General features: G+C 60.4%; 112 protein-coding genes, 3 tRNA genes and 1 other RNA gene (2 of these 116 only partly in view). 50 read left to right on the forward strand and 66 right to left on the reverse strand.

The window, feature by feature from the left end:
• Window positions 1–83, forward strand: the final stretch of a protein-coding gene (locus AADW22_RS10240) for a hypothetical protein (protein WP_407473650.1). 421 nt of this gene lie to the left of the window's left edge; the window shows 83 of its 504 coding nt (coding positions 422–504); its start codon lies off the left edge, out of view; the stop codon is at window positions 81–83.
• A gap of 41 nt (window positions 84–124) precedes the next feature.
• Here AADW22_RS10240 and AADW22_RS10245 read toward each other — a convergent pair whose 3' ends face one another.
• The 14 genes from AADW22_RS10245 to acuI form a co-directional block, all read right to left on the reverse strand.
• The gene (locus AADW22_RS10245; protein WP_407473651.1) at window positions 125–469 is read right to left on the reverse strand and encodes an HNH endonuclease signature motif containing protein; all 345 of its coding nucleotides are present in this window, start codon (window positions 467–469) and stop codon (window positions 125–127) included.
• A complete protein-coding gene (locus AADW22_RS10250; protein WP_407473652.1) occupies window positions 466–1,089 on the reverse strand; it encodes a hypothetical protein in 624 nt (207 codons plus the stop codon). Before AADW22_RS10250 ends, AADW22_RS10245 begins: the two co-directional genes overlap by 4 nt.
• A gap of 1 nt (window position 1,090) precedes the next feature.
• A complete protein-coding gene (locus AADW22_RS10255) occupies window positions 1,091–2,653 on the reverse strand; it encodes a phage major capsid protein (protein WP_407473653.1) in 1,563 nt (520 codons plus the stop codon).
• The gene (locus AADW22_RS10260) at window positions 2,650–2,979 is read right to left on the reverse strand and encodes a gene transfer agent family protein (RefSeq protein WP_407473654.1); all 330 of its coding nucleotides are present in this window, start codon (window positions 2,977–2,979) and stop codon (window positions 2,650–2,652) included. The genes AADW22_RS10255 and AADW22_RS10260 overlap by 4 nt, the downstream gene beginning before the upstream one ends.
• Window positions 2,976–4,163, reverse strand: a complete 1,188-nt coding sequence (locus tag AADW22_RS10265; RefSeq protein ID WP_407473655.1) for a phage portal protein — start codon at window positions 4,161–4,163, stop codon at window positions 2,976–2,978. Before AADW22_RS10265 ends, AADW22_RS10260 begins: the two co-directional genes overlap by 4 nt.
• 149 nt (window positions 4,164–4,312) lie before the next feature.
• A tRNA-Ser gene (locus AADW22_RS10270) sits at window positions 4,313–4,402 on the reverse strand.
• Between the two features lie 82 nt (window positions 4,403–4,484).
• Window positions 4,485–5,204 (reverse strand): alanyl-tRNA editing protein, encoded by a 720-nt coding sequence (locus AADW22_RS10275; protein WP_407473656.1) that lies wholly within the window; start codon window positions 5,202–5,204, stop codon window positions 4,485–4,487.
• Entirely contained in the window at window positions 5,201–7,543 is a 2,343-nt protein-coding gene (locus AADW22_RS10280; protein WP_407473657.1) for a DUF3772 domain-containing protein, read from the reverse strand. Before AADW22_RS10280 ends, AADW22_RS10275 begins: the two co-directional genes overlap by 4 nt.
• Window positions 7,540–8,574, reverse strand: a complete 1,035-nt coding sequence (locus AADW22_RS10285; RefSeq protein WP_005853660.1) for a cysteine synthase A — start codon at window positions 8,572–8,574, stop codon at window positions 7,540–7,542. The genes AADW22_RS10280 and AADW22_RS10285 overlap by 4 nt, the downstream gene beginning before the upstream one ends.
• A 14-nt stretch (window positions 8,575–8,588) precedes the next feature.
• Window positions 8,589–9,722: an NUDIX domain-containing protein gene (locus AADW22_RS10290; protein ID WP_407473658.1), complete on the reverse strand. Its 1,134-nt coding sequence runs from the start codon at window positions 9,720–9,722 to the stop codon at window positions 8,589–8,591.
• Window positions 9,723–9,726: 4 nt separating this feature from the next.
• Window positions 9,727–10,167: a TrgA family protein gene (locus tag AADW22_RS10295; RefSeq protein WP_407473659.1), complete on the reverse strand. Its 441-nt coding sequence runs from the start codon at window positions 10,165–10,167 to the stop codon at window positions 9,727–9,729.
• A gap of 32 nt (window positions 10,168–10,199) precedes the next feature.
• Window positions 10,200–11,408 carry a class I SAM-dependent methyltransferase gene (locus tag AADW22_RS10300; protein WP_407473660.1) on the reverse strand — a complete coding sequence of 403 codons (1,209 nt, stop codon included), beginning with the start codon at window positions 11,406–11,408 and terminating at the stop codon, window positions 10,200–10,202.
• Window positions 11,409–11,485: 77 nt separating this feature from the next.
• On the reverse strand, window positions 11,486–12,907 hold the full coding sequence (locus tag AADW22_RS10305; RefSeq protein ID WP_407473661.1) for a cryptochrome/photolyase family protein: 1,422 nt from the start codon (window positions 12,905–12,907) through the stop codon (window positions 11,486–11,488).
• 134 nt (window positions 12,908–13,041) lie between these two features.
• Complete coding sequence (acuI, locus tag AADW22_RS10310) at window positions 13,042–14,034, reverse strand: acryloyl-CoA reductase (RefSeq protein WP_039912037.1); 993 nt, start codon at window positions 14,032–14,034, stop codon at window positions 13,042–13,044.
• 189 nt (window positions 14,035–14,223) lie between these two features.
• Between acuI and AADW22_RS10315 the strand changes: the two genes are divergently transcribed.
• From AADW22_RS10315 to AADW22_RS10355, 9 genes are all read left to right on the forward strand, one after another.
• On the forward strand, window positions 14,224–14,967 hold the full coding sequence (locus AADW22_RS10315) for a FadR/GntR family transcriptional regulator (protein WP_407473662.1): 744 nt from the start codon (window positions 14,224–14,226) through the stop codon (window positions 14,965–14,967).
• 31 nt (window positions 14,968–14,998) lie between these two features.
• Window positions 14,999–15,345, forward strand: a transfer-messenger RNA (tmRNA) gene (gene ssrA / locus AADW22_RS10320).
• Between the two features lie 263 nt (window positions 15,346–15,608).
• Window positions 15,609–16,427 (forward strand): glycosyltransferase, encoded by an 819-nt coding sequence (locus tag AADW22_RS10325; protein WP_037964436.1) that lies wholly within the window; start codon window positions 15,609–15,611, stop codon window positions 16,425–16,427.
• Window positions 16,428–16,580: 153 nt separating this feature from the next.
• Window positions 16,581–17,837: a chromate efflux transporter gene (gene chrA / locus AADW22_RS10330; protein WP_407473663.1), complete on the forward strand. Its 1,257-nt coding sequence runs from the start codon at window positions 16,581–16,583 to the stop codon at window positions 17,835–17,837.
• 72 nt (window positions 17,838–17,909) lie between these two features.
• On the forward strand, window positions 17,910–18,380 hold the full coding sequence (locus tag AADW22_RS10335; RefSeq protein WP_005853671.1) for an SspB family protein: 471 nt from the start codon (window positions 17,910–17,912) through the stop codon (window positions 18,378–18,380).
• Between the two features lie 113 nt (window positions 18,381–18,493).
• Window positions 18,494–19,888 (forward strand): class II fumarate hydratase, encoded by a 1,395-nt coding sequence (gene fumC, locus AADW22_RS10340; protein ID WP_005853673.1) that lies wholly within the window; start codon window positions 18,494–18,496, stop codon window positions 19,886–19,888.
• Entirely contained in the window at window positions 19,885–20,061 is a 177-nt protein-coding gene (locus AADW22_RS10345; protein WP_005853675.1) for a DUF4169 family protein, read from the forward strand. The genes fumC and AADW22_RS10345 overlap by 4 nt, the downstream gene beginning before the upstream one ends.
• Window positions 20,058–20,291 carry a ribbon-helix-helix domain-containing protein gene (locus AADW22_RS10350; protein WP_064216470.1) on the forward strand — a complete coding sequence of 78 codons (234 nt, stop codon included), beginning with the start codon at window positions 20,058–20,060 and terminating at the stop codon, window positions 20,289–20,291. The genes AADW22_RS10345 and AADW22_RS10350 overlap by 4 nt, the downstream gene beginning before the upstream one ends.
• 9 nt (window positions 20,292–20,300) lie before the next feature.
• A complete protein-coding gene (locus tag AADW22_RS10355; protein WP_009824689.1) occupies window positions 20,301–20,534 on the forward strand; it encodes a hypothetical protein in 234 nt (77 codons plus the stop codon).
• 48 nt (window positions 20,535–20,582) lie between these two features.
• Here the strand turns inward: AADW22_RS10355 and AADW22_RS10360 are convergent, their stop codons facing one another.
• The 4 genes from AADW22_RS10360 to AADW22_RS10375 all read right to left on the reverse strand — a co-directional run bounded on the left by AADW22_RS10360 (window position 20,583) and on the right by AADW22_RS10375 (window position 24,930).
• Window positions 20,583–21,476 carry a fructose bisphosphate aldolase gene (locus AADW22_RS10360; protein WP_074634870.1) on the reverse strand — a complete coding sequence of 298 codons (894 nt, stop codon included), beginning with the start codon at window positions 21,474–21,476 and terminating at the stop codon, window positions 20,583–20,585.
• A gap of 69 nt (window positions 21,477–21,545) precedes the next feature.
• Window positions 21,546–22,898, reverse strand: a complete 1,353-nt coding sequence (locus tag AADW22_RS10365; protein ID WP_407473664.1) for a cytochrome P450 — start codon at window positions 22,896–22,898, stop codon at window positions 21,546–21,548.
• Window positions 22,895–24,121 (reverse strand): hypothetical protein, encoded by a 1,227-nt coding sequence (locus AADW22_RS10370; protein ID WP_407473665.1) that lies wholly within the window; start codon window positions 24,119–24,121, stop codon window positions 22,895–22,897. Before AADW22_RS10370 ends, AADW22_RS10365 begins: the two co-directional genes overlap by 4 nt.
• Before the next feature lie 56 nt (window positions 24,122–24,177).
• Window positions 24,178–24,930 (reverse strand): cytochrome c biogenesis CcdA family protein, encoded by a 753-nt coding sequence (locus AADW22_RS10375; RefSeq protein WP_037945030.1) that lies wholly within the window; start codon window positions 24,928–24,930, stop codon window positions 24,178–24,180.
• 104 nt (window positions 24,931–25,034) lie between these two features.
• On the opposite strand from AADW22_RS10375, the gene AADW22_RS10380 reads away from it, so the two are divergent.
• Complete coding sequence (locus AADW22_RS10380; protein ID WP_037945031.1) at window positions 25,035–25,262, forward strand: sulfurtransferase TusA family protein; 228 nt, start codon at window positions 25,035–25,037, stop codon at window positions 25,260–25,262.
• A gap of 97 nt (window positions 25,263–25,359) precedes the next feature.
• On the opposite strand, the gene AADW22_RS10385 is transcribed toward AADW22_RS10380, so the two are convergent.
• Window positions 25,360–28,299, reverse strand: coding sequence for an Rne/Rng family ribonuclease (locus AADW22_RS10385; RefSeq protein WP_407473666.1), 2,940 nt, complete (start codon window positions 28,297–28,299; stop codon window positions 25,360–25,362).
• A 567-nt stretch (window positions 28,300–28,866) separates the two neighbouring features.
• Between AADW22_RS10385 and AADW22_RS10390 the strand changes: the two genes are divergently transcribed.
• Window positions 28,867–29,151 (forward strand): hypothetical protein, encoded by a 285-nt coding sequence (locus tag AADW22_RS10390; RefSeq protein ID WP_168592038.1) that lies wholly within the window; start codon window positions 28,867–28,869, stop codon window positions 29,149–29,151.
• A 22-nt stretch (window positions 29,152–29,173) separates the two neighbouring features.
• Here AADW22_RS10390 and AADW22_RS10395 read toward each other — a convergent pair whose 3' ends face one another.
• From AADW22_RS10395 to purC, 5 genes are read right to left on the reverse strand one after another with little or no spacing between them, the layout of a single operon-like run.
• The gene (locus AADW22_RS10395; RefSeq protein WP_009824697.1) at window positions 29,174–30,508 is read right to left on the reverse strand and encodes a sigma-54 dependent transcriptional regulator; all 1,335 of its coding nucleotides are present in this window, start codon (window positions 30,506–30,508) and stop codon (window positions 29,174–29,176) included.
• A 4-nt stretch (window positions 30,509–30,512) separates the two neighbouring features.
• The gene (locus tag AADW22_RS10400) at window positions 30,513–32,273 is read right to left on the reverse strand and encodes an ATP-binding protein (RefSeq protein WP_005853695.1); all 1,761 of its coding nucleotides are present in this window, start codon (window positions 32,271–32,273) and stop codon (window positions 30,513–30,515) included.
• A 36-nt stretch (window positions 32,274–32,309) separates the two neighbouring features.
• Entirely contained in the window at window positions 32,310–32,978 is a 669-nt protein-coding gene (gene purQ / locus AADW22_RS10405) for a phosphoribosylformylglycinamidine synthase subunit PurQ (RefSeq protein WP_243250209.1), read from the reverse strand.
• Complete coding sequence (gene purS / locus AADW22_RS10410; RefSeq protein ID WP_009824700.1) at window positions 32,978–33,208, reverse strand: phosphoribosylformylglycinamidine synthase subunit PurS; 231 nt, start codon at window positions 33,206–33,208, stop codon at window positions 32,978–32,980. The genes purQ and purS overlap by 1 nt, the downstream gene beginning before the upstream one ends.
• A gap of 51 nt (window positions 33,209–33,259) precedes the next feature.
• Window positions 33,260–34,021 (reverse strand): phosphoribosylaminoimidazolesuccinocarboxamide synthase, encoded by a 762-nt coding sequence (purC, locus tag AADW22_RS10415; protein WP_005853701.1) that lies wholly within the window; start codon window positions 34,019–34,021, stop codon window positions 33,260–33,262.
• Window positions 34,022–34,245: 224 nt separating this feature from the next.
• On the opposite strand from purC, the gene bmt reads away from it, so the two are divergent.
• Window positions 34,246–35,259: a betaine--homocysteine S-methyltransferase gene (bmt, locus tag AADW22_RS10420; RefSeq protein WP_005853702.1), complete on the forward strand. Its 1,014-nt coding sequence runs from the start codon at window positions 34,246–34,248 to the stop codon at window positions 35,257–35,259.
• Here the strand turns inward: bmt and AADW22_RS10425 are convergent.
• The gene (locus tag AADW22_RS10425) at window positions 35,256–36,341 is read right to left on the reverse strand and encodes a PA0069 family radical SAM protein (RefSeq protein WP_407473667.1); all 1,086 of its coding nucleotides are present in this window, start codon (window positions 36,339–36,341) and stop codon (window positions 35,256–35,258) included. The genes bmt and AADW22_RS10425 overlap by 4 nt on opposite strands.
• A 202-nt stretch (window positions 36,342–36,543) precedes the next feature.
• Between AADW22_RS10425 and AADW22_RS10430 the strand changes: the two genes are divergently transcribed.
• Both AADW22_RS10430 and AADW22_RS10435 read left to right on the forward strand, forming a co-directional pair.
• A complete protein-coding gene (locus AADW22_RS10430; RefSeq protein WP_306284914.1) occupies window positions 36,544–37,242 on the forward strand; it encodes a B12-binding domain-containing protein in 699 nt (232 codons plus the stop codon).
• Between the two features lie 65 nt (window positions 37,243–37,307).
• The gene (locus AADW22_RS10435) at window positions 37,308–37,946 is read left to right on the forward strand and encodes a DUF1638 domain-containing protein (protein ID WP_243251817.1); all 639 of its coding nucleotides are present in this window, start codon (window positions 37,308–37,310) and stop codon (window positions 37,944–37,946) included.
• 61 nt (window positions 37,947–38,007) lie between these two features.
• Here the strand turns inward: AADW22_RS10435 and AADW22_RS10440 are convergent, their stop codons facing one another.
• Window positions 38,008–38,418 carry a SufE family protein gene (locus AADW22_RS10440; protein ID WP_064216568.1) on the reverse strand — a complete coding sequence of 137 codons (411 nt, stop codon included), beginning with the start codon at window positions 38,416–38,418 and terminating at the stop codon, window positions 38,008–38,010.
• Between the two features lie 120 nt (window positions 38,419–38,538).
• Between AADW22_RS10440 and AADW22_RS10445 the strand changes: the two genes are divergently transcribed.
• On the forward strand, window positions 38,539–39,060 hold the full coding sequence (locus AADW22_RS10445; RefSeq protein WP_407473668.1) for a hypothetical protein: 522 nt from the start codon (window positions 38,539–38,541) through the stop codon (window positions 39,058–39,060).
• A 37-nt stretch (window positions 39,061–39,097) separates the two neighbouring features.
• Here the strand turns inward: AADW22_RS10445 and rnd are convergent, their stop codons facing one another.
• The 3 genes from rnd to purM all read right to left on the reverse strand — a co-directional run bounded on the left by rnd (window position 39,098) and on the right by purM (window position 41,968).
• Window positions 39,098–40,255: a ribonuclease D gene (rnd, locus tag AADW22_RS10450; protein ID WP_407473669.1), complete on the reverse strand. Its 1,158-nt coding sequence runs from the start codon at window positions 40,253–40,255 to the stop codon at window positions 39,098–39,100.
• Window positions 40,256–40,328: 73 nt separating this feature from the next.
• On the reverse strand, window positions 40,329–40,925 hold the full coding sequence (purN, locus tag AADW22_RS10455) for a phosphoribosylglycinamide formyltransferase (protein ID WP_407473670.1): 597 nt from the start codon (window positions 40,923–40,925) through the stop codon (window positions 40,329–40,331).
• Window positions 40,922–41,968, reverse strand: a complete 1,047-nt coding sequence (gene purM / locus AADW22_RS10460; protein WP_407473671.1) for a phosphoribosylformylglycinamidine cyclo-ligase — start codon at window positions 41,966–41,968, stop codon at window positions 40,922–40,924. Before purM ends, purN begins: the two co-directional genes overlap by 4 nt.
• A 136-nt stretch (window positions 41,969–42,104) precedes the next feature.
• Between purM and AADW22_RS10465 the strand changes: the two genes are divergently transcribed.
• A tRNA-Ile gene (locus AADW22_RS10465) sits at window positions 42,105–42,181 on the forward strand.
• A gap of 107 nt (window positions 42,182–42,288) precedes the next feature.
• On the opposite strand, the gene AADW22_RS10470 is transcribed toward AADW22_RS10465, so the two are convergent.
• From AADW22_RS10470 to AADW22_RS10485, 4 genes are all read right to left on the reverse strand, one after another.
• Window positions 42,289–44,385, reverse strand: coding sequence for an ATP-binding protein (locus tag AADW22_RS10470; RefSeq protein ID WP_407473672.1), 2,097 nt, complete (start codon window positions 44,383–44,385; stop codon window positions 42,289–42,291).
• 235 nt (window positions 44,386–44,620) lie between these two features.
• On the reverse strand, window positions 44,621–45,997 hold the full coding sequence (locus AADW22_RS10475) for an NAD-dependent succinate-semialdehyde dehydrogenase (RefSeq protein ID WP_407473673.1): 1,377 nt from the start codon (window positions 45,995–45,997) through the stop codon (window positions 44,621–44,623).
• Window positions 45,998–46,108: 111 nt separating this feature from the next.
• Complete coding sequence (locus tag AADW22_RS10480; protein ID WP_407473674.1) at window positions 46,109–46,690, reverse strand: DUF1190 domain-containing protein; 582 nt, start codon at window positions 46,688–46,690, stop codon at window positions 46,109–46,111.
• 43 nt (window positions 46,691–46,733) lie between these two features.
• Window positions 46,734–47,969, reverse strand: a complete 1,236-nt coding sequence (locus AADW22_RS10485; RefSeq protein ID WP_407473675.1) for a glutathionylspermidine synthase family protein — start codon at window positions 47,967–47,969, stop codon at window positions 46,734–46,736.
• Between the two features lie 230 nt (window positions 47,970–48,199).
• On the opposite strand from AADW22_RS10485, the gene AADW22_RS10490 reads away from it, so the two are divergent.
• The 6 genes from AADW22_RS10490 to queF all read left to right on the forward strand — a co-directional run bounded on the left by AADW22_RS10490 (window position 48,200) and on the right by queF (window position 52,017).
• Window positions 48,200–48,874 carry a type 1 glutamine amidotransferase domain-containing protein gene (locus AADW22_RS10490; RefSeq protein WP_037944355.1) on the forward strand — a complete coding sequence of 225 codons (675 nt, stop codon included), beginning with the start codon at window positions 48,200–48,202 and terminating at the stop codon, window positions 48,872–48,874.
• Window positions 48,875–48,945: 71 nt separating this feature from the next.
• Window positions 48,946–49,542: an SDR family oxidoreductase gene (locus AADW22_RS10495; protein ID WP_132996542.1), complete on the forward strand. Its 597-nt coding sequence runs from the start codon at window positions 48,946–48,948 to the stop codon at window positions 49,540–49,542.
• A 233-nt stretch (window positions 49,543–49,775) separates the two neighbouring features.
• Window positions 49,776–50,477, forward strand: a complete 702-nt coding sequence (gene queC, locus AADW22_RS10500; RefSeq protein ID WP_288960204.1) for a 7-cyano-7-deazaguanine synthase QueC — start codon at window positions 49,776–49,778, stop codon at window positions 50,475–50,477.
• Window positions 50,477–50,830 (forward strand): 6-carboxytetrahydropterin synthase QueD, encoded by a 354-nt coding sequence (gene queD, locus AADW22_RS10505; RefSeq protein ID WP_037944358.1) that lies wholly within the window; start codon window positions 50,477–50,479, stop codon window positions 50,828–50,830. The genes queC and queD overlap by 1 nt, the downstream gene beginning before the upstream one ends.
• Window positions 50,827–51,537, forward strand: coding sequence for a 7-carboxy-7-deazaguanine synthase QueE (queE, locus tag AADW22_RS10510; RefSeq protein WP_407473676.1), 711 nt, complete (start codon window positions 50,827–50,829; stop codon window positions 51,535–51,537). Before queD ends, queE begins: the two co-directional genes overlap by 4 nt.
• Window positions 51,538–51,555: 18 nt before the next feature.
• Window positions 51,556–52,017 (forward strand): preQ(1) synthase, encoded by a 462-nt coding sequence (gene queF / locus AADW22_RS10515; RefSeq protein ID WP_407473677.1) that lies wholly within the window; start codon window positions 51,556–51,558, stop codon window positions 52,015–52,017.
• 605 nt (window positions 52,018–52,622) lie between these two features.
• Here queF and AADW22_RS10520 read toward each other — a convergent pair.
• Window positions 52,623–54,248, reverse strand: coding sequence for a long-chain fatty acid--CoA ligase (locus AADW22_RS10520; RefSeq protein ID WP_407473678.1), 1,626 nt, complete (start codon window positions 54,246–54,248; stop codon window positions 52,623–52,625).
• An 88-nt stretch (window positions 54,249–54,336) separates the two neighbouring features.
• Here AADW22_RS10520 and AADW22_RS10525 point away from each other — a divergent pair, with 88 nt between their 5' ends.
• Window positions 54,337–54,816: a thioesterase family protein gene (locus AADW22_RS10525; RefSeq protein WP_005853740.1), complete on the forward strand. Its 480-nt coding sequence runs from the start codon at window positions 54,337–54,339 to the stop codon at window positions 54,814–54,816.
• A 36-nt stretch (window positions 54,817–54,852) separates the two neighbouring features.
• Window positions 54,853–55,305 (forward strand): GNAT family N-acetyltransferase, encoded by a 453-nt coding sequence (locus AADW22_RS10530; protein ID WP_407473679.1) that lies wholly within the window; start codon window positions 54,853–54,855, stop codon window positions 55,303–55,305.
• A gap of 86 nt (window positions 55,306–55,391) precedes the next feature.
• Here AADW22_RS10530 and pgi read toward each other — a convergent pair whose 3' ends face one another.
• Genes pgi through zwf form a run of 3 tightly spaced genes read right to left on the reverse strand, consistent with a single transcriptional unit; the run spans window position 55,392 to window position 59,115 of the window.
• A complete protein-coding gene (gene pgi, locus AADW22_RS10535) occupies window positions 55,392–56,981 on the reverse strand; it encodes a glucose-6-phosphate isomerase (protein WP_132996535.1) in 1,590 nt (529 codons plus the stop codon).
• Window positions 56,978–57,649 carry a 6-phosphogluconolactonase gene (gene pgl, locus AADW22_RS10540; protein ID WP_407473680.1) on the reverse strand — a complete coding sequence of 224 codons (672 nt, stop codon included), beginning with the start codon at window positions 57,647–57,649 and terminating at the stop codon, window positions 56,978–56,980. The genes pgi and pgl overlap by 4 nt, the downstream gene beginning before the upstream one ends.
• Window positions 57,646–59,115, reverse strand: a complete 1,470-nt coding sequence (gene zwf / locus AADW22_RS10545) for a glucose-6-phosphate dehydrogenase (protein ID WP_009824722.1) — start codon at window positions 59,113–59,115, stop codon at window positions 57,646–57,648. The genes pgl and zwf overlap by 4 nt, the downstream gene beginning before the upstream one ends.
• A gap of 177 nt (window positions 59,116–59,292) precedes the next feature.
• Between zwf and AADW22_RS10550 the strand changes: the two genes are divergently transcribed.
• Window positions 59,293–60,240 carry a radical SAM protein gene (locus AADW22_RS10550; RefSeq protein ID WP_037944368.1) on the forward strand — a complete coding sequence of 316 codons (948 nt, stop codon included), beginning with the start codon at window positions 59,293–59,295 and terminating at the stop codon, window positions 60,238–60,240.
• 18 nt (window positions 60,241–60,258) lie between these two features.
• Here AADW22_RS10550 and AADW22_RS10555 read toward each other — a convergent pair whose 3' ends face one another.
• Window positions 60,259–61,320, reverse strand: a complete 1,062-nt coding sequence (locus AADW22_RS10555; protein ID WP_407473681.1) for a DUF2855 family protein — start codon at window positions 61,318–61,320, stop codon at window positions 60,259–60,261.
• Between the two features lie 239 nt (window positions 61,321–61,559).
• On the opposite strand from AADW22_RS10555, the gene gyrA reads away from it, so the two are divergent.
• A complete protein-coding gene (gene gyrA / locus AADW22_RS10560; protein ID WP_168592015.1) occupies window positions 61,560–64,316 on the forward strand; it encodes a DNA gyrase subunit A in 2,757 nt (918 codons plus the stop codon).
• A 140-nt stretch (window positions 64,317–64,456) separates the two neighbouring features.
• Here gyrA and AADW22_RS10565 read toward each other — a convergent pair whose 3' ends face one another.
• The 4 genes from AADW22_RS10565 to AADW22_RS10580 form a co-directional block, all read right to left on the reverse strand.
• Window positions 64,457–64,798, reverse strand: a complete 342-nt coding sequence (locus AADW22_RS10565; protein ID WP_407473682.1) for a hypothetical protein — start codon at window positions 64,796–64,798, stop codon at window positions 64,457–64,459.
• A gap of 141 nt (window positions 64,799–64,939) precedes the next feature.
• Complete coding sequence (locus AADW22_RS10570; protein WP_407473683.1) at window positions 64,940–66,415, reverse strand: carboxypeptidase M32; 1,476 nt, start codon at window positions 66,413–66,415, stop codon at window positions 64,940–64,942.
• The gene (gene ctaA, locus AADW22_RS10575; protein WP_037944373.1) at window positions 66,415–67,566 is read right to left on the reverse strand and encodes a heme A synthase; all 1,152 of its coding nucleotides are present in this window, start codon (window positions 67,564–67,566) and stop codon (window positions 66,415–66,417) included. Before ctaA ends, AADW22_RS10570 begins: the two co-directional genes overlap by 1 nt.
• Before the next feature lie 55 nt (window positions 67,567–67,621).
• Window positions 67,622–68,374, reverse strand: a complete 753-nt coding sequence (locus AADW22_RS10580; RefSeq protein WP_005853757.1) for an RNA methyltransferase — start codon at window positions 68,372–68,374, stop codon at window positions 67,622–67,624.
• A gap of 156 nt (window positions 68,375–68,530) precedes the next feature.
• On the opposite strand from AADW22_RS10580, the gene AADW22_RS10585 reads away from it, so the two are divergent.
• A complete protein-coding gene (locus AADW22_RS10585) occupies window positions 68,531–69,151 on the forward strand; it encodes a thiamine phosphate synthase (protein ID WP_407473684.1) in 621 nt (206 codons plus the stop codon).
• A gap of 16 nt (window positions 69,152–69,167) precedes the next feature.
• On the opposite strand, the gene AADW22_RS10590 is transcribed toward AADW22_RS10585, so the two are convergent.
• Window positions 69,168–70,493, reverse strand: coding sequence for a HupE/UreJ family protein (locus tag AADW22_RS10590; protein WP_407473685.1), 1,326 nt, complete (start codon window positions 70,491–70,493; stop codon window positions 69,168–69,170).
• Here AADW22_RS10590 and AADW22_RS10595 point away from each other — a divergent pair.
• From AADW22_RS10595 to AADW22_RS10610, 4 genes are all read left to right on the forward strand, one after another.
• On the forward strand, window positions 70,492–71,307 hold the full coding sequence (locus AADW22_RS10595) for a DUF4198 domain-containing protein (RefSeq protein WP_064216442.1): 816 nt from the start codon (window positions 70,492–70,494) through the stop codon (window positions 71,305–71,307). The two genes, AADW22_RS10590 and AADW22_RS10595, sit on opposite strands and share 2 nt — an antisense overlap.
• 57 nt (window positions 71,308–71,364) lie before the next feature.
• Complete coding sequence (locus tag AADW22_RS10600; protein ID WP_037964353.1) at window positions 71,365–72,249, forward strand: PfkB family carbohydrate kinase; 885 nt, start codon at window positions 71,365–71,367, stop codon at window positions 72,247–72,249.
• Window positions 72,246–73,160 carry a pseudouridine-5'-phosphate glycosidase gene (locus tag AADW22_RS10605; protein WP_407473686.1) on the forward strand — a complete coding sequence of 305 codons (915 nt, stop codon included), beginning with the start codon at window positions 72,246–72,248 and terminating at the stop codon, window positions 73,158–73,160. Before AADW22_RS10600 ends, AADW22_RS10605 begins: the two co-directional genes overlap by 4 nt.
• Before the next feature lie 86 nt (window positions 73,161–73,246).
• Complete coding sequence (locus AADW22_RS10610; protein ID WP_051577588.1) at window positions 73,247–73,993, forward strand: DUF502 domain-containing protein; 747 nt, start codon at window positions 73,247–73,249, stop codon at window positions 73,991–73,993.
• Here AADW22_RS10610 and AADW22_RS10615 read toward each other — a convergent pair.
• Together AADW22_RS10615 and AADW22_RS10620 are read right to left on the reverse strand one after the other, a co-directional pair.
• Window positions 73,986–75,017 (reverse strand): patatin-like phospholipase family protein, encoded by a 1,032-nt coding sequence (locus tag AADW22_RS10615; RefSeq protein WP_289080181.1) that lies wholly within the window; start codon window positions 75,015–75,017, stop codon window positions 73,986–73,988. The two genes, AADW22_RS10610 and AADW22_RS10615, sit on opposite strands and share 8 nt — an antisense overlap.
• A gap of 52 nt (window positions 75,018–75,069) precedes the next feature.
• Window positions 75,070–75,843: a 3-hydroxybutyrate dehydrogenase gene (locus AADW22_RS10620; protein ID WP_407474592.1), complete on the reverse strand. Its 774-nt coding sequence runs from the start codon at window positions 75,841–75,843 to the stop codon at window positions 75,070–75,072.
• 423 nt (window positions 75,844–76,266) lie between these two features.
• Between AADW22_RS10620 and AADW22_RS10625 the strand changes: the two genes are divergently transcribed.
• On the forward strand, window positions 76,267–77,985 hold the full coding sequence (locus AADW22_RS10625; protein WP_407473687.1) for an extracellular solute-binding protein: 1,719 nt from the start codon (window positions 76,267–76,269) through the stop codon (window positions 77,983–77,985).
• Between the two features lie 91 nt (window positions 77,986–78,076).
• Here the strand turns inward: AADW22_RS10625 and AADW22_RS10630 are convergent, their stop codons facing one another.
• A complete protein-coding gene (locus AADW22_RS10630; protein ID WP_039912303.1) occupies window positions 78,077–78,700 on the reverse strand; it encodes a helix-turn-helix domain-containing protein in 624 nt (207 codons plus the stop codon).
• Window positions 78,701–78,764: 64 nt separating this feature from the next.
• On the opposite strand from AADW22_RS10630, the gene AADW22_RS10635 reads away from it, so the two are divergent.
• From AADW22_RS10635 to AADW22_RS10650, 4 genes are all read left to right on the forward strand, one after another.
• Window positions 78,765–80,279, forward strand: coding sequence for a class I adenylate-forming enzyme family protein (locus tag AADW22_RS10635; protein ID WP_407473688.1), 1,515 nt, complete (start codon window positions 78,765–78,767; stop codon window positions 80,277–80,279).
• The gene (locus tag AADW22_RS10640) at window positions 80,276–80,917 is read left to right on the forward strand and encodes a DsbA family protein (RefSeq protein WP_009824740.1); all 642 of its coding nucleotides are present in this window, start codon (window positions 80,276–80,278) and stop codon (window positions 80,915–80,917) included. Before AADW22_RS10635 ends, AADW22_RS10640 begins: the two co-directional genes overlap by 4 nt.
• A 115-nt stretch (window positions 80,918–81,032) precedes the next feature.
• Window positions 81,033–81,515, forward strand: coding sequence for an adenylyltransferase/cytidyltransferase family protein (locus AADW22_RS10645; protein WP_407473689.1), 483 nt, complete (start codon window positions 81,033–81,035; stop codon window positions 81,513–81,515).
• A 90-nt stretch (window positions 81,516–81,605) separates the two neighbouring features.
• Window positions 81,606–82,841, forward strand: a complete 1,236-nt coding sequence (locus tag AADW22_RS10650; protein WP_005853775.1) for a multidrug effflux MFS transporter — start codon at window positions 81,606–81,608, stop codon at window positions 82,839–82,841.
• A 160-nt stretch (window positions 82,842–83,001) separates the two neighbouring features.
• On the opposite strand, the gene AADW22_RS10655 is transcribed toward AADW22_RS10650, so the two are convergent.
• Both AADW22_RS10655 and AADW22_RS10660 read right to left on the reverse strand, forming a co-directional pair.
• Complete coding sequence (locus tag AADW22_RS10655; RefSeq protein ID WP_005853776.1) at window positions 83,002–84,303, reverse strand: DEAD/DEAH box helicase; 1,302 nt, start codon at window positions 84,301–84,303, stop codon at window positions 83,002–83,004.
• A gap of 317 nt (window positions 84,304–84,620) precedes the next feature.
• Window positions 84,621–85,664, reverse strand: a complete 1,044-nt coding sequence (locus AADW22_RS10660) for an AbrB family transcriptional regulator (RefSeq protein WP_340243819.1) — start codon at window positions 85,662–85,664, stop codon at window positions 84,621–84,623.
• A 134-nt stretch (window positions 85,665–85,798) separates the two neighbouring features.
• Here AADW22_RS10660 and AADW22_RS10665 point away from each other — a divergent pair, with 134 nt between their 5' ends.
• Window positions 85,799–86,668: a DMT family transporter gene (locus AADW22_RS10665; protein ID WP_289081048.1), complete on the forward strand. Its 870-nt coding sequence runs from the start codon at window positions 85,799–85,801 to the stop codon at window positions 86,666–86,668.
• 69 nt (window positions 86,669–86,737) lie between these two features.
• Entirely contained in the window at window positions 86,738–88,015 is a 1,278-nt protein-coding gene (eno, locus tag AADW22_RS10670; protein ID WP_009824746.1) for a phosphopyruvate hydratase, read from the forward strand.
• Window positions 88,016–88,104: 89 nt separating this feature from the next.
• On the opposite strand, the gene AADW22_RS10675 is transcribed toward eno, so the two are convergent.
• The gene (locus AADW22_RS10675) at window positions 88,105–88,785 is read right to left on the reverse strand and encodes a hypothetical protein (protein ID WP_407473690.1); all 681 of its coding nucleotides are present in this window, start codon (window positions 88,783–88,785) and stop codon (window positions 88,105–88,107) included.
• A gap of 333 nt (window positions 88,786–89,118) precedes the next feature.
• A complete protein-coding gene (locus tag AADW22_RS10680; protein ID WP_407473691.1) occupies window positions 89,119–90,264 on the reverse strand; it encodes an anhydro-N-acetylmuramic acid kinase in 1,146 nt (381 codons plus the stop codon).
• Between the two features lie 65 nt (window positions 90,265–90,329).
• Between AADW22_RS10680 and tyrS the strand changes: the two genes are divergently transcribed.
• On the forward strand, window positions 90,330–91,580 hold the full coding sequence (gene tyrS, locus AADW22_RS10685; RefSeq protein ID WP_407473692.1) for a tyrosine--tRNA ligase: 1,251 nt from the start codon (window positions 90,330–90,332) through the stop codon (window positions 91,578–91,580).
• A gap of 41 nt (window positions 91,581–91,621) precedes the next feature.
• Here the strand turns inward: tyrS and AADW22_RS10690 are convergent, their stop codons facing one another.
• The 3 genes from AADW22_RS10690 to AADW22_RS10700 all read right to left on the reverse strand — a co-directional run bounded on the left by AADW22_RS10690 (window position 91,622) and on the right by AADW22_RS10700 (window position 94,741).
• Window positions 91,622–93,433, reverse strand: a complete 1,812-nt coding sequence (locus AADW22_RS10690) for an ABC-F family ATP-binding cassette domain-containing protein (RefSeq protein WP_407473693.1) — start codon at window positions 93,431–93,433, stop codon at window positions 91,622–91,624.
• An 84-nt stretch (window positions 93,434–93,517) separates the two neighbouring features.
• Window positions 93,518–94,267 (reverse strand): GNAT family N-acetyltransferase, encoded by a 750-nt coding sequence (locus AADW22_RS10695; protein ID WP_407473694.1) that lies wholly within the window; start codon window positions 94,265–94,267, stop codon window positions 93,518–93,520.
• Window positions 94,268–94,276: 9 nt separating this feature from the next.
• Window positions 94,277–94,741: an outer membrane protein assembly factor BamE gene (locus tag AADW22_RS10700; protein WP_037944392.1), complete on the reverse strand. Its 465-nt coding sequence runs from the start codon at window positions 94,739–94,741 to the stop codon at window positions 94,277–94,279.
• Window positions 94,742–94,832: 91 nt separating this feature from the next.
• On the opposite strand from AADW22_RS10700, the gene AADW22_RS10705 reads away from it, so the two are divergent.
• The 8 genes from AADW22_RS10705 (at window position 94,833) to AADW22_RS10740 (ending at window position 100,596) form a co-directional block, all read left to right on the forward strand.
• On the forward strand, window positions 94,833–95,387 hold the full coding sequence (locus AADW22_RS10705; protein WP_037953716.1) for a DUF177 domain-containing protein: 555 nt from the start codon (window positions 94,833–94,835) through the stop codon (window positions 95,385–95,387).
• Between the two features lie 195 nt (window positions 95,388–95,582).
• Window positions 95,583–95,789 (forward strand): 50S ribosomal protein L32, encoded by a 207-nt coding sequence (gene rpmF, locus AADW22_RS10710; protein ID WP_005853791.1) that lies wholly within the window; start codon window positions 95,583–95,585, stop codon window positions 95,787–95,789.
• A gap of 42 nt (window positions 95,790–95,831) precedes the next feature.
• Complete coding sequence (plsX, locus tag AADW22_RS10715; RefSeq protein ID WP_064216851.1) at window positions 95,832–96,908, forward strand: phosphate acyltransferase PlsX; 1,077 nt, start codon at window positions 95,832–95,834, stop codon at window positions 96,906–96,908.
• Complete coding sequence (locus AADW22_RS10720) at window positions 96,905–97,876, forward strand: beta-ketoacyl-ACP synthase III (protein WP_037944395.1); 972 nt, start codon at window positions 96,905–96,907, stop codon at window positions 97,874–97,876. Before plsX ends, AADW22_RS10720 begins: the two co-directional genes overlap by 4 nt.
• A gap of 97 nt (window positions 97,877–97,973) precedes the next feature.
• Window positions 97,974–98,276: an integration host factor subunit alpha gene (ihfA, locus tag AADW22_RS10725; RefSeq protein WP_005853794.1), complete on the forward strand. Its 303-nt coding sequence runs from the start codon at window positions 97,974–97,976 to the stop codon at window positions 98,274–98,276.
• 4 nt (window positions 98,277–98,280) lie between these two features.
• Entirely contained in the window at window positions 98,281–99,306 is a 1,026-nt protein-coding gene (locus tag AADW22_RS10730) for a MerR family transcriptional regulator (RefSeq protein WP_407473695.1), read from the forward strand.
• Between the two features lie 69 nt (window positions 99,307–99,375).
• Window positions 99,376–99,452 (forward strand) — tRNA-Pro (locus tag AADW22_RS10735).
• Between the two features lie 64 nt (window positions 99,453–99,516).
• A complete protein-coding gene (locus tag AADW22_RS10740) occupies window positions 99,517–100,596 on the forward strand; it encodes a 2'-deoxycytidine 5'-triphosphate deaminase (RefSeq protein WP_407473696.1) in 1,080 nt (359 codons plus the stop codon).
• 25 nt (window positions 100,597–100,621) lie between these two features.
• Here AADW22_RS10740 and AADW22_RS10745 read toward each other — a convergent pair whose 3' ends face one another.
• The 7 genes from AADW22_RS10745 to AADW22_RS10775 form a co-directional block, all read right to left on the reverse strand.
• Window positions 100,622–100,864: a hypothetical protein gene (locus AADW22_RS10745; RefSeq protein ID WP_005853797.1), complete on the reverse strand. Its 243-nt coding sequence runs from the start codon at window positions 100,862–100,864 to the stop codon at window positions 100,622–100,624.
• Window positions 100,865–100,947: 83 nt separating this feature from the next.
• Complete coding sequence (gene scpB / locus AADW22_RS10750; protein WP_005853798.1) at window positions 100,948–101,601, reverse strand: SMC-Scp complex subunit ScpB; 654 nt, start codon at window positions 101,599–101,601, stop codon at window positions 100,948–100,950.
• Window position 101,602: 1 nt separating this feature from the next.
• Window positions 101,603–102,388 carry a ScpA family protein gene (locus AADW22_RS10755; protein ID WP_005853799.1) on the reverse strand — a complete coding sequence of 262 codons (786 nt, stop codon included), beginning with the start codon at window positions 102,386–102,388 and terminating at the stop codon, window positions 101,603–101,605.
• Window positions 102,381–103,385 carry a beta-N-acetylhexosaminidase gene (nagZ, locus tag AADW22_RS10760; RefSeq protein ID WP_407473697.1) on the reverse strand — a complete coding sequence of 335 codons (1,005 nt, stop codon included), beginning with the start codon at window positions 103,383–103,385 and terminating at the stop codon, window positions 102,381–102,383. Before nagZ ends, AADW22_RS10755 begins: the two co-directional genes overlap by 8 nt.
• Complete coding sequence (locus AADW22_RS10765; protein ID WP_340241233.1) at window positions 103,385–104,389, reverse strand: SPOR domain-containing protein; 1,005 nt, start codon at window positions 104,387–104,389, stop codon at window positions 103,385–103,387. The genes nagZ and AADW22_RS10765 overlap by 1 nt, the downstream gene beginning before the upstream one ends.
• Window positions 104,390–104,464: 75 nt before the next feature.
• Window positions 104,465–106,207 (reverse strand): arginine--tRNA ligase, encoded by a 1,743-nt coding sequence (gene argS / locus AADW22_RS10770; RefSeq protein ID WP_407473698.1) that lies wholly within the window; start codon window positions 106,205–106,207, stop codon window positions 104,465–104,467.
• A gap of 63 nt (window positions 106,208–106,270) precedes the next feature.
• Window positions 106,271–107,413 carry a deoxyguanosinetriphosphate triphosphohydrolase gene (locus AADW22_RS10775; protein ID WP_005853804.1) on the reverse strand — a complete coding sequence of 381 codons (1,143 nt, stop codon included), beginning with the start codon at window positions 107,411–107,413 and terminating at the stop codon, window positions 106,271–106,273.
• Window positions 107,414–107,497: 84 nt separating this feature from the next.
• Here AADW22_RS10775 and AADW22_RS10780 point away from each other — a divergent pair, with 84 nt between their 5' ends.
• Window positions 107,498–107,821 carry a HesB/IscA family protein gene (locus AADW22_RS10780; RefSeq protein ID WP_407473699.1) on the forward strand — a complete coding sequence of 108 codons (324 nt, stop codon included), beginning with the start codon at window positions 107,498–107,500 and terminating at the stop codon, window positions 107,819–107,821.
• A gap of 83 nt (window positions 107,822–107,904) precedes the next feature.
• On the opposite strand, the gene AADW22_RS10785 is transcribed toward AADW22_RS10780, so the two are convergent.
• On the reverse strand, window positions 107,905–108,996 hold the full coding sequence (locus AADW22_RS10785; protein ID WP_407473700.1) for a DUF6902 family protein: 1,092 nt from the start codon (window positions 108,994–108,996) through the stop codon (window positions 107,905–107,907).
• 56 nt (window positions 108,997–109,052) lie between these two features.
• Complete coding sequence (locus AADW22_RS10790) at window positions 109,053–109,283, reverse strand: hypothetical protein (RefSeq protein WP_407473701.1); 231 nt, start codon at window positions 109,281–109,283, stop codon at window positions 109,053–109,055.
• 349 nt (window positions 109,284–109,632) lie between these two features.
• On the opposite strand from AADW22_RS10790, the gene xth reads away from it, so the two are divergent.
• On the forward strand, window positions 109,633–110,415 hold the full coding sequence (gene xth / locus AADW22_RS10795; protein WP_037944404.1) for an exodeoxyribonuclease III: 783 nt from the start codon (window positions 109,633–109,635) through the stop codon (window positions 110,413–110,415).
• Window positions 110,416–110,441: 26 nt separating this feature from the next.
• Here the strand turns inward: xth and AADW22_RS10800 are convergent, their stop codons facing one another.
• From AADW22_RS10800 to AADW22_RS10815, 4 genes are all read right to left on the reverse strand, one after another.
• Window positions 110,442–111,026, reverse strand: coding sequence for an HNH endonuclease (locus AADW22_RS10800; protein ID WP_005853809.1), 585 nt, complete (start codon window positions 111,024–111,026; stop codon window positions 110,442–110,444).
• A gap of 213 nt (window positions 111,027–111,239) precedes the next feature.
• Entirely contained in the window at window positions 111,240–111,905 is a 666-nt protein-coding gene (locus tag AADW22_RS10805) for an alpha/beta hydrolase (RefSeq protein WP_005853810.1), read from the reverse strand.
• Complete coding sequence (locus tag AADW22_RS10810; RefSeq protein ID WP_289081035.1) at window positions 111,902–112,534, reverse strand: DNA-3-methyladenine glycosylase; 633 nt, start codon at window positions 112,532–112,534, stop codon at window positions 111,902–111,904. Before AADW22_RS10810 ends, AADW22_RS10805 begins: the two co-directional genes overlap by 4 nt.
• Window positions 112,531–112,675, reverse strand: partial view of a precorrin-6A/cobalt-precorrin-6A reductase gene (locus tag AADW22_RS10815; protein WP_407473702.1) — the 3' end only. It continues 614 nt past the right edge of the window; 145 of the gene's 759 nt are visible here — the last part of the coding sequence; the start codon falls outside the window, past its right edge — the gene reads right to left on this strand; the stop codon is at window positions 112,531–112,533. The genes AADW22_RS10810 and AADW22_RS10815 overlap by 4 nt, the downstream gene beginning before the upstream one ends.

The following is a 112,675-nucleotide window of genomic DNA, read 5'->3' on the forward strand; positions in this document are numbered from 1 at the left end:
ATATCTTTTTGGAAGTGAAAGCCGCTCACCGAGTGACGCCTTACACCTTGCGGCTTCCTGATATTGGAGGCCGTAAGTTCTAAAGCAAAAAGCTTTGCCGGGTTATTCAAAAGTCCCTGGCAATTCATAATTGTCGCTCCAAACGTTGTTTGTGACGATTGTGGCAGGCGGCGCAAAGGCTCTGCCAATTGGTCTTGTCCCAAAACAGTTTCATATCGCCTTTGTGCGGGGTGACATGATCCACCACAGTTGCAGTGTTGGCGCAGCCGGGGTGTGTGCAGATCGGGTTGAAGTGTAGCCATTCCTTGCGTGCGGTTTCCCACTGGCGCGTATAGCCACGCTCACGAGCGCTGAGCCGGTTTGCGTCATGTCGCTTGTTACGAGCACGGGTTGACGCGATCTGGCACACGCAGCGTGCGCCATGCGCCACGACGGCACCACAGATGCAAAGATGCGGCGGGCGGCTCATGTCATCTTGGCCTTCAACGCATGCAGTCCGGCCCTGTCAAAGTTAGGATCAAGGCCAGCGTCGATGTTCGCCTGTCGCTGATCATTGCTCATGGTCGGCGCGCTTGTAGTCTGATCTTCTGAGCTGCCATGCACCGCCTTCAGCTGGTCGATATGCCCGTCAAAGGCGTTCAGGATTTCTGGCAAGGTCGCGTTCCAAGCGGTGTCCGGCGTCCAGCCAAGCCATCCGGTCGCGATCTTGTAGAGGTCAGCATAAAGGTCAGACCATGCAACGGCTTTGCCAGTGGATGCCCTCGCGGCCTCGCCTGTGATCTTTTCAGATACCGGGGTCATCAGCGCTGTGAGAAGTGCGAAGGCTGGTGCAAGCGTCACTTGCTGGACCGTGCGTAATGATGCGCCTGACAGTGCGTTCAGCAAGGTCTGAGCCGCTGCACGGTCAGGTGCTGCATACCGGATGATCTCGCGGATCGTCGCGGTGTCAAAGTCATGCAGCTTTGAAAGCAAGGCGGGAAACCCGCCGTGCAATGCTTCAAGGTTGGTCGCGGCACGTAGCGACGGCTTAAGCCAAATGGTATTGCCACCGTAGGCCAGAGCAATATCAGAGGCGTGCCGCTGCATCATTTTATGCCGCGCACTTCAGCTTGATGAAACGGTCGGGATGCGTCACGTCAGCACCCACACGCTTGCGGGCGTGGAACCGCACCTGACCATTCACAGCAAGGCTGTAGGGGTCGCGCAACGTTGTCAGGCCCACGCGGTCAATGATCCGGTAGCCCTGCATGTCACCAAACAGGATCGGGAAAGTGCCTGCGCCAATATCGTCCATGTCTGGCATTTCGACCACAGGACGGCCAAGCAACGTCGAAGGTGCGCCAGCGGTGATAGGATCAAGCACCAGATAGCGACCGTTGCCATCTTTCCACTGCCGGACGATGGCCAGCGTGTTGCGGTTCATCATCCAGACGCCAGACTGTGCATAGGTCGTGGCAATCTTGTGATACATCGCGATCAGCACATCAGCGGGGTTGGACGCAGGAAAGTTTGCCGCAAGGCCCGTTTTCAGCTCAGCGATGCCAGCCGCAGCCATGATGCCGAACGGCTGGCCTGCGCCGGTGCCTTTGACGAAAGCCAGCCCTTCGGTTCTCGCAAAGGACTCTGCGAAGTCGGAAAGCAGTTCGCCTTCCAGATTGTAGGCGTTGTCTTCAAGCAGAGCGTTCGACACGTCCGTGAACGTCGCCAGCTCGTGCGGTGTCATCGTCACCTGTTCAAAGGTCATGCCGGATGCCGTGCGGCCTGCGATCTCAGTGACCCAAGTTGCAGAGGTGCCAGTGACGCGGCGCGGATAAACGATTGACGGTGCGCTGATCGAAATGACTTTCGCATACGACCGGATCGGGCTGAACTCTGTCAGCAGTTTGATCAGCTCACTGCCAAATTCTTGCGGTGCCAGATAGCCCGCGCTGGCGTCATTGGCGACGGTCAGGGCTTTGACTTCTTCTGGCGCGATCCGTTCGACGCCACGGCGCAAAAAGTTACCAAATGCCTTGGTTTCGGGGGCTGTGGCCGGGCCGGTGATGTGGACGCCTTGCGGACGGTTTGCTTTCGCTTCAATCTTGTCCAGCCGGGATTTGATCTCGTCAAAAGCTTTGGTGTCCATCAGGGGCGCGTTGGCCGGTGCAGATGGATTGATCGGATCTTCGATAGTCTCGGGATTCATGATTTGTTCCGTAACAGGGTTTGCGGTGCCGTCCGATTTCATGGAAGTGATCTGTGCGCCCGGATGGCACGGCACAGCGACAACAGAGATTTCATGCAGGGACAGCGCGGTAATAGTGCGGCCCTTGGCGCGGGGTGTTGACTTGGTGGTGACAAAACCGATGGACAGGCCCGACACGGCTTTCGCGCTGATCATCGCCTGCACTTCGCGCGCCCGCGCTAAGTCGTCGATTAGTAGGCGGCCTTTGACGATCAGACCCGCCTCGGTTTCTTCGATCTGATCCCAAACTCCGATGACCTGCCCCTGATCGTGGGCGAACAGCATCGGCAATGTGACCGGCGCAGCAATCGCACCTTTTTCGATCACATCACCAACGCGGTCAGCGCTGCCAAAGGGCCACGCGATACCTTCGATGATGCCCTCAGGTGTGACGGTCAGGTCAGCCTTGAACTCTAAACGGGTGGTCATGCTGCTGTGTCTCCGATGGCCGGATCGGCTGTGCCGTTCCAGCGGGCGTCAAGGATGTCGAGTGCGAGCGGGAATGTCTCAGCCATTGGGCGATTGCGCGCATAGGTATCTACAAGCTGCATCGCCTTTAGCGGGTGCATGCCCGAACCGATCAGGCCAAGCCGGATGACTTGGGCCAGATCGTCAGATTTAAACAGCATCGACACCGCGCGCTGATAAAAAGCGCCGATGCCGGTTTCGGTCAGGCGCTCCAATTCGGTGATCATATCGTCGGTCAGTGTGAAGTCGTGTTCAGCGGTGCCAAAGAACGCGCGGTGCGTGATCATGCTGCGTCGGCCTCTGGTGCCGGGGCAGATGCGCCGGACGTGGTGTAGGGGTTGGCGAGGCTGTTGCCCTCGGCAAGCGGTGTAAGGTTCAAGCCACTGCGCACTTCATTTGCCGTCATCGCGCCCATGCTGCGATACTGACCATAAGCACCGGCCCGCGCCGTGGCATTGGTGGTCAGCAGATCGTCGGTGACAAATTCAATATAGAAGGCGGCCCGCTCTTCTGATGTGAACAAGACACGGGCATATGCCCATGCCCAGCTGACCAGCCACGGTTTGAGCGTGATCGCGTAGAACTGACGAGCCATCTCCTCAGTGTTGGACCATGTGCCGCGGGTCAGCTCGAAAAGCATCGTCGGCGGCACCCGAAAGACGCGGGCAATCTCGCGGATCTGTTCAAGCCGGTTCTCTGCAAACTGCGCGTCGGCAAGTGTCATGGCAAGCTGATCATAGCTCATGCCCTCATCGAGGATGGCAGTGCCACCAGCGTTGCGACCGCCGTGTGTATTGAACCAAGATGCCGCGATCTTCTTTTTGGCTTCCACATCCAGCACCTTATCGCTCTTAATAATGCCAGACGGGCGCGCTCCGTTAGCGAACAGGCTCGCGACGTGCTGCTCAAAGGCCAGTGCAAGTGCAATAGCCTCACGGCCAAGGGTGATCGGTGACACGCCGCCGAAAGGCTGGATATGCAGGATATCGCGGTAGCTGTAACGGCGCGGTCCCTGATCGGTCTGGACGATGTAGAAAGGTTCACCGTCCGGCTCGTGATCTGAGCGCACACTGGCGGGATCAATCCGATGCAGCTCAAAGGGTGCGCCATCTGTAAGCCTGACCACCTGGGCATAGCCGTTACCCGTCAGCAGCGCGTCGACGGTCAGGTATTCGCGCAGCTGACCTGAAGAAGTCCACTCGTTCGCCTCATCATGCACAAGACGGTAAGCGCCCTGCCCTTTTGCCGTTTCTTTCGTGTCGGTCAGATGGACCTTTGCAGGCATCGCTCCGATGGTCTCAGAGATGAGCGCCACGGCGCAAGCAACAGCTGGAACACGCAAGGCTGAGTTGCCGCTGACATGAATGCCGGTAGCGGTTGGCGTTGCACCAAAAAGGCCAATAGCCTCTGGATCAGTCAGGCTCAGGGCTTTGGATTCGTGCTTGCGAAAGAGGCGGTCGATAAAGAACATTCAGCATTCCATACAGAGTGGTATCTATATACCACACCGCTGAATCGCTGTGAATCCCAAAACCGCTATACATTTCGCTATACAAAACTGAATACAGGCGAAAATTTTATCGCCTGTTTCCAACAACTTATGGATTTCATATGAGAAAATGGCGGACAGACAGGGATTCGAACCCTGGAGACGGTCTCCCGCCTACACACTTTCCAGGCGTGCGCCTTCGACCACTCGGCCACCTGTCCATTGAGGGGGTGTTTAACGTGACCTGCGGGCGGGGTGCAAGGGGTAAAACGCGCGAAATTCAACAAGATTTCAATGCGCCGTTCAGCTGTCGAGATGGACGTAGATCCGGCGGGTGCCGCGCCCCTTTTTCTCAATCTTGCCAAGGCGTACCGCGCCAATCTCTCCGGTGCGGGCAACGTGCGTACCGCCGCAGGGCTGCAGGTCGATCCATGCGTCACCCTCTCCGATTTGCACCAGACGTACGTTGGCCGCCGTGACCGGTGGTGCGACGGATAACGTCTTGACCAATTCAGGCGCGGCTTGCAATTCCGCTTGGGTAATCCAGTGATCCGTAATCGGCAAATCCTGCGCGATATAGGACGCCAGCGCGTCTTCGATGCCGTCGCGATCCTCTGGCGCATCGGCAAGGTCAAAGTCCAGCCGCCCATGCGTGGCCGAGATTTGCCCCCCCACCACGGGGAACGGCACGACCACGGACAACAGATGCAGCAGGCTGTGCACCCGCATGTGCCGGTGCCGGCGGTCCCAATCCAGCTTTTGCGTGACATGGGTGCCCGGCTGGGGGATTTCCTCGGGCTCGGCCGGAACCAGAATGATGGACCCGTCCAGCCCTTTGACCGTTGTCGCGATCGGCATGCGCTGCTTGTCCCAGTTCAGCCAACCGCTGTCCCCCGGTTGCCCGCCGCCCGTGGGATAGAACACTGTCCGGTCCAGCACGATCCCGCCCTCGTCGGTGATGGCGGTGACTTTGGCGGCGCTGTCGCGGGCATAGGCGTCGGTGAGGTAGATCGGCTCGTTCAACTGTCCTCTCCATCCTGCTTAGAGGGTTTTTCGCCGGCGCGGGTGCGCAGCCATACGTCCCGCTGGGGAAAGGGCACCTCGATGTTTTCGGCGGCAAAGCGTTCGACGATGGCGTGGTTGATATCGCTTTTGACCGACATCATCCAATTCACGTCCCGCAGGAAGGCACGGATCTCGAACTCCAGCGCGTCGGCCCCGAAACGCACCAGCAGCACATTCGGCGCGGGGTTCGCAAGCACCAGCGGCTGGTCCTCCGCGATCTCGCGCAGGATCGCCTCGACACGGCGGGTATCGGTGCCATAGGCCACCCCGACCGAGATAATGACCCGCCCCACGGTATTGCCACGGGTAAAGTTGGTCACCGTACCGCTGACAAGATCGGCGTTCGGGACAATGACGTCGGTGCGGTCAAAGGTTTCGATCCGCGTGGACCGCACCGAAATATCGCGCACATAGCCGGACTTGCCACCGACCTCGATCCAGTCGCCTTCGGAAATGGGGCGTTCGATCAGCAGGATGATCCCCGAGACGAAGTTGCTCACGATGTTCTGCAGACCGAAACCGATACCAACCGACAGCGCACCGGCAACGATGGCAAGAGAGCTAAGGTCAATGCCTGCCCCCGTGATCGCGGCCAGCGCGGCCAGAAAGATCCCGACATAGCCCAGCCCCGACAGCAGCGCGTTCTGCCCGCCGATGTCGATCTTGGTCTTGGGCAGGACATTGCTGCGCAGCGCCCCTTGCAGCAGCCGCGTGAGCAGATAGCCGATCGCAAAAATCACCGCGAAGGCCAGCAGGTTCGACGGCGAGATCCGGCTTTCTCCGATGGTGAACCCGCGCGAGAATGCGGCCCATAACTCGGTCAGGTCCGCGACCCGTGCGCCCCAGACCAGCGCAAGCACAGGCATCGCCAGTAACAGCAGAATCAGACCGAAGAACAGCGGCATCAGCGCTTCGCGTGCGGCAATGCCCTGCCCTGTGATCGCGCCATAGACATCCGCAGAAAAGCGTTGCAGCGCCATGACCAGCCCCAGCACCGCCAGTGTCGTCACATAGGGGCGCAGGATCGCATCCGACAGATCCTGATAGCCAAAGGCATACAGCAGCGGTGCCACCACAGAGACCGCAATAGCCCCCAGCCCGGCACCGCGTACAACCCGCGCATGGGACGATGCTTTGGTCATGCCATCCGCGTCTGGCGTATCCTCTTCGGGTTCACGGTAGCTGCGCAGGATCCGACCGATTTGGAACAGCGCGAGGCTGGTCAGCACCGCCAGCGGGAATTGCACCACCGCGCGTGTCGCCAAGCTGGGGTCGCCGATTTCAAGCACCGTCAGCGCGACGATAGACAGGATCATCACGAAGGTGATCGCGTTCACGTAGAACCGTGCGGATTTACGTTGCTGTGCAGACAGCGGCAAAAGCGCTTCGTCTTCTTCGCGGGCAAAGACCCGTTCGGACACCCAGCGGAACCCGAAGATAAGCAGGCCAATCAGCGGCAGCAATTCAACGACCTGTGTCGCGCGTGCGCCCAGAAAACCAGATTGCCGTGCCGCGATGGTCAGCAGGTAGAGCCCCACTAGCGGGAACAGGATGCGCAACAGGGAGACGACAAAGCGCCAGATTCCCATGCCGCGCGCCTGATGAACGCGCAGGGTATGCGCAATCTTCATCGCCCAGACACGGCCGCGGAACAGCAAGAGCAAGCCTGCAATACCCGCGAAGAAAACGGTCGGCAGGTTGTTTTCCAACGTATTCAGCGCGCTGTCCGTATCCTGTTCAGCACTTTCCTGCCAGAAAGCGGCAAAGGCATCCTGCATCTCGACCAGCGCGGGGCCCCAATAGGCGGGGTTCAGCGGCGACGGCGTGGTGCGTAGCAGCCGTTCGGTCTGGCGTTCGCGAATGATCTTGTCGATCTCGCGCACCAGTCCGTCCGCGCGCAGAAACTCGCGCTCTGCGATCTGCACGGGGGCCAGCAGGGTGTTCAGCTGCTGGTTGATGTCGGCGCGGGTCTTGGCCACCTCTGGCGCTTCGGGTTCGGCATTTTCGCCCTCGGGCGCTGTGCCCAAGGCGGCAAGCTGGTCGCGCAGCGCAGCGATACGTTCAGCGTTCAGCGTGCGCGCGGCCTCGAACTCGGACCGGTAGTTGACGATACGCCCGCGCAGGCTGTCGAGTTCGGAAGTCGGTGTGTCGGCCTCTTCAACCGATTGTTCCGCCTTGACCGCAACACTATCCCATTGCTCCGCCGTTTCTTCGACGTCGGTCTGCGCGAAAGCCGCGGTCGTCAGGCAAAGCGCCAGAAGACCGCAGGCCAGAAGCCCCCTGAGCGTCGCGATCATTGGTCTTCGAAGACGCCGGGAATGGATTGTGGGGCGCGGTCCAGCCAAGCGGGCACGGGCAGATCCTTTTCGCGCAGGAAGTCGGGGTTGAACAGTTTCGACTGATAGCGCGTGCCAAAGTCGCACAGGATCGTCACGATTGTATGCCCCGGCCCCATATCCTTGGCCAGACGCACCGCACCGGCGACGTTCACACCCGACGACGCCCCAAGGCAAAGCCCTTCGTGTTGCAGCAGGTCAAAGACATAGGGCAGCGCCTCTGCGTCCGAGACGTTGTAGCTGAAATCGGGCGTGAACCCTTCGAGGTTCTTGGTGATGCGGACCTGACCGATACCTTCTGCGATTGATCCGCCTTCGGCGACCAGTTCGCCCTTGGTGTAATAGTTATGCAGCGCGGCCCCGTCCGGGTCGGCAATCGCGATCTTCACGCCTTTGGGCTGCAACGCCATGCCGATCCCGGCCAGCGTGCCGCCAGATCCCACCGCACAGCAGAATCCGTCCACCTTGCCGCCGGTCTGCTCCCAGATCTCGGGGCCGGTGGTTTCGATATGCGCTTGACGGTTGGCGACGTTGTCGAACTGGTTGGCCCAGATCACACCTTCATTCGTGGTGCGCGCCAGTTCATTCGCGAGCCGTTCCGAGTAGCGCACAAAGTTGTTGGGGTTGCGGTAGGGTGCCGCGGGAACCTGCACCAGCTCGGCCCCGGCAAGGCGCAGCATGTCCTTTTTTTCCTGACTTTGCGTTTCAGGAATGACGATCACGGTTTTGAACCCCATCGATGCGCCGACAAGTGCCAGCCCGATACCGGTGTTGCCTGCCGTGCCTTCGACAATCGTGCCGCCGGGTTTCAGCGTGCCCTTCGCGATGGCATCCTGAATGATGAACAGCGCAGCACGGTCCTTGACCGACTGGCCGGGGTTCATGAATTCTGCCTTGCCGTATATCTCGCAGCCGGTTTCCTCGCTCGCCTTGCGCAGACGAATAAGAGGGGTGTTGCCAATGGCCTGCGCCAGATCAGATGCGACGTGCATGGGATGCTCCTAAATCAAGTTACATCCGGTGTAGCGGCGGGCGCTTCCAACCTCAAGCGTTCCCGATGCCGCGCAAGCCAGTAAGCGGCAATCACCAGCGGCGCATTGGCAGCTTCAAGCTGGTCTACCATGGTCATCAGCGCATCAAAGCCGATGAGATGGGACCGGATATCCTCGTTTTCGGCCTCAAGCCCGTTCACACCGGTGCTACCATCGGGCAAATCGGCAAGCCCCAGATAGATATAGAAAAATTCCGTAGAATCCCCCGGAGAGGCATAGACTTCCGCGATTTTTTCAAGCTTGCGCAGGGTCAGACCCGCTTCTTCCTGCGCTTCGCGGTGCGCGGCGTCTTCGGGGCTTTCGCCCGGATCAACACGGCCCGCGATGGGTTCAAGCTGCCACTGCGCGCGATCCCCCCGCGCCACCGGCCCCATGCGCAGCTGCTCTACCAGCATCACCCGATCCCGCACCGGATCATAGGGCAGCACCAACGCGGCATCGGTCGCGACGAAGACCGCACGCTCCAGCACATCGGTCATCGTGCCATCGAAACGCTCGTGGGCGAGGTGATATTCGTTCAGCGCGAAATAATTGGTATAGGCGCGGTCAATCCGGTCGATCCGGACCTTGCCGTACAGCGTCCCTGCCCCGTGTTTCGACCGAAGCGCATTCACCTGCGCCGCTGCCCGTGACCGGATCATCGGGAACATCTGCGCCACGCGGTCGGCGGTGTAGACGCCGAAATAATCCATCACCTCGCGCGCGGCAAAGCAGCTGAGCGCCCCCCAGTCTGCCTGCCACTGTGCCAGCGACCACGGGTCACGCGTTGTCCATTGATCGGGCCGCGCGAAATAGCCCAAAGCCTTTGCGCCGCTTTCCAACGTGATTTCCTGCAGGTCGTAGGCAAAGCTGCCCTCGTAGAAATTCAACCGGTCCAGATCGTTCTGCCCCAGCCCGCGCAACAACAACCCTTCGGCGGATTGGCCCGGTGCCGGCACGATACAGGGGAACGGCCCCTCGACCACGGACAAGGCGATGTGATCCGGCAAACGGTCCGGCGAGATGTCAAGCCGGTCCGCCGCGCGCCCCATCACAATTTCAAGCAGCGGCACATGCCGCAACGACCCATAGAGGAAAAGATCTGTCATCGGCTTAAGGGAACTTGCTGTCGATAAGGTTTGTGATCACGCCACTGACGGCACCGCCAATCAACACGACCGCGATGATCGACACCGTCGCCATGATCAGGAAGTATTCGGCACCGATACCAATCATGCCCACCAGCGCCTCTCCGACACCGCCATAGCGGTGCATCATCGCGTTCTCGATCATCTCGCGGCCTGCCTGGATGAACAGCCCCCAGAACACCAGAACCACGGCGCCGGTCAGCCCGATGGTGATCCCTTCGGAAACGCCACCGCCCGCACGTGCCCCCATGACCCGCCACCCGACCGCGAGCCCGAGGGCAATATTGGTGGGAATGAAATACCCGAACTGGGTGGATTCAGGCATCAGGGGCATGATCATGCGCGAAAGGGCAAAGCCCATCAGCGCCAGGCAGAAAGCGGCTGTCAGGCGGGCAGCGGTCGGCATCGGGATTTCCTTAGACTACAAGCAATGCGCCCTCAGGCCGGACGCTTCACGGTAATCTGTGTCACATCGCAATTGCCGCTGTCAAAGGTAGACGCGCAAGAGGTGAGGTAGAAATCCCACATCCGCTTGAAGCGTTCGTCAAAGCCCATGCGCGCGATCTCTTCCCACTTTTCATTGAAGGTCGTATGCCAGCGGCGCAGCGTGACGTCGTAACTTTTCCCGAATTCGATAGACTTTTCAACGGCTAGTCCGGCATTCTCAACCTGTTGCTTCAACACCGTAGGGCTTGGCAGCATCCCCCCTGGGAAGATATATTTCTGAATGAAATCAACGCCTCGCTTGTAAACCTTCCAGCGGCGATCCGGCACGGTGATGATTTGCAAGGTCGCTTGACATCCAGGTTTAAGACAGGCGTGCAACGTATTGAAATATGAAGGCCAATACTGTTCCCCAACAGCTTCGAACATCTCGATGCTGGCAATACCATCGTAGGTGCCACGCTCGTCACGGTAATCCTGAAGCTTGAACTCAACAACATCCGCCAAGCCCGCGTTTTCAATACGTTCTTTGGCGTAGTTAAACTGCTCTTTGCTGATCGTGAGGCACGTCACCTTGAGCCCGCGTTCCTTCGCTGCATATTCAGCGAAACCGCCCCAGCCACAGCCGATTTCCAGCACATGGTCCCCAGCCGAGACCCCCATTTGATCCACCATAGAGGCATATTTCGCGGTCTGCGCCGCCTCCAGCGATTGTTGAAAGCCGTCTTCAAAAAGCGCGCTTGAATAGGTCATCGTGTCATCAAGCCACAATTTGTAGAAATCATTCCCCAAATCATAGTGATAGCTGATGTTCTTACGCGCTTGCTTCTTGCTGTTGCGCTGCAACCAGAAGCGCAGGGATTCAAATTTACGGATCAACCCCATGCCGGGGAATGAATCGTAGATATCCTCATTCGCATGGGCCACGTCCATAAAGGCCTGCAGGTCCGGTGTGCTCCACCATTCGTCAAGGTAGGCATCGCTGAAACCAAGATCACCCTCCCTGATAAGACGCGCAAACAAGTCATTGTTATGGATACGAATTTCCGCAATCGGCAGCGGGTTCTTTCCGGTTGCGCGAAAGCACCGCCCGTCGGGCAAAACAAAGTCGACCTGCCCGTTTTGCATTTCCTGCGCCATCGCAAAAACACGCGAGAAATATCGTGGAAGGGCAGTCTGCCCCTCGGTGCTGGTCAAAATCATTCGCTCTCCTGTATGCGCTTGGACGCGTATCTTATTGGTTTATGGGTGTTACGTGGGAGATCCACGTTTCATAAAGGTTAAAAGTTTCGCCCCTTATAGGTTTCAAGGGCCCGTTCGCGCCCTTCGTCCAGCGCGATGATCTTTTCGGGATAGTCATCATCCGCCGACAAGGGCCAACTGCGCGGGATCGCATCGAAGAATGCAAGCGCGTCCTTATGCGGATTGGCGCGCCCTTCGGCGATCCAGCGACTGGCGTAGTCTCTATTCTTATCAAATTTATCCAGCTGTGTCTCGGAGTTGAACACGCGGAAATACGGGGACGCGTCCGGCCCCGACCCCGCCGCCCATTGCCACCCCATCGCATTGCTCGCGGGGTCCCAGTCGATCAGGCAATGTTCAAACCACTTCTGCCCGATGCGCCAGTGACACATCAAATGTTTCGTCAGATAGCTCGCGACGATCATGCGGCCCCGGTTATGCATGCGGCCGGTGACATAGAGCTCGCGCATAGCGGCATCGACAAAGGGTTCGCCCGTGCGCCCCTGTTTCCAGGCTTTCACCTCGGCACGGCGTTCATCCTCGTTCCAGGGGAAGGCATCCCATTCCTCGCGCCAATTATCGGTCAGCATCCGTGGCGTGTGATGCATCAGGTGATAGGCAAACTCGCGCCACACCAGCTCTTTCAGAAAGGTCTCCGCCCCCTGTTTGCCGTCATGCAAGGCGCGCTGTGCGGCGTGCCAGCATTGATGCGGACTAATCTCACCCAGCGACAGGTTCTCGGACAGGTTCGACGTGCCATCGGTGCCGGGAATGTCGCGGGTCTGCTTATAGTCGGCCACCCCATGCGCCATAAACGCCCCCAGCCGCGACTGCGCGGTTTTTTCGCCCAGACAGACAAACCGGCGCACCACATCGGCACCACGGTCCATCGCAGCCCCCAAGCCCCACCCGTCCAGCGCATCACTGTCGGGCCAGCTTTCCGGCGCGGGAAGTTCTGAAGGTGCCGACAGCGGCGGCTCAACATCGCGGGTTTTGACGTTGTTCCAGAACGGCGTGTAGACCTTATAGCAGTCGCCCGCCTTGGTCTCGACCGTCCAGGGTTCGAACATAACGTGCCCGCCAAAGGATTTCGCCTCTATCCCGTCGTTGCACAGGGTCTCTTTGATCTTGCTGTCGCGCTGCACGCTGTCCGGATCATAAAGCCGCGACCAATAGACGGCGCCGGCGCCCGTCTCCTTGATCAGAGCCTGTAATACCTCAAGCGCATCGCCTTCACGCAAGAGCAGCCTGCTCGACACCCCCTCAAGACTGTCCGCCAGCGCCCCGACCCCCAACCCCAGACGCCATTTCGGTGCCGCGCCAAGGGCGTCGACACTCTTGTCCTTGATAAAGACGGGTATCACGGGCCGCCCCGCGTTTGCAGCGGCAGATAGGGCCGGATGATCACTAAGCCGCAGATCGCGGCGATACCAAAGAAGGATGGGGCTTTTGTCGGACATGTCACACTTTGCGTTAAGGTGATGCAAAGCTAGTGCTGACCCCGCAAGGTCAAGGCCGTACCAGTCCCTAAATACGCCAAACGGCGACCCCAAGGGGCCGCCGCCAGACAAATCGTAACCGTCGTGCCGGTGGTTTAGCCGTTCACATCAACCACAACACGGCCCCGCACCTGACCGTTGAGGATGTCTGCCCCCAGCTTGGGCAGATCGCTCAGCGTCGCAGGCACGACCATATCCTCAAGCTTGGACAGCGGCAGGTCTTTCCCGATCCGCTGCCATGCGCGCAGACGGTTGTCATAGGGTTGCATGACGGAATCGATCCCCAGCAGGTTCACACCGCGCAGCAGGAAGGGGATCACCGTGGCCGGCAACCCTGCCCCGCCCGCAAGCCCAACAGCTGCGACCGAACCGCCGTATTTCATCTGCCCCAAGACCCGCGCCAGCATCTCGCCGCCCACGGCATCAATGCAACCGGCCCAGGTTTCGGATTCCAGCGGACGTTTAACGGTTTCGTTCAACTCTTCCCGCGCGACGATCTGCGTGGCACCGAGCGATTTCAGATAATCCGCCGTATCCGGGCGGCCCGTCACACCGGCGACCTCGTGACCCAATGCAGCAAGGATGGCGACCGCGACCGATCCCACGCCACCGGCGGCACCCGTCACCAGTACAGGCCCGTTGCCCGGCACCAGCCCGTGATCCTCCAGCGCCATGACAGACAGCATCGCGGTAAAGCCCGCCGTCCCCACGGCCATGGCTTGGCGGGTATCCAGCCCCTCGGGCAGCGGCACCAGCCAGTCTGCCTTCACACGCGCCTTTTGCGCATAACCGCCCCAATGGGCCTCGCCCACACGCCAGCCGGTCAGCACGACCTTATCGCCGGGTTTGTAGCGATCATCGTCCGATGCCTCCACGGTGCCTGCGAAATCGATACCCGGAATATGGGGATACTTGCGCACCAAGCCGCCGCCCGGTCCGATGCACAGCCCGTCCTTGTAGTTCACGGTCGAATATTCGACAGCAACGGTCACATCACCCTCGGGCAAACGGTCAAGGTCAATCTGGGTAACCTCGGCATGGGTCTTGCCGGATTCCTCATCCTTATTCACCATCAACGCATCAAACATCATTTCTCCTGTCTCGGACCGCTGTTCAGGGCCCGCTTCATTTTGCCAGTAAACTCCGGGGAGCCCGAGGGGCTGGCCCCTCGGTTCCATGGGTTCAAGCTGCGGGCCAGTGGGGGTGCCCGCCGACTCACATCTTGCAAAATTAATGTCAGACAATTAAAGTTTTTCCAAACCATAAATGTAAGACATATGAATTCCACGCCAGAAACCGCCTCTGATCTGTCCAGCCATATTGCCGCGAACATACGTGATGCCATCATCAAGGGTGTGCTGATCGTGGACGAACGCCTCCCCTCCGAGGCGGAGCTGTCGGTGCAGTTCAACGTCTCGCGCGCGACGGTGCGCGAGGCGCTCAAGCGATTGGCGGCACAATCACTGATCCGCACGCAACGGGGGGCAACGGGCGGCGCTTTCGTCAATCGCATCAGCTTTGAAGCCGCCCAAGCGCAGCAGATCACCACCTCTACCCTGCTTTTGTCGATGAATGACGTCAGCTTCGAGACCGCCTGCGAGGCCCGCTTCGCGCTAGAGCGCGCCTGCGCCCCCCTGTCGGCGGCACGCAGGCAGGATCATCACCTGGACGCGATGCAAAACGCGCTTGCCGCGCAATCTGCCCCCGATCTGTCGGACGCGGGCTTTTGCGCGGCTGATGTCGCGTTTCACCGCGCGCTGGTCGATGGGGCGTGCAATCCGGTGCTGTCCTATCAACTCGCCGGTGCGGTCGAAGCGATGCAGCCGCTGATGAACATGATCACCTTCACCGCATGGTCCCGCGACGCCATCGTCGCGCGCCATCGTGACATTGCCACCGCGATCGCCGCCCGCGACGCCGGCGCCGCCGCCCAAGGGCTGACCCTGCTTGAGGAAGAGACCCAGGCCCTCGCCCGCACCGTCTTTGCCCGCCGCAGCAAACAGATTGACGCGGCCCGATAGCCCGCGGGTCACCTTTCGTTTTCAAAGCTTTCCCCTTGCAAAGCAAATCACGCCCCTTATATCTAGGGTGTCCTTCGGGACTATGGGTATAAACGCGCATGTAATAAGCGGTTCGGACCCGGGGGCGGTACCCGGCGACTCCACCAAACATCCGTCATTTGCGGATCATGGGGTCGAAATAGGATCGACGAACGTCTAAAGATGTTGCTTTATCTCGGCTGACTGCCACCGTTATCGGCGTAAAATGTACAATTGCAAATGACAATCGTGCTCCAATGGCGATGGCCGCGTAAGCGACCGGAACTATTGAAACTTAAGTCCTTACGTTTAGCGACCTAAGGCGGGGTTCGCAGGTACCTGGCAACAGAAACCTGCACTTACCTCTCCCCCCGTAATTCTGCACTTTCAAGCGCATGATATGCAGTTTTCGCCTGCTCATGGTCAGGCGGGTCATCGCCTGTGCTGCAATCGAACGGCAGCTTGCATAAGCACTTCGTCCGCTTCAGAATGAACGGCAGAACACCCAAGCCCCTCGAACCCTGACTTTCAACGCGCACTTCGGGTTTGTTTGACTTGCAGTCAAAAAGTCCATAATTTTTAATAAGATACATTAACCGCCCACAAAGCAGAGAATCCGTTCAATGTCCCAATCGACTGAAATACTTGTCTCAACTCGGTTCTCGTTTTTAGGGGCGTCAGGATGGCAAAGCGACTTTTCCAAAGATGCGGCGATGCTGTTCGATAAAAACAGGCTATTGCGGCGGCTGTGGCTGTTCAACAATATCGCATTGGCAAGCCTCGCGTCGCAAACGGACGATAACTTTCACCATTTCATCCTCTCCAGCGATCAGATGCCCGATTGGGCAAAATCAGAGCTGACCGATATGTGTGAAGACCGTTTAGGGGCTGGCAAGTTCACGATACAATTCGCGCCGCAGGGCCCGGCGAGGAAGTTTCAGCGCCACGCAATCGGAAAATTTGCAGGGAGCGATCCTGTGGCGCAAGTCGTCCTTGATGATGATGACGGGCTGTCCTCGGATTTCATCGCAACGCTCAGAGCGCATCTAGCGCAAGCCGAGCCGCTCGAAGCAGAGGGCACGCCCCATTTTTACACATTCCCAAAGGGGTACGCATTGGGCCTGCGTGACGACGAGGTTCAGTTATGGGCACATCGCTTCAAATTCATTAATTTGGGTCTGACGATGGTTGGCAGGAAAGACCATAAAAACATATTCGGCATCGGCCATATGGATGCACCAAAACGGTTCGGCTACACCAGCGACACTCGGAAACTCATGTATATCCGCACGTTGAGCGACGTGAACGACTCGCGTGTCAGCGTCGGTGAAAGATGGACAGAGGTCGAGAATTGGCGCGACGACGAGGACTTTAAATCAAGGTTCCCTTGGATGCTGGACGTGCCGTTCAAAGAGTTCAACGATTTCGATAGTTTGGCGTGATAGCAACCCACCCCCTAACCTGACAATCCGCATCGTTTGAATACCACCGCGCGTATGTGCGGGCAGTGCCAATCGGTGCCCCACCGGCGCTTGACCTCGGGGGCCGGTACTGCGACCTCTGGCGCGGGGCATGTTGAGAGGCATATGCGAGATATGAGTGTACCGGAATGGGGCCTGCTGGCGCGTGTGTTCGGGCGGATCGGGGTGCTGTCCTTTGGGGGGCCTGCGGCACAGATCGCCTTGATGCACAAAGAGTTGGTCGAGCGTCATCGCTGGCTTTCGGAAGACGGGTTTTTGCGCGCGCTGTCCTTGTGCATGTTATTGCCCGGGCCAGAGGCGATGCAGCTGGCGACCTATGCCGGATGGCGGCTGCGCGGCACCCTTGGCGGGCTGTTGGCGGGGCTTTTGTTTGTACTCCCCGGGGCTGCGGTCATTCTGGCGCTGGCCTTTGGCTATGCCTATTTCGGCCAACTTCCCTTGGTTCAAGCCGCGTTCATGGGGATCAAGGCGGCGGTCATTGTCGTGGTCTTTCAAGCCTTGCGCAATCTGGGACGGAAGGCGTTGCACGGGCGCGCGGGTTGGGTGCTGGCTGCGCTGGCTTTTGTAGCTCTGTTCGTCTTTGGCCTGCCCTTCCCGCTGATCATTCTGGGTGCGGGCCTTTGGGGCGCTTTTGGTGCCACCGGGCACGGCAGCGTGGTCGAGAGTGAGGGGCTACATCACCGCCCTGCCCGCCCCTTCGGCGTCATCGGGCTTTGGGTCGCGCTATGGGCGTCGCCGCTGATGTTTGTCTGGGGTGTGGGGAATGAATTCCTGCTCAAGATCGGGCTCTTCTTCTCGAAGCTCGCGGTGGTGACCTTTGGCGGTGCCTATGCGGTGCTGGCCTATATGGCGCAGACCGTGGTGCAGGATCACGGGTGGATCACCACCGAACAGATGATCGACGCCTTGGGGCTGGCCGAGACGACGCCGGGCCCTCTCATTCTGGTGACGGAGTTTGTTGCCCTGCTGGCCGGTTTTGCCCAATCGGGGCCATGGGGCGCGGTCTCGGCCGGGGCGCTGGCGCTCTGGGTGACGTTTACACCCTGTTTTCTATGGATATTCCTTGCCGGCCCGTATCTGGAGGCGATCTCGGCGCAGCCGCGGCTGGCAGGGGCCTTGCGCGCGATTACCGCCGCCGTCGTCGGCGTGATTGCCAATCTATCGGTTTGGTTCGCGCTGCATGTGATGTTTGAACGCGTGCTGCCTATGGCGCATCTGGCCGTGCCTCTTCCTGATTGGAGCAGCTTTGATCCCGTGGCCGCTGTGCTGACCGGTGTGGCGGGAGTGTTGATGCTGAGGCTGCGGTTCGGCTTTGTCCTGACGATGACGATAAGCGCTGCATTGGCCCTTTGCTGGCGCCTGTTGCTATAAATTTTTGCGCCCCCTTTTCACTGGTGCGAAATGCCGTATGCTATCGCCATCAACCAAGGCCGGAGAGAAGTAATGAGCCGAAGCATTGAGTATGGCAATCTGATGCACGATGCCATGCGCGGGTTAATTCGTCAGGTATTACTTGACGTTGCAGCCAATGGACTGCCCGGCAACCATCACTTCTTTATCACGTTCGACACTTCTCATCCGGATGCGGAACTGGCCGATTGGCTGTCAGACCGCTACCCCGGCGAGATGACCGTCGTCATGCAGCATTGGTACGACAAGCTTGAGGTCACCGAGGAAGGATTCTCGGTCACGTTGAACTTTGGCGATGCGCCCGAACCCATGTATATCCCCTATGACGCGATCCGCACCTTTGTGGACCCGTCGGTGGAATTCGGCCTGAAGTTCGAACAGCAAGAACCCGGCCAGCAGGACGAGGACGAAGACCTGCCCCAGCAGGACGAAAGCGAGCTTGAGGTCGAGGAAGAGGCCCCGAAAGCCGCCGAAATCGTATCGCTGGACAGCTTCCGCAAGTAATCGACCGGTCAGCGCTGCCTTGTCGCCAAGGTTAGCGCCATCGGCTCATTGCACCGCTGCGGCCCGCGGGGTAAACCCTGATCAGACATAAGCCCAAGATCAGGAGCCTTTTCATGGCCGATACCCGTACAGAAACCGACAGCTTTGGCCCATTGGAAGTGCCGTCCGATAAATACTGGGGCGCGCAGACCCAGCGGTCGATCATCAACTTCCCCATCGGGTGGGAAAAACAGCCCGTGCCGATCATCCGCGCCCTTGGCGTTGTGAAAAAAGCCTGTGCGATGGAAAACCTGAACCAGGGCAATCTGGACCAGAAGCTGGCCGATGCAATCACCGCCGCCGCGACCGAGGTGATCGAGGGTAAGTTCGACGACAACTTCCCGCTGGTCGTCTGGCAGACCGGTTCCGGCACCCAGTCGAATATGAACGCGAACGAGGTGATCTCGAACCGCGCGATCGAGATGCTGGGCGGCGAGATGGGGTCGAAAGATCCGGTCCACCCCAACGACCACTGCAACATGGGACAGTCGTCCAACGATACCTTCCCTACCGCGATGCATGTAGCCATCGGCATGCAGGCCCGCGATGTGCTGCTGCCCGGTCTGCAAAAGCTGCACGACGCCCTGGTCGCGAAGTCCGAAGAGTTCAAGGACATCATCAAGATCGGCCGGACCCATACCCAGGATGCGACACCGCTGACCTTGGGTCAGGAATTCTCGGGCTATGCGCACCAGGTGAAAAAGGGGATCGAACGGGTCAACGCCTGCCTGCCCGACATCTATGAACTGGCCCAAGGCGGTACTGCCGTTGGCACCGGTCTGAACACCAAGAAAGGCTGGGCCGAAGCCGTGGCCGCGCATATGGCCGAAATCACCGGCCTGCCCTTTGTCACCGCGCCGAACAAGTTTGAATCGCTGGCCGCCCATGACGCGATGGTCATGTTCTCGGGCGCGCTGAAAACTGTTGCGGGATCGCTGTTCAAGATCGCCAATGACATGCGCTTGCTCGGGTCCGGCCCGCGTTCGGGTCTGGGCGAGTTGATCCTGCCCGAGAACGAGCCCGGGTCGTCCATCATGCCGGGTAAGGTGAACCCGACGCAGGCCGAAGCGCTGACAATGGTCTGTGCGCATGTCATGGGCAATGACGCCGCCGTCGGCTTTGCCGGCTCGCAAGGGCATTTCGAGCTTAACGTCTACAACCCGATGATGAGCTATAACGTCTTGCAATCCATGCAGCTTTTGGGCGACAGCGCCTCGGCCTTCACGGACAATATGGTTGTCGGCACACAGGCCAATGTCGAACGTATAGACAAGCTGATGAAAGAAAGCCTGATGCTGGTCACAGCGCTGGCCCCCACGATTGGCTATGACAACGCGACCAAAGTCGCGAAGACGGCCCACAAGAACGGCACGACGCTCAAGGAAGAAGCAATCGCCTTGGGCTTTGTCGATGCCGAAACATTCGACCGCGTGGTGCGGCCGGAGCAAATGATCGGACCCAAAGAATGAGCGCCCCCATCAACCTCAACAAGGTCAAGAAAGAGCGCAACCGCGCCTCGCGCAAGGCCCGTGCCGATGAAAACGCGGTACAGTTCGGCCAGAGCAAGGACCAGAAAGAGGTTTTGAAAGCCCGTCTGGCGCAAATCTCGCGCAATCTGGAAGCCCATAAGCGCGACACATGAGCGCCCGACCGGTGAAACATTCGGTGACCCTTCGGGGTCACCGTACGTCGATCTCGCTGGAGGATGAATTCTGGCAGGAATTGCGCGACCTTGCGCAAGAGATGGACATGCCGATCAATGCGCTGGTGGCGCAGATCGATGCAGAGCGCGGCGTTGAAGCGGGGCTGGCCTCTGCGATCCGCGTGTATGTGCTGCGAGCATTAAAGGAACGTTTACCTTCGCGGGGGTAAGTTTCCCCCATGGTCAAACAACAGTATTCTCCATTGTCGCCCGAGGGCTGGATGCTCGCCCTATTCAGTTCGAAGGCCGCCCGCAGCGGGTGTGTCGTGCGGCGGAATGTCAGGGATGTCGAAAGATATGTGGGCCGCCACGCGTTCGAGCAAGAACTTCTACGCCGCGGTTATCACGCTGTGGAGAATGCGGGCCAGCTCGTGATCTTTTGCAATCAGGAACCGATCCGCATTATTGTTTAGGGGTTTTCTTCCCAAGAAAACCCCCGCGGAATTTAGGAAAAATCCAATTTAGGCGACAGAGGCGTCGTAGATCTTGCTGATGTTCTGCCCCAGTGCCGTGTTGAACTCGGCATCCGACATCTTGACGTTCAGCCCTTCGGTCAGCGCACGCGAGAAGCTGGCGATCATCTTGGGGTTTTGCGTCAAACGCGCGCAGGCGTCTTCGGTGGAATACCCACCCGACAGCGCCACGACCCGCAGCACATTGGGGTGATCCGCAAGGCTGTCATAAAGCCCCGCAACTTCTGGCAGCGTCACCTTGAGCATCACCAGTTCCTCCGCCGACAGCGTGGCCAAGTGCTTCTCGAGCTCGGATTTCAGGATGTCTTCGGCTTCCGCCTTGCTCTCGGAATGGATGTTTACCTCTGGCTCGATGATCGGGACCAGACCGGCAGCGCAGACGGTTTTGGCAACGGCGAATTGCTGCGCCACGACCGACGCGATCCCTTCGGCATTGGCGGATTGGATGACCGACCGTTCCTTGGTGCCAAAGATTCCGGCGGCTTTCGCGCGTTTCAGCAGATCGTCCAGCTCGGGCATGGGTTTGAGCAGCTGCACGCCGTTTGCTTCGTCTTCCAGACCTTTGTCGATCTTCAGGAAAGGCACGACGCCGCGATCCTCCCAAAGCAGTTGGGCCACCGGTTTGCCGTTAATCGTGTTGTCCATCGTGCGTTCGAACAGGATCGCGCCCAGTACTTTGTCAGAGGTGAAATCATCGGCCAGAATGATCCGCGCGCGCATGTCGTGCATGGCTTGAAACATCTCGGCATCGCCCGAGTAATCGGAAGGTTCAACGCCATAAAGGCTCAGCGCCTTGGGGGTCGATCCGCCCGACTGGTCCAATGCGGCCACAAACCCCTGCCCTGTTTCCATTTGTGTGCGCTGTGCGTCTGTCGTGGTCATGATGATCCTGGCCCTTATTGATTCCGTCGAATGTTCGTTTAACGCATCTATTCCCGCGATGATATATCGTTAGCGCCGGACAAAGCGCAGCAAAATGCCGTCTTTTGAACGAACTGTCAGATGTGCCACGGGAACAGGTGGCTTTTCGCCGACAACCTCTATGCGGTAATCGCGCAGGATACGCGACAGGATCAACGGGCCTTCGACCATGGCAAAGCCTGCCCCCGGGCAGACCCGCGCACCGGCACTGAACGGCAGATAGGCCTCGCGCTGGCATTTCTTGCCGTTCTCGCTGTGCCAACGCGCCGGATCAAACCCGTCGGGGTTGTCCCATAGGCGTTCGTGACGATGCAGATGCCACGGGCTGATCACCACCTGTGCCCCACGCGCCACGGTTCGGTCGCGGAACGTCGCGGGGCAGCTCGCTTCGCGCACCATCATCGGCACGGGGGGATAAAGCCGCAGTGCCTCGCGGAAGACATCGCGGCTTTGCCTAAGCTTGCCCATGACCGCAAAATCGCACTGGTCGATCGCCTGTGCCTCTTCGGCCAGACGGTCCTGCCAGTCGGGATGGGTCGCCACCAGATACATCGCCCATGCCAGCGCCGAGGCGCTCGTCTCGTGGCCCGCAAGAAAGAAGATCGCGACCTGATCGACCATTTCTTCGGTGGTAAAGGTAGAGCCGTCTTCGGGGTCGGGCGTGGTCATGATCTTGGTCGCCAGATCGTCGGGGGCGGTGCCCGCCTTGATCGCCTCCATCCGCTCGGCCGTCAGCGCGGTGATAAGTCGCCGGATCTTGGCTGCGCTGCGTTTGGTGTCGCGGCGGAACAACCGTGGCAGCCAGCGGGGCAAGGGTACAAAGGCCGCGATGTTCAGGATCGGCTGGCTGCGCTGATAGGTTTTGAATTCGTCAAAGACCTCGCGCGCCATGTGGTGTTCGATGGGAATCGAAAACAACGTGCGAAAGATCACATCCGCCGCCGCGTGGCTGGTCTGCGCCTCCACCTCTAGCGGCGCGCCATCATAAGGGGCAAGCCGTGCCGCTGCTGCCTCTGCCGCGTCCCAGATGGCGGGAAAGGTTTCGCGCAAGCGGCCCCCTTCAAACGCGGGGTCAATGACGCGCCGCTGCCGTTTCCATATCGCCCCGTTGGTCAGGAATACCGAATTGCCAAGCAGCGGGCGCAATCCTTCGCCGATCCGGTCGGACTTGGGATACTCGTCGGGGCGCGTCTTGAGCACGGTCTGGATCAGATCAGGCTGGTTGATCAGATAACTGCGGAAGAACGGCGTCTTGAACTCTGCCATCCAGGCCCGATACAGGCGTGCGGGCTGCGCCGACAGGATGTCTTGGCGAAAGAGCCGCGCATAGCGCCAAAGCGACACTTTCGCGGGGCGGCTCTCGGGTTTGGGGGGCAGCGTCATGGCGCGGTAGAGGTGAATTTATTCACCGGTTTGACAATGCGCGACCGGGATGCAGGCCGTCCGGCATAGCGTTCGGCCAAACTATGCGGGCCGGCGGTAATCTGGAAATAGTCATAATCCTTGGGCGCATCAAAGGCGCAAAGGTATTGGAAATGCAGCCGGAAAAACCGCCAGCGCAGCTCTTTCCAGCGGGCGGGGGTCAGCGATTGGGTGAAGGCCGCGGAAAACACCAGCGGCCAGCGTTTATCCTCGGGGGCAACGCCCGACACCGCTACCGGATCGCAAAGCGCAAAGGCACAGCCGTCGCCGGGGGCGGTCACATCGACCCACGTCAGACCCTCGCATTGGGACAGAAAGCGCAAATCGGCGCGCAGACGGTGGGCATCGCGCAGGAAAGACACCATCGGCACCACCTGCCCCAAAGTCATAAAGGCCAGCGCAGGCCCGTCAGCAGGAACACGGCCCGCACGGATCAGATCGGCAAGGATCGACACCCCCAGATGCGCGCCGGAGGAATGGCCCACGACCAGCACCTCGTCCACATCAGACCTCAGCGCCTGTGCGATGGCATCCCCGAATTCGGTCATGCGCGTTTCAAGCGCGGGCGGGTTCGCCCCGCGCGTCGCGGCCCCGAAGGCGTAATCATGCATCAGGTAATAGGCGAAAAGCTTGCCGTCGTGTTTCTTGAACCAGCGCAGCACCTGCCAGCCCAGCCCCACGCCAGCGGCGGCGACGATCCCCTTGAACCACGCAGCCCCGCCAAAGAAGGTCAGCCCCGCGTACAGCAGCTTGCCCGCGAGGGCAGCGATCAACAGTTGCAGCAACAACATCCCCACCGGATAAAGCGCCGCAATCACCGGCCCCTTGCGCAGCTTCATCAACCGCCAAAGCGCACCCGACGCGATATAGACCCAAGCCGTCTGCACCAACTGCCCATAGGTCGCGAGGATCGAATTGCTCATGGAGATGCGCACAATGTCGGACCAGACGAGCACGTCGACCTGAGCCTCTACATCAACGCCATCGATATGCGCGGCGACGTTCCAGCCGTAGTTCCCGCCGCCCTTCTTGGGCGACAGCGCGATCTGATAGTCCGAGATCCGCGCCTGTGCGCTGCCTTCCTTGCGGTAAAGCTCGCGGTAGCGGCGCGGATGAATGGGGTCGTAGCCCGGGATATAGAAAACCCGTCGCGTCTTGACTGTCTGCTCTATGTTCTCGGCCATCGTTCACCCTGTATTTCGCCGCAGCTTAAACAGGTTTTCCGGCAAGAGTAAGGCGCCTAACCCAAGGATCCCAATGCAGGAAATGTTTCCAGCAACCAGAAAGAGAAGGTCGTAAACGCCCCCGTCAGCAGCGCCAGACCGACGACCACCAGCAAGATCCCCATGCCGCGTTCGATCAGCTTCATATAGGGCTTGATCCGGTTCATGACGTGGGTGGCGCGGGTAATGAACATCGCCGCCAACAAAAAGGGAATACCCAAGCCCGCCGCATAGACCCCCAGCAAAAGCGTGCCGCGCGTGACCGAGGCTTCGGACGCCGCGAGCGACAGGATCGCACCAAGCTGCGGCCCGATGCAGGGTGTCCAGCCAAAGGCGAAGGCCAGCCCAAGGATATAGGCCCCAAAGGACGTGCCGCCCTTGTCGCCCGCATCCAGACGCGCCTCTTGATCCAGAAAGGGAATGCGGAAGACGCCCAGAAAATGCAGACCAAAGATGATCACCACAATGCCCGACAGCCGCGCGAAGAGCACCTGATTTTGCAGGAAGAACGCCCCGAAGACCGAGGCCGTGAACCCCAGAATCAGGAACACCGTACTCAGCCCCATCACAAAGAACAGCGCCGCGATGACAGCCTTGCGGCGCGCGGCGGCGACCGATGACATGTCGTTCAGGGTTACCCCGCTCATATAGGCGAGGTACGGGGGGACGATGGGCAGCACACAGGGGCTCAGGAAGCTGATGATCCCGGCGGTCAGCGCGATGAGTATGGCGGGCAGTAGTCCCGCGTCGATCAGGTCAAATCCAAACATGACATCAGCCATAATCTGCTTTGTCCGGCGCGTCACCTGCTGTTGCGCGTGATCCCCGTCACAAGGTTGTGGACGCGTTGAAACATGTGGCTTATCTGAGGACCATGACAGATAAAAACTTTCTCGACGCGACGGGGCTTTTGTGCCCCCTGCCCGTGCTCAAAGCCCGTAAACGCCTGCAATCATTGGCCTCTGGCGATCTTCTGACCGTGCATGCGGATGATCCCGCCGCGATCATCGACATCCCGCATTTCTGTGCCGAGGCCGGTCACAGCCTTGAAAGCGCCGCGATGGACGAAACGCCGCAGGCCTATGTGATCCGCAAAAAGTAACGGTCCCGCCGCCCCACGTGCCGCGGATACCGCAGAAAAAAGGCAGACCCGAAGGTCTGCCTTTTGTCGTTTCTATATGTCAGCGCAGGGGCGCTGCTTAGCCGCCCAAGGACCACCAGCCGCGCCGCTTGGGCTTGGCGGGTTTTTCGGGCTCCGCCTGCGGGGTCGCCTCGGGCTGAGGTACTTCGGTGACCGGTGGCTCCGGCTGGATTTCCTGCGCGGGCGGCATTTCCGTCGGGGTGCTATCGGGCACCTCGGTCGGGGCCGGCGTTTGCTCCACCTCGGCGGGCTGGGACGGCTGCGCGGGCGTGGGTTCTGGCGTCGGGATCGGCGTCGGCTCCTTTGCGGGCTCGGGCGTCGGCGCGTCTGGTGTCACCTCAGGCTCGGGCTTGGGCTCGGGGGTTGGCTGCTCTTTTGGCGCAGGTGTTTCCTCGGGCTTGGGTGCCTCTTGCGAGCCCTCTTCGGTAGCCTCAACAGGGGCGGCCTTGGGCTTGCGCGTGCGGGTCCGCTTGGGTTTTGGCTTGGGCGCGTCTTCGGCGGCGTCCGAGTCGGCAGGGGTCGTCTCCGCAGGTTTCGCGTCCTCAGAGGTTTTGGCATCCGCGTCTACGGTCGCTTCTGCCGCGGCATCCGCCTTGGGTTTGCGGGTCCGGCTACGGGTGCGCTTGGGTTTGTCCTGCGGTTTCGCGTCATCAGAAGCGGCGTCTGCAGTCGCATCCGTTTTCGCGTCATCTTTGGCACCAGCAGTATCCGCCTCGGTTTGCGCGGGCGCGTCGCTATCGCCGTTGTCACCGTTGGTGTTGCTATCGCCGTTGTTTTCACCGTTGGCCGCATCATCCCCGTTGGATTTGCCACCCCGACGCCGCCGGCGACGACGACGACGCTTGGGTTTCCCTTCGCCATCATTGTCATCGTCAGAGCCATTGTGCTGGTTCTGCCCGCCATTGCCGTTGCCGGTAGGTTCATTGTCAGCGTTGTCTGCATCTGCTTCCGCATCGACATCCAGATCGTCGACCTCGTCCATGATGGAAGTATCAACCGACACCACATGTTCGATCGGCGTGACAACGCGTGTCGCGGTCTTGAACTTTTCAAGCGAGAAATCGGGGCTGACCAAAGCGGGGTCGCCTTCGATGCGCACGGCCATGCCATAGCGGCCTTCGATGTGAGCAATATGTTCGCGCTTCTGGTTCATCAGGAAGTTGGCGATGCCGACGGGCGCGGTGATCAATACCTCGCGCGACCGTTTGCGGGTGCCCTCTTCCTCGATCTGGCGCAGGATCGACAGCGCAAGGTTGTCGTCCGACCGGATCAGGCCGGTGCCGTGGCAGGCGTGGCAAGGCTGGGTCGTCGCCTCGATCATGCCGGGACGCAAACGCTGGCGCGACATTTCCATCAGGCCAAAGCCGGAGATGCGGCCCACCTGAATACGCGCACGGTCGGTTTTCAGCTTTTCCTTCATCAGCTTTTCAACGGCGGCGTTATTGCGGCGCTCGTCCATGTCGATAAAGTCGATGACGATCAGACCGGCCAGATCGCGCAGACGCAGCTGGCGAGCGACTTCGGCGGCGGCTTCCAGGTTGGTCTTGGTCGCGGTCTGCTCGATGGAGCCTTCCTTGGTGGCCCGGCCCGAGTTCACGTCGATCGCAACAAGCGCTTCGGTCACACCGATCACGATATAGCCACCCGAAGGCAGCTGCACCGTGGGGTTGAACATGCCCGAGAGGTAGCTTTCGACCTGATAACGCGCGAACAAGGGCAGCGTTTCGCTATAGAGCTTCACGTTCTTGGCGTGGGACGGCATGATCATTTTCATGAAGTCCTTGGCGATGCGGTACCCGCGTTCACCTTCGACAAACACCTCGTCAATCTCGCGGTTATAAAGGTCGCGGATCGAGCGTTTGATCAGGTCGCCTTCTTCATAGATCTTGGCGGGCGCGATGGATTTCAGCGTCAGCTCGCGGATCTGTTCCCACAGGCGTTGCAGGTATTCGTAGTCGCGTTTGATCTCGGCCTTGGTGCGTTGTGCACCGGCGGTGCGCACGATCAGACCGGCACCTTTTGGCACCTGAATTTCGTTTGCGATCTCTTTCAGCTTCTTGCGGTCCGCGGCGTTGGTGATCTTGCGGCTGATGCCGCCCCCACGCGCGGTGTTGGGCATGAGCACACAATAGCGGCCGGCCAGCGACAGATAGGTTGTCAGCGCGGCACCCTTGTTGCCACGTTCCTCTTTAACGACCTGCACCAGCAGGATCTGACGCACCTTGACGACTTCCTGGATTTTATAGCGCTTGGGCCGTGGCTTGCGCGCGGTGCGCAGATCGTCGTGGTCATCGTCATCCGCCACGGATTCGATGCTGTCATCCTTGGAGGACGCATCTTTAGCCTTGGGGCTATCGTCGCTGTCATCCGCGTCGTCGCTGTCGTCCTGCTCATCGGCATCAGGTTTTGCGGCGTCTTTCGCATCTGCTTTGGCGGCCTTGGGCGTGTCACCCTCTGCCTTGCCGTCATCGCCTTCGGGCTCTTCGACAGGCGTTTCGGCAACCCGCTCCATCGGAGAGGAGCCTTCTTCATCGTCCAGATCGACGGTCTGCATGCCATTGATCTGATCGCTGTCGGTGGCATCGGCGTCTTTGCTGACCGTCGCGTCATCGGACACGGTGTCTTCGGCCTTGGACTTGCTGCGGCTGCGCGAGCGTGTCCGGCGTTTGGGTTTTTCGTCTTCGTCTTCCTTGGCGGCCTGCGCTTCGGCATAGGCACGCTCTTCCTCCATCAGCGCCAGGCGGTCGGCGACGGGGATCTGGTAGTAATCGGGGTGAATTTCCGAAAAGGCGAGGAAACCATGACGGTTGCCACCATAATCCACAAACGCGGCCTGCAACGAAGGTTCGACCCGCGTGACTTTCGCGAGGTAGATATTGCCAGCTAGCTGGCGTTTATTCTCTGATTCAAAGTCAAATTCTTCGACCTTGTTTCCGTCAACCACAACAACGCGAGTTTCCTCAGCGTGGGTGGCATCGATAAGCATTTTCTTAGGCATAAATCCATTTTGCACAGCTGCGCAAACAGCAGCCCCGGTGGGGCGCTGCGAGGCAGGGTATGTCTTGTCAGGGCGATGGGTGACGCGGCTAAAACAGGGCCCAAAAGGCCGCCTGTCTGTCTGCTCTTGGCGTCTGCGCGCGTCATCGCGGTTCTTCTCCGACATGGGTGGTGCGTACCGCGCCCCCATATCCATTAATTTACTGCGGTTGTCCGGCCAAAGGCACGGCGCAATCGTCAGCGGTTCTTGAGCCTTTTTTAAGGGCCTAATCGGTCTGCCTGGTCACCACATGCCGGGGAACCGAGGCATCGAAACTGTCTGGGGTCTGGTTTGCCATCCAAAGAGGCAAACAGCCCTACCTACAATTAACGGCAGAAGGCACCAAATGACAATGGGAAATCGCGTTTAGCGGCTATGCAGATACGGGGGCCGATAGCGGTATCACGCCCCCCGCCGCCTTGCTTGACAAGCGTCGGTGCTATGGGAAAAGCTTTGCCAGCGGGTTTATGCCCGTGCCGCAGCCCTGTGACGGGATGCACAAAAATAAGACAGATAAGGATGATACGAATGCATATTTCCCTGCGCGCAGCCCTGTGCCTGCCGTTTCTGGCGCTTGCCGCCTGCGAAGACATGAGCGCAACCGGCGGCAGCGACCCCGAGGGCCCGTCCAAGCGCAGTTGCATCCGTGCCGTGGAAAAACACACCGGCAAATCGGGCGGTACGCTCAACACGACCATCCCTATCGTCGAGACTGGCCAGTATATTGTCGATATCCCCGGCGGCCCGTCGTGGACCTGCTACACCGATGAAACCGGTGCAGCACGCGAGTTGATCGAGACGCGGCTCGGCTGAGCCTGTCTGCAAAATGCGGCGCTCAGAGGTAATCCGAGCGCTGCAAACCGTATTTCGCCATCTTCTCGTTCAGCGTCCGGCGCGGCAGGCACAACTCCTCCATCACACTGGCGATAGACCCTTTGTGCCGGCGCATGGTATTATCGATCAGCATACGCTCGAAGGCCTCTACATATTCTTTCAACGGCTTGCCGTCGGTGGTCATCACCGGCTGCATCTCTTCGTGGTCCGACATCAGCAGCGATGCGATAGAACCGGACCCGCGACGCGACTGCAACACAGCGCGTTCTGCCACATTGATCAATTGGCGCACGTTCCCGGGCCAAGGCGCTTGCAACAGTTGCGCGGCCTCTTGCGCGGAAACCTGTGGAGTCTCGCAGCCATATTCATCGGCAAATTCTTCGGACAAACGTGTGAACAACGTCAGAATATCCTCGCCCCGTTGGCGCAGCGGCGGCACGGTGATGCGCAGAGCGGCCAGACGATAGAAAAGATCAGAACGCAGCGCATCTTCGGAGGTGCGCCCCGCCTCCTGCAGGTTCGAAATCGCGACGATCCGCGTTTCCGCTGGCGTGCCTTGGTCGTTGATCGCACTCAGAAGACGGGCTTGCAGCGTCTCGCTGAGCGATTCCACACCTTCCAGCACCAAGGTACCGCCGCGGGCCTCCTCGATCGCGGGAAGCTGGGCGTCTTCAGGCATCATCGGCCCAAACAAACGCTTGCTCAATGCGTCTTCCTCTAGCGCACCGCAGCTGACCAGCACGAATTTCTTGCCCGCGCGCGATCCCACGGCATGCAGCGCATGCGCCACCAATGTCTTGCCCGTACCGGTTTCACCATCGATCAGCACGTGACCGTCGGCTTGACCAAGATCCAGAATATCCTCGCGCAGCCGCTCCATCACGGGTGAGCCGCCGATAAGCTTTTTCATCAACTGGCTGCCGTCAGACAGTTCACGACGCAGGGCGCGGTTGTCCATGACCAGACGGCGCGCATTGGTGGCCTTCTTGGCCAGTTCGCTCATCCGGTCAGGGTTAAAGGGCTTTTCAAGGAAGTCGAACGCGCCGACGCGCATCGCCTCGACCGCCATGGGCACATCGCCGTGGCCGGTGATCATGATCACGGGCAGCGCGCTGTCGGTCCCCATCAGCTTTTTCAGGAACTGCATGCCGCCCATGCCGGGCATCTTGATGTCGGAGATCACGATACCGGGGTAATCCGGCCCCAGTGTTTTCAACGCGTCCTCGGCGCTGCCGAACGTCTCTGTGTCATAGCCCGAAAGCGCCAGCCACTGGCTGATCGACTGACGCATGTCTTGTTCATCATCAACGATCGCGATTTTCATTGCCTGAGCCATTGGTTTACTCTGCCGCCTGTGTCTTCTCTGTGCTGTCCATAATGGGCAGCTGCATTTCAAAAACCGCACCGCCATGTTGGCCGTTGCGGGCTGTCAGCCTGCCCCCCAGATCGGATACAATACCCGACGAGATCGCAAGCCCCAGCCCGACACCATCGCCGGGCTGCTTGGTCGTGTAAAACGGCTCGAACAGGCTATCGAGATCTTCGATCCCGGGGCCATTATCGCGCACGGTAAGCGTCGCCGTCTCACCCGCTGATAGTATAATCTCTACCGTCGGGTTTCGTTCCGATTTGGTGGCATCCAATGCGTTGCGCAAGAGATTGACCAATACTTGTTCGATCCGCATGCGGTCCCCCATCACCTGAACAGGCTCTGCGGGCAGGATACGGTTGATCTGCACCTGACGCTGACGTAGCTGCGGCTCCATCATTGACAAGGCAGAGGCAAGCGCCTCCCCCATATCAAAGGGCGAAAACTGCTGCTGGCCCTTGCGTGCATAGCTTTTCAGCTGCCGCGTGATGGCCCCCATGCGTTCGATCAGATCGTCGATGCGCCCGAATGACGCCAGCGCCTCCTCCAGCCGGTTGCGCTGCATCAACAGACGCGCGCCCGCCAGATAGGTTTTCATCGCGGCCAGCGGCTGGTTCAGCTCGTGGCTGACGGCGGCAGACATTTCGCCCAAGGCGGCGAGCTTGCTGGATTGCTCCAACGTCTGCTCGGCCACGGCCAAAGTCTGCTGCACCCGTTTGCGTTCTGCCACCTCGCGCTGAAGGGCGGCGTTCAGCGCGCGCAGCTCGGCGGATTCACGCTGAAACAGCGCCGCGCGCCCCGCCGTCCGACGGCTGAGAGCATAAAACGTCAGCGCCAGCAGGATCGCAAAGCCCATCACCTCAAGCGCAAGCACCCCGTTCACCTTCTCGCGGACCGAGGCATAGGTGGTATAGCTCGTGATCCGCCAGCCCCGAAACGGTATCCGCGACGACAGACGCATCACCGCCTCGCCCTGCAGATAGGCATCCGCAGGCAATGCGGTCCAATCGGCGGTGGCCTTGATCGCGCGCTCGATGGCGCTTTGCGGGGTCTGGTTCGACAGAGCCTCGCTTTCCGTCAGACCGCGCCAGCGCGGTTCGGTGGCCATGATGATGTCACCCGTGCTGTCGGTGACAATCACCGCATCCGAGATACCGGCCCAGGCCCGTTCAAACCGTTGCAGATCCACCTCGGCCGCGATCACCCCAAGGTTGGTGCCGCCTTCCTGAATACGGCGCGAATAGAAGAACCGGTAGCCGCCGGTATCGCGGGGAATAACGCTGAATACGGTCGAATTCGATCGCAGCGCGTCAACAAAATAAGCCTCTTGCCGGTGCGAGGCCCCCAACCGGTTGCGGTCGGTCGCAGCCACCGTGCGCCCATCGATATCATAAAGCATCAAGGACGCCGCGCCGATCTCTTCTACAAAAGAGATCAATCGCTGGGTCGACAGGGAGTAATCAGATCGGGTCAGCGCCTCGATCAAGGCGGGATCGCGCGACAAAAGCTGTGGCACAATCGCGTTCTGGCGCAGCTCGGCCAGTAGGTTGCCGCTGTAGAGCGCAATGCGAAGCTCGGCCCGGTTGCGGGTGCTTTCGGTAAAACGATCCGTCAGCAGCTTGTTGGTGACCGAAATCGTGGCCACGGCAATGACCAAAAGCAAAGCAACCGCCAGCCGGACGCGCCAGCTGACAGATAAAGGGGCTTCACTAGAGGACGCAGACCGAAACATGGCGGCAATCTACGCGTCCTCACCGGTGCACTCAAGTCACGCTGTGACCAGAGCCCCCGCCAATGCGCGGAAGAGCGCCGCCCCGTCCGTGCCCCCATGCCCCGCATCCGCTGCGCGTTCGGGGTGTGGCATCATCCCCAGCACACGACGGTTCGACGAAAGGATGCCCGCGATGTCCGACTGCGACCCGTTGGGGTTATCGCCATAGGTAAAGGCAACACGATCCTCGCCATGCAGTTTGGCAATTGTATCGCCATCGGCAAAATAATTGCCATCGTGGTGTGCGATCGGGATGTCGATCATCGCACCGGCCTCGTAGCCCGATGTGTAATCGCTGTCCGCCGTGGCCACGCGCAGCGGCACGGTGCGACAGATGTATTTCAGCCCAGCATTGCGCAGCAGGGCACCGGGCAGCAGACCGGTTTCGGTCAGCACCTGAAAGCCGTTGCAGATCCCCATGACATAACCGCCACGCTCCGCATGGGCCGCCACTTCGCGACAGATCGGAGAGTTTGCCGCAATGGCACCACAGCGCAGGTAGTCGCCATAGGAAAAGCCGCCGGGCACACCCACAATATCGACGCCCTCGGGCAGGCTCGTGTCCTTGTGCCAGACCATCGACACTTTGGCACCGACCGCCTTGAATGCCACCGCCAGATCGCGGTCACAGTTAGAGCCGGGAAAAACGATGACCGCTGCGTGCATCAGCTCATCTCCACTGTGTAGGATTCGATCACCGTGTTCGCGAGCAGCTTTTCACACATCGCCTCGACGTCGGCCTTGGTTGCGCCGTCGTTCAGGTCCAGCTCGATCACCTTGCCCTGACGCACGCCATTGACGCCTTCAAAGCCCATGGCCCCAAGCGCGTGGCGCACGGCCTCGCCCTGCGGATCCAGAACACCGTTTTTCAACATCACATGCACCCGTGCTTTCATGACGCGTCCCCTATCTTCATTTTGCAAAATAAACTCATCTGCGACGCCAGCCTAGTTGATCAACGTCGGTTTCATCATCGGTGTCGACGTCTTGGGCATGACCCCCAAACGTCGGGCGACTTCGGTATAGGCATCCGTCAGCGACCCCAGATCGCGGCGGAACACATCCTTGTCCAGCTTCTGGCCGGTTTCGATATCCCACAGACGGCAGCTGTCGGGGCTGATCTCGTCGGCGACGATCAGACGCTGGAAATCACCCTCGTAGATCCGGCCCACCTCAAGCTTGAAGTCCACCAGCCGGATACCCACGGCCATCATCACGCCGGACATGAAATCATTGACCCGCAGCGACAGGCTCAGGATGTCTTCCATGTCCTGCTGACCGGCCCAGCCAAAGGCGGCGATATGTTCCTCGGTGACCAGCGGATCGCCAAGGTCGTTGTTCTTGAAGTGATATTCCACAATCGGGCGCGGCAGTTGCATGCCCTCGTCAATGCCAAGCCGCGTGGACAGATCCCCCGCCGCATAGTTGCGCACGACGATCTCGAGCGGGATGATCTCTGCCTGACGGATCAGCTGTTCGCGCATGTTCAGACGTTTGATGAAATGCGTGGGCACGCCGATGTTGTTCAGGCCGGTCATAAAGAATTCAGACAGGCGGTTGTTCAGTACGCCCTTGCCTTCGATCACCGCTTTTTTCTCGGCGTTAAAGGCGGTTGTGTCGTCTTTGAAGTGCTGGACAATGGTCCCCGGTTCCGGTCCTTCATACAGGATCTTCGCCGTACCTTCATAGATTTTCGTGCGACGGGCCATGCACATCCCTTCCAGACAACAGGCCGGTTGGAATACCCATCAGCCATTTCTAGCCTGTCACATAGTCCAAGCGCCCCTGCCACGCAAGCGCGCGCCCTGCCCTCATGGCGGTCATGCACGCAGAAACCATGGCGGCGGCTCATGACGATCATGAGAATAATGAAGTTGCGTCAACAGGGGCGTTGTGGGAAACGGCAAAATCACCCATTTAGCGGAGCGTTTTGATGTCCAACCCCCTCACCGATCTTCTGGCTGAAAAAGGCACGCTGCTGGCCGATGGTGCCACTGGCACGAACCTGTTCAATATGGGCCTGATGTCCGGTGATGCGCCAGAGATGTGGAACACCGAACAGCCGCAAAACATCATCAAGCTGTATCAGGGTGCCGTGCAATCGGGCAGCGATATCTTCCTGACCAACTCTTTCGGCGCGAATGCCTCGCGTCTGAAACTGCATAATGCCGAAAAACGCGCCCATGAGCTCAGCCGCGTGTCCGCCGAGCTCGCGCGCGAGGTCGCGGATAAAGCCGGTCGCAAGGTCATCGTTGCAGGCTCTGTCGGCCCCACGGGCGAGATCATGGAGCCGGTCGGCCCCCTCACCCACGCGCTGGCGGTCGAGATGTTCCACGAAACCGCAGACGGGCTGAAAGCCGGCGGTGCCGATGTGGGCTGGCTGGAGACGATCAGCGCCCCCGAGGAATACCGCGCCGCCGCCGAAGGCTTCAAGCTGGCAGGGCTCGACTGGGTCGGCACGATGAGCTTTGACACCGCAGGCCGCACCATGATGGGCATGACATCCGAGGCGATGGTCGACATGGTGCATGACCTCGATTATGGCCCGCTGGCCTATGGGGCCAACTGCGGCACCGGCGCGTCGGATGTGTTGCGCACGGTGCTGGGGTTCGCCTCCAAAGGCATGCCGACGCCGATTGTATCCAAGGGCAACGCGGGCATCCCGAAATACGTCGAAGGCCACATCCACTATGACGGCACGCCCGAACTGATGGCCGATTACGCCGAAATGGCCCGCAACTGCGGCGCGTCGATCATCGGCGGTTGCTGTGGCACCATGCCGGAACATCTGGTGCATATGCGCGCCGCTCTCGACAGCCGACCCAAGGGCGACGCCCCCACGCTGGAACAGATCGTCGAAGCGCTTGGACCGTTCTCTTCGGCCAGCGATGGCACCGATGGCGAAGGCCCCACCCGCGCACCACGCCGTGGCCGCCGCCGGGGTTAATCCCCGAAAAGGACCAACTGCGCGCTCGCCCGTTTGGGCGGGCGGAACAGATCGCAGCGCATTGGCGGCAGGAGCGTATCCAGCCCCAACCGTTTGACCGCCAAGGTAAACCGCTGCGCAATCATCTCGGCATAGGGGCCTTCACCGCGCATCCGTCTGTGCCAATTTGCGTCATATTCCTTCCCTCCGTGCATCTCGCGCAGCCGCGCCATGATGCGACTCGCGCGGTCAGGGTAATGCGCCGCCAACCATTCCTGCATCAAGGGCGATACCTCGCGCGGCAAGCGCAGCATGATCCAGCTGGCCGCCACGGCCCCCGCATCGCGCCCCGCTTCCAAAATCGCCTCAAGCTCGGGATCGGTCAGCGCCGGCACCATGGGGGACGCCATGACCCGCACCGGAATGCCTGCCTCTGCCAAACGTTCGATCACCTGCAACCGGCGTTTCGGGGCAGGCACCCGCGGCTCCATCAACCGCGAAAGCGTCGCATCCAGCGTCGTCACCGACACGCCCACGCGGCACAGCCCGCGCGCCGCCATATCCGACAGAATATCAATATCCCGCTCGATCAGACTGCCCTTGGTCACAATGGCAACGGGATGGTTCGCGTCTGACAGCACCTCTAGCAGCGCGCGCATAATCCGATGCTCTTTCTCGATCGGCTGATAGGGGTCGGTGTTCGTGCCAATCGCAATGGGGGCGACCTGGTATTTCTTCGCCGCCAATTCTCGTTTCAACACCTCGGGTGCCTCGGGCCGTGCGATCAGCCGCGTCTCGAAATCCAGGCCCGGCGACAACCCCAGATAGGCGTGGCTTGGCCGCGCGAAACAATAGACACAACCGTGTTCGCACCCGCGATACGGGTTGATCGACCGGTCGAACGGCAGGTCTGGCGACTGGTTGTAGCTGATCACGGAGCGCGGAATTTCAACGCTTACCTGGGTGCGCAAGACCGGCAAAGGGTCATCATCGCCCGCCCATCCATCGGCCACAGCGCTGACGGTCAGCGGCTCGAACCGGCCCGGGCGGTTGCTGGATGTGCCCCGTCCGGGCAGTCTGTATTTGCGCTGTACCTGATCCATTCAAATCTTTTGGAACAAATTAGGAACATGGTCAAGTATATTGGCCCAAGCCATTGTTTTACAGCACGATTGAGCGTAATTTCTTAACAACCAAAGCGTCGCACGCGGTGCCGGGTTTGTCGCAAAAAGCACGAAGCTTTCGACGCGTATGTGACAAAAAGGCACAAGCCCGCGCGGGTGAGTTAACCGATGAGGAACGACTATGTCGGATGAAGACGAAATTATCCTTGCCGATCTGGACGACGAAGAACTTGTTCAGCAGATGTTTGATGATCTCTATGACGGTCTGCGCGAAGAGATCGAAGAAGGGGTCAATATCCTGATCGAACGCGATTGGGCACCCTATGACATTTTGACCAAGGCGCTTGTTGGCGGCATGACCATCGTCGGGGCCGACTTCCGCGACGGTATCCTCTTTGTCCCCGAAGTGCTTCTGGCTGCGAACGCGATGAAAGGCGGCATGGCGATCCTAAAGCCGCTGCTGGCCGAAACCGGCGCGCCGCGCGTGGGCAAGATGGTGATCGGTACGGTCAAGGGCGACATCCACGACATCGGCAAGAACCTTGTGTCGATGATGATGGAAGGCGCGGGATTCGAGGTTGTCGATCTTGGCATCAACAATTCGGTCGAAGCCTATCTTGAAGCGATGGAAACCGAAGGGCCGGACATCCTTGGCATGTCCGCGCTGCTGACCACGACAATGCCCTATATGAAAGTCGTGATCGACACGATGGTCGAACAGGGCATCCGTGATGACTATATCGTACTGGTCGGCGGGGCCCCGTTGAACGAAGAATTCGGCAAGGCCATCGGTGCCGACGCCTATTGCCGCGATGCCGCCGTCGCGGTGGAAACCGCCAAGGAATGGGTCGGGCGGAAACACAACACCGCCAAGGCGTAAGCGGTTGATCTAGAACATAAAGGCCCTTCCCTACCGGAGGGGCCTTTTGCTTGACGGAGCGTGAGATGAAGCCGCCCTCGGACCGTGATCTGACAGAAAAAGGCCTGCCGCTCGCCCCGCAGACGGGCCGCATTCTGCTGATCGCCTGCGGGGCGCTGGCGCGGGAAATTCTCGACCTGAAAGAGGCGAACGGCTGGTCGCATCTGGACCTGACCTGCCTGCCCGCCAAGCTGCATCTCTACCCAGAAAAAATCACCGACGAAGTCCGCACAGCCGTTAAGAAACACCGTGACAAATACGAAGATATATTCGTTGTCTACGCCGACTGCGGCACCGGCGGATTGCTAGAGGCGGAGTGTAAGAAACTGGGCGTGCAGATGGTCTCAGGGCCGCATTGCTATAGCTTTTTCGAAGGCAACGACCGCTTTTCCAAGATTTCAGAGGACGAGATTACCACCTTCTATCTCACCGATTTTCTGGTCCGTCAGTTCGACGCTTTCATTATAAAACCCATGGGGCTCGACCGGCACCCCGACCTGCGCGATATGTACTTCGGGAACTACGAAAAGCTTGTGTATCAGGCGCAAACAGATGATCCCGCGCTTACCGACAAGGCGAAAACATGCGCCGATAGGCTCGGCCTTGCCTTTGAACGGCGCTTTACCGGCTACGGCGATCTGGCGCGCACGCTCAAGGCGCTCTGATCTTCATTTTGCCAAATAAACTCAACTGGCACAGCCGTCGCCACACCCCACAGGCGCGCGTTCAACCCTGCTGTGCCGCCTCGCCGCGAATCCGTTCGATCATCGCGGTCAGCCCGTTCGAGCGCTGCGCTGAAAGATGTTCGTTCAACCCAAGGCGCCCCATCTCGGCACGGGCATCGATGGCGCTGACCTCGGCCGCGGGCACGCCGTTATACAGTTTTTGAAGCACGGCAATCAGGCCTGAAACGATCATCGCATCGCTGGCCCCGTCGAAATGGAGCACGCCATCCTCGAACTGGGTATGCAACCAGACCTGACTGGCGCACCCATCTACTTTGGTTGCGGGCACGCGCAGCTCTTCGGTCAGCGGCTCCATCGCCTTGCCCAGATCGATCACATGGCGATAGCGGTCTTCCCAATCGTCCAGAAACTCGAAATCCTCGACCAGTTCTTCAAATGCCTCTGTCGCCACGGTGCGTCCCTCTTTTCGCTTGCCAAACAGGTAGGTTGCACGATGCCAAAGGTCCACCCCCTTCCCAACGGGTCTGGGATGGGTTAGTCAAATATTACCGAAATTTCTACGGCGGACCCCATGCGCAAGACCTTTTCAGCCATCCTGGTATCGACCCTTGTTTTGACAGGCTGCGCGACCGTGCGCGACAGCCGTGTGAACCCGTTCAACTGGTTCGGGACCGCGCGGTCTGAACCGATCACCCGTCAGGAAGCCTCGACCAACCCTTTGATCCCGCAGCGGACCGGATTATTCTCCTCCTCGCGGAATAAAGAGGTGGCATATGCCGGTCGCCCCTTCGACCAGATCATTGATCTGACGATCGAAGAAGTACCGGGCGGTGCCGTCGTGCGCGCCACCGGTCGCGCGGATCGTCAGGGCATTTACGAGGTGCAGCTGACCCCCGCGAACGAAGACGAGCTGCCAGTGGACGGCGTGTTGACCTACCGTCTTGAAGGGGTCGAACCAAGCGAGCCGACCGCCATCGGCACGCCCCCCACCCGCGAGGTTACGGCCGGCCGCAAGCTGACCAACCAGACGCTGGCTGGTGTGACGACCATCCGCGTCGAAGGGCAGCGCAACGCGATGACATCGCGCCGCTAACTCCAACAAAAATAAATAAAAACCAAAGGGTTGAGCGTTAAAGCTCAACCACTTTCAGATCGGACCCGACCGCGGTCAAAGCGATCTCGCCGTTGCACAATCGCAGCGCATCTTCCCCGAATACCTCGCGTCGCCACCCTTTCAGGGCAGCCACATCACGCAGCCCTGCGGCGATCCCGTCAAGGTCCGCAGCGGGGGCGATCAGCTTGGCCGCAACGCCTGCGCTTTCGGACTTGGCCTTTAGCAAGACACGCAGCAGATCGGACAGCGCCGGATTGACCTGAAGCTTGTCGCGGCTGCGATCGGGCTGCGGCATATCGCCGGGCGGGCAATTCAGGCCAGCGGCCACCGCCTTGAGGATACCATCCGCGATCTCGCCCTTGCGGGCCTCGCGCAGAAGCAAACGGGCGCGGCCCAGTTCCTCGTAGTTTTTCGGCTTATTGCTGGCCAGCTCTACCATCGCGTCATCCTTATAGACGCGGCTGCGCGGGATGTTGCGGGTCTGGGCGTACTCCTCGCGGAACGCGGCCAGTTCGCGCACAAGCGCCAGGAACTTTGGCGAATTCGTGCGCGTCTTGACCCGACGCCATGCCTCGCGCGGCGGGGTGACATAGGTGTCAGGGCTGGTCAGGGTCTCAAGCTCTTCCTGAACCCAGCGGGCGCGGCCCGTCTGTTCAAGCTTGCGCGCAAGAAATTCGTAGATCTGGCGCAGGTGCGTGACATCGGCCAGCGCGTATTTCGCCTGCGCGTCGCTGAGCGGCCGGCGCGACCAGTCGGTAAAACGGGACGTCTTATCAAGAGGTTGATGGGCGATCTTGCGCACCAGAGTTTCATATCCCACCTGTTCGCCAAAGCCACAGACCATCGCTGCGACCTGTGTGTCGAACAAGGGTTCGGGAAAGACGCCCGCATCGACATAGAAAATCTCTAGATCCTGCCGCGCGGCGTGGAAGACTTTGACCACCGACGTATCACGGAACAGCGTGTACAGCGGGTCAAGCGACAGCCCCTCGCTCAGCGGGTCCACCAGAACGGCATTGCTATCGTCGGTTCCGGGCATCGCCAACTGGATCAGACAGAGCTTGGAATAATAGGTCCGTTCACGCAGAAACTCGGTATCGACGGTCACGTAATCATGCTTGGCGGCCTCTGTGCAGTAGGCTTCAAGCTCGGCGGTGGTGGTGATTGTTTTCATAGCGCTACTTTGGACAGAGGAAGCCATTCAGGCAATGGAAAAGCGCATGGTTTCAGCGCAATAGGCCGCGCGGTCAGCTTTCCAGCATTAAAAGATCACGGTTGCCGCTGGCAAACCGCCGCAGCACCGCAGGGTAAAGGCGATGTTCCTGCACCAGAACCCGCGCTGCCAGATCCTCTGGCGTGTCGCCGGCCATGACGGGAATTGTCGCCTGCCCCAAAATCGGCCCGTCATCCAGCGCCGCCGTGACCTCGTGCACGGTGCAGCCATGCTGGGTATCGCCAGCCTCAAGCGCGCGGGCATGGGTGTGCAGCCCCTTATAGCGCGGCAGCAAAGACGGGTGGATATTGATCATCCGCCCCGCCCAAGCATCCGTAAAGCCACCGGTCAGTTTGCGCATGAAGCCGGCCAGACAGATGATGTCGGGTGCGTGGGGCATCAGCCGCGCGGTCAATTGGTTTTCAAAGGCAGCGCGATCCCCTGCAAAGGGCTTGTGATCCACGACTTCGGTCGGGATGCCGCGTTCTTTGGCCCAGGCAATCCCGCCCGCGTCCGCCACATTCGACACCACCACACAGGGCCGCGCGGGATGGTCGCCGGTCATGTCTTCGACCAGCGCCCGCATGTTCGACCCGCCACCCGAAAGGAAAATCGCAACCCGTTTGGTCACAGCAGGCTGCCGGTATAGGCAACGCCCGCGGTCTCGGTGACATTACCCATCGGATAGACCGTTTCGCCCGCCTGCCGCAGCAGTTTGCTCAGCGCCTCGGCCTCATCCGCCTTGACCACAAGGATCATACCCACGCCGCAGTTAAAGGTCTTGAGCATCTCGGTTTCCGAGATCGCGCCAACATCGGCCATCCATTTGAACACACCGGGCAGCTCCCAGCTGTCCAGATCAATCTGCGCGCCCAGATCATCGGGCAGAACGCGGGGCAGGTTTTCCGTCAGACCGCCGCCGGTGATATGGGCCAGCGCATTCACGCCCCCTGCCCGCACGGCCTGCAACGCGGGTTTCACATAAAGCCGCGTCGGCGTCAGCAGCACCTCGCCCAATGTTCCGTCTGCCCAGGGGCAGTCCGCATCCCAGCCAAGACCAGAGATCTCGACCAGTTTACGTACCAGAGAATAGCCGTTCGAATGCACCCCGTCCGAGGCAAGCCCCAGCAGCACATCCCCCGCCGCCACATCGCGGGGCAGGTCCGCACCGCGTTCCATCGCGCCCACAGAGAAGCCCGCAAGGTCGAAATCGCCTTCGGAATACATGCCAGGCATCTCTGCCGTCTCGCCCCCGATCAACGCGCAGCCAGAGCCTTCGCAGCCTTTGGCGATGCCTTCGATGATCCGCGCGGCCTGTTCGGTCTCAAGCTTGCCGGTGGCGAAATAATCGAGGAAAAACAGCGGCTCCGCCCCTTGGCAGACCAGATCGTTGACGCACATGGCGACCAGATCGACCCCCACGCCATCGACGTTGCCGGTATCAATCGCGATCCGCAGCTTGGTGCCCACACCGTCCGTCGCAGCGACGAGGATCGGGTCGGTATAGCCCGCCCCCTTGAGGTCGAACAGCGCGCCGAAACCGCCAAGCCCCGACATCACGCCCGGACGCTTGGTCCGTTTGGCCGCCGGTTTGATACGTTCTACCAGCGCGTTGCCTGCATCAATATCCACACCAGCGTCTGCATAGGTGATCGAGTTCTTGGAGTTGGTCATGACGCATCCCGCTGCCTGTTCCCTTTGCGAAAGTGGGTTATAGCAGGTTGCGCAGGCGTGCAATGCACCTAAGCCACATCTGCGCGTTTCTATCCCTTGACGCGCCGCGCCCGCCCGCTTACCAAACCGCGCAGGCGGGCCTGTAGCTCAATTGGTTAGAGCAGAGCGCTCATAACGCTTTGGTTGCGGGTTCAAGTCCTGCCGGGCCTACCAAACTTTCAGTATTCAAACTGAAACCGCCGCATTCCATTTGGAAACACAGGGTTACTCCGGGGTTGCACGCTACGATCCGCGGGACAATCGCGCTGTTTCGCGTGGCCTCAGGCGGCGGCGTTTACCTCGAGGCTTTGCGCGGCGCGGATGGGGAGTGTCAGGATAAAGCAGCTGCCCTGCCCGACGACGCTGGACACGCTGAGGCTGCCGCCCTGCATCTCTGCCAGACTGCGCGAAATCGCGAGCCCCATGCCCGTGCCGCCTGCCCGACGCGTGGCGGTGGAATCGACCTGATAGAAGACCTCGAAGATGCTTTGGAGTTCGGCTTCGGGGATGCCGGCACCGCTGTCATGCACTTCGAAGCTGACGACATCGCCCACGGGTTTCACCACCAGACGGACGAAACCGGTGTCGGTGAATTTGATCGCGTTGCCGATGAGGTTGAACAGGATCTGCCGCGCGCGCACTTTATCGGCAAAGACCATATCCGCCTCTTGTACCACATCAAAGGCCAGCCCCTTCTTGCTTGAAAGTGTGCGAAGCTGTTCGATCACCGGATCGACAATATCCTGCACCGCACAAGGACTGGGTTCGATCACCAGGCTGCCGGATTCGATCTTGGCCACGTCGAGGATCTCGTTGATGAGGTGCAACAGATGCTCGCCGGATTGCACCAACCGGTTCATCAGGCCGGACAGCTGGTCGTACATCTCATCCAGCAGACGCTTTGCCTCTGCGTGGCTGATCTCTCCGTCCTCATAGCCCTTGAGCAGCGCCTTGGACGACGACAGCATACGCGCGTTGCGGGAAAGCTGCGCCACGCCCATGATCACCGTCAGCGGCGTGCGCAGCTCGTGGCTGAGGACGCCCATGAAATCCGTCTTGGCCTTGCTGGCAGCTTCGGCGGCATCCTTGGCGTGGCTCAGCTCGGTCACATCCACGCGCAGGCCGACATAGCTACCGTCTGCCAAAGGCCGGTCAGAGGCTTTGATCACGCGCCCGCCCGACAGATGTTGTTCTGTCTCGGAGGTTCTGTTTTCGCGATGGATGGCCAAGCGACGCTCGATCCACTCTTCCTCGTTATAGCGCCCCATGGGAAACTGCTTGCTTTTAACACCGATACGCAGCAGCTCGGCAAAAGGTGTTCCGGGTTTGAGAACCTCGGGGGGAAGCTCGTACATCTCTTTGTATTTCGAGTTGCTCAGAAGCAAACGATCCTGCGCGTCGAACATGACAAACCCGTCGTTCAGCGCTTCGATCCCGCTGCTTAGCAGAACTTCGGCACGTTTGCGCCGCTCTGACACCTGCAGCACATAAAGCAGCGTGCCCAAAAGCATCAGCCCGGCCGACGCGATCAGCGCGCGTTTTGACCATTGATCGGGCGCGTGTTTGGGCCACCCGCCCTTGGTGCGTGCTTCCAGCATCCATTCCTCGAAGGAGAAATCGAATTCTAACGTAACAGTATCCGCCTCCAGCAGGCCCCGATCGCCGTAGGTGAACATCTGCGGCCCTACCCCCACCTGCGGAGAGGCCGCATGAATGAGGATATCATAGCGTTCTTCGGCCTCACGTATGCCGGAATTGATCAGGAATTGATCATAGTCCAGCACGAGCGATACGATCCCCCACAGCTGGCGTTTGCTGCCGTCAACATCGCCTTCGGTGGCAAAGTCAGGATCGGGCCAATAGACCGGGGCGCGCAGGATCAGCCCCTTACCGCCTTGCACCAGATCGACGGGGCCGGTCATCAGTTCTTTGCCCAGGTTCAGCATCCGTTCAATGCCGGGAAACTGGTCTTCGTTTGTGCGGTAATCTAACCCAAGCGCGCCCATGTTCGGCGCGAGCGGGTGGATCAGGGTCACGACGAGGTCAGGCGCGGCAGCGATATTGATGACCGTGTCGTCGACTTCACGTATATTTTGAACCCGCTGGGTAAACTCTTCCTGTTTGGCAAAGGGGTTCTCGCCGATGAACGTCGCAAGTTCGCGCAGCGCGAGGGACCGTTCGTGAATGATTTCTTCAAACTGTTCGCGCACCTCAAGCAGGTCCAAGTATGTCTGGGCGCGGGCTTCGTATACGAAAGCTTCGGAGAGCAGACGATCCAGACGGCCGGCGGCGTAGGTAATGATGACTGCCGCGACGAGGAATGCGACCAGTGACCATATACCGCCGATGTGGGTGCGCTTTGTTCTACTTAAGGGCAAGCACTGTTCCGCCTGAAGCGCAGCGTAGCTGCGGATTACCTGAAGCATCCAAGTCTAAGAGATCAATCTATGCGGCGGCAGGGCGAGAATTTGCCGACCAAATGTTACCCGTGAGCTGTGGCGCGCGCGCCGCATTCGTTAACTTTGCGTAAACCTTAACCTTCGTGCCCAAATAAGTTGCGCGCGCCGGACATATCTCCGACGCGCGCCCCACGTTTACCGTTGCCTCGCAGGCTTAGGGCAGGAAAATCGCCTTGGCGTTGGCGAATTCCTTCATGCCGAATCCGCCATGCTCACGCCCATAGCCGGAATCTTTCACCCCGCCAAAGGGCATATTCGGATCGGCAGCCCCGAAGGAGTTGATGCGGATCATGCCTGTGTCGAAATGCTCTTTCGCGAGCTTCAAGGCGCGGTCCTCATCCTTCGAGAATATCCCGCCGCCCAGACCGTAGCGGCTGTCATTCGCCAGACGCATGGCATCTTCATCATCCTTCGCACGGATGATCGACGCAACGGGCCCGAAGATTTCATCGTCAAACGCCGGCATACCGGGTTTAAGATCGGACAGAACGGTCGCGGGATAATAGGCCCCCGTACGGTCAGGCACCTCGCCACCGCACAGCACCTTCGCTCCTTTATCAACGCTTTCTTTCACCTGATCGCGCACGGTCTCGAACTGGTCTTGACTGGACAGTGGACCCAGCTGAACGTTTTCGTCGGTCGGATCGCCCATATTGATCTTCTTCATCTCGGCGACGAAGGCATCGACAAAGGCGTCATGGACCTTATCGGCGACAATAAAGCGTTTTGCCGAAACACAGGTTTCCCCGTTGTTATAGAGCCGACCCATAACCGAGAATTTGACCGCTGTTTCGATGTCTGCATCCTCAAGCACCAGATAGGCGTCGTTGGACCCGAGCTCGAGCACGGTCTTTTTCAGCGACTTCGCGGCGACCGACCCGATGTGACGGCCCGCACCATCGCTGCCCGTCATTGTCACGCCACGCACCTTGGGGTGTTCGATGAGCTTGTCGCTGGTGTCGTGGTCGATCAGGATCACTTGGAACAGGTCTTCGGGTAGCCCTGCCTCGATACAAAGTTCGCGCAGCCGCAGGCCCGATCCAGTGCAGATGCTCGCGTGTTTCAGAACACAACCGTTGCCCGTCATCAGGTTCGCCGCAAGCACACGGGTGGGCTGATACAGTGGGAAGTTCCACGGCTGGATCGAATAGATGACGCCGATAGGCTGATAGTTCACGACCCCGCGTTTGCCGTCGGCACCGTGGGTGCGCTCTTCATCCGCAAGCACGTCGGGGCCATTCTTGGCGGTATACTCAAAGATGGCCGCGCAAATCTCTACCTCGGTCTTGCCATCTTTCAGCAGCTTACCTGTCTCGCGCGTCATGAGAGCGGCTAATTCATCCGCGTTCTCGCGCAGCTTGGCGGCGATCTTAGTCAGATAGGGCGCGCGTTCCTTGTGCGACAGTTTGCGCCATTCAAGATGCGCGTCGTGACAGGCTTCGACCCGCTGTATCGCCTCTGCCTCGCTCATCAGATCGTAGGACTGGATCTCTTCTTCGGTGGCGGGATTGATTGTCGTGATCTTGGACATGTCTGCTCCTTCTTCGCTTATTCGCGTCGAAGGGCAAACACATGGCCGTCGTATCAAGTTCCTGCGGTTGCGGCTGCTGCGGTCACGTCTGCGTGTGCGGCCCCCGCGCCCTTAGCCGCCGAAGCCCGTGCGCCCGCTGCCCACCTTCCCGAAACCGCCGCGGGATTTCGCCGTCGCACGGGTCATCGGGGTTTTGCCCACGGTCGTCGCGGGGCGGGTGAATTGCGAGGTGCTGAGCTTGGCGGCCCCCTTGTTGCTGGAATAGGTGCTGGTGCGCGCCGCATTGGTGAACTTGCCATCCGCCGTCTTATACATCGGCTGGCTTGCGGCCATCCCCGACCGCCCGCCCAGCATGTTCCCGATCAGATAGCCCGCGAGCAACGGCATAAAGATACCGCCCGATCCGCCCTGTGTTTGCTGCGCCTCTGACCCGCAGGCCCCTTCGCCGTGTTGTTCTTCGCAGACATCCAGACTGTTGTAACGCGGCGCGGATTCCACATGCAGCGTCTCTGCCTCGGCAAAGGCGGTTTCACAATCGACGGCGGTGAATGTGCCCCCGAAAGACGCCTCGTTCTTGCAGCTTTGCACATCGGGAAAGGCAGCGGCATCAATCTTTTCGTCGCGGCAACCGGCCAGTGTAAAGGCGGTGGCCCCGATGATCGCGATGGCGACGCGTTTTGACCGTTTTGTCATGATGATCTGCTTTCTGCTGTGGTTCGGCGATTGGGCGACGATGCTAACCGGAATATGGCGCAATGTAATGGGGTTTGAAACGTGACAAATCCTGCGTGATCCTTGACCGGTCCTCGCGCAGGCCGATGCCCGCACAGGTCTGCCCAATGATCCACGCGCCGACCACGGGGCGCATCCCGTCGAACTGCGGCAAGGGCGCATACGCCTGAAGGATACGGTCGTGTTCAGCATACTCCGTGTTGCTGGCACTTTCGATGATCTGGCCGGATTTCACGATCTCGACCGAGGCCCCTTCGCGCGACAGGATCGGTTTGCGCACATGGGCCCGTGCAAGCCCTGCCCGCGCACGGTCAAAGGCATCCGCCGCACGCCCCGTGACAGAGCCGCGCCCCGCTATCGCCTCGCCCACATCCTGTTCAAAGAACGCAGGGAGCAGGTTCGGGTGATCCTCGAACATCTCCCACAGCACGGGCAGCAGGCCCTTGTTGGAAAGCAGCGCTTTCCATGCGGGTTCAAGGAACAGACAGCCAGAGCCTTCGATGTGGTCCGCGTAATCGTCGCGCAGCAGGTCTTCCCACGGGTAGAGTTTGAACAAGACGGCGATGCGGCGGTCCTCATCATCCAGAAACTGCCCGTCATCGCTCAGCGCGATTTTATCAAGGTCGCAATAATGCGCGCCCAACCCCGCCTCGCGCGCGGCCCAGCCCATGGCCTCTACCGTACCGTAATCTTCGGGATTGCCCGCCACGGCGGTGAAATGCAGATCGCTATCGGGTTCAAACACGTCGGCGAAACGGGCGACAAGCGCCTCGTGGATGCCGTTGAACTGATCCGCCCCCTCGGGCAGGTTGCCTGCCTCTAGCTGATCTTCCAACCACTGCCACTGGAAGGACGCCGATTCATAAAGCGAGGTCGGCGTATCGGCATTATACTCCAGCAGTTTGGCAGGCCCCTGCCCGTCATATGCCAGATCGAAGCGGCCATAGATCTCGGGGTCGCCTTGCTTCCAGCTGTTCGCAATGAGGTCACGGTGCGCTTCGGGAATGGCAAGCTTGTCTAACAGCTCTTCGCTGGCAAGGATGTGATCCACCGCCTCGCGGCACATACCATGCAGCGCGGTCGCGGGGTCTTCGATGTCATTTTCGATCTGGTCAAGCGAGAACGCATAGACAGAGGTTTCGTCCCAATAGGGTTCGCCGTGCATGTCCGCGAAGGAAAAACCGACCTCTTTGGCGTGGTCGCGCCAGTGGGGCCGTTCGGCTAGTTCTACTCTATGCATCCGGCCGGACCTTTCCCGCGAAAAACTACCGCGGGTTTAATCGCTTTGCCGCCATGGTGCCAGAGCATATCCGCCATTTCAGAACCCGCACCCGCATCATTCACAAAAACGTCAGACATATCGCGGAACAACGGGCGCGCCCATTCGTTGAACGGTCTACGCGGTCGTTATTGCGGCGTCTCGGATGACGCCCTGACCGGTATAAGAAATGAATTGAAAGGCCCAAAAACATGAAAATTCTCATGGTACTCACCTCCCACGACAAGCTGGGCGACACTGGTAACAAAACCGGTTTCTGGCTCGAAGAGTTCGCGGCCCCCTATTACGTGTTCAAGGACGCTGGTGCAGAGATCACTTTGGCATCGCCCAAAGGCGGACAGCCGCCGCTTGATCCGTCCAGCGATGCAGATGATGCGCAGACCGACGCGACCAAACGGTTCAAGGGCGACGACGCCGCACAGAAAGAGCTGGCCAATACCGAGGTGCTGTCGAGCGTTTCGGCTGATGGTTTCGACGCGATCTTCTACCCCGGCGGCCACGGCCCGCTGTGGGATCTGGCTGAAGACAAGGCCAGCATCAACCTGATCGAAAGCTTTGCCGCCAGCGACCGCCCCGTCGGGGCCGTCTGCCATGCGCCAGCGGTGTTCAAGCACACCAAAGGCACCGACGACAAACCGCTGGTATCGGGCAAAACCGTCACCGGTTTCACCAATACCGAGGAAGAGGCCGTGGGCCTGACCGATGTGGTCCCCTTTCTGGTCGAAGACATGCTCAAAACCAATGGTGGGACCTATAAGAAGGGTGACGACTGGGCATCCTTCGTGGTGACCGATGGCAAGCTTGTCACCGGCCAGAACCCCGCGTCTTCGGAAGAAGCCGCCCATAAGCTATTGTCGCTGCTGTAAAGTGCCGCCCGCTGCGCGAAGGCCGCGCGGCGGGCAGTTTTTCCGCGACACGTATAACAAGGATTACAACCATGAATATTCTCGTCGCCGGCGCGACCGGCAAAACCGGTATCCGCGTCACTGAACAACTCCGCGAACAGGGTCACACGCCGATCGCCCTTGTCCGCGATTCCTCTGACACCAGTGCGCTGGCCTCTGACGTGGTGCTGCGCAAGGGGGACCTGACCAATCTGACCGCTGACGCCTGCGAAGGCTGCGATGCGGTGATCTTTGCCGCGGGCTCCGGCGGGTCCACAGGGCCAGAGATGACCGACAAGGTCGACCGCGATGGTGCCAAAGATCTGGTTGATATCGCCGCCAAGGCCGGCATCTCGCGCTTTGTGATGCTCAGCAGTGTCGGCGCAGACAACCCCGACCCAGACAGCGAGCTTGCGCATTATCTGCAAGCCAAACACGACGCCGACGTGCATCTGCAAAACTCCGGCCTCGAATACGCCATCCTGCGCCCCGTCGCACTGACGGATGATGCGGGCAATCGGAATATGATCTTTGGCGACAGCGTTGACGTCAAAGCCAAGGCCGCCCGTGGCGATGTTGCCGCCGCTTTGGTCGATGCCGTCACCGACCCCGAATGGAAGAACCAGGCTTTGCTGATGCAATCGGCATGATCACGGGTTTGCGCCTGATCTGACTGCGCGCGGGCACCTCCCACCCGTTCGCGAGAGGAATGCGCCGTACCGCCAGACCCCACCGGTCTGGCGGTTTTTCTATGAGTGACGCTGCCAATGCGACATTTCGCGCCAAATCCGCCCCATTGCCCCCCTTGGCATCCCTGATCGTCTCGTCTATCAGGCGCCTTCCCGGTCGCAGCCTACCCGGGTATCAAAACAAGGGTTAAGAAATGAAAACGATTGTCATCTGCTCCGGCGGATTGGATTCTGTGTCGCTCGCTCACATGGTGGCGGCAAATCGCAAGCTGACGGGGCTGGTGTCGTTCGACTACGGTCAGCGTCACCGCAAGGAACTAGACTACGCCGCGCTCTGCGCCAAACGTCTGGATGTTCCCCATGACATCATCGATATGCGCGGGATCGGTGCGGCGCTGACAGGATCCGCGCTGACCGATGATGTGGATGTACCCGACGGGCATTACGCCGAAGAAACGATGCGGGTCACCGTTGTCCCCAACCGGAATGCGATCATGCTGACGGTCGCCTATGGCATTGCCGCCGCACGGGGGGATCAGGCGGTCGCAACCGCGGTGCATGGGGGCGATCACTTTATCTACCCCGACTGCCGCCCCGATTTCACCCAAGCGTTTGAGTTCATGCAATATATGGCGCTGGACGGCTACGCCGATGTGTCGCTTTACACGCCTTTCGTGCACCGCTCAAAAGCGGATATCGTGACCGAAGGCCAGCGCCATAACACCCCCTTCGCCGAAACGTGGTCTTGCTACAAAGGCGGCGCGCATCACTGCGGGCGCTGTGGTACCTGCGTGGAACGGCGCGAGGCTTTCGATCTGGCGGGGGTTGCCGACCCGACCCATTATGACGATCCCGATTTCTGGGCCGAAGCGGTCAAGCGGAAGATCCTCGCCTAATGTATACCATTACGAAAGAGTTCCATTTCTCCGCCTCACATCAGCTGTCGCATCTGCCCGATGGCCACCAATGCGCCCGTCTGCACGGGCATAACTATGTCGTGGTGGTGGAGCTTCGGGCCAAAGAGCTGAACGCCGACGGTTTCGTTCGCGACTACGGAGAGCTGAAGCCGCTCAAGACCTATATAGACGAGACCTTCGATCACCGTCACCTCAACGACGTGCTGGATTTTGCTTCCACCGGCGAAAACATGGCGCGTCATCTCTATGAATGGTGCGCGCAGCACTGGCCCGAAACCACCGCCGTCAAGGTCAGCGAGACGCCCAAAACCTGGGCAGAGTACCGGCCATGAGCCAGCTACGCATCGCCGAGGTATTCGGCCCCACGATACAGGGCGAAGGCGCGCGGATCGGTGAACCCACCGTCTTTGTGCGCACGGGCGGCTGTGACTATCGCTGCGCGTGGTGTGACAGCATGCACGCGGTTGACCCCGCATTCCGCCATGACTGGGCCAACATGTCGACCGACGCGGTCTGGCAAGAGGTGCAGCGTCTGTCGGACAACACACCGCTGACCGTATCCTTGTCAGGCGGCAACCCCGCCATTCAGGACTTCGCGCCCTTGATCCAATTGGGTCATGCTGCCGGCTACCGTTTTGCCTGCGAGACGCAAGGCTCCATCGCGAAACCGTGGTTCGGTCAGCTGGATTGTCTTGTGCTGAGCCCGAAACCACCATCCAGCGGCGAGACGGTGGATTGGGCCGCTTTCGACCGTTGCGTTGCGGCTGGCGAAACGGCGGCCCAGACGGTGATGAAGATCGTGATATTCGACGACGCGGATTACGATTGGGCCCGCGTCGCCGCCACCCGCTACCCCCAACTGCCGCTTTATCTGCAACCGGGCAACGACGAGGTCGACCCGAGCGTCGCTGTCGATCCGCAGGTGCTGGCGGATAAGCTATTGTGGCTGGTGGATAAAACCATGGCAGATCGCTGGTTCACGCCGCGCCTGCTGCCACAACTTCACGTATTGCTATGGGGCAACAAACGCGGGGTCTGACCCGCCACCGGAGGATTTATGGAAACGATTTACAGCGATTTGCAGCAGCTTGGCGGCAAGACAGAGCTTCCCGCCTCGCCCGAAAAAGCGATGCTTGAGAAAGTCGCGAACCCTCAGGCCGATGTCGATTATTGCGTGCGCTTCACCGCGCCCGAGTTCACCTCGCTTTGCCCGATGACCGGCCAGCCCGACTTTGCCCATCTGGTGATTGACTATGTACCGGATCAGTATCTGGTCGAGTCCAAATCGCTCAAGCTTTACCTGGGGGCATTTCGCAACCACGGCGCCTTTCACGAGGATTGCACCGTCTCGATCGGGCGCCGTCTGGTAGAGCTGCTGTCGCCCCGCTGGCTGCGCATCGGCGGTTACTGGTATCCGCGCGGGGGCATCCCCATCGACGTGTTCTGGCAAACGGGCGAGACCCCCAAAAGCGTCTGGATTCCCGATCAAGGCGTGCCGCCCTATCGCGGGCGCGGGTGAAGCGAGAGAATCCCCAACACTACCCAAGGTAGATCACAGCCGCGCAACGAGTGCCTCGCTGCGCGGCTTTTTTGTGCTCGGATTTCTCGGCATATTCTTATGCCAAACCTGCCGATTACCTTTAGATATGAGCGCAAAGCCCGGCGATCAGTTAGCCCCGTCTCGCAAGACCAAGAACAACTAAAACTTGTTACCGCACGTAAGCTGTTAGCCTTAAAGGTCATTTATCGCTAGACATTGCACTTTTAAATTGCGTTAATATTTCGATAGCGAGTGATTTCAGTACGAGTATCGATTTTTACACTTCGCCAAGTTTTTTGGCAGACATTTCAGGTGACACATGTTTTCGAAGCTCGTCCGGGCGCTTTCGCGCGTGCCGTGCAAATTTGGTATTCATCGCTGGCGTGACAGTACAACCATGCCGCAAAAAGTCTGTACGAGGTGCCACTGTCGGCGACAGACCTACGTTTAAGGTTACTGCCTCCGCTTCATAATGCGCCCTTCTGAAGACCACATATAACGCTCCTGCCCCGCATATATTCTATACTGTGGGACAGAAGAAAGCTCAGTCACCGGGACAGTGGCCTGCCCCGGTGAAGCATTCATCAGCCGTTGATCAGCACTTCGCCGAAATTTTCGCGCAGATCACGTTTCAACACCTTGCCGGTCGCGTTGCGCGGCAATGCGTCGGTAAAGACGACGCGATCAGGGATCTGCCATTTGGCGATCTTATCTTCGAAGATCGACAGAATCTCTGCCTCGCTCGGGTCCTGGCCTTCGGCTTTCACTGCAATCAGGATCGGACGTTCGTCCCATTTCTCGTGACGGGCACCGATGACGGCCGCATCCGCGATTTGCGGGTGACCGATCGCGATGTTTTCAAGCTCGACCGAGCTGATCCATTCGCCGCCCGACTTGATGATATCTTTTGACCGATCGCGGATCGTGACATAGCCGTCGGGGTCCATTGTCGCCACATCGCCCGTGTCGAACCAACCGTCCTTGTTCAGCGTCTCGCTGCGGGTCTTGCGGAAATAGCTGTCGAGAATCCAGTAGCCTTTGGTGACCAGATCGCCCTGCGTCACGCCGTCATGCGCCACGGGATTGCCGTCGTCATCAAGGATTTCAAGATCCACACCAAAGACCGGACGACCCTGGTTTTCGCGCAGCTTGTTTTGCGCGTCGGCAGGAAGCTTGGTGTGTTTGGCCAGCAGCTGGTTGATGCTGCCGACGGGCGACATCTCTGTCATGCCCCAGGCGTGGATCGTCTCTACCCCGTATTTCTCGCGGAAGGCGGTCATCATCGACGGTGGGCAAGCAGAGCCGCCAACGACCGTACGCTGCAGGCTTTCCAGCTTGCTGCCGATCTTATCCGCCTCGTTCAGCAGCCCCAGCCAGATGGTTGGAACGCCAAGGGCCAGCGACACATGGTTGGTGTCGATCAGTTTCACCAGCGACGGGCCATCCAGACCGGGACCGGGCATTACCATCGCCGCGCCAACCATAGCGCAGGCATAGGGCGCGCCCCAGGCGTTGACGTGGAACATCGGGACGACGGGCAGCACCACATCCTTGGCCGTGATCGCAATGCTGTCGGCCAGGTTGATCCCAAAGCTGTGCAACACGGTCGAACGGTGCGAAAAAAGAACGCCCTTGGGGTTACCCGTGGTGCCCGAGGTGTAGCACAGGCTGGAGGCGGTGTTCTCGTCCAGCTCCGGCCAGATGAACTCGGGGGCGCCGCTGGCGATCAGGTCGTCATAGAACTTGATCCCGGGCAGTTGCGCGGCGGCTTCTTCATCGGTGCCTTCCATCAGAACGACATGCTCAAGATGTTCAAGCTTGTCCTGAATGCCCGCAATCAGCGGCACAAACGTCTTGTCGATGAACAGCACCTTATCTTCGGCGTGGTTCAGGATATAGACAAGCTGTTCGGGGAAAAGACGCGGGTTGATGGTGTGGCAGACGAAACCGCCGCCCGATGCACCAAAGTAGATTTCGAGGTGACGGCGGTTGTTCCAGGCGATGGTGCCGCAGCGCGACTGCGGGTCCAGCCCCAGATTTGTCAGCGCAGAGGCCAGCGCACGGGCGTTGCGCGCGACTTGCCCCCAAGAGGTCTGCTCCAACCCGCCGGTGGTCTTGACAGAGACAATCTCTGTCTCGCCGTGAAAGCGTTGTGCGTGTTCGATCAAGCTCGAAATCAGCAGCGGTTTATTCATCATTTGGCCAAGCATGGCGCATCCTCCCAATTAGTCGTTGGGTGCAAAATGGACAAATCACCCCAGTCTTGCAAGCGCCCTCATTGCTGCTTACGCAGGGTTCATGACAGTTATTTATCACACGCCCCTTTCCCCCGATCAGCAACGCGCCGCCGGTATGCCAACACCGCAACCGCTGGCCATGGCAGATCAGGTCCGCTTCTCTGATCTGGACACCAACAACCACGTCAATAACACCGTCTATTTCGAATGGTTCGAACGGCTGCGCATCCGCTATACGCAGTCATTGGTAGAACGCGGGCTGATCGACAGCCCCGGCCCGCGCGTGGTTATCCGGTCAGGGTCGATCCGCTATCTGCAAGAGATGCTGGAGCGCGAGAATTACATCGTGACCTGCCGCTGCACCAGCTTTCGCAACACCTCTTACGCTTTGGCGCAAGAGGTTTGGGTGGGCCGCGAACTGCGGGCGACGTTCGAGTGTATTTTGGTACTGCTGGAACGGGACGGCTCCGGTCGGTATCCCCTGCCCGACCGTTTGAAACAGTATTTTGAGCAGACTGAAAACGCCCGCCCCGAGGGGTAACCGCCGCGCGCGCATTCACCGAAAGGAACATAAGCTATGACAGTCACCACCCGCCCGATGGACGCCGCGGATCGCAGCGCCTGGGAAGCGCTTTTTGCCGGCTACGCCACCTTCTACAAGGTCGATCAGACGCCGCAGATGCGTGAAACCGTCTTTGGCTGGCTGATGGACCCCGATCACGGCAGCAATTGCATCGTGGCGCAGGATGCCAGCGACACGCTTGTCGGGTTCACCCATTACCGCCCCTTTGTCAGCCAGTTGCGCGCGGCGACGAACTGTTTTCTGGATGATCTGTTCGTCAGCCCGCAGGCCCGCGGTACCGGGGCCGCGCAGGCGCTGATCAAAGCGGTTGAGACGGTGGCGAAAAACAACGGCTGGGGCACGCTGCGCTGGATCACAGCAGAGGATAACTATCGCGGGCGTGGGGCCTACGACAAGCTGGCGACCCGCACGGACTGGGTGACCTATGACATCGCGCTGAAGGGGTAGGCTGCAGCGCTGTGCGCGAGGTTGGGGATGAGGGGCGCTGCCCCTCACACTCCCCGGAGTTTATTTGGCAAAATGAAGCCGTGATCCTAATCGGCGTGTTTTGCAATAAAGGCGACAAGAGCGGCGGTCGAGCCGTCTTTATCGGTCGCAGGTGCCGCGCCCTCGACGATGGGTTGCAAAGAGGTGGCGAGCTCTTTGCCCAGTTCCACACCCCATTGGTCGTAGGAATTGATGCCCAGAATGACGCCTTCCACAAAGACGCGATGTTCATACAGCGCGATGATCTGCCCCAGGGTGAACGGGTCGAGCAGAGGGTAGCTGAGCGTGGTCGACGGGCGGTTGCCGGGGAAGACGCGGTGGCGCGCCTGACGGTCCAGCTCGGCACCGGTCAGACCTTTTGCCGCCATCATCTCTGACGCTTCTTGTAAGGATCGACCGCGCATCAAAGCTTCGGATTGCGCAAGGCAATTGGCGATCAGCAGCTTGTGGTGATGTGTCAGGTCCGGCTCGTGCCCATTGGCCGCGATCAGGAATTCGCAAGGAATGACGCGGGTGCCTTGGTGGATCAACTGGTAGAACGCGTGCTGGCCATTGGTGCCCGCTGCGCCCCAGACGACGGGACCCGTGTGATAGGGCGCGGTGCTGCCATCCATCAGGGTCGACTTGCCGTTGGATTCCATTTCAAGCTGCTGGAGGTAATCGGGCAGTTGCCCCAACCGCTGGTCATAGGGCAGCACGACGCGGGTGGCATAGCCACAGATCTGATTGTGCCAGATGCCGACCAGGGCCAGCAGCATGGGCATGTTCTCGTGAGGGGCGGCCGCGCAGAAGTGACGGTCCATCGCCTGCCCGCCGCGCAGAAACGCATCAAAGGCGCGTGGGCCAATGGCGATCATCAGCGACAGGCCGATGGGCCCCCAGACAGAATAGCGCCCACCGACCCAGTCTTCGAAGCCAAAGACCTGATCCGCATCGATACCGAAATCGCTGGTCTTGTCCTGCGCTGTGCTCAGGGCGGCAAACTGCTTTGCCGGATCGCCGCCATTCTCTGTCATCCACGCGCGCGCGGTTCGGGCGTTGGTCATCGTCTCGATCGTGGTGAAGGTCTTGGAAGCGACGATTACCAGCGTGGTTTTCGCATCGAGCCCGCGGAGCGTGTCCGAAATATGCGCGCCGTCGACATTCGACACGAAGTGGCAGCGCGGCCCGTCATGATACGGCGAGAGCGCCTGCACCGCCATCGCGGGCCCAAGATCGGACCCGCCGATACCGATATTCACCACATCCGTAATGTCGCTGCTGCGGATCTGATCCGCGAAACCGCGCATCCGGTCGAGCGTATCATGAACGCCGGGCATCACATCCGCCCCATCCACCATCACCGCCCCGCCATCAAGATTGCGCAGCGCCGTGTGCAGTACCGCGCGGTCTTCGGTCTCGTTGATCTTTTCGCCTGCGAACATCGCATCGCGACGCGCGGGCACGTCCGCGGCATCGATCAGCGCCAGCAGCGCATCCATCGTATCGCGGTCAAGATTGGTTTTGGAGAAATCGAACAACATGTCGCCGGTCTGCGCGCTGAACGTCTGGGCGCGATCGGCTGTGTCGAACAACGACAGGATAGAGCGGTCTTGCACCGCCGCCTGCATACGGATCAAATCATCAAATTGCGTCATGGTGCCCAATGTACTGTTGCCTCGTTCAATACTGCGCCGATGGGGGCCTGGAGGGCCGGCAGGCTTTGCGCCTGTTCCACCGCTGCACGTTTTTCATCGCCAAAGATCACAAGATGTTTTGACATTGCACCTTCCAGCACCCTGCGCGACAGGGTGATGCGCCCGATGTCCTGCCCGTCGACATCGATCGGACAGAGCGCCGGCGCGTCCGCGGCCATCGCCGTCTTAAGCCCGTTGGAACCCGGAAAGAGCGAGGCCGTGTGCATATCCGCGCCCATGCCCAGCAATAGCACCGACAGCGGCAATCGGGTTTCGATCTGGGGGGACAGTGTTTCTGCGGCCTCGGCCGAGGTCAGCCCGTCGATGTAGAAAGGGGTGAACGCTGCCTCGGCCGCGCGGCCCACCAGCAGGCGATTGCGCAAGAGCCGCGCGTTCGACATCTCGTGGTCGGGGGCGACCCAGCGTTCGTCACCCAGCATGACCTGCACCCGCGCCCACTCAAGATTGGCCCCGCTCAGGCTGTCAAAGATCGGCCCCGGGGTTGTTCCGCCCGGCACCGCAAAGCTGACCGTGTCATGGGACAACAGGGCGTTCTTCAACTCCCCCGCGATCAGATTGGCGAGGTCCATCGCAAGGACTTCGCGGTCGGCATATTCGATCAACTTCATGCAGAATACTCCCGCCATTGGCGCTGGTCACGGCGCATCAGTTCGTTGGCATCTGTCGGGCCGTCAGACCCGCTGTCGTAGGGTTTGGGCACGTCATTGCGCGCTTCCCAGCCCTGGATGATCGGGTCGGTCCAGGCCCAAGCGGCCTCTACCTCGTCGCCGCGCATGAACAGGGTCTGGTTGCCACGGATCACGTCCATGATCAGACGTTCATAGGCGTCTACCTGTTCAGCGCCTTCTGGCCCCAAAGCGTCGGCGAATGTCATATCCAAGGGCACGTCCACCAAACGCATGCCGCCCGGGCCCGGTTCCTTGATCGTCACGCCAAGGGTGATGCCTTCGTTCGGCTGCAAACGGATCGACAGAACATTGCGGTGGCGGCCTGCGTCTTCTGCAAAAATCGAATGGGGTGTTTCCTTGAAGACGACCGTGATCTCGGAGGACCGCGCCGCCATGCGTTTTCCTGTGCGTAGATAAAAAGGCGTGCCAGCCCAACGCCAGTTACTGATGTGGGTTTTCAGCGCGACGAAGCTTTCGGTGCGCGAGCGCGGATCCCCCACAGCGGTACGGTAACCGGGTTGTTCGGCCTCGTTGCACGGTTCTGCCTGATATTGACCGCGGGCGATGTGATGCGGCAGCACAGGGTCCAGCGCGCGGATCACCTTGAGCTTTTCATCGCGTACCGCGTCGGGATCAAACCGCGCGGGCGGCTCCATCGCGATCAGGCACAAAAGCTGCATCAGGTGGTTTTGCACCATATCGCGCATGGCACCTGATTTGTCGTAATATTCGCCCCTGCCCCCGACGCCGACGGTTTCAGCCACGGTGATCTGGATGTGATCGACATATTGGCTGTTCCACAGCGGCTCGAACAGCATGTTGCCAAACCGCACAGCCATCAGGTTTTGCACCGTCTCTTTGCCTAAATAGTGGTCGATCCGGTAGATCTGGCTTTCGTCGAAATACTTGGCGAGCGTGGCGTTGAGCGCCTGCGCGGTTTTCAAGTCGCGACCAAAGGGCTTTTCGACGACGATCCGGCTTTGCGCGTCCGCCATGCCCCATTGTTGCAGACGTTCCGCCAGATCACCGAACAACGCGGGCGAGACGGAGAAATAATAGGCCTCTACCCGTTCGGTCCCGGCCATGAGCTTTTGCAGCTCGGCCCAGCCGTCCTCGCCTTTGGCGTCAATCGCGACATATTCCAGCCGGTCGATGAACCCGTCCAGCTGCGCCTTCTCGTGCTCGAAGTCGCCGTTGAATTCGGCAATCGCCTCGCGGATCATCTGCTGGTAGCCCGCCCGGTCCATTTCTGTGCGCGCGGCACCAATGACACGGGCGTTTTCGGGCATCTGCCCTGCGCAAAAGCGCCGGAACAAGCCCGGCAGGATCTTGCGGCGCGCCAGATCGCCTGTGCCGCCGAAAATCACCAGATCAAAAGGATCGACCGGAATGACGCGTGATACCATGTGGATGCTCCTTGTCGCGAGGCTACGACGTTTGGGTGCCGAGATGTGATGTTAGCGCAAACATACTGAGATTTCCGTTTTTCACAAGTCTGTGCACCAAATGACACGGGGTTTTATTGCGCATACCATTCGCATAGACAAAGAAAAGTAATTTATACAGGTGAGGCCCGGTTTCCTATGAAAGACGTTGTCGACGCAAATATCGGTAAATTTCAGGACCCTGCCCTGACGGCCAAGGGTGAACCCCGTGCGACTGTCAGCCTGACAAACCCGCAGACGCTGTGGTTCAACACCGGTACCCTGTGCAACATTGAATGCGTGAACTGCTATATCGCGTCCAGCCCGACGAATGATGCGCTGGTCTATATCACCGCCGACGAGGTGCGCGATTATCTAGGGCAAATCACGCAGCGGAACTGGCCGGTGACAGAGATTGCCTTTACGGGCGGCGAGCCGTTCATGAACCCGCAGATGATCGAGATCACCGAAGCCTCGCTGGCCGCCGGATATGACGTGCTGATCCTGACCAACGCCATGCGCCCGATGATGCGTAAATCGGTGCAAGCGGGGCTGGTGCGCCTGAACGAAGCCTATCCCGGCAAGCTGACATTGCGCATTTCCGTCGATCACTACCGCACCGATCTGCATGACGCAGAGCGCGGCGCGGGCGCGCTGGAAAAGACAGTGACCGGCATGAAATGGCTGCGCGACAATAACATCCGCATGGCCGTTGCAGGGCGGTCGGTCTTTGGCGCGACGGACGAAGACAGCCGCGCCGGATACGGGGCTTTCTACGCTGAACACAACTTTGACATCGACCCGCAAGACCCTGGGATGACAGTGCTTTTTCCTGAGATGGATGAAACCGTCGAAGTGCCCGAAATCACCACCGCCTGCTGGGGAATTCTGGATAAATCCCCCGACGCGGTGATGTGTTCAAGCTCGCGGATGGTGGTAAAGCGCAAAGGTGCGGCGACCCCTGCCGTGCTGGCCTGCACTCTGCTGCCCTACACCGAAGAGTTCGAGCTGGGCCATTCGCTGGAAGAGGCGGAAAAAGACGTTGCCCTGAACCACCCTCATTGCGCCAAATTCTGCGTCTTGGGCGGGGCAAGCTGTTCGGCCTAACCCCGCGCCGGCACAGCACTAGGGGCGGATGATCGCGCCGACCTTGGGGTCGGCCTCCCCCCGTGCGAGGGTGGCATAGACCTCTTCCGCATCGGCCACGCCGTCATGTACCTTCACCTCCATCCAATCGGATGCGCTGGCCGCGATGCGTTTCCACGCGGCGGTGATCTGCGCCTCGATCTTGCCGGGGCCCCATTCCTCGCGCCGCTTGGCGACCTGTGAGGGCGCAAAGAAGAATTGCGGCTTGGGGCCATCCAACGGGGCTGTCGGGGTGAACTGATCCCAATGGCTCAGCCCGACAGCCGAGGAATGTTTCAGCTGATTTTTCAACGTGCTGTGCAGTTTGGCTTTGACCGTACTATTGCCGGACATATCGACATAGACGGATGGGACATGGTCCAGCGCGTCGATCTGGTCGTAGGTCAGCACCGTATCGCAATGCCCCAAACCTTCAACAAACGCGCGATTGCCAGCAGACGTGAGGCCCACGATCTTGACCCCGCGCGCCTCTGCCTCGGCGAGGTAGCTGCACAGGCCCAATCCGGTCTTGGACGATGCGCTGCCCACAATAATCTGCTTGGCACCGAAGAATTCGTTATCCAGCAGCCAGTCGTAGATCAGATACGACGTCGCCAGCAGCGGTTGCAGCAAGGCGCGCAGGTGATCCTCTGATGCGGGGGCGGTTTTGACGGGCGTGTACTGATTATAGATCAAGGGCAGTTTCGCGCGATGTGCCGCCGCATCCACCAGACCCGCCGCGCCTTGTTCAGGCGTGATCACCAGCTCGGATGCCATTGGATAAAAGCCATAAAGCCGCGTGCCGACCTCAAGCACATCTGTGCGGCTTTCGACGACTTTTGCAGTCCCCCACACGGGCACGATCCCCCATCCATTCTCGGATGTCGGGAAAAACTGCCAATAGCCGATATCGAAACCCGCCGCCGCATAGGTCACATTGTTCGATGTCACCGCGAAGCTTTCGATCGCAAGACGTGCCTGCCCCGGTGCCAGCGGCTCTCCCTCCGCCTCGAGCATGCGGGTTTCGGTGATTGCGTTTTGATTGACCAATATCTGTTGCACGTAGATGCCTCCCCCTCGTTTTGCTTTAGCCTACCCCAAACGCGCGGGCTTGAACCACCAATTGACATTGACGTTACGCCACAAAAATCACGCCGGATTTAGTATCATTACATTTCAACAACTTAGCCTGATGAGCAAGTGAATCCCCGCCTGCCAAGGCCGCAGGCATTGCACCCGATATGCCCCGTCTGCTATACAAAACCGCAAGATATAGAACCAGCAAGAGCTAGGCAGATTACGTGAACGACACGCCAGAAACCCCTGAAAACGATGACGAAATCCCGGCTACGCGCCCCGTGTATGATGGCCCGTCGGTCAATATCGAACACGAGATGCGGACATCCTATCTGGATTACGCCATGTCGGTCATCGTTTCGCGCGCCATTCCCGACCTGCGAGACGGGCTGAAACCGGTTCACCGCCGCATCATCTATTCGATGTATGAAAAAGGCATCACCCACGAAAAAGCCTACCGCAAGTCAGCAAAATCCGTGGGCGACGTGATGGGCTCCTATCACCCGCATGGGGACAGCGCGATCTATGACGCTTTGGTCCGCATGGCGCAGGACTTCTCTATGTCGCTGCCGCTGATTGACGGTCAGGGTAACTTTGGCTCGATGGACGGCGATAGCGCTGCGGCGATGCGTTATACGGAATCGCGCCTTGATAAGGTCGCGTCCTTCATGACCGGCGATCTGGACAAGGAAACCGTTGATTTCATCGACAACTACGATGGCAAAGAACGCGAACCCACTGTTTTGCCTGCACGGTTCCCGAATATGCTGGTCAATGGCGCGGGCGGTATCGCCGTTGGTATGGCAACCAACATCCCGCCGCATAACCTGGGCGAAGTGATCGACGCCTGTCAGGCCCTGATAGAGAACCCCGATCTTACCTCGGAAGAGTTGATCGAATATATCCCCGGCCCCGACTTCCCCACCGGCGGGATCATGCTGGGTCGTTCAGGCGCGCGCAAAGCCTATCTTGAGGGGCGCGGCAGTGTGATCATGCGGGCCAAGACCCGTGTCGAAGAGATTCGCAAAGACCGTTTCGCCATCGTCATCGACGAGATCTGCTATCAGGTGAATAAATCCACCATGATCGAAAAGATCGCCGAGCAGGTGCGCGAGAAGAAGATCGACGGCATTGCCCATGTTCAGGATGAATCTGACCGCAACGGCGTGCGGGTTGTGATCGAGCTGAAGCGCGACGCGACGGCCGAAGTGGTGATGAACCAGCTTTACCGTTTCACCCCGATGCAGACCTATTTCGGCTGTAACATGCTGGCGCTCAACGGCGGTCGGCCCGAACAGCTGACCCTGCGCAAGTTCCTGACATCCTTCATCGATTTCCGCGAAGATGTCGTCGCCCGCCGCACTGCCTATCTGCTGCGCAAGGCGCGTGAACGCAGCCACATCCTGTGTGGTCTGGCCGTGGCTGTTACCAATATCGACGAGGTCGTCGCGACGATCCGGTCCTCTGCCGATGCCGCGGAAGCGCGCGAAAAGCTGATGACCCGCCGTTGGCCCGCGGAACAGATCCTGCAATATATCGCACTGATCGACGATCCGACACATACCGCCAACGACGACGGCACCTATAACCTGTCCGAAGCACAGGCCCGCGCCATTCTGGAACTGCGTTTGCAGCGTCTGACACAGATCGGGGTGAAAGAGGTCACCGACGAGCTGGAAGAACTGGCCAAGAAGATCAAGGAATACCTTGAAATTCTGAGCAGCCGCGAACGGATCATGGGCATCATCTCGGACGAGCTGGCCGAAGTGAAAGACCAGTTTGCCGTGCCGCGCCGCACAGAGATCGTCGACTGGTCCGGCGACATGGACGACGAAGATCTGATCGCGCGCGAGGATATGGTCGTGACCGTAACCTCCGGCGGCTATATCAAACGCACCCCACTGGTCGATTTCCGCAGCCAACGCCGCGGCGGCAAAGGTGTTTCGGGCATGCAAACGAAGGAAGAGGACGTCGTCACCACCCTCTTCGTTGCCAATACCCACACGCAACTGCTGTTCTTTACGACCGACGGCATGGTCTACAAGCTCAAGACCTGGCGCTTGCCTCAAGGCGGGCGCACGTCAAAGGGCAAGGCGATCGTTAATATCCTGCCCATCCCGACCGGCGTTTCCATTGCGGCGATTATGCCCGTGGACCGCGACGAAAAAGAATGGGACGATCTGCAGGTGGTCTTTGCGACATCTGCCGGTACCGTGCGCCGGAACAAGCTGTCGGATTTCACCAACGTCATGCGCAACGGCAAGATCGCCATGAAGTTCGAGGACGACCACGCCGACACCACGCTGATCAACGCACGCATCGCGTCGAATGATGATGATGTCATGCTGGTGACCAATTCGGGCCGCGCGATCCGCTTCCCTGCGACGGATGTGCGCGTCTTTAACAGCCGCGCCTCTGTCGGGGTGCGTGGGATCAAGCTGAACGGCGATGACAAGGTCGTCTCCATGTCGATCATCCGTCACTTCGACGCCAGCTCGGAAGAGCGGACGGCCTACCTCAAGATGCGCCGCGCGATGGCCGGTCTGGCAGATGACGCGGAAGGCGACGAAGACGAAGCCCCCGCCGATCCGAATTTCTCGCAAGAGCGCTACGCCGAAATGTCCGCGGCCGAGAACCTGCTGCTGACAATCACCGAAAAAGGCGCGGGCAAACTGTCCTCAAGCCACGACTATCCCGTGCGCGGGCGTGGTGGCCTAGGCGTGACCGCGATGGACAAAGCGATGCGCGGTGGCGATATCGTCGCCTCCTTCCCTGTCGAGATGGATGATCAGATCATGCTCGCGACCTCTAAAGGGCAATCGATTCGCGTCCCGGTAGAGGGGATTTCCTTCCGGTCGCGCAGTGCCGGTGGCGTCAAAGTCTTTGACACCGGACGCGGCGAAGTTGTGGTAAGCGTTGCCTGGATTGCAGACCAAGGTGATGAAACCGGCGACGACGAGATCGCAACGCCTGAAGCGTAAGTCGCCCACCAGAATGCTAAAAGCCGCCCCTCTTCCTGAGTGGGCGGCTTTTTTCTTTGCGCGCTACGGATTGCAAACCCATAAAAAAACGCCCCCGAGGGGGCGCTTTCGAAACTCTCAGATCGTCAGATCTGTATTGCTTACGTACCGTTGGAACCATTTGTGCCGTTTGCGTCGTCATCGTTGCTTGCGATAACTGCGACAGCAACGATAACCGCTGCGATACCACCGGCTGCGGCGGGGCTCAGGCCCTCAAAGCCAACGCCACCAGCGGCGCTTGGATCGATGCAACGACGTGCAATGATGCCATCGATTTCGGTAGGTGCTTGGCAAGCGTAGGTAACGCCGTTTTCGCCAACAACTGTGGTTGGGTAGCCGGGAACGCCGGAATCACCGCCAACAGCGGCTTGGGTTGTAACTTGAGCGGAAGCTGCGCCGGCAGTCATCAAAAGCGCGGCAGCAAATGCTGTGAAGCGTGTCATATAATTTCTCCAGTGTGCGAAGGTCAAAAATTTTGACCATCATATCGCATATTTCGGGCGCAAAAGCAAACTTGATATTGATGGTACAGTTGTCAGATCAAGTAAATGCAATTCAACCGACCGTTTTCGGGCTCGGCCAGACTATAATGCATATAGAGTGCTGAATTTCTCCGTCAAATAAGAAAGCAAGGGGGCCTCGCTCGGCTGCTCCCCGGTGGCGCGCGTGATCAGATCCCGCGGGGCATATAGCCCGCCGTGGCGTTGGACATTCTCACGCAGCCAGCCCGTGGCCGCAGAGGTATCGCCCTGCGCCAATTGCGCATCCAGTTCCGGTACATCGCGGCGCAGCGCCGTATTCAGGCACCCGGCATAGACGTTGCCCAAGGAATATGTCGGGAAATAGCCGAACAACCCGACCGACCAATGGACATCCTGCAACACCCCATTCGAGGGCCGATCAACCGCATAGCCGAAATCGGCTTCGAACCTGTCGTTCCACGCGGCTTCCAGATCACCGACCTGCAGATCACCCGCCATCAAAGCGCGTTCCAGATCAAACCGCAAAAGCACGTGCAGATTGTATTGCAGCTCGTCGGCCTCGGTCCGGATATAGCCGTCAGAGACGCGGTTGACGATGCGGTAGAAGGTCTCTTCATCCGCTACGCCAAAATCACCGAAGGCATCGCGCATCTGACCATACAACCAGCCGGTAAAGGCACGGCTGCGCCCAAGCTGGTTTTCATAGATCCGGCTTTGACTTTCGTGGACCCCCATAGACACCCCCGCCCCAAGCGGCGTCAAAAGGTAGTCCTTGTCGATGCCCTGCTCATAGCAGGCATGCCCGACCTCGTGGATGGTAGAATAGAAACAGTTGAACGGGTCCAGCTCGTTGGTGCGTGTGGTGATCCGCACATCAAGCCCAGACCCGCTTGAGAACGGATGCACGGCCTTGTCGACACGCCCCATGGACATATCATAGCCGAAGGTGGTGGCGAGCTGACGTGTCAGCTTCATCTGGGTCTCCGCGTCAAAACGGCCCTCTAGCACCGGTGGTGCTTCGGCGGCGCGCACGGCTTCACGCAGGCGCGTCAGCTCGGGGCGCAATGCGCCGAACATCGCCTCCAGCTCGGCAGCACGCGCTCCGGGTTCATAATCATCCAGCATCGCGTCATAGACATCGCCGCCAGCAGCCAGCGCCTGCCCTTCTTCGCGCTTCAACGCGATCACCTCGGCCAGGGTCGGGGCAAAGGCCGCGACATCATCGGCGGCGCGCGCCTCGGCCCAGATGCCCTGCGCTTCCGAGGTGACCCGCGCGATGCGCGCGGCAAGGGCTGCGGGCACTTTAGAGCTGCGCGCGTGACCGCGACGGATTTCACGCAGCTGTGCTTGTCCGACGGGGTTCAGCGCCGCCTCGTCGATCCTGTCCAGCCACTCGGGAATGCGCGGATCAACACGGCGCGCATGAAGCACGCCTTCCATTGCCGCCATTTCCTCACCACGCTGCGGGGCGGCCCCGCGTGGCATGACGGTCTCCTGATCCCAACCCAACCGGCCCGCGACCTGTGCCAGCGCCTCGGTTTCGCGCTGGAACGCCATCAGCTCATCAAAAGCACTCATCAGGATTTACCTCGTACAGATGTCGGAATGGGATAGGCGCTCAGGAAGCGGGCGCGCAGGATCAGCACCCACAGCACCACGGCAAGCACCTGATGGAAGATCGCGATATGTACCGGTGCGGCGTTGATCACGGTCACAATGCCCAAGGCGATCTGCCCCAGCATCGCGATCATCATCAGGTTGAACGCTTTGCGCGTATTGGGATGCGCCGATTTACGGCCGCGCAGCCAGACCACGATAGCAAAGGCAAACAGCAGATAGCCCGCCATGCGGTGCATGAACTGCACCAGCCCGGGGTTTTCAAAGAAGTTGCGCCAGACCGGCGTGATGCTGAAGGCGTCAGGCGGAAAGAACTGCCCCTGCATCAGCGGCCAATCGACAAAGAACCGCCCCGCATCGATCCCCGCAACCAGCGCGCCCAACAGGATCTGCAGGAAGGCAAAATGCAACAGGCCCGTGGACATGCCGAACAGCTTCGCCTCCTTGGCGCGTCGCGCCTGCATCAGGTCACGCTCGCTCCGGCCCAAGAGCAACGCATACCAGGTGATGAACCCGAGGATGACGAAGGCAAGCCCCAGATGCGTGGCCAAACGGTAGCTGGCGACATCCAGAACCGCCTCTCCGGTGGTGACGCCCGACGACACCATCCACCAGCCGATCGCACCCTGCAGACCGCCAAGACCGCCCAACACAAGCAAACGCCCGGACCAGCCAACGGGGATCTGGCGACGCAAGAGAAACCACAAGAACCCGACAGCCCAGACCAGACCAATCACCCGGCCCAACTGCCGGTGGCCCCATTCCCACCAGTAGATTGCTTTGAAATCAGACAGTTCCATCCAGGAGTTCTGGACCTGAAACTCGTCAATCTCTTGGTATTTGGCGAATTCCGATTGCCAGTCCGCCTCGTTCATCGGCGGCATGGCTCCGGTAAAAGGCTTCCATTCGGTGATGCTCAGGCCACTGTCGGTCAATCGGGTCAGACCGCCTACGGCGATCATCACAAAGACCAATGCGAATAGGATGAACAGCCAGATACGGATGCCACGGCGTGCCCCACCCCGCCCGCGGTCAATGCCGCCAGCCTGTGCCACGGGGCGCGTGGCCTGCGCCTCGCCTACGTCCTCGAACAGCTTTCGTTTTTCGGCCATGGTGCCTCTCGTCTGCTAGGGTTTGTGCAGAAGTAGGACACAAGCGCACAAAGGTCTAGCCGCGCTCTTTCCAACGTACCATCTGTCGCAGGGTGCCGTGCAAGGTCTGCACGTCGGCACGGGTCAGCGGCAAACGCGACCACATGTTGCGCAGGTTGATCTTCATGCTGGCGGCCTTGTGCTCGGGATAGAAAAAGCCAGCGGTGTCCAGACGGTCCTCGAAATGCCGTGCGAGATGTTCGATCTCGCTGTTGTCGGCCCAGTCGGTGCCCGCCATCTCGACTTGTTCGGCCACGACGTCGCCCTGCGCGCGCATCCACTCATAGCCCATCAACAACACACATTGCGCAAGGTTAAGCGAGGCAAAGGCAGGGTTTACCGGCACCGAAACAATCGCATTCGCGCGGCTGATATCATCATTCTCAAGCCCTGCCCGTTCCGGCCCGAACAGCACCGACACACGGCGGCCCTCGCGGATCATCTGCGCGGCTTTGGCCATAGCCGCTTCAGGACTATAAACCGGCTTGGTCAGATCTCGATCGCGCGCCGTGGTGGCAAAAACAAAGGCAGCGTCGCCCACAGCACCGGCCAGATCATCATAGATCACCGCCTCATCCAGCAACCGCCCCGCACCAGATGCCATGGCAACGGCCGATGGGTTCGGCCAGCCGTCACGCGGCGCGACAATGCGCATGCGATCAAGGCCAAAGTTCCACATGGCCCGAGCGGCGGCACCGATGTTTTCGCCCATCTGCGGGCGCACAAGCACAAAGGCCGGGATCTGCGGGTGTTCTACTGTATCATTCATGGGCACCTCATACGCGCGCGGCGCGCACCTCGCAAGAACGACGGGGCGCTCCATCCGCCTTCCAAATGGGAAAAAATCCTCGCCGAAGGCATAAAAGTTTTTCTTTCCCCGCGTGATCCGCTAATTGACGCGCAATAATGCAAAGGACAGCAAGCCATGGATACGCCCGAACAGCCGCAGCTTTACCTGATTACCCCGCCCGAGCTTGAACTCTCCAGCTTTCCCGACCAGTTGGCGCGTGTGCTGGATGCGCATGATGTGGCCTGCGTGCGTCTGGCGCTCAGCACCCGCGACGAAGATCGCGTGATGCGCGCGGCGGATGCGCTGCGGAGCGTCACCGACGCGCGTGACATTGCGCTGGTGATTGCGGATCACACTTTGCTGGCGGAACGGTTGGGGCTTGACGGCGTGCATCTGTCGGATGCGGCACGCTCCGTGCGTCATGCGCGCAAGACCTTGGGCGATGACGCCATTGTCGGCAGCTTTTGCAACGGCTCGCGTCACGACGGCATGGCCGCAGGCGAAGCGGGTGCGGATTACATCAGCTTTGGTCCGGTGAACGCGTCCCTGCTGGACGATGGCACCCACGCCGAACAAGACCTGTTCCAGTGGTGGTCCGAAGTGATCGAAGTGCCGGTCGTCGCCGAAGGCGGGCTCAACACCGATCTGATCCGCGCGCTCACCCCCGTTACCGACTTTTTCGGCATCGGGGATGAAATCTGGACCAGCGAAACACCCCAGCAGGCGCTCGCTGATCTGATTGCCGCGATGAAGTAACCGCGCAGGGCGGGTGTTACAGGAACACCCGCTCTACGAACCAATAGGCCCCGATGACCGCAATCGCGACCGACGCTGGTATGGCGACAAAGCGACGGTAGGGCGCCGCGACCTGACGGAACTGCACCGACAGGAAACACCCGGTAAAAACCAGCGCCAGCGGGACCAGGAACACCGGCACCGGTGCCTCCAGCAGCGCGGCCACGGCGGGCATCGGCACGATGCACAGCGCCAGCGCAATCACCGTCAGCGCCACGTAAAGCCCCTTGGCCGCACGCGGGTCACCCTGCCCGCGCATCACCCGCAGCGCTTGCCAGACACACAGGAACATGACGGCAATCACGGTGAGCTGCCCGATCTCTACCCCGATGTTGAACCCGATGAGCGCAGGGATGAACTGGTCTTGCGGCAAGCCGAATTCCCCCAGCACCGAGGCAAAACCAAGCCCGTGCAACAGACCAAAGCCAAAGATCACCAGCGGTCTCCATGGGCTGAGCCCTGCAAGAAAGATATTCTCGACCGCGACGTAGACGATAGAGGCGGCGATCAGCGGCTCGACAATGCTACCGGGGACAGTCACCCAGCCAAGCGCGCCAAGCGCCAAGGTCACCGTATGCGCTGCCGTAAACGCCGTGACCTGCCAGATCAGCGGGCGCAGATGTGTCGACAGGAAAAATAGGCCCAGCACGAATAGGATATGATCCAGCCCCTTGGGCAGGATGTGGTCAAACCCGACGGGAATATAGCTGGCAAACGCCTCCCACGCGGATTGCTGTCCGCCGCCCGCAAGCAAAATTTCGGGGCTTTCCGCGCCACCGTCCAGATAACCGGTATAGGGGTTTTCGACCCCTTGCTGACGCAGGACCAGCGCGCCCGACCCATCGGGCCATGACACCACCAGCCCGCGCGTGTCTTGCGGCACCGTGCCTTGCAGCGACCATTCGGCGATGCGGGGCAGCTCTGGGTTCACGTCTTCGGGAAGCGTCAGCGCGACTGCCTCCAGCGCCACAGGCTCCCCATCGGCGCGCAGCAGCGGTAGCGCGTTCCACTGGGCCAGCAATTCCGGCGCACGGGCCGCGACCTCATCGGCGGGCAAGGCACGCAAGCTGTCGTAATCGCTGGCATTTTCGGCATCATTCGTATCGGCCACCGCGTCCAGATCAATGCCGGACATCAGCGCCTCTAGGTTCACGCGCAGATCAAGCGTGACCTGACCGTCGCTGCTTTGCACATCGGCGATGGTCGGCACGACTTCATGCGCCTGCGCGAGCCCTGCCATCCCACTTGACAAAACCAGCGCATAGGCCAGCTTGAGTATCAGTTTATAAAAGGTTGTTGTCATGTTTCTGTCCCGTTTCGTACTCGTACTATCATTCTTATTACCAACTTCGGCTGTCACTGCGCATGAATTCTGGTTGGACGCGCCCGCGTATCAAGTACAGACCGGCACCGAAATAACAACCGACATCCGCAACGGTGAGTTGTTTGAGGGCACACGCCTCGCCTATTTCCCGAACAGCACCGAACGGTTTGACGTGACTTTTGACGGGGAAACCACACCGGTCTCAGCGCGCATGGGCGATATCCCGGCGCTGAAGATGACCGCGCCGGATCAGGAAGGGCTGGCAATCGTCGCGCATCAGTCCAAGGCGACAATGCTGACCTATAAAGACTGGCAAACATTCGTCGGATTTACCGTGCATAAGGATTTCATGCAGGCATTGGCCGAGCACCGCTCGAAGGGCTACCCCCAAGACAAGGTGCGCGAACGCTATAGCCGCTATTCCAAGGCGCTGATCGCTGTCGGCGACGGACAAGGTGAAGACAAAGCCTTGGGGCTTGAAACCGAACTTGTCGCGCTCACCAACCCCTACACGCTTGCGGCCGATCAGCAGATGGAGGTCGCGTTGACCTACCAGCAAGAGCCGCGCCGCGATGTGCAGGTTGAAGTCTATGAACGCGACGCTGACAAGAACGTCACCGTGACCAAATACCGGACGGATGACGCGGGGCACGTCCAATTTCCGGTTACCGCGGGGATGACCTATCTGGTAGATGCCGTGGTGCTGCGCCCTGCCCCGGACGTGGAAACCACCCCCACCAGCCCCCAATGGGAGAGCCTTTGGGCATCGCTGACATTTGCCGTGCCGGAATAGGCCTTTTCGCGCCGCCGCGCCTTGCGCCCGCCATATCGGTTGGGCCATACCGGCGGCATGACACATACACCTGACATTCTCTGCATCGGTTCCGTGCTTTGGGACATTATCGGCCGTGGCGATACGGTCATGCGGCAAGGCTCTGATATGCCCGGTCGCATCTCGCGTCTGCCCGGTGGCGTTGCGCTGAATATCGCGATGGCGCTGGCCCGCTTTGGGCTGTCCCCTGCCCTCATCAGCGCCGTCGGGCGCGACCCCGAAGGGGACGAGCTGATCGCCGCGTGCAAGCTGCGCGGGCTGCATACGGATCATGTGTACCGCTCGGATGATCTGCCCACGGACCGCTATATGGCGGTCGAGGGCACCAACGGCCTGATCGCCGCCATTGCCGATGCTCATTCGCTCGAGGCTGCGGGCGATAAAATCTTGCGCCCGTTCGAAGACGGATCGCTGCCCACCCCCTACCGCGGGGCCGTTGCGTTGGATGGCAACCTGACGCTGGACCTGCTGTCGCAAATGGCCCGTAGCCCGCTGCTTGAGCATGCCGATCTGCGCGTCGCTCCTGCGTCGCCGGGCAAGGCGCAACGGCTCACACCGTTTTTGCAGGCGGAACGCGGCACGCTTTACGTCAACCTCGAAGAAGCGGGTCTGCTGTGTCAGGCGACATTCGACAATTCGCGCGATGCGGCCACGGCGCTGCTGTCGCGCGGTGCCGTGCGCGCGGTGGTCACCGATGGCGGCAATCCCGCGACGGTGGGTGCGCCAAGAGGTCTGATCACCCAGAACCCGCCGCCCGTCTCTGTCACCCGCGTCACCGGTGCCGGTGATACGTTCATGGCTGCCCATATCGCGGCTGAAATCAAAGGGGCGGCACCAGACGCGGCCCTGACCCAAGCGCTTAGTGCCGCTGCCCAATATGTTTCTGGAGAGACCAAAATATGATTCCCCTGCACCGCTCTGCCGAAGTCGCCAAAGCCCATGCGAATGGCACCCCCGTTGTTGCGCTGGAAAGCACGATCATCACCCACGGGATGCCCTATCCGCAAAACCTAGAGGTCGCGCGTCAGGTCGAGGCGGATGTGCGTGAGGCCAGTGCGATCCCCGCCACCATCGCTGTGATCGACGGACGGTTGCACATCGGGCTGGAGGACGAGGAGCTGACAGCACTGGCGCAGGCCAAGAATGTCGCGAAACTGTCGCGCGCCGATATGGCGGCCTGCATCGCCACGGGGGGCACCGGCGCCACAACGGTTGCCGCGACGATGATCGCCGCTCATCTGGCCGAGATCGCGGTTTTCGCCACCGGCGGTATCGGCGGCGTGCATAAGGGCGCAGAAGACAGCTTTGATATCTCTGCCGACCTGATGGAGCTTGCCCAAACGCCGGTGACCGTTGTCGCCGCAGGGGCCAAGGCCATTCTGGATGTGGCCAAAACGCTCGAGGTGCTGGAAACCCAAGGTGTGCCGGTGATCACCGTCGGCCAAGACAGCTTCCCCGCCTTCTGGAGCAGCACCTCCCCGCTGAAATCGCCCCTGCGGATGGATAACGCGGCAGATATCGCCGCCGCCCATAAAATGCGCGGCCATATGGGTCTGCCCGGGGGGCAGCTGGTCGCCAACCCGATCCCGAAAGAGGATGAAATCGCCGCCGCTGATCTGGCACCCATCATCAAGGCTGCCCAAGCCGATGCCAATACCCACGGCATCAGCGGTAAGGCCGTGACCCCCTATCTATTGCAGCGCATCTTTGAACTGACCGAAGGCCGGTCGCTGACCGCGAACATCGCATTGGTGCGCAACAACGCCCGTTTTGCGTCCAAAATTGCGGCTGCACTTATGTCAAAAGACGCATAAAGCTTAATTATTATGCGTCCTCCATTGTAGCAACGCGTGAAACGCCCTAGCTCTAACGCATTGCTGCAGTGGGATAACCTTCATTCATGAACACACCGTTTACGCCGCCCCTTCCTCCCGCACCGCGCCGGACTTTGTTCGCGCGGATCAGGGCTTCGTTCCTGACGGGGCTGGTGGTGATTGCGCCGGTCGGCCTCACGATCTGGCTGATCTGGACCGTGATCGGCTGGATCGACGGGATCGTGCTGCCGATGGTGCCGCTGGCCTATCACCCTGATCGGCTGATCCAGACGTATTTCGGGTTGGACCCGTCTGCCCAGATCAACGTGCGCGGCATCGGTGTGATCATCTTCTTGCTGTTCACGGTCATCGTCGGTTGGCTAGCCAAGGGCATTATCGGCCGGTCGTTCATCCGTTTCGCCGAAAGTCTGGTAGAGCGTACACCCGTGGTGCGGACCATCTATTCCGGCATCAAGCAGATCTCGGAAACGATTTTCGCCCAGTCAGAGCGCAGCTTTGAAACCGCCTGCATGATAGAATATCCGCGTAAGGGTATGTGGGCGCTTGGTTTTATCTCTATCCCCGCAAAGGGAGAGGTCGCCGCCGCAGGGGGTGAAGGATCGAACCTTGTGGGGGTGTTTGTGCCGACCACGCCCAACCCCACCTCGGGCTTTTTGTTGTTCGTGCCGCAAAAGGATGTGACCGAGCTCGACATGTCGGTCGAGGACGCGGCCAAGCTGGTGATCTCTGCCGGGCTGGTCTATCCGCCAAAGAAACCGGTGCCTGTGGACCCATCCGCGACCCCGCGGCCCGACCGCATTTCCCCTAGCTGAACATCTTGCGCAGATCGACTGAACTGCACTTGCCTATACTGTCGATATCCGTTTGCAGAAACCGCTCGGCCGAGGTGCGGCCCGCGGATTTAAGCGCGGTGATCACCGCCCCGTTCGGCACGCTTTTGGTAGCGGTGGACAGCTGTGACATCAGATCATCGTCAGCGATCATATGAATCCGCAACCGCTGCATCTGGCCTTCCTCGACACGTCCCTGATCCAGCAGGTTCTGCACAAAGTGGATCGCACGAAGTTCGCGTAACAGGCTGGAATTAAAGCTGATTTCATTCACTCGATTATGGATCATCTGCGGCGTGGTGGGCAGTTCGTCCCGTTCAAGCGGGTTGATATTGATGATGACGATATCCCCCGGCAGGTCCGAGGAATACAGCGGGAAAAGCGCCGGATTGCCGGTATAGCCCCCGTCCCAGAACGCCTCGCGCCGGCCCGATTTCGGATCCTCCATCTCGATCGCCTGAAACAGCGTCGGCAGACAGGCCGAGGCGAGGATCGCATCCGGCGTGATCTCTTCTTTCTCGAAGACGCGGATCTTGCCGTCGCGCACTTTCGTCGCGCTGACAAACAGCCGTGGTCCCGCCGCCTCGCAGATATGTTCGTAATCAAACGTCTCGACAATATCGCGCAGCGGGTTGCGATAAAGCGGGCCGTAAACATAGGGCGACACGATCTGCGTCATCGCCGTGCTGAGCATGACCGGCCAGCTATAGGCCATCGCCTGACTAAGCGCACCGACGCCAAAGGGGGCCATCCAGCCGTTCAGATGCAGGTTCCCGACACCGGCCACCCTGTCCCACAGCCAATCCAGATTATCGCGCGCGGCCTGATGCCCGCCCTTGATCAGCCCCGCCTTCAACGCAGCGCCGTTCAGCGCGCCAGCCGATGTGCCGGAAATACCGCTGATCTCAAGCTCTGGCTCTTCCAGCAGCCGGTCAAGCACGCCCCAGGTATAGGCCCCATGCGCGCCGCCGCCCTGTAAGGCAAGGTTGATCTGTTTTTTCTGCATCTAGACGCTCCGCCAGTCGCCGCGCGCGAGGTATCCCCGCGCGCGTGTTGTATTACAGGGCGGTCCAGCCACCATCGACGCTGATCGTTGTACCGGTGATCTGGTCCCCCGCCTCGGAACACAGGAAGGTCGCGGTGCCGCCCAGTTGTTCAACCGTTGCGAACTCTTTCGACGGTTGACGCTTGAGCATGACGTTCTTGATCACCTCTTCGCGCGACATGTCGTATTCTTTCATCGTGTCGGGGATCTGCTTTTCGACGATATCGGTCAGCACATAGCCCGGGCAGATGGCATTGCAAGTGATCGGGTCTTCGGCCGTTTCCAGCGCGGTGGTTTTGGACAGCCCTACGATCCCGTGCTTGGCCGCAATATAGGCGGATTTATAGGGTGAGGCCGTCAGCCCGTGGGCCGAAGCGACGTTGATCACGCGGCCCCAGCCCGCCTCGCGCATCATTGGCAGAGCCATCGCCGTGGTGTGAAACGCAGAGCTGAGGTTGATGGCGATGATCGCGTCCCATTTTTCGGTCGGGAAGCTGGGGATCGGCGCGACGTGCTGGATGCCCGCGTTGTTCACCAGAATATCGCAGCGCCCTGCATCGGTGATCAGCTGGCGGCATTCTTCGGCTTTCGACATATCCGCCTTGATATAGCGCGCGGTTACGCCGGTTTCGTTGGCGATGTCTTTCGCAATAGCGTGGTCTTCGTCGCGGTCGGTAAAGGAGTTCAGCACAACATCCGCCCCCGCCCGCGCCAATGCCCAAGCGATGCCAAGCCCAATACCGGAATTGGACCCCGTGATGACTGCTGTTTTTCCTGAAAGATCGATGCTGTAAGCCATGAAAATCTCCTAGCGTTTCTGCGGGTGCATCATGGCGGGCTGCGAAGCGAATGGAAACGGCTAATTCCGCCCCCCGGCGGAATGCCCCTGCTGCCCGGACATATGCCGGATCACAGGCAAAAAAAAACGTCCGCACGAAGCGGACGTTAAGTTATTGAGGCAGGTTTCATACAGGCAAGAAACCTATCGAGCAGTGAGTTCGTTATACGCAATTCGCCGCCGTAATCCAAGCTTAAAGTTTGAACTGTAGCCGCCGCATCGCTAAGGAATACGCTAATAAAACAAGGGCAGAGCGGGATTGTTGCTAAAATGGCGTTTAAATTTTTCCAAAGCTGTCGGGCAGTTGCAGCAGTTTCTTCACTGATTCTTCTCAGTGGATTCGCCCGCGCCGAGCCCGCACATGGTATATCTATGTATGGGGACCCTGCTCTCCCACCTGATTTTGTGTCGCTGCCCTATGCCAACCCGGACGCGCCCCAAGGCGGTGCGATCGTTCTGGGCAACACCGGCGGGTTTGACAGCCTCAATCCCTTCGTGCGCAAGGGCACCTCTCCGTGGCAATTGCCGTTCTTTACCCACGAAAGCCTGATGGGCCGTTCGTGGGATGAACCTTTCGCGCTTTACGGGCTTTTGGCCGAATCGATTGAGGTCCCGGAGGACCGGTCCTGGGTCGAATTCACCCTGCGACCCGACGCGCGCTTCTCTGATGGCAGTCCCGTCACCCCCGAGGATGTGATCTTTAGCTACGACATGCTCGGCACAAAGGGGCACCCGCGCTACCACGGGCTTTATGCCCAGATCGACAGCATCACCCAGACCGGTCCACGCAGCGTTAAGATGGAGTTCAACACCGACAACCGAGAGCTGGCCCTGCTGGCAGGGATGCGCCCGATCCTGAGCAAGGCGCAATGGGAGGGCCGCGATTTCGCCAACGCCCCGTTGGCGGAGATACCGCTGGGCTCCGGCCCCTATGTGGTCGCTGACTATAGGGCCGGCAAACAGGTCACCCTGACGCGTAACCCTGACTACTGGGGCAAGGATGTACCGTTTCGCAAAGGCACCCATAACATCGACGAGATAAAGCTCGACTTTTATGGCGACGCGAATGTGTTGTTCGAGGCGTTCAAGGCCGGAGAGATTTCCGCCCTGCGCGAATTCAACGCCGAAAGCTGGGCGACGCAATATGACTTCCCCGCCGTGCAGCGCGGTGATGTGGTCAAATCCACCTTCGCCCATAGCAAACCCTCGGGCATGACCGGATTGGTCATGAACACCCGCCGCGCGCCCTTTGACGACATCCGTGTGCGCGAGGCGCTGATCGCGGCCTTTAACTTCGAGTATATCAACGAGACGCTGACCGGCGGGGCGCAACCGCGCATTACCTCTTACTTCTCGAACTCCCCGCTGGCGATGCAAGACGGCCCCGCCACCGGCCGGGTGGCCGAGTTATTGACCCCCTTTGCTGATGACCTGCCCGCCGGCGCGCTTGACGGCTATGCGCTGCCCGTGTCCGACGGATCCGCCCGCAACCGCGCGGGCATCCGCCGCGCCATGGGCGCGCTGGCCGACGCGGGATTCAGCGCCGACGGCGGCACCATGCGGGGGCCTGACGGGCAGCCTTTGTCGTTCAGCATCCTGCTGTCCAAAGGCAGCAGCGAGAATATCGCCATTGCCGAGCTTTATATCCAGGCGCTGGCCCGTCTGGGCATCACCGCGCGCGTAGACGCTGTGGATGACGCGCAATTCGTCGCGCGCAACGCGGCCTTCGACTTTGACATGGCCATCTTCCGCCGCGCCCTTTCGCTGAGCCCGGGCAACGAACAACGCTATTACTGGGGGTCGGAGGCAGCCGATCAGGAAGGCAGCCGCAACCTGATGGGGGTGAAATCCCCTGCCATTGACGCGATGATCGATACGATGGTCGGGGCCAGCAGCGCCGAGGATTTCACCGCCGCCACCCGCGCGCTGGATCGCGTGCTGACCGCCGGGCGCTATGTCATTCCGTTCTGGCAGTTCACCGAAGACCGCATCGCGCATGTCGCAGCGATGAAATACCCTGAACACGTGCCGCTTTATGGCGACGGGCCGAACTATATGCCCGAGGTCTGGTGGATTGAACCGGCCCAGTAAGCGACGCGTGTAGGTATCAGGCGGCGGTGCCTGCGGCGTAGCGGCCCTTCGGGGAGAGTTTATTTGGCAAAATGAAGCGCGGGCACGTCGGTTAGGTGAGCGATGTGACCCAAAGGATCGTGGCGTCCTCATCGCTGGTAGAAACGACGTTATGCCCCATCGTCGCATCATAATAGGCGCTGTCGCCGCGGCGCATTTCGACGGGTTCGTAGAATTCGGTGTATAGGGTGATGACGCCGGTCAGCACGTAAAGGAACTCTTCCCCGTCGTGGCGCACCCAGCCGTCGAATTCATCCATCCGGCGGGCACGGATACGCGCGCGGTAGGGCAGCATCTGCTTTTTGCGCAGCGTATCGGCCAGCATTGTGTGCTCGTAGGTGGTCGTCGCCTTGGCCGCCCCCTCGCCCGATTTGGTGACCGCCATGCGCCCGTTGATCTGCCCCGCCGAGGGGGGCGTAAAGAGCTGTGGCACCGAGATTTCCAACCCCACGGCAAGCTTTTTCAGCGCCTCATAGGTGGGCGACATCTGGCCGTTCTCGATCTTGCTGAGCGTGGAACGGGCCAGTCCGGCCTGATTGGCGGCTTGCTCCAGCGTCCAGTTGCGCGCCTTGCGCAGCTCGCGCACGCGCGCCCCCAGATCTACAGGCGGGGCGGTTTCCGTCTCGCCGCTTTCGCGGGCGATCTGGATCATGGATTTCGGGCCGTCTTGCGTCATGCGCTGGCTATAGCGCCGCGCCGGAGCGCTTGCAACGCTGCTGCGCGCGGGGTAGCGATTGGGCATGCTGTCCGTCTCTGCGTCCTCCGGCTTTGCGCCTTGCCCCGCCCCGTTCAATCTTGCCGCCCATGTTCTGGGCCGCGCCGCCGATTTGGGCGACAAGACGGCGCTTGCCATTGTCGGGGCCGATCGCGTTGAGGCGTGGCGTTTCGACCAGCTTGAGGCCGCCGTACGCGGCACCGCGACGGGGTTGCTGGGCATCGGGCTGCGCCCGGGGGACATCGTGCTGATGCGCCTTGGCAATACTGTGGATTTCCCGCTGGCCTATCTGGGCGCGCTGACCGCAGGCTTGGTGCCTGTCCCCACCGCCGCCGCACTGACAGAGCCGGAGGTCGCCGCGATCATCGCAACCCTCGCGCCCAAGGCGATCTTGCGCGATCCCGCCGTGCCGTGTCCGCCGAATGACACCACCGTTGATCTGGCCCAGCTCAGGTCCATGCGCGATTTGCCCGCGGCCCCCTGGCATATGGGAGACCCCGACCGGCTGGGCTATATCATCTATACCTCTGGCACGTCGGGCCGGCCGAGCGCGGTGATGCACGCACATCGCGCCATCTGGGCGCGGCAGATGATGGTGCGCGGCTGGTATGATCTGAAGCCCGAGGATCGGGTCATGCATGCAGGCGCGTTCAATTGGACCTATACGCTGGGGACCGGCCTGATGGACCCCTGGACCGCCGGTGCCACCGCCTTGATCCCGGCTGCGGGCGTGGCACCTGCGGATTTACCTGCCTTGATGGCGCGGCATGAGGCGAGCCTTTTTGCAGCCGCGCCTGGGGTGTACCGTCAGATCCTGAAACACCACGACCGGATCAACGTACCAAGCCTGCGCCACGGGTTGAGCGCGGGGGAGAAGCTTCCCTCGGCCATTGCCCGGGCATGGGAGGCTGCCAGCGGCACGCCGATTTTCGAGGCCTACGGTATGTCGGAGTGTTCGACCTTTCTCTCCGCCTCTCCCGACCGTCCGGCGCGGGCCGGCACATTGGGCCAGCCTCAGGACGGGCGTCGCATCGCGTTGATCGGGACGGAAGGCCCGGTAGAGATCGGCCAAGAGGGCACCATCGCGATCCACAAGAGCGACCCGGGGCTGATGCTCGGCTATCTTAGCGCGCCGGATCAAACGGCCCAGAAATATCAGGGTGACTGGTTCCTGACCGGCGACCAAGGTGTCATGGGCACGGATGGGCAGATCACCTATCTGGGGCGCAATGACGATATGATGAACGCGGGCGGGTTCCGCGTCTCGCCGATCGAGGTGGAACAAACCCTCGCCAAATTCCCCGGCATCCATGCTGTCGGCGCGGCGGAGGTCGAGGTTAAACCCGACGTGACCGTGATCGCGGCCTTCTATACCGCCGATAGCCCGCTGGACGAGGCCGCGCTGGCGCTTTATGCACAAGACAACATGGCGCGCTACAAGCAGCCGCGCCTTTTCATCCACCTGCCAGAGCTGCCGATGGGCGCGAATGGCAAACTGCTGCGCCGGTCCTTGCGTGCAGCCTATGAGGCACAACGATGACCCAGACGATCAAGCTTGATATCATGTCCGACCCGATTTGCCCTTGGTGCTATATCGGCAAGGCCCATCTGGACCGCGCACTGGAAAGCGAGCCGGACCACCCTTTCGCGATCGAATGGCACCCGTTCCAGCTTAACCCCGACATGCCTGCCGAAGGGATGGACCGCCGTGCCTATCTGGAAGGCAAGTTCGGCGGCAAGGAAGGTGCGGTGCGGGCCTATGCCCCTGTGGTGGAACATGCCGAGAAAGCCGGTCTCAAGATCAACTTCGAGGCGATGCAGCGCACCCCCAACACGCTGAACGCCCATCGGTTGATCCACTGGGCCGGGATCGAAGGGCGTCAAACCGCGGCGGTATCGGCGTTGTTCAAAGCCTATTTTGTTGATGCGCGCGATATTGGCGATGCCGAGGTGCTCGCCGATATCGCCGACGGGATCGAGATGGATGCATCTGTTGTGACGCGTCTATTGGCGACGGATGAGGATATGGAAGACATCCGCAAACGCGACGCGCACAGCCGCGAGATGGGCATCAACTCCGTCCCGACCTTTATCGTGGGCGGGCGTCACGCGGTGCCGGGCGCGCAGCCGCCTGAGCTTTGGAAAAAAGTACTGGCCGAGCTGCGCAACGAAGGCTGAGGCCACGCGCCCGCACTGGCGATATGGGGCAGAAAGGCTTTGCCTTTGTGCTGAAACCCGCCTAGAATCAAACGGATAAAGGGGCAGAGACCCCTATCCAGACCGAGCGGGCAGCATGAAATACGATATCCCCTTTCCCTTCATGGGACGCGGGCGGGCGACGGTGGTGACACCGGCGGCGCGCCCGTCCAGCTTCACACCCTCCACGCCAATCACGCGGACGATCCTGACCTATGGCGGGTTCGACGGATTCCACACCGGTCACGCCGACTGGCTACGGCAGTTGGCCCGTATGGGCAGCGATCTGGTCGTCGGCTGCCAGAGCGAACAGTTCTGTCAACGAGCGGGGCGTCCGGCGCATAGAGGCTTTGCCGCCCGCCGTGCGGTGCTGGAGCGGTGCCGCTATGTCTCGCGGGTCATTCCGCTTGAGACATGGGATCAGGTGCGCAGCGATATCGTGAATTACAACGTCTCGGTATTGGCCCTGCCCGCGCATCTTCCCCTGCCGGTGTCGGGACTGGACGAGATCGTTCAAGTATTGCGTTTGCCGGTGACCGCCCGCGAGACAGTGCAGCGCCAGCGCGCCCAAGCCAGCTGACGGCGCGACGCCGATTGCACTATCTGTAAGGCAGCCTTATGAACACCATAGGCTGCGCCCTGCGGCCCACCGTCACGATGGAGCCGATGGATGACCGACGACCGCCCCGACATCAACATGAGCCGCCCTGAGTTTGTAGCGCTGATTGCGATGATGTTCGCAATCATTGCTTTCTCGACCGATGCAATGCTGCCTGCCCTGCCCGAGATCGGCGCAGAGCTGTCGCCTTTGGATATGACCAAAGTCCCGCTGATTGTGACCGCCTTTATTCTGGGCATGGGGATGGGCACTTTTGTCACGGGGCCGCTGTCGGACGCTTTCGGGCGCAAGAATATCATCTACCTCGGGTCTGCGATCTATATCTCGGGGGCTGTGGTGGCGTGGCTAAGCCAATCGCTTGAGGTGATGCTGATCGCGCGGGTCGTGCAGGGCGTGGGGGCTGCGGGCCCTCGGGTTGTGGCGCTTGCGGTGATCCGCGACCTTTATTCGGGCCGGCAGATGGCCAAGATCATGTCTTTCGTGATGATGATCTTTGTCGTCGTGCCCGCCTTTGCCCCTGCAATGGGGGCTGTGATCATCGCCCTGTCCGATTGGCGTGGCGTATTCTTGTCGTTCATCGTTTTCTCGGCAACCTGTGTGGTCTGGGCCATGCTCCGCCTGCCCGAAACCCTGCCCAAGCCCAAGCGTCGACCTTTGCAGATCGGCCTGCTGTGGAACGCGGTGAAAGAGATATTCAGCAACCCGATGGTATGTCTGTCGATCACGGTGCAGACGCTGGTGATGGGGTTCTTGTTCTCGACGCTGATGCTGGTGCAACCCATTTACGACCAAGTCTATGACCGCGCCGAGAGCTTCCCCTTCTGGTTTGGCGTCGCGGCGCTGATCTCGGGGACGTCGAGCCTGCTGAACGCGCTGCTGGTCGTCCGGCTGGGGATGCAACGGATCGTGATCCTTGCGCTTGGCCTGCAGATCGTATTGTCGGGCCTGATGCTGGGTCTTGGTCTGGGCGATCTGCCAGAGCCCTATGGTTTTGTCTTCTTCCTGATGTGGCAGGCGTCGCTGTTCTTTCAGGTGGGGCTGGTGATGGGCAACCTCAACGCGCTGGCGATGGAGCCTTTGGGCCACATCGCTGGCATGGCGGCGTCGGTCATCGGGGCGGTGTCGACGGTGATGGCGGCCATGCTCGCCTCGCCCATCGGGTTGATGTTCAACGGCACGATCACGCCGCTGATCGGCGCGGTACTGACGCTGGCGACACTCGCCTTTGCGCTGATGCTGCTTCTGGCGCGGGTCAACCGGCAGGCGGCAGCAGACCCCGCGGAATAGGGCTGAGCGACCACGTGGTGGCTGGTGGCGCCGGCTTCGCCCTTCGGGCGAGGATTTAGAGCCATTTGGAAGCGCGGACCATGGCGCTTTAGAGAGAGGTAACAAAAGGGGCACCGCTGATGGCGGTGCCCCTTTTGATCGTGCGTCGGTACCTGCGCGCTTATGCGGCGCGCTGCCCGGCTGGCTTGCGACGACGCCGCGCGGCACCGGCGGGTTTACCCGCACCGCCGCCATTGCCACCGCCCCCGTTGCCGCCACCGCCACCGGGGCGACCACCGCGACCACGACCGCGTCCGCCGCGACCCTTTGGCTTGGCGGGTTCGTCAATCGCTTCCCACGGACGGCCGGAGGCCACGGGGATCGAGATTTTCATCGTCTTCTGGATATCTTTCAGCTCGCCCATTTCATCCGGTGCGCAGAAAGCGATCGCCGCCCCGTCTTTGCCCGCGCGCGCGGTCCGGCCGATACGATGGACATAATTGTCGGGCACATTGGGCAGCTCGTAGTTGTAGACGTGCTTCACGTCGGGAATATCCAGACCGCGGGCGGCGACATCCGTTGCTACAAGCACGGTGACCTCGCCTTTCTTGAAGGATTCGATGGCGCGGTCCCGCTGACCCTGGCTTTTGTTGCCATGGATCGAGGCGGCTTTGAAACCGGCTTTGACCAAATCTTTCATCAGTTTTTCACAGCCGTGTTTGGTCCGCCCGAACACCAGGGCGCGTTCCTCGGTGTGCTTGCCAAGCAGTTCGATCAGCAGGGATTTCTTTTCCGCCTTGGCGATGAAATGCACCTCTTGGGTGATCTTGTCCGCCGCCTTGCCCGGAGGCGAGACTTCGATGCGGATCGGGCTGTTGAGGTAGCTGTTGGCGATCTCGTTCATCAGTTTCGGCATGGTTGCCGAAAAGAGCATCGTCTGACGCTCTTTCGGCAGCACCGCCGCGATCTTGCGCAGATCGTGGATGAAGCCCATGTCGAGCATCTGGTCTGCTTCATCCAGCACAAGGAACGTGGTTTTGTGCAGCAGCACCGCGCGGCGGTCCATCAGGTCCAGCAAGCGCCCGGGTGTGGCCACCAGCAGGTCGACGCCGCGCTCCATCCGTTTGATCTGCGGGTTGATCGACTGGCCGCCGACAATCATCATGGTTTTCAGCTGGGTCCCTTCGCAGAACCCCTTGAGGTTCTCCATGATCTGGTTGGCCAGCTCGCGGGTCGGGGCCAGCACCAACCCGCGCACGGTGCGCGGCTCGGGGCGGGCTTCGCGTTCCAGCATCTGGGCCACCAGCGGGATACCGAAGGCAGCGGTCTTGCCGGTGCCGGTCTGTGCCAGCCCCATCACGTCGCGGCCATTCATCCCGTGGGGGATCGCCTGTTTCTGGATCGGGGTCGGATCGGTCATGCCCATGTTGGTCAAGGCTTTGACCAGACGGCGCGGCAGGCCCATCATTTCAAAATCGCTCATCGTTTTGTCGTCTTTCCGCGGGATGCGGGGCAAAGCCCCTTCCCGCCATAGCAATCACGCGGGCCCTGTCGATGCAGGGAAACCGCGAGGGACGCAAAGCAGATCGCAGGGGGCAGCCTAGTGCCAACACCCTGTCTGTTGCGCTTGGCCCCACGCGTGATTTTGGGAACATCGGCGGCCTTTTGTTCAGCTGTCATAAGACGCGACGATTTTAGGTCGACAGGTCAAGGGCTGGTCTGCTCACGCGGCAGAAGGCATCGCTTGCGCCCCAGATGGGCTGTTTGGGCGGCAAAGTCAACGGTGCTGTGAAAGATAGCCTAGCGCGGGGTGCTGCGTGCCAGCATCAGGGGCAGCACAGCGCTGAGGATGAACAGGCGCATCATGTGGCAGGCGGCGACAAAACCCGGGCTGATCCCCAGCACGCTGCCCATGGCGATCATGGTCTCGAACCCACCGGGCGCAAAGGCCACGAGGATATGCGCCAGCGGCATGCCAAGCGCCATAGCGACCGGGATCGCCCCCAGCAGGGCCAACCCAACGGCAAGGCAGGTCACAGCCAGCCCCGCGGCAAGCCCCTTGGTCAGATCGTCAAGCCGCACGCCGGAGAACCGCGTGCCGATCAACGCGCCAAGCACCACATAGGCGGGCATCACCAGCCACAGGGGCAGCACACCGGGGGCGAGCCCTGTCACATGCGCAAGCGATGACACCAGCATCGGCCCGATCAACATCGGCGCGGGCACCCGGATGCGCCCCAGCAGCACCCCTGCCCCGACGGAGAGCACCGCCATCACCAGCAATGTCACCCCGCCCATAACGGGGCCGTCGGGCACGATGGACCCGCCCAGATCAACCCCCATCGCCAGTGCGACAAAGGGCACCACCAGCGTGAGCGACAACAGCCGCACCGACTGCGTGGTCGAGATACGCACCACATTATCCCCGCCATCGGCCGCCATCGCCAGCACAAAGCTGAGGTGTCCGGGGGCCGAAGCCAGCAGTGCTGCACGACGGTCAAAGCCAAAGAACCGCGCCAGCAGCCACCGGCTGAGCACCAGCATCGCCCAGACCAGCACGGCCATCCCTACAAAAGCCAGCGGCCAGCGCAGCATGGCATCGACCGCATTCTGGTCAAACCCTGCCCCCACCGACAGGCCAATGACGACAAAGCAGATGTTGCGCAGCGGCAGCGACACCCCCATGCGCGCGCCCGCCAGACCGGCCAGCGACACCAGCACCGCAGGCCCCAGCAGCATGTAAATCGGCGCGTTCAGCAGCCAGCCGATACCGGCCCCCACCGCGCCGATACAGACGGTGAAAACGGTCGTATGCGTATCAGACGGGGGGCGCGGCCATTTCATACGCTTGTGCTAGCAGTTGGTCCCTTCCGCCACCAGCCCCGTCACGGGATGCGCCGCGAGGCTTGCACATCCCCCGACAAAGGGACATGCATCCACTGACGGAATTTTAGAACGATTGTATGAAGGAATAGGATATGGACAATCTGCGCGGCGCTTTGATCATGGTGCTGTCGATGTTGGGCTTTGCCATTGAGGACATGTTCATCAAGCTGATCGGGACGGATATCCCGATCGGGCAGATTATCTTTATGCTCGGGACCGGTGGCGCGCTTTGCTATGGTGCGATGGTGGTGATGAAGGGCGAGCCCTTGATGGATCGCGCGATGCTGACCCGCCCGATCCTGCTGCGCGCCTTGGGCGAGATTGTCGGCACATTGGGGTTTGTATCGGCCATTGTGCTGACACCGATTTCTTCTGCCTCGGCCATTTTACAGGCGACCCCGCTGGTGGTGACCCTGGGGGCCGCGCTGTTTCTGGGCGATCCCGTCGGCTGGCGCCGGTGGAGCGCTATTTTGGTTGGTATGCTGGGCGTCTTGCTGGTGATCCGCCCCGGGATGGACAGCTTTCAGGCGCTGTCCCTGCTGGCGGTGCTTGGGGTGCTGGGGCTGTCCTTGCGCGATCTGGCGACGCGGCGGGTGCCGAAATCGACCTCTACGTTCCAGCTGTCGTTCCTTGCGTTTCTGGCGTTGGTCCCTGCAAGCCTGCTTTTCATGCTGGGCACGGGCACGGATTTTGCGCCGATGTCGGGGGTGCAATGGCTGTTCATGGGGGCCGCGCTGACGACCGGCATGGTCGCCTATTACGGCATCGTCGCGGCCATGCGTATCGGCGAAATCAGCTTTGTCACACCGTTCCGCTATGCGCGCCTGCTGTTCGCGATGGTTGTGGGCATCACGATCTTTGGCGAACGCCCCGATCTGCTGACCTATGTTGGCGCAACCATCATTGTTGCCTCGGGCATCTATACGGTATGGCGTGAGCGAAAGGTCAAAGAACAGGCCTGAACACTTTCCATCCTCCCCCCGGCACGCTAAACCGCTGCGCAATTGTCATCTGCAAAAGGATAGCCCCTTATGAGCACGATCATCGACATCCACGCCCGCGAAATCATTGACAGCCGGGGCAACCCCACGGTCGAAGTCGATGTGACGCTTGAAGACGGCACAATGGGCCGCGCGGCCGTTCCCTCTGGCGCATCCACCGGTGCCTATGAGGCGGTAGAGCGTCGCGATGGCGACCAAAAACGCTATATGGGCAAGGGCGTTCTGGAAGCCTGCGCCTCGGTCAATGGCGAGATCGCGGATGCGCTGGTCGGCATCGACGCGACAGAGCAGGTCGAGATTGACGGCACGATGATCGAGCTGGACGGCACCGACAACAAGTCGCGTCTGGGGGCCAACGCCATTCTGGGCGTCTCCCTCGCGACGGCGAAGGCCGCGGCTGATTATTGCTCGCAGCCGCTCTACCGCTATGTGGGCGGCACCTCTGCGCGCATGCTACCCGTGCCGATGATGAACATCATCAACGGGGGCGAGCACGCGGATAACCCGATCGACATTCAGGAATTCATGATCATGCCCGTCGCGGCAGAGAATATCCGCGACGCGGTGCGCATGGGCTCCGAGGTGTTCCACACGCTGAAGAAAGAGCTTTCGGCCGCAGGTCTGTCCACCGGTATCGGTGACGAAGGCGGCTTCGCACCCAACATCAGTTCCACCCGAGATGCACTTGATTTCATTCTGAAATCCATCGAGAAAGCAGGCTACAAACCGGGCGAGGAAATCTACCTCGCGCTGGATTGTGCGGCAACGGAATACTTCAAGGACGGCAGCTATGTCCTTTCTGGAGAAGGGAAAACCCTGACCAGCGCCGAGAATGTGGATTATCTGGCGGCCCTCTGCGCCGATTACCCCATCATCTCTATCGAAGACGGCATGTCCGAAGACGATTGGGATGGCTGGAAACTGCTGACCGACCGTCTGGGTGACAAGATCCAGCTGGTGGGCGACGATCTGTTCGTGACCAACCCCGAACGTCTGGCCGAAGGCATCAAACGGGGGTCTGCCAACTCCATGCTGGTGAAGGTCAACCAGATCGGCACCCTGTCCGAGACGCTGCAAGCGGTCGACATGGCGCATCGTGCGGGCTTTACCAACGTGATGTCCCACCGCTCGGGCGAGACTGAAGACGCGACGATTGCGGATCTTGCTGTTGCGACGAACTGCGGTCAGATCAAGACTGGCTCGCTCGCGCGGTCCGACCGGTTGGCGAAATACAACCAGCTGATCCGCATCGAGGAATCGCTTGGCGTGACAGCGGAATACGCTGGTCGTTCGATCCTGAAAGGTTGATTACGGGGGGCGTCTTGCCCCGCCCGAAGATACGAAAGCGCGCCCGATCAAGGCGCGCTTTTTTTGTGCTTGCGGTGTCGCGTCCAGTGTCAGCTTTGGATCTGACGCAACAAGCCCGACTTGGTAAAGCCCACACGGATCATATCCGTGTCACTTTTCAGCATCGGCATCTTGATCTGGATCGTCCGCCGCTGCGCCCCAAAGGCGACGTTCATCCGGATGGTGGCCACGAATTTGCCTTGCGTCGACGGGCGCACGTCTTCGATCATACCCACGACTTCGCGGTCGGTCGTCATGACCGTAGCGCCCAATGCCGCCGTGATCGGGACAGAGGCCGCGGCGCGGGTCACATCGCCGCTGACACTGCGCGATACCGCGGCGGTCGCGCTGCTGGTCGTCCCGCTGCTGTCGGTTGTCGTGCCGCCGCCGCTGTTGGAGCCGCCGGTGCTGCCGACACCCACGCCAACGCCCGCGACGGAACCCCCGCCAACCGAGGCCCCGACACCAGCGCCCACGCCGCCGACAGAGGCACCTACGCCCGCATCAGCAACCGAACCGCCACCGACAGAGGCTCCCGCCCCCGCGCCGACGCTGCCTGCGCCCACACCAACACCGACATCCGCGGCGGACCCGTGGCCGACACTGGCCCCTACACCCGCGCCAATACCGCCCACGCTGGCACCGACGCCGACATCCAGCGCAAAGGCCGACGTGGCGATGAATACCGTTGCAACCGAAGTTGCGGCGTTTTTAAGAAACATACTCGTCATGGTCATTCTCCTTTTGAAAAGGAACGGCGCAAGCAAAGCCCCCACTTTCTGCGCCACCGTTCTGAGGTAGTACAATTCAAGGTAGAACGACCCCGATCCCAAGCAAGGAAACAGACTGTTTACGGAATACCACTGTGCAAGCGGGCAACAGCCCCTTGCCACGTCGGAGACCCGCGCCGCGCAACTAACCTATTCGGGAAAAACGAAGAATACGCACGACTATAGCGCGAAAAGCCAACGGGCGACTCACGCCGCAACACGTCCTGTCCAGAGAAAAGCGCAGGTCACAGGGGTGACGATACGCTGGCGCGAAACCCATCAAAGGGCCTTATTCTAAACGCTGATCGCCTCCGTCGGCATGCTCACGGTGCCGCCCCCGACCGCAGCCCGCACCCCCGTGGTGCCGGGGCAAGAGGTCGGCAGCCCGCGCGCCACCCGCACGGCAAGATATCCGAAGGCCTGCGCCTCCAGCATATCACCGTCCAGCCCGATCTCTTCTATCGGCATGACCGGACAATCCAGACTGACACTGAGCATCTTCATCAACACAGGGTTGTGCCGCCCGCCCCCGGTGACCAGCACACGATCGGGCAAACGAGGACAATGCTGCATTGCTTCGGCCACGCCAGCGGCACACATGGCCGTCAGCGTCGCGGCGGCGTCGGCGTCCGACAGTTCGGTCACCAGCGCGACCATCTCGTCAAAATCATTCCGGTCCAGCGACTTGGGGGGCATCCGTGCGAAATAGGGCTCGGCCAGAAACAGCTCAAGCGCGCCGGTCTCGACCTGCCCGCGCGACGCGGTCTTGCCGCCCTCGTCAAAGGGCAACCCCAGACGCGCCTGCATCAGATCGTTGATGGGCGCATTGGCGGGCCCCGTGTCGAAAGCCAGCAGCGCCCCCTCCGCCTCGGGCAAGGGGATCGCCGGATCCACCCAGGTCAGGTTCCCCACCCCGCCAAGGTTCAAAAAGGCCACCGGCCCCGTCAGCCCCGCATAGCGGGCGCAGGCGTGGTGAAAGAACGGCGCGAGCGGTGCGCCCTCTCCGCCCAGATGTACATCGGCGCTGCGGAAATCCCACACGACGGGCAGCCCCAGATGATCCGCCAGCGCGACACCGTCGCCCACCTGCAACGTCCCTTGCATGCGCGGCGCATGGGCCAGCGTCTGCCCGTGAAAGCCGATCAGATCGACATCGGTATACGCGCCAAGGGCATCGATATGCGCCGCCGCGACCACCTGCGTCGCCGCCGCCACCTCTGGCCCTGACCATTTGCCGAAACCGGCCGCGATGGTGCGGCGTTCCTCCGCAGAATAACTGCGGTAGCTCGACCTGCCGAAACCTATAATATCGCGGCCGTCCGTCTCGATCACCGCGACGTCCACCCCGTCGAGCGAGGTGCCGCTCATCGCGCCTGCGGCCCGCAGCGGGCCTGTTTTTGCGATCCGTGTCGGGGTTCTTGCCCCTTGGGCCTTATTCATGGCCTTTTCCTTTGTCTGCTCAGCACCTATAGAGTGCACCACCACCCAAGCTGAGGGCAAGCACCATGACATACCACCCCAAATCCGATTTCATCCGCATCATGATGGAGCGCGGCTTTCTCGCCGATTGTACGGACTATCAGGGCCTTGATGACGCGCTGATCAACGGGGCTGTGCCTGCCTATATCGGCTATGACGCGACAGCGAAATCCCTTCATGTGGGGCATCTGATGAATATCATGGTGCTGCGCTGGTTGCAGAAATGCGGCGGCAAACCGATCACCCTAATGGGCGGCGGCACCACCAAAGTGGGCGACCCGTCCTTCCGGTCGGATGAACGCCCCCTGCTCGACAATGACGCCATCGACGCCAATATCGCCGGCATGCAGCAGGTGTTCGAGAAATACCTGTCCTACGGTGACGGTGCCAGCGACGCGATCATGCTGAACAATGCCGAATGGCTGGACAATCTGAACTACCTCGAATTCCTGCGCGACATCGGGCGGCATTTCAGCGTGAACCGGATGCTGTCGTTCGAAAGCGTCAAATCCCGTCTTGATCGGGAACAGTCGCTGTCCTTCCTCGAATTCAACTACATGATCTTGCAGGCCTATGACTTCCTTGAACTCAACCGCCGCTATGGCTGTTTGCTGCAAATGGGCGGCTCGGATCAATGGGGTAATATCGTCAACGGGATCGACCTGACCCGCCGCGTGCTGGATCAAGAGATTTTCGGCCTCACCACGCCTTTGCTCACCACCAGCGACGGCCGCAAAATGGGCAAATCCCAGGGTGGCGCGATCTGGCTGAACGGGGACATGCTGTCGCCTTACGAGTTCTGGCAGTTCTGGCGCAACACCACCGATGCGGACACGGGCAAGTTCCTCAAGATCTTCACCGAACTACCGGTCGAGGAATGCGACCGTCTGGGCGCACTGGAAGGCTCCGACATCAACGCGGCCAAGATCATCCTCGCGAACGAGGTCACGACCCTGCTGCACGGTGTTGAAGCCGCAAAGAATGCCGAAGCCACGGCACGCGAAGTGTTCGAAAAAGGCGGCGTCGGCGATGACCTACCCACCCTGACGCTCAGCGCGGCGGATATCGGCGACGGCATTTCTATCGTGCAGTTGATCGTGAAATCCGGTCTGGCCGGTTCGGGCAAAGAGGCAAAGCGTCTGATCACCGAAAATGGTGCCCGCTATAATGACGAACCGCTGACAGACGCAGGCCTGATGGTCGATGCCGACACGCTGGCCACACCGATCAAGCTTAGCGCGGGCAAGAAACGCCACGCGCTGGTACAACTGGGCTAAGCCCCCGCAATACGCGAGGGGGGCGGGTCGCCCTGCCCCCTTTAGCTTTCGGCTTTTTCTTCCAGCATCAGCCACTCGGCCTCTGCGTCCTGCAGCTTTTCATTCCGCTCGACCAAGGCATCGGTCGCTTTCTGGAATTTCACCGGATTGTCGGAATAGAGCGTCGGATCGCTCATCAACTCTTCCAGTTTCGCGATTTCAGCTTCCAGACGCGCAATCTCGGCGGGCAGCGCCTCGAGCCGGTGCTTTTCGGTAAAGCTCAGGCCCGATTGCTGCGTCGCTTTGGGCTTTTCGGCTTTTGCCCCGGGCTTTGATTTGGCAACAACGCTTTGGTCAAAATCATCCTGCTGGCGCTGCGCCAGATAATCCGTCCAACCGCCCGCATAGACAGTCGCCTTGCCGTCACCTTCCATCGCGATGGTGGTCGCGGCAACACGGTCAAGGAAGTCACGGTCGTGGCTGACCAGCAGCACAGTGCCGTCATAGGTCGACAGCAGCTCCTGCATCAGATCAAGGGTTTCGACATCCAGATCGTTGGTCGGTTCATCAAGAACCAAGAGGTTGCTGGAGCGCGCCATGATCTTGGCCAGCAGTAACCGCGCCTTTTCACCCCCCGACAAGGACCGCACGGGCGCACGGGCCTGCTCCTCGTCGAACAGGAATTCTTTCAGGTACCCAACCACGTGTTTCGGCTGCCCGCGCACCAGAATCTGGTCCGCCTTGCCCGATACACGCATTTCCGGATCGCCGGTCAGACTGTCCCACAGCGACATATCGCCATCAAGCTGCGCGCGCGCCTGGTCGAACAGCGCGATCTCAAGGTTGGTACCCTGTTTGATCTCGCCCCCGTCGGGCTGTTCTTTCCCGATCAGCATATTCAGCAACGTCGTCTTGCCCACACCATTCGGCCCGACCAAGGCGATCCGATCACCCCGCTGGATCGTGATGTCAAAGGGACGTAGAATCGTCTTGTCGCCAAAGGCCTTGGTGATGCCCATAGCCTCGACCACCTTGCGGCCCGACTTCGGCCCCGCTTCCAGCGCCATGGCGGCGGTGCCCTGACGTTTGATCTGGCTGGCGCGTTCGGCTCGCAGGTCTTGCAGGGCACGCACACGGCCCTGGTTGCGCTTGCGCCGCGCCGAAATGCCTTCGACAGCCCACCGTGCCTCCGCTTTGATCTTGCGGTTCAGCTTGTGGCGCTGCATGTCCTCTTCTTCCCACATCTGGTCGCGCCAGGCTTCAAACCCGCCAAAGCCGATGTCCTGCCTGCGCACAACACCGCGGTCGACCCAGAGCGTCGCACGGGTCAACTCGCGCAGGAACGCCCTATCGTGAGAGATAATCACAAAAGCGGCCCGCGTCGCTTTCAGCTCGTCTTCAAGCCAGCGGATCGCTTCGATATCCAGGTGGTTCGTCGGCTCGTCCAGCAACATCAGCTCGGGCTCGGAGGCCATCAGACGCGCCAATGCCGCGCGGCGACGTTCCCCACCCGACGCGGTGCTGACAGGGCGCGCGGGGTCGAATTTCAGCCCCTCTCCGGCGCGTTCGACCTTGTACATCTCGGACGGGTCCAGGCCATGGGCCGCGAAGTCGCCCAAAGTATCGAATCCGGTCAGATCCGGGTCTTGCTCCATATAGCCTACCGAAACGCCGGGCCCGACGATCACGTCGCCGCTGTCGGCCTCGACCAATCCGGCCATAACTTTCATTAAAGTGGATTTACCTGACCCGTTCCGGCCCACCAGCGCCAGTCGGTCGCCAGATTGAACCACAAGGGACATGTCTTCGAATACGGGATCTCCGCCGAATGTCAGCGAGATCTCGTTAACTTGTAAAAGGGGTGCGCGTGCCATGACAGCCAGCTAGCGCCGCGCCGCGTCAGCGTCAATGACCCCTCTTCCAAATGGGCTAAAATCCTCGCCGAAGGCATGAAACTCTTAGGCGGCACCGCGCAGCAGGCGCTTACGCCCCTCGGGGATCGCCGCGATTTCAAGGCCGGTAAACACATGCAGCGTGTTCATCTGGTGGTCGATCACCGCATGATCGCTCACCCAGCCCCCCATCATCAGATAGCTCCGCAGCAGCGGCGGCAGCATTTGTAGCGCGGCTTTCTCGGCCGGTTTATCCAACGTCCGTTCCACAAAGCCCACCGTGTCGGGGGCCTTGACCAACGGCTGCCATTGCAGTGGCGCAAGGTGGCGGCTGTGCAAAAGCGCCATGACATCGCTATAGGGTGCCGGATTTGTGCCCTTGAAGGAGGTGCACCCAAAGAGCAACGCGACCGTATGGGCGTCCACAAACTGCGCCAGCGCGGCCCAGGCCATGCGCACGACATCCGGGTCTGTGACCCCCGGGGCCAGACAGAACCGCCCCAGCTCCATCATCGCGCCGGGGAAATATGTAAGCTTGGTCAGATCGTAGAATTGCGCGGCATAGCTTTGATCCAGCGACGCGCCCTCCATCACCCCGATCCGGCAGCAGCACAGCAGGTCACCGCTGCCTTGATGCCGCACGAGGATATGATGTTTTTGCGCATCAAACCCGTCGATATCGCGCGGCTGAACCAGCCCAAAGGCCCGCGCGCGCAAGGCTTGCGCGGCCTCGATATCCTCGGCTGTGATGGCACAATAGGCGCGGTACGGCCCGCGTAAAAGCGGCTTGATCACAGCACCCTGTGGCACCGTCACGGGCCTGCCCTAGCCAGCCAGCGCCGCAGGGTTCAAGCGGCCAATGTTGCCCAAAAGCTGGCGGATAAAGGATTTATCCGAGATCGGCGAGCTGGTGACGCGGCGGTCAAGGGTGACGACATTGCCACGCTCCAGCCCGAAACGTTCGACGTTCTGCACCACCCCGTTGCTGTCAAAGCTGACAGCGACAACTTCGCGCTCTGTCTCGCGCGGGGCCATGAACCACATCGCCTGACGGCGCGACCGCACATAGTAATACCCCGAATTGGTCAGCAACCCTGCCGACGCGGGCACGCCCACGGTTTCGGCCACGGTGTCGCGTGTGTCCTGGCCCACGGTGATCTTCTCAAGATCCTCTTGCGGCGGGATATAGCCGTGGTTGGAGTATTGCGGGGAGCAGGCCCCAAGCGTCAGACCAGCAGCGAGAACTGTGGCGGTCAGCAGTGTCTTTTTGACATGGCGGTCGATACGCATTCTTGGTGCCCTCTTGCCCTTGGGGATCATGGCTTTTATCTCGCATACACTAAGCACGCCCCATGGTTCAAGAAACGAAAGTACCCCTAACATGTCTCGCACGCCCCCAAGCCCCACAGCATTGCGCGTCGCAGAGCTGTCGCAGAATGCGCAAACCCCTTTCTCCCTGCGTCCCGACGCCGACAGCTTGCGGATGATCGCAGAAGAACTTGATCTTTCAGCCTTACGTAAACTTTCATTCGAAGGGCACCTCAAGGCGCTTGGTCGCAGTGATTGGGAGCTCAAGGCGCGTCTGGGGGCCACTGTGGTGCAGCCCTGCGTGGTGACGCTGGAGCCAGTACAGACGCGGATCGACGTCGATGTCACACGGCTTTTCGTGCAGGATTACGAAGAACCCGAGGAAGCCGAGGTCGAGATGCCCGAGGATGATCGCACCGAACCGCTTGGCGCGTGGATTGATCCCGCGGCCATCATGATCGAAGCGCTTGCGCTTGAGATTCCCGAATATCCCCGCGCCGACGGGGCTGAACTGGGGCAAGCGGTCTATACCAAACCCGGCGACACCCCGATGACCGACGAAGACGCCCGCCCCTTTGCGGGGCTGGCCGGCCTGAAGAACCAGCTTAAGGACGATACCACCGAATAACCCTGCCGGTTTGGGTGAAAAAAGGGTTGCTTCGGCGGGTTTTCGCAGTATTTTGCGCCCTTCACCCCAATTAAGGTTGGACATCGGATAGGCTTCGGCCTAAACGCACGTCACGCCCAAACCGGGAGTTGATCTGAAACACGGTCGTCTTTGGCAGGAAGCCGATGAACGACCCCGAAGGCAAAGGCACCAGACATGGCTGTCCAACAGAATAAAGTTTCCAAATCGCGTCGCAACAACCGCCGCGCACACGATTCGCTGACTGCAGCGAACCCGAACGAATGCTCCAACTGTGGTGAGCTGAAGCGCCCGCACCACGTTTGCGCAGCATGCGGTCACTATGACGACAACGAAGTTGTTTCTCTGAACGAAGAGATCGACCTCGACGAAGACGCGGCGTAAGCTCGTCACGTCAACCGCAGTTCATAAGAGGCATCGCACCAGATGACGGCCACGTCCGATCAGCCTAGCGCGAGAACTCAGCGCACCCTTATCTCAGTTGATGCGATGGGGGGCGATCAGGGCCCGGCAATCGTTGTTGCCGGGTGCTCTGCGTCCGCGCTAAAAAATCCCGATATCAGCTTTATCCTGCACGGCCCTGCCGAAACGCTGGAACCGCTGGTGGCAAAGCGGCCCGAACTGAAAGGGCGCTGCACCATTCGGGATGCCCAAGGGGTTGTCACAATGGATGACAAGCCCAGTAATGTCGTGCGCAATGGCAAGGGCACATCGATGTGGTCCGCCATCGAATCCGTGCGCGATAACGAAGCCTCGGTCGCGGTCAGCTGCGGGAACACCGGCGCGCTGATGGCGCTGTCGATGATCCGCCTGAAAAAGCTGCCGGGTGTGAACCGCCCTGCCATCGCTGTGCTCTATCCCTCTACCAACCCTCAGGGCTTCAACGTTCTGCTGGATGTGGGTGCGGATGTGCGTGCGGATGCCGATGACCTGCTGCGCTATGCGCTGATGGGCAAATCCTACGCCCGCAACGGGATGGACATCGACCGCCCGCGCATCGGGTTGCTGAATGTCGGCACCGAAGAACACAAAGGCCGGACCGAACTGAAAGAAGCCCACGAGTTGATTCGCGACGCCGCGGATGACGCGGGTTTTGAATTTGTCGGTTTCGTCGAAGGCGGCGATATCTCGGGTGATGTCGCAGATGTGATCGTCACCGATGGATTTACAGGTAATATTGCGATCAAGACCGGTGAAGGCACCGCGACGCTGATCGGCAATGGCCTGCGCCAAGCGTTCAAGAATTCGATCTGGTCCCGCGCGGCATCGCTGCTGGCCTATACCTCGCTGCGCCGCGTCAGCAAACGGTTTGACCCGCGCCGTGTGAACGGTGGTGTGTTTTTGGGGTTGAACGGCACGGTCGTTAAATCCCACGGTGCCGCTGACGCGACGGGGGTTTCCTCGGCGATCAAACTGGCCGCGCGATTAGCGGAAAGCGAATTTACAAATCGGTTGGCTGCGCGTGTTGCCGCAGCAAAGCCGACGAAAGAGACCGAAGAATGACAAAAAGAGCCGTCGTAATTGGTGCCGGACATTACCTTCCGGAACGCATTGTCGAAAACGCAGAGTTTGAAGGCAAGATCGACACCAGTGACGAATGGATCCGGTCACGCTCTGGCATTGAACGGCGTCACTTTGTCGGCGAAGGCGAAACCACGTCGACCATGGCCACAGCTGCCGCCAAGGCCGCACTGGCCGACGCGGGCAAGACAGCCGCCGATGTGGATGCCGTGATTGTCGCCACCTCTACCCCCGATCTGACTTTCCCCTCTGCCGCAACGATGGTGCAGGCGCAGCTTGAGATGGAGCGCGGCTTTGCCTTTGATGTACAGGCTGTATGCGCGGGCTTTGTCTATGCGCTGGCCAATGCCAACGCGCTGATCGTCTCGGGTCAGGCTGACCGCGTGCTGGTCATCGGCTCCGAGACGTTCTCGAAAATCATGGACTGGACCGACCGCAGCACCAGCGTGTTGTTTGGTGACGGTGCGGGCGCGATCCTGCTTGAAGCGCAAGACGGCGACGGCACGGCAGCCGACCGCGGTATCCTCTCCACCGATCTGAATTCGGACGGGCGCTACAAAGACTTGCTGTATGTCGACGGTGGCATCAGCACGGGCACGACCGGCTATCTGCGCATGCAGGGGAATCAGGTCTTCCGCCACGCGGTTGAAAAGCTCGCCGCGTCGGCAAACACAGCGATGGACCGTGCCGGCGTCAGCGCCGAGGACGTCGACTGGATCGTCCCGCATCAGGCGAATATCCGTATTATTCAAGGCACTGCCAAAAAGCTGAACCTGTCGATGGATAACGTGGTCGTGACGGTTCAAGACCACGGCAACACCTCTGCCGCGTCGATTCCGCTGGCCCTTTCCGTCGGGCAAGAGCGTGGCCAGATCAAGAAAGGCGACCTGCTGGTCACCGAGGCGATCGGTGGCGGGCTGGCCTGGGGCGCGATCGTTCTGCGTTGGTAAGCGGCTTTTCTTCGCGCGAACAGCACGTTACGCCCCATAGTTGTTGACTTGCGGAAAAATCACAGCCTATGCTGCTTAAAACACATGGGGGGAAGATATGGCCGACAAAACGTTGACCCGGATGGATTTGAGCGAAGCAGTCTTTCGTGAAGTAGGTCTTTCCCGCAATGAAAGCGCGCAGCTGGTCGAAGCGGTGCTTGAACATATGTCCGACGCGCTGGTCAAAGGCGAACAGGTCAAGATTTCATCTTTCGGCACTTTCTCGGTGCGCGACAAGTCGGCCCGCGTTGGCCGGAACCCCAAAACCGGCGAAGAGGTCCCGATTAACCCGCGCCGCGTGCTCACATTCCGCCCGTCCCATCTGATGAAGGACCGGGTTGCAGACGGGAACAAGCGATAACCTAATGCCCAAGTCTCCGGACGCATTCAGAACCATCTCCGAAGTTGCAGAATGGCTTGAAATTCAGGCGCATGTCCTGCGTTTCTGGGAAAGCAAGTTCACGCAAGTCAAACCGATCAAACGCGCAGGCGGGCGGCGATATTATCGCCCCAACGATATGCTGCTGCTTGGCGGCATCAAACGCTTGCTGCATGAAGACGGGCTGACGATCAAAGGCGTCCAGAAGGTATTGCGCGAAGAAGGCATGGGCCATGTCGCGGCCCTGTCTGCGCCTCTTGACGGGGTCACGCAGGATGATCTGGATGCCGGTGGCGACACCATCGACATGACCCCCGCGCCGATGCAAGAAGACGCAGAACAGACCCACGAGGGTGTTGTCCTCCCGTTCGAGCAACGCGGGAGCAAAGCGGCCAAGCCTGCCCCTGTCGAAGCGTCCGAAACACACGTAGAAGCCGCTTCCGCGCCCGAGATGTCGGCCGAGGATACCACGCCACTACCTGCCGACGAACCGACCCTCGACGCGACAGAGCCGGAGCCGGAAGAGACAACCGTCGCCCCCGCCGATACCTCTGCGGAGGACGAAGCAACCCTGCCCGGCTTCCTGCGCCACCCGATGACCGACGCACCGGTGCCGCCAAGCGATAACACACCGGACGAAGCCCCTGACGCTGCGCAAACACACACCCCGGATCAGGACGCGCCCGCGCCGACCATCGACAGCGCGCCAGAGGCAGCGCCGGAAGACAGCACCGCCGAAACGCTTGAGGCGGAAACGCGGGACGTCGAAGCGCCAGAGATCAACGAGGCACCGGAAGCCCCTATTGTTGCAGGTCCCAAGCCGCGTATCATCGATCTGCCGCCTCTGACGGCAGAAGAAGACTTCCCCGCCAAACCCTCTGTGCTTTCTGCTGCATTGCTGTGCCGCGATCTGCCCGAGGATTCGGCCCGCGATATCGCCCCTTTGCTGAGCCGTTTGGGCGAACTGCGCGATTCCATTCGGGCCGATGTGGTCCGCGGCACAAAAGTCTAAGCCGCGCGTGCGATTTGCGACAATTCCCCCTTGCACGCACGGTTTTATCAGGTATGAAACGCCTCATGTCGGGCTATGGCGCAGCCTGGTAGCGCGTCCGTCTGGGGGACGGAAGGTCGCAGGTTCGAGTCCTGCTAGCCCGACCAACCGACATAAAACAAACGCCCGTACCCTAATGGGTGCGGGTGTTTGCATTTGAAAGGCCCGGATATGATCGGCGTAGTTCCCAACCAGCATATCACCGACATGATCGTTTCGGGTCAGATCATCGGCACACCGCCTGTCGACGGTGCCCAGATCCAGCCTGCGAGCCTTGATCTTCGTCTAGGAACAGTGGCTTACCGCGTGCGTGCGTCTTTTCTTGCGGGGCATGGGGCCAAGGTCGCCGACCGTCTGGAAGAGTTCGAGATGCACCGCGTCGACCTGACGAATGGGGCGGTGCTGGAAAAGGGCTGCGTCTACGTTGTCCCGCTGATGGAAAGCCTCGCCCTGCCCCAAGGCACCTCTGCGGCGGCCAATGCCAAAAGCTCCACCGGGCGGCTGGACCTGCTCACGCGCACCATCACCGACGGCGGGACCGAATTTGATCGCATCGCGCCGGGCTATACCGGCCCGCTTTACGCAGAGATTTGTCCGCGGTCTTTTTCGGTGCTCGTGCGTCCGGGCATGCGGCTGAACCAGATCCGTTTTTCCACCGGTGCCGCCACGCTTGACGATGCCGCGCTGCGCGCATTGCACGCCGACAGCCCGCTGGTGGATGGCGAGGCCGTGATCGATGATGGTCTGGGATTCTCGGTTGATCTGCGCTTGCCTGACACCACGCTTGTCGGCTACCGCGCCAAGCCGCATACGGGTGTGATCGATCTGGACAAGATCGGCCATTATGACCCCGCGCAATACTGGGAAGAGGTCCACAGCGACAACGGTCAGATCATCCTCGACCCCGGTGCGTTCTACATTCTGGTCAGCCGTGAAGCTGTAACCATCCCGCCCGAATACGCCGCAGAAATGGCCCCTTATCTGGCGATGGTGGGCGAATTCCGCGTGCATTACGCGGGCTTCTTTGACCCCGGTTTCGGCCATGCCTCCGCAGGGGGTGCGGGATCACGGGGCGTGCTTGAAGTGCGCTGCCACGAGGCCCCTTTCGTGCTGGAGCATGGTCAGGTTGTCGGACGGTTGGTCTATGAGAAAATGATCGACGTACCGACCCAGCTTTACGGGTCGGGCATCGCGTCGAACTATCAGGGTCAGGGCCTCAAGCTCAGCAAGCATTTCAGCGCGCCGCGTTAAACTTCGCAGCGCCTGATCACGCGGGTTAGAAACGCGTCAGCTTGCGCATGTTCTTGACCATATTGCGCGCCTGTTTGCCCTGCTCGCGGCTGCTTTTGTCACGACGGGCCATTTCCTCGGCGCTTGGTTGGACAGGATTGCCGTCACGGTCCACTGACGCCCGACGCCCCTTGCCCAGCTTTGACGCCTGATCAAAGCCGATATCAACGCCTTTGTTGATCAAACGCCCCATCACGCGACGCATAATCATATTAATTATCTGGTTCATGTCCTGACCTCTTTACCGCGCGTTAAACTGTGTCTGAGGCTAATATAACACCTATTGCGGCGATTTTCAGGCCGCCTGCGGGATTAATCCTCGAACAGCTCGCTCTGGCCCTCGGTCGCTTCTGGCTCTTCTTCGCTGTCGACACCGGGCATCTCGCCAAAGGCGGGGCGGCTTTCTAGCAATCCGGCAGAGCGGAGCTCCTTCAACCCCGGCAGGTCGCGGGGGCTTTCCAGACCGAAGTGGGCCAGAAATTCCTGTGTCACGACAAAGGTCACCGGACGACCGGGGGTCATTTTGCGGCGGCCAAAGCGAATCCAGTCCAGCTCAAGCAGCTGATCCAGCGTGCCGCGCGATACGGATACGCCGCGGATCTCTTCGATCTCGGCGCGGGTGGCGGGCTGGTGGTAGGCGATGATCGCCAAGGTCTCGATCGCGGCGCGCGACAGTTTGCGCGTCTCGACCGTTTCGTGTTGCATGAGATACCCCAGATCCGCCGCCGTGCGCATGGCGTAGGCATCCCCGATGCGACACAGCTCCACACCGCGGCCGGTGTAGCGTTTGCGTAGATGCACCATCGCTTCGGCAGGGTCACAGCCATGCGGCAGACGCGCCGCGATCTCGCGCAGGGTCATCGGCTCTGCGGTGGCGAAAAGGATCGCTTCGATCATGCGCTCCTGTTCGGCCAATGGCGGGGCCTCGAACAGGCTTTCTTCTGTTTGTTCAACGGGTTCGGCCACGTCAGATATCCTTCTTACGCAACTGGATCGGGGCAAACACGCCCTCTTGGCGAATTTCCAGATGCCCTTCCTTTACCAATTCAAGCGACGCCGCAAACGTCGATGCCGTGGCCGAGCGACGCATTGCCGGCTCTTCGCCCCATCCGTCGGGCATGTAGCTCGTCAGGTCAGACCAATCACCAGAAAAGCCAATCAAGCCGCGCATCCGCTCCAGCGCCTGCTCCATCGTAAAGACCTTGTCACGGTCCATCACGAAGGGGCGGAAATCGTCGCGCGTGCGGATACGCGCGTAGCCCTGCATCAGGTCCAGCAAGGTCGCGGTATAGGTCACGCGGCGGGTCTGGCGCATTTCCTGCGTCTGGCCGCGGGCAAAGAAGTCGCGCCCCAACTGGTCACGGGCCATCAGCTGGGCCGCCACGTCGCGCATCGCTTGCAGACGTTCCAGCTGGAACGCCAGATGCGCGGCCAGTTCCTCGCCCGAGGGGCCATCGTCCTGCGGATCAGGCGGCAGCAGCAGGCGGGATTTCAGGAAGGCGAGCCACGCAGCCATGACCAGATAATCCGCCGCAAGCTCAAGCCGCAGCGCCTTGGCCTTGTCCACGAACATCAGATATTGGCGTGCCAGTTGCAGCACCGAGATTTTGCGCAGGTCGACCTTCTGGGTGCGGCTGAGGGTCAGCAACAGGTCCAACGGGCCCTCGAACCCGTCTACATCCACGATCAGCGCCTCGGCCGCGAGCCGTTCAGCAACTTTCGTTTGCCCGTCTTCCAACTGCGTTTCAGCCATATACCGTCCCGCCCAAAAGCCTGTCGAGCTTTGCAGTCAGGGCAGGAATGTCAACATCACCAGGGGTCCGGCGCATGGCAAGGGCGCGCACGGCCCGTGTTTGCGCAGCCTCGGACATCTCTCCGGCAGCATCGGCAACGCGGGTGCGATCCTCAAGCGTGGCGTTGCAGTACAACACCACGTCACAGCCTGCTGCCAAGGCACCGGCGGCGATGTCATCCACCTCGCCCGACAGTGCTTTCATCGAAATGTCATCCGTCATGATCAGGTTATCAAAGCCGATATCCTCGCGGATCAGCTGCATCATCACCGGCGACAGTGTGGCAGGGCGCGGATCAATCGCGTCATAGACCAGATGCGCCGTCATCCCCATCGGCAGGTCGTTCAACGCCTTGAACGGGGCGAAATCATGGGTGTCCAACGCGGCACGCGGCGCGTCAACCTGCGGCAAGTCAAAATGACTATCCATCGTGGCGCGCCCATGTCCGGGCATATGTTTGACCACGGGCAAGACGCCCCCCGCCAACATGCCGTCTGCCGCCGCACGGCCCAAAGCCGCCACCGCATCGGGCGTCGTGCCGTAACAGCGGTTGCGCAGGAATGTGTGGGTTTCCGCCCCGGCGACATCGACCATCGGCGCGCAATTGCTGTCGATGCCCACGCGGTGCAGCTCGTCCGCGATCAGTCGAAAGCGCAGATACATTGCCTCTGCCGCGTTGGGGCCTGCCGCCTGCACGAAGTCCAGCGGTGCCGTCCAGTCGCGCCAATGCGGTGCGCGCAACCGCTGCACCCGCCCGCCTTCTTGATCCACGGTGATCACAGCCTCGTGGCCCGCCGCCTCGCGCAGTTCATCACACAGCGCACGGACCTGATCCGGCGTGTCGATATTGCGCGCAAAGAGAATGAACCCAAAGGGCTTTACGGCGCGAAACAACGCCTTTTCCTGCGCCGTCAGCCGAAGCCCCGACGCGTCCAGTATCGTCGCCCCGTATCGCATCAGCGTGTAACGACGGGAATGCAGTCGGTGTTTTCAGCAACCAGCGCCGAACAGAAGCGTCGCGCATCCGCGATGTCCGAGAACCCATGCGCACGCAGACGGTAGAAAGTGCGCCCGCCGCTGCTGGCCTCTTGGATGATGCGGTCCTTGCCTTCCATATAGGCCCCGAAACGCGCGTTCAGACGGACCCATTGCGCCCGTGCGATCTGCGGTGAATCGAATGCGCCAAGCTGCACCAGACGCGTACCGGTGGGCAGGCTGTCGGGCGAAAGCTCTTTCACTTCGGCGGCGGCAACTGGTGCCGGTTCAAACGACGCTTTGGTCGCGACGGCACGGCCACCGGGGCGCGTTTGAGGACGCAAGGATGCGCGGACGCCCGGCTCTTGACCCATGGCAACGGCCACCGCGTTCGACACCGCCATCTCAAGCGGATCGACATCCATCGTGGCACTTGCGTTCATCGGCTCTGGCAGGGCGGTGCCGTCTTCTTCGTCTTCCAGTGGTTCCACCCCATCGGTGAGAGAGGCGACAAGATCGTCCACATCGCCGTTTTTCAACGCCTCTGCCACGTCAGCCGCAGGCGATGATTGCGTTGGTGCCTGTTGCGCAGGTGCAACCATCGCGACGGGAATGGGCTGGTCTTCTTCTTCCAGATCCAGTGGCTTCGGGGCCAAAATCAGCTGTTCCGCGAATTGGTTCGCCGTCCCTTCCGAGGCCACAGCATTGACCGACAACCCTTGATTGTCCGCCAGTTGGCCGCCCGGATTTTCGGGCCGCACGCGCATATCGCCCTGGGCCGCACGCACCACCGGAATGCCGGTAACATCGCGCACCAGCAGCTTGTAGCCCCAGACCCCGATGCCGACGATTAGGGTGATGGAAAGCGCCGCGCCCGCGAAATTTGCAAACTTGGTCAAGGGCTTGGCCGCAACTTGCGGTGCCAACCCTGCGTCATGTTCAAAGGAGTACCCCCCACCCTGGGAGGAGGACGTGTAATCTGCCATTTCTGCCTCACTGCCCGCGTCAGATATCACCCGCGCGGGTCTGTTTTTTGAACCTGCCTGACCAGCAATGGTGCGTTATCGCATCTCTTCCGCTGGCTTGACCCCAAGAATACCAAGACCTGACGCAATTACAATCGCTGCGGCTTGGGCCAGCGCGATTTTTGACTGGGACAGGGCCACATCATCCTGCAGGAAACGCAGTTCAGGCACGTCGTTGCCGCGGTTCCACAGCCCGTGGAAATCGCCCGCCAGCTCGTAGAGATAAAAGGCGATCCGGTGCGGTTCGTTGCTGCGCGCCGCGGTCTCTACCATCCGGGGCCATTCGGCCAGCTTTTGCGCCAGTTTCAGCTCTGCTTCGTGGTCAAGCTGGCTCAGGTCGGCACGCTGCAAGGTTTCCATATCGGTGGCAACACCCGCCTCTGCCGCCTTGCGCAGGACAGAATGCACACGCGCATGGGCATATTGCACGTAGAACACCGGATTCTCGCGCGACTGCTCCAGCACCTTGGCAAAGTCAAAGTCCAGCATCGCGTCATTCTTGCGGGTCAGCATGACAAAACGCGTCACATCAGGGCCCACCTGATCAACCACATCGCGCAGGGTGACAAATGTCCCTGCCCGTTTGGACATCTTGAATTCCTTGCCGTTCTTGAACAGCTTGACCAGCTGCGTCAGCTTGATGTCGAGCGGCACCGCCCCCTCGGACAGCGCCGAAACAGCGGCTTTCATCCGTTTGACATAGCCGCCGTGATCCGCGCCAAAGACGTCGATCAGCATGTCAAAGCCACGCTGCACCTTGTCGTAGTGATACGCGATATCGGGCGCGAAATAGGTCCAGCCGCCGTCGGACTTCATCACCGGACGGTCAACGTCATCGCCATGGGCGGTGGATTTGAACAGGGTCTGCTCGCGCGGCTCCCAGTCCTCGGGCTTCTTGCCTTTTGGCGGCTCAAGCACGCCCTCATAGATCAGCCCTTTGGCTTTCAGGTCATCAATCGCGGATTCGATCCGGCCCGTGCCATAAAGCGACTTTTCGGAATAAAACACATCCATCTTCACCCCGAGAGAGGCGAGATCATCGCGGATCAGCTTCATCATCTCGTCGGTGGCAAAGTTGCGCACCTCTTCAAGCCAGACGGATTCATCGGCGTCGATATAGGCGTCGCCCACCTTGTCTTTCAGCGCGGCCCCCACATCGATCAGATAGTCGCCGGGGTATGTGCCTTCGGGAAAGGCGACCTCTTGGCCATGCGCCTCCAGATAGCGCAGATAGACAGAGCGCGCCAAAACATCGACCTGCGCGCCGCCGTCGTTGATGTAATATTCGCGCGTGACATCGAAGCCCGCGAAATCCAGCAAGGACGCCAGCGCATCGCCAAAGACCGCTCCGCGGGTGTGCCCCACATGCAACGGCCCCGTCGGGTTGGCCGAGACATATTCGACGTTGACCCGTTTGCCTTGCCCCAGATCGCCGCGGCCAAAGTCTGTGCCCTGCCCCAGAACGGCACCGACAACGCCCTGCCAAACCGCAGCACTCAGCCGCAGGTTCAAGAACCCCGGGCCCGCCACATCCGCCGCGGTGATCCGTGGATCCTCACCCAGCTTTTCGGCCAGCTTTTCAGCGATATCGCGCGGTTTCATACGGGCCGGTTTCGCCAGCACCATCGCGGCATTGGTCGCCATATCCCCATGCGCCGCATCGCGCGGCGGCTCTACGGTAATGGCGTCAAAGCTCAGCCCCTCGGGCAGAAACCCGTCGGCAACCAGCGTATCAAGGGTGGACAGCACGAGGCTGCGGATATCGGCAAATAGGTTCATAACGGGGTTCCTTCGACTTGGCCCCGTGTATCACCTGAATATGCGCCCATAATCAAGGGCGGTTCAGCCTTTAACGATCAACCGCTCATGTTCCTGCAAAGCAAAGCGATCTGTCATCCCCGAGATATAGTCGCTGACGATCCGCGCAAGCGCCGTATCGCCGTCCGCATCCTCTACATCCTTGCGCCATTGCTTGGGCAATTGGTCCGTATGCGCGCAGAAATAGGGGAACAGATCCTCGACCACCTGCGTCACCTGCTTGCGCATGATCACCACGGATGGCGCGCGGTACATGCGGTCGAACAGAAAGGCGCGGATGACCTTGAGATCCTGGAAAACCGGATCGGAGAACTGGATCAATGTGCGCCCGGCCATGCGAATATCGGTGGCGGTTTCGGGCTTCATCTCGGCCAGACGGTGGCGAGCGACGCTGATCACGTCCTCCACCAGCACGCCAAAGAAACGGCGCAGCGCTTCGTGACGGCGGCGATAGTAGTTCAGACCGGGATACAGCCTGTCCACTTCGGCGAAATTCTGCTTCAGGATCGGCAGTTCGGCCAGCTCGTCCGTCGAGAACAGCTCGGCCCGCAAACCGTCATGCAGGTCGTGGTGGTTATAGGCCACATCATCGGCAATCGCCGCCACCTGTGCCTCGGCACTGGCGAATGTCTCCAGCTCAAGATCATGCTGACGCTCATAGGCCGCAAGCGCCCACGGCAGCTCTCCCGTCACCGGCCCGTTATGTTTGGCCAACCCCTCCAGCGTGTCCCAAGTCAGGTTCAGCCCGTCGAAATCCGCGTAATGCCGCTCCAGATGGGTGACGATGCGGATGGCTTGGGCGTTGTGGTCAAACCCGCCGTAGGGGGCCATCAAGGCTTCCAGCGCGTCCTCGCCCGTGTGACCAAAGGGCGGATGCCCCAGATCATGGGCCAGGGCGACCGCCTCTGTCAGCTCGGCATTCAGACCCAACGCACCGGCGATCGTGCGTGCCACCTGCGCCACCTCGATCGAATGGGTCAGCCGCGTGCGATAGTAATCGCCCTCATGTTCGATAAAGACCTGCGTCTTGTGCTTGAGCCGCCGGAAGGCGCTGGCGTGGATGATCCGGTCGCGGTCCCGCTGAAAGCAGGAACGAAAGGTGCTTTCCTCTTCCGGTATCAACCGTCCCCGGGTCAATGCCGGATCAGAGGCAAAAGAAGCGCGCATAGTCGGTGGTCCTTGTGGCCTGTCCTGCGGGTTTCTATATTGTAAGACAACACAGATGGAAACCGATCACACCGGAGCCCGAAAATGAACCTGCCCCCCCAAGTTACCCCGCGCGCCTTTAACCGCCTTGCCGAAATCGGTGCCGCCGCAGAGGGCAAAGCCCTGCGCGTCGCCGTAGAGGGCGGCGGCTGCTCAGGCTTTCAGTATGACATCGCGCTGGATGATCCCAAAGACGATGACCTGATCCTTGAAGGGGCTGGCCAGAAAGTTGTGGTCGACAGCATCTCCCTGCCCTTTCTTGCGAATGCCGTCATCGACTTTTCCGAGGAATTGATCGGCGCGCGTTTCGTGATCGAAAACCCCAATGCCACCAGCGCCTGCGGCTGCGGCACGTCTTTCTCGATGTAACAGGCACCCGATACACGCGCCCGCTTCATTTTGCCCAAGTAAACTCCCGCCGGAGGCTGGCCTCATGCCCGCATGAGGCCATTCTAGCGCCGCAGCTGCACCGCGGAGGGCATGGCCGGGATCGGTGCCCGCGCAAACCGCGCGAAAAACGCTTCAAATTGCGGGCAGGACGCCTCTGCCTCGGTCAGTATCTCTTGCGCCTCTGGGTCCAGCGCCCTCATGACCCGTCCACGCATAAGCGACCACTGCGCTTGCCGCGTCTCCCCCATTTCAAAAAGCGCCGCCGACAGCGCCTGCAGCGCACCGTTTGGCGGGGTATAGCGGATGGCCACAGCCCCTTGTGGCACCGGTTGGCAGAATGCCGCCCCTCCGGACATGTGCGCGGCCCAGCCGGTCACCAGATAGGCGTGATACCCGTCCACCGGTCCGCCCCCCTGCTGCGGTACGATCCGGCAGCCACGCGCAGCGGACTGAACCGCATCCTCCCACAGTGCAGGTGCCGCAGCGCCTGCAAACCGGAGCGCGGCACAAATCTCGGCCAGCAGATCCATATCCTGATCAAGATACGCCAGAATACCGGCAAAATTCAGGCTTCTGATCGCTGTCGCCGGCAGTTGGGGGGCGCGCTGACCGTAGTCAGAAAGATAGAAAACGATATGTGCCAGCTCATAGGATGCTTTCTTGTTAGGCAGCGCAAAGGTTTCGGATCGCGTGAAAAACCGGCGAAAGCGGGATTGCAGGGCGTCGTCGCGCGGCACGGACATCCGACGCGCCAGTAGGCGCTGCGCTTCGGCGCGTTGCAGGTCAGACAGCTCCCCATCCGCCAGCCGCATACGGGCGACCCAATGCACCAACCGCTCCCCCGCGTCGCCGGGCAAGCCCAGATCCTCAAGGTCCAGCGCGAGGGACAAGAAAAATCGGTAGTACTGCGGGAAGAAGCGGATCGTCTCTTCGATGCGGTCGTAGAAAGACGCATAGGGCACCAGAGCGTCTGGCGGGACAGGCATGTTCGCACTTGCCAGAATCCCCAGCCATTCCGCGTTTTCCTTCAACCAGAACACATCCCCCGCACGGCGTCGCTGCACCGCAAACATTCGGCTGATCGCGGCGGTATCGGCGTGTTTGCGACCGCTATTGCGCGCACGTACGGATGACAGCGGTATAACATTCGACATAGGCCCCCCTTCGGCAAGAACCCCCTGCGCCGGTTCCAGCGCAGGGTGTGTCTGGATTAGCAGCCGGTGGTAAACAAACCGGTAAGCTCCCCAGTCGCCATGTCGCCTGCCTGCGGTCCCGACCGTAGCCCTGTGGTGAACAGCCCGGTGCCGTGGCCGCAATGGGGGTCTTGCCCTGCACGGATACAGCCGGTGGTATAAAACCCTGTCCCCGCCCCCTGATGGAGCGATGCCGCCCCGGCGTGAACATTCGGGAAAGCAGTTTCGACGTAGGCAATAGCGGTCATGAGTTTTCCTTTTTGACGTGATTTTGAAATCGGCAACTACACCTCAAGCTGCACTCCCCTCATCAATCACCACCTAAGGGCTTTGACCTAGGCGACAAAAAGATCGCATTTTAACGATGTAAATCATCCACATGCGCTGCGTCTTTGATCCGGTTGAAACCACGCGGCGATGCCGTGTTCTCCACAATAGTGACAATTTTAACGGAACTCTGGCCAAGCGCCCCGCGGCGGCGTAGGCACTGTCGGCTCACCTTCGAATCGCGGGCGAAACATGCCCAAACCGGTCCAGCCCCCTTGCCCCATATTGCGGTATGCGCGATAGCTGCGGGGACCAATGCAGGGGGCCGCCATGAAAATCGCCACGTTCAACATCAACGGGATCAAAGCGCGGATCGACGCCCTGCCTCAATGGCTCGACGAAGCGCAGCCCGACGTCGCCATTCTGCAAGAGATCAAATCCGTCGACGAAGGCTTCCCGCGCGAGCTGTTCGAGGATCGCGGCTATAACGTGGAGACCCACGGGCAGAAATCCTTTAACGGCGTCGCGATCCTGTCAAAGCTCCCGCTTGAGGATGTGACCCGTGGCCTGCCCGGGGACGACAGCGACGAACAGGCACGCTATATCGAGGCGACGGTCGTGGGCGATCATTCCTCTGTGCGGCTTTGCGGGTTGTATCTGCCCAACGGCAACCCCGCGCCGGGCCCGAAGTACGATTACAAACTGGCGTGGATGCAGCGTCTTGAAGACCGTGCGCGCGCACTCTTGGCCGAGGAAACACCGTTTCTGCTGACCGGCGACTTCAACATCATCCCCCAAGCCGAAGACGCGGCAACGCCGGATGCCTGGCGTGAAGATGCGCTGTTTCGCCCTGAATCCCGCGCCGCCTGGCGACGTCTGCTGGCCCTTGGCCTGACAGAGGCGTTCCGCGCACGGACCCAAGGGCCGGGGCATTACAGCTTTTGGGATTATCAGGCAGGCGCGTGGAACCGCAACAACGGCATCCGTATCGACCATTTCCTGCTGAGCCCTGCCATCGCCGACAGCCTGCGCGACTGCCAGATCGACAAGGATGTACGCGGACGCGAGAAACCCTCCGATCACGTGCCCGTCTGGGTGGAGCTTGACCTCTAACGCGGACGCACACGCGCGGCCCTAGATCACGCCTGAAGCTCGGCATCCCAATAAAGAAAATCCATCCAGCTATCGTGTAGGTAGTTGGGCGGGAATTTCCGGCCCATATTGCGCAGATCCTCGGCTTGCGGCTGGCGCGGCGGTTTGCGCAGCTGGAATCCGGTCTGGTGCAGCGCCTTGGAACCTTTTTTCAGATTGCACGGGCTACAAGCCGCAACAACGTTCTGCCAGCTTGTGATACCGCCCGCCGCACGGGGCACCACATGGTCAAAGGTCAGATCCCCCCGTGCACCGCAGTACTGGCAGCAGAATTCGTCCCTCAGAAATAAATTAAAGCGCGTGAAGGCCACGCGCTTTTGAGGTTTGACGTAATCTTTGAGAACGACCACCGACGGGATGCGAATTTGCATCGACGGGCTGTGAACATAGTCGTCATATTCAGCGACGATATCCACCCGATCCAGCCATTTGGCCTTCACCGCTTCCTGCCAGGGCCACAGCGACAGCGGATAGTAGGACAAGGGCCTGTAATCCGCGTTCAGCACAAGGGCCGGTTTGTTTTTCAGCCCTGCCGGGCTTCGGGTGAATTCAGTTCTAAAGTCGCCGTCCATTGTTCGATAGCCCCTTGCCGTTCCGCGTCCGGTCCAGCGGGACAGCCCCGCTGATGCTTTCGACTATATCTCGTGGTTTGCGTCTGACAAGTCGCAAACGGGTACAAGATGTCGCAGAATGCGTAAGCTGATTACGTAACAGGCATGTGACGGAAACGGCCAATCCGGCCGGGGCCCTCCTGCGGGTCGCGCATGCGCCCGCAGGGCATGGGATCAAAGACCCAGTTTGTCGCGCATAAAGGCCAGCGCCACGCTCAGCCCGTCGGGGGCAATTCCGTGGCCTGTACCCTTCATGATATGGGCGAAAACGTCCGTCCATCCGGCCTCTTGCAAGGTTTCGGCGGCCTGCGGCAGGGATTGCGGCGGGACAACATCATCGGCGTCGCCGTGCACCAGCAAGACCGGAGGGCGCACGACCGCTTCGTCTTTCAGGCTCTCGGGCGACAGCAAGCGGCCCGAAAACGCGACAACACCGGCCACAGCATCTTCGCGGCGCGGCGCGACATGCAGCGCCATCATCGTACCTTGGGAAAAGCCAAACAGCACGACCTGTTCGGGCAGCAGATCTTCGTCCACCATCAGCGCATCGAGAAAGGCGTTCAGGTCATCGACCGCCTGCATCATCCCGCGTTCGGCTTCTTCCTCAGAGGAGTTATCGATCCAGGGGATCGGGAACCACTGGAACCCCATGGGCGCACCGGCACAGGCTTCGGGCGCATCGGGGGCCACGAACAGCGTGTCGGGCAGATGTTCCCCCAACGGGTCGGCAAGCCCCAGCAGATCGGCACCATTCGCGCCATAGCCATGCAGGAACACGACGGCAGACCGCGTTTCCCCCGAGACCGGTTCGCGGCGCTCTGCGTTTAGTACTCGTGTCATGAAATCCCTTCCCGTTGTTTTGCCACGCGGTAGTACGAAAACAGGATGCGGGCTGCAACCGATCGCCAGGGCGACCAGTCCTGCGCCATGTCCGCAAGCTGCTTCGGCTTTGGTCGCTGGGGCAGATCAAACAGGATTTTCGCGGCCTCTTGCAAGGCCAGATCGCCCTGCGGCAGGATATCGGCGCGGCCTAGCGAAAACATCGCATAGATCTGCGCCGTCCACAGCCCGACACCGGGCACCGCGGTCAGCGTGTCAATCACCACCGCATCCGGTGCGCCCCTCAAGGCGGTATAGTCGATCCCGGCCTCGGCCAAGGCCAACGCATAGCGGATTTTCTGGCGGCTCAGCCCCGCCGCGCGCAGGCCATCCTCGCCCGCGGTGAGTATCGCCGTCTCATGGGTCAGTCCCGCCGCATCCATCTTGGCACGCATGGCATTTGCCGACGCGACAGAGACTTGCTGGCTGATGATCGCCCCGATCAACGCGTCAAACCCGTCCGCACGCAATCGCAGAGGCAAAGGGCCAGTCGCGGCCAAGGCGGTAGCAAACTGGGGCACATGCGCAGCGAGCCAATCCGCCCCTTCGGCGACATCCGCGTCGCCAGTGATAATCCGTCCGATGCTCATCCGGCTGTGCCCCCCGTTGTCAGCGTCTCGACCCAGCAGATCGCCGCATCCGGCGCGGCGAGAACCTGCGCGCCGACGGGGGCCGCCGGACGGTCGATGGCAATCACCCGCAGACCCATCGCGCACGCTGCGTCCAGTTTG

The organism is Sulfitobacter sp. PM12, from assembly GCF_045586035.1.
In the GTDB taxonomy this organism is placed as follows: domain Bacteria; phylum Pseudomonadota; class Alphaproteobacteria; order Rhodobacterales; family Rhodobacteraceae; genus Sulfitobacter; species Sulfitobacter pontiacus.

Bases quoted from the DNA above. Each gene is read 5' to 3' on its own strand.
- AADW22_RS10665 (WP_289081048.1), top strand. From the start codon at position 85,799: ATGGACAATCTGCGCGGCGCTTTGATCATGGTGCTGTCGATGTTGGGC.
- AADW22_RS10375 (WP_037945030.1), bottom strand. From the start codon at position 24,930: ATGTTTGGATTTGACCTGATCGACGCGGGACTACTGCCCGCCATACTC.
- AADW22_RS10550 (WP_037944368.1), top strand. From the start codon at position 59,293: ATGAAAGACGTTGTCGACGCAAATATCGGTAAATTTCAGGACCCTGCC.
- AADW22_RS10530 (WP_407473679.1), top strand. From the start codon at position 54,853: ATGACAGTCACCACCCGCCCGATGGACGCCGCGGATCGCAGCGCCTGG.
- AADW22_RS10285 (WP_005853660.1), bottom strand. From the start codon at position 8,574: ATGCACGTCGCATCTGATCTGGCGCAGGCCATTGGCAACACCCCTCTT.
- AADW22_RS10300 (WP_407473660.1), bottom strand. From the start codon at position 11,408: ATGATTTTGACCAGCACCGAGGGGCAGACTGCCCTTCCACGATATTTC.
- AADW22_RS10610 (WP_051577588.1), top strand. From the start codon at position 73,247: ATGAACACACCGTTTACGCCGCCCCTTCCTCCCGCACCGCGCCGGACT.
- AADW22_RS10525 (WP_005853740.1), top strand. From the start codon at position 54,337: ATGACAGTTATTTATCACACGCCCCTTTCCCCCGATCAGCAACGCGCC.
- AADW22_RS10655 (WP_005853776.1), bottom strand. From the start codon at position 84,303: ATGAGCGATTTTGAAATGATGGGCCTGCCGCGCCGTCTGGTCAAAGCC.
- nagZ (WP_407473697.1), bottom strand. From the start codon at position 103,385: ATGCGATACGGGGCGACGATACTGGACGCGTCGGGGCTTCGGCTGACG.
- AADW22_RS10355 (WP_009824689.1), top strand. From the start codon at position 20,301: ATGGTCAAACAACAGTATTCTCCATTGTCGCCCGAGGGCTGGATGCTC.
- AADW22_RS10680 (WP_407473691.1), bottom strand. From the start codon at position 90,264: ATGAATAAGGCCCAAGGGGCAAGAACCCCGACACGGATCGCAAAAACA.
- fumC (WP_005853673.1), top strand. From the start codon at position 18,494: ATGGCCGATACCCGTACAGAAACCGACAGCTTTGGCCCATTGGAAGTG.
- AADW22_RS10645 (WP_407473689.1), top strand. From the start codon at position 81,033: ATGAAATACGATATCCCCTTTCCCTTCATGGGACGCGGGCGGGCGACG.
- AADW22_RS10395 (WP_009824697.1), bottom strand. From the start codon at position 30,508: ATGGCTCAGGCAATGAAAATCGCGATCGTTGATGATGAACAAGACATG.
- AADW22_RS10790 (WP_407473701.1), bottom strand. From the start codon at position 109,283: ATGACCGCTATTGCCTACGTCGAAACTGCTTTCCCGAATGTTCACGCC.
- AADW22_RS10585 (WP_407473684.1), top strand. From the start codon at position 68,531: ATGGATACGCCCGAACAGCCGCAGCTTTACCTGATTACCCCGCCCGAG.
- AADW22_RS10690 (WP_407473693.1), bottom strand. From the start codon at position 93,433: ATGGCACGCGCACCCCTTTTACAAGTTAACGAGATCTCGCTGACATTC.
- AADW22_RS10315 (WP_407473662.1), top strand. From the start codon at position 14,224: ATGAATTCCACGCCAGAAACCGCCTCTGATCTGTCCAGCCATATTGCC.
- AADW22_RS10630 (WP_039912303.1), bottom strand. From the start codon at position 78,700: ATGACGCAAGACGGCCCGAAATCCATGATCCAGATCGCCCGCGAAAGC.
- ihfA (WP_005853794.1), top strand. From the start codon at position 97,974: ATGGCCGACAAAACGTTGACCCGGATGGATTTGAGCGAAGCAGTCTTT.
- purM (WP_407473671.1), bottom strand. From the start codon at position 41,968: ATGACCAACTCCAAGAACTCGATCACCTATGCAGACGCTGGTGTGGAT.
- AADW22_RS10780 (WP_407473699.1), top strand. From the start codon at position 107,498: ATGAACCTGCCCCCCCAAGTTACCCCGCGCGCCTTTAACCGCCTTGCC.
- AADW22_RS10805 (WP_005853810.1), bottom strand. From the start codon at position 111,905: ATGACACGAGTACTAAACGCAGAGCGCCGCGAACCGGTCTCGGGGGAA.
- bmt (WP_005853702.1), top strand. From the start codon at position 34,246: ATGTCCAACCCCCTCACCGATCTTCTGGCTGAAAAAGGCACGCTGCTG.
- AADW22_RS10615 (WP_289080181.1), bottom strand. From the start codon at position 75,017: ATGCAGAAAAAACAGATCAACCTTGCCTTACAGGGCGGCGGCGCGCAT.
- acuI (WP_039912037.1), bottom strand. From the start codon at position 14,034: ATGTTTGATGCGTTGATGGTGAATAAGGATGAGGAATCCGGCAAGACC.
- AADW22_RS10280 (WP_407473657.1), bottom strand. From the start codon at position 7,543: ATGATCGCGACGCTCAGGGGGCTTCTGGCCTGCGGTCTTCTGGCGCTT.
- queE (WP_407473676.1), top strand. From the start codon at position 50,827: ATGAGCCAGCTACGCATCGCCGAGGTATTCGGCCCCACGATACAGGGC.
- rpmF (WP_005853791.1), top strand. From the start codon at position 95,583: ATGGCTGTCCAACAGAATAAAGTTTCCAAATCGCGTCGCAACAACCGC.
- rnd (WP_407473669.1), bottom strand. From the start codon at position 40,255: ATGAAAACAATCACCACCACCGCCGAGCTTGAAGCCTACTGCACAGAG.
- AADW22_RS10635 (WP_407473688.1), top strand. From the start codon at position 78,765: ATGCTGTCCGTCTCTGCGTCCTCCGGCTTTGCGCCTTGCCCCGCCCCG.
- AADW22_RS10800 (WP_005853809.1), bottom strand. From the start codon at position 111,026: ATGGACGGCGACTTTAGAACTGAATTCACCCGAAGCCCGGCAGGGCTG.
- AADW22_RS10290 (WP_407473658.1), bottom strand. From the start codon at position 9,722: ATGACAGATCTTTTCCTCTATGGGTCGTTGCGGCATGTGCCGCTGCTT.
- AADW22_RS10325 (WP_037964436.1), top strand. From the start codon at position 15,609: ATGTCCCAATCGACTGAAATACTTGTCTCAACTCGGTTCTCGTTTTTA.
- AADW22_RS10335 (WP_005853671.1), top strand. From the start codon at position 17,910: ATGAGCCGAAGCATTGAGTATGGCAATCTGATGCACGATGCCATGCGC.
- AADW22_RS10435 (WP_243251817.1), top strand. From the start codon at position 37,308: ATGAAGCCGCCCTCGGACCGTGATCTGACAGAAAAAGGCCTGCCGCTC.
- AADW22_RS10475 (WP_407473673.1), bottom strand. From the start codon at position 45,997: ATGTCCAAGATCACGACAATCAATCCCGCCACCGAAGAAGAGATCCAG.
- AADW22_RS10495 (WP_132996542.1), top strand. From the start codon at position 48,946: ATGAATATTCTCGTCGCCGGCGCGACCGGCAAAACCGGTATCCGCGTC.
- AADW22_RS10570 (WP_407473683.1), bottom strand. From the start codon at position 66,415: ATGAGTGCTTTTGATGAGCTGATGGCGTTCCAGCGCGAAACCGAGGCG.
- AADW22_RS10720 (WP_037944395.1), top strand. From the start codon at position 96,905: ATGACAAAAAGAGCCGTCGTAATTGGTGCCGGACATTACCTTCCGGAA.
- AADW22_RS10660 (WP_340243819.1), bottom strand. From the start codon at position 85,664: ATGAAATGGCCGCGCCCCCCGTCTGATACGCATACGACCGTTTTCACC.
- AADW22_RS10430 (WP_306284914.1), top strand. From the start codon at position 36,544: ATGTCGGATGAAGACGAAATTATCCTTGCCGATCTGGACGACGAAGAA.
- ctaA (WP_037944373.1), bottom strand. From the start codon at position 67,566: ATGGCCGAAAAACGAAAGCTGTTCGAGGACGTAGGCGAGGCGCAGGCC.
- AADW22_RS10390 (WP_168592038.1), top strand. From the start codon at position 28,867: ATGCATATTTCCCTGCGCGCAGCCCTGTGCCTGCCGTTTCTGGCGCTT.
- AADW22_RS10785 (WP_407473700.1), bottom strand. From the start codon at position 108,996: ATGTCGAATGTTATACCGCTGTCATCCGTACGTGCGCGCAATAGCGGT.
- AADW22_RS10490 (WP_037944355.1), top strand. From the start codon at position 48,200: ATGAAAATTCTCATGGTACTCACCTCCCACGACAAGCTGGGCGACACT.
- AADW22_RS10345 (WP_005853675.1), top strand. From the start codon at position 19,885: ATGAGCGCCCCCATCAACCTCAACAAGGTCAAGAAAGAGCGCAACCGC.
- AADW22_RS10640 (WP_009824740.1), top strand. From the start codon at position 80,276: ATGACCCAGACGATCAAGCTTGATATCATGTCCGACCCGATTTGCCCT.
- AADW22_RS10255 (WP_407473653.1), bottom strand. From the start codon at position 2,653: ATGACCACCCGTTTAGAGTTCAAGGCTGACCTGACCGTCACACCTGAG.
- AADW22_RS10445 (WP_407473668.1), top strand. From the start codon at position 38,539: ATGCGCAAGACCTTTTCAGCCATCCTGGTATCGACCCTTGTTTTGACA.
- argS (WP_407473698.1), bottom strand. From the start codon at position 106,207: ATGAACCTATTTGCCGATATCCGCAGCCTCGTGCTGTCCACCCTTGAT.
- xth (WP_037944404.1), top strand. From the start codon at position 109,633: ATGAAAATCGCCACGTTCAACATCAACGGGATCAAAGCGCGGATCGAC.
- AADW22_RS10765 (WP_340241233.1), bottom strand. From the start codon at position 104,389: ATGGCAGATTACACGTCCTCCTCCCAGGGTGGGGGGTACTCCTTTGAA.
- AADW22_RS10565 (WP_407473682.1), bottom strand. From the start codon at position 64,798: ATGACACGCTTCACAGCATTTGCTGCCGCGCTTTTGATGACTGCCGGC.
- pgi (WP_132996535.1), bottom strand. From the start codon at position 56,981: ATGACGCAATTTGATGATTTGATCCGTATGCAGGCGGCGGTGCAAGAC.
- AADW22_RS10755 (WP_005853799.1), bottom strand. From the start codon at position 102,388: ATGGCTGAAACGCAGTTGGAAGACGGGCAAACGAAAGTTGCTGAACGG.
- plsX (WP_064216851.1), top strand. From the start codon at position 95,832: ATGACGGCCACGTCCGATCAGCCTAGCGCGAGAACTCAGCGCACCCTT.
- AADW22_RS10400 (WP_005853695.1), bottom strand. From the start codon at position 32,273: ATGTTTCGGTCTGCGTCCTCTAGTGAAGCCCCTTTATCTGTCAGCTGG.
- AADW22_RS10625 (WP_407473687.1), top strand. From the start codon at position 76,267: ATGTATGGGGACCCTGCTCTCCCACCTGATTTTGTGTCGCTGCCCTAT.
- AADW22_RS10520 (WP_407473678.1), bottom strand. From the start codon at position 54,248: ATGCTTGGCCAAATGATGAATAAACCGCTGCTGATTTCGAGCTTGATC.
- AADW22_RS10350 (WP_064216470.1), top strand. From the start codon at position 20,058: ATGAGCGCCCGACCGGTGAAACATTCGGTGACCCTTCGGGGTCACCGT.
- AADW22_RS10380 (WP_037945031.1), top strand. From the start codon at position 25,035: ATGACAGATAAAAACTTTCTCGACGCGACGGGGCTTTTGTGCCCCCTG.
- zwf (WP_009824722.1), bottom strand. From the start codon at position 59,115: ATGGTATCACGCGTCATTCCGGTCGATCCTTTTGATCTGGTGATTTTC.
- tyrS (WP_407473692.1), top strand. From the start codon at position 90,330: ATGACATACCACCCCAAATCCGATTTCATCCGCATCATGATGGAGCGC.
- AADW22_RS10370 (WP_407473665.1), bottom strand. From the start codon at position 24,121: ATGGCCGAGAACATAGAGCAGACAGTCAAGACGCGACGGGTTTTCTAT.
- AADW22_RS10295 (WP_407473659.1), bottom strand. From the start codon at position 10,167: ATGCCGACCGCTGCCCGCCTGACAGCCGCTTTCTGCCTGGCGCTGATG.
- AADW22_RS10605 (WP_407473686.1), top strand. From the start codon at position 72,246: ATGATTCCCCTGCACCGCTCTGCCGAAGTCGCCAAAGCCCATGCGAAT.
- purS (WP_009824700.1), bottom strand. From the start codon at position 33,208: ATGAAAGCACGGGTGCATGTGATGTTGAAAAACGGTGTTCTGGATCCG.
- AADW22_RS10485 (WP_407473675.1), bottom strand. From the start codon at position 47,969: ATGCATAGAGTAGAACTAGCCGAACGGCCCCACTGGCGCGACCACGCC.
- chrA (WP_407473663.1), top strand. From the start codon at position 16,581: ATGAGTGTACCGGAATGGGGCCTGCTGGCGCGTGTGTTCGGGCGGATC.
- AADW22_RS10705 (WP_037953716.1), top strand. From the start codon at position 94,833: ATGTCTCGCACGCCCCCAAGCCCCACAGCATTGCGCGTCGCAGAGCTG.
- AADW22_RS10600 (WP_037964353.1), top strand. From the start codon at position 71,365: ATGACACATACACCTGACATTCTCTGCATCGGTTCCGTGCTTTGGGAC.
- queF (WP_407473677.1), top strand. From the start codon at position 51,556: ATGGAAACGATTTACAGCGATTTGCAGCAGCTTGGCGGCAAGACAGAG.
- AADW22_RS10675 (WP_407473690.1), bottom strand. From the start codon at position 88,785: ATGACGAGTATGTTTCTTAAAAACGCCGCAACTTCGGTTGCAACGGTA.
- AADW22_RS10745 (WP_005853797.1), bottom strand. From the start codon at position 100,864: ATGAACCAGATAATTAATATGATTATGCGTCGCGTGATGGGGCGTTTG.
- purC (WP_005853701.1), bottom strand. From the start codon at position 34,021: ATGGCCCGTCGCACGAAAATCTATGAAGGTACGGCGAAGATCCTGTAT.
- eno (WP_009824746.1), top strand. From the start codon at position 86,738: ATGAGCACGATCATCGACATCCACGCCCGCGAAATCATTGACAGCCGG.
- AADW22_RS10810 (WP_289081035.1), bottom strand. From the start codon at position 112,534: ATGAGCATCGGACGGATTATCACTGGCGACGCGGATGTCGCCGAAGGG.
- AADW22_RS10730 (WP_407473695.1), top strand. From the start codon at position 98,281: ATGCCCAAGTCTCCGGACGCATTCAGAACCATCTCCGAAGTTGCAGAA.
- AADW22_RS10385 (WP_407473666.1), bottom strand. From the start codon at position 28,299: ATGCCTAAGAAAATGCTTATCGATGCCACCCACGCTGAGGAAACTCGC.
- AADW22_RS10245 (WP_407473651.1), bottom strand. From the start codon at position 469: ATGAGCCGCCCGCCGCATCTTTGCATCTGTGGTGCCGTCGTGGCGCAT.
- AADW22_RS10775 (WP_005853804.1), bottom strand. From the start codon at position 107,413: ATGCGCGCTTCTTTTGCCTCTGATCCGGCATTGACCCGGGGACGGTTG.
- AADW22_RS10260 (WP_407473654.1), bottom strand. From the start codon at position 2,979: ATGATCACGCACCGCGCGTTCTTTGGCACCGCTGAACACGACTTCACA.
- AADW22_RS10650 (WP_005853775.1), top strand. From the start codon at position 81,606: ATGACCGACGACCGCCCCGACATCAACATGAGCCGCCCTGAGTTTGTA.
- AADW22_RS10265 (WP_407473655.1), bottom strand. From the start codon at position 4,163: ATGTTCTTTATCGACCGCCTCTTTCGCAAGCACGAATCCAAAGCCCTG.
- purQ (WP_243250209.1), bottom strand. From the start codon at position 32,978: ATGCACGCAGCGGTCATCGTTTTTCCCGGCTCTAACTGTGACCGCGAT.
- AADW22_RS10425 (WP_407473667.1), bottom strand. From the start codon at position 36,341: ATGGATCAGGTACAGCGCAAATACAGACTGCCCGGACGGGGCACATCC.
- AADW22_RS10360 (WP_074634870.1), bottom strand. From the start codon at position 21,476: ATGACCACGACAGACGCACAGCGCACACAAATGGAAACAGGGCAGGGG.
- AADW22_RS10480 (WP_407473674.1), bottom strand. From the start codon at position 46,690: ATGACAAAACGGTCAAAACGCGTCGCCATCGCGATCATCGGGGCCACC.
- AADW22_RS10305 (WP_407473661.1), bottom strand. From the start codon at position 12,907: ATGTCCGACAAAAGCCCCATCCTTCTTTGGTATCGCCGCGATCTGCGG.
- AADW22_RS10365 (WP_407473664.1), bottom strand. From the start codon at position 22,898: ATGACGCTGCCCCCCAAACCCGAGAGCCGCCCCGCGAAAGTGTCGCTT.
- AADW22_RS10590 (WP_407473685.1), bottom strand. From the start codon at position 70,493: ATGACAACAACCTTTTATAAACTGATACTCAAGCTGGCCTATGCGCTG.
- AADW22_RS10700 (WP_037944392.1), bottom strand. From the start codon at position 94,741: ATGCGTATCGACCGCCATGTCAAAAAGACACTGCTGACCGCCACAGTT.
- AADW22_RS10595 (WP_064216442.1), top strand. From the start codon at position 70,492: ATGTTTCTGTCCCGTTTCGTACTCGTACTATCATTCTTATTACCAACT.
- pgl (WP_407473680.1), bottom strand. From the start codon at position 57,649: ATGAAGTTGATCGAATATGCCGACCGCGAAGTCCTTGCGATGGACCTC.
- AADW22_RS10580 (WP_005853757.1), bottom strand. From the start codon at position 68,374: ATGAATGATACAGTAGAACACCCGCAGATCCCGGCCTTTGTGCTTGTG.
- queD (WP_037944358.1), top strand. From the start codon at position 50,477: ATGTATACCATTACGAAAGAGTTCCATTTCTCCGCCTCACATCAGCTG.
- AADW22_RS10250 (WP_407473652.1), bottom strand. From the start codon at position 1,089: ATGATGCAGCGGCACGCCTCTGATATTGCTCTGGCCTACGGTGGCAAT.
- AADW22_RS10740 (WP_407473696.1), top strand. From the start codon at position 99,517: ATGATCGGCGTAGTTCCCAACCAGCATATCACCGACATGATCGTTTCG.
- queC (WP_288960204.1), top strand. From the start codon at position 49,776: ATGAAAACGATTGTCATCTGCTCCGGCGGATTGGATTCTGTGTCGCTC.